This window comes from Shinella fusca (assembly GCF_014203155.1).
Taxonomy (GTDB): domain Bacteria; phylum Pseudomonadota; class Alphaproteobacteria; order Rhizobiales; family Rhizobiaceae; genus Shinella; species Shinella fusca.
Map to the genome: position 1 here is coordinate 223012 of NZ_JACHIK010000003.1, position 111204 is coordinate 334215.

General features: G+C 65.7%; 108 protein-coding genes and 6 tRNA genes (2 of these 114 cut by a window edge). 36 read left to right on the forward strand and 78 right to left on the reverse strand.

Translation table 11 applies throughout. The annotated features are described in order from the left end of the window. Positions 1 to 803 carry the 3' portion of a citrate synthase gene (gene gltA / locus HNQ66_RS05580; protein ID WP_184141708.1) on the forward strand. It extends 487 nt beyond the left edge of the window, so the window shows 803 of its 1290 coding nt (coding positions 488–1290); its start codon lies beyond the left edge, outside the window; its stop codon occupies positions 801 to 803. A gap of 75 nt (positions 804 to 878) precedes the next feature. Here the strand turns inward: gltA and lipA are convergent, their stop codons facing one another. The 10 genes from lipA to HNQ66_RS05630 all read right to left on the reverse strand — a co-directional run bounded on the left by lipA (position 879) and on the right by HNQ66_RS05630 (position 11944). Next, the gene (lipA, locus tag HNQ66_RS05585; RefSeq protein ID WP_184141710.1) at positions 879 to 1856 is read right to left on the reverse strand and encodes a lipoyl synthase; all 978 of its coding nucleotides are present in this window, start codon (positions 1854 to 1856) and stop codon (positions 879 to 881) included. 134 nt (positions 1857 to 1990) lie between these two features. Beyond that, entirely contained in the window at positions 1991 to 3436 is a 1446-nt protein-coding gene (gene lpdA, locus HNQ66_RS05590) for a dihydrolipoyl dehydrogenase (RefSeq protein WP_184141712.1), read from the reverse strand. A gap of 55 nt (positions 3437 to 3491) precedes the next feature. Continuing rightward, a complete protein-coding gene (locus HNQ66_RS05595) occupies positions 3492 to 4133 on the reverse strand; it encodes an SGNH/GDSL hydrolase family protein (RefSeq protein ID WP_184141714.1) in 642 nt (213 codons plus the stop codon). Between the two features lie 15 nt (positions 4134 to 4148). Next, positions 4149 to 5495, reverse strand: a complete 1347-nt coding sequence (locus tag HNQ66_RS05600) for a pyruvate dehydrogenase complex dihydrolipoamide acetyltransferase (protein WP_184141716.1) — start codon at positions 5493 to 5495, stop codon at positions 4149 to 4151. A 15-nt stretch (positions 5496 to 5510) separates the two neighbouring features. Continuing rightward, positions 5511 to 6902, reverse strand: coding sequence for a pyruvate dehydrogenase complex E1 component subunit beta (locus HNQ66_RS05605; protein WP_184141719.1), 1392 nt, complete (start codon positions 6900 to 6902; stop codon positions 5511 to 5513). Between the two features lie 17 nt (positions 6903 to 6919). Then, positions 6920 to 7966, reverse strand: a complete 1047-nt coding sequence (gene pdhA / locus HNQ66_RS05610) for a pyruvate dehydrogenase (acetyl-transferring) E1 component subunit alpha (RefSeq protein WP_184141721.1) — start codon at positions 7964 to 7966, stop codon at positions 6920 to 6922. A 148-nt stretch (positions 7967 to 8114) separates the two neighbouring features. Beyond that, entirely contained in the window at positions 8115 to 8423 is a 309-nt protein-coding gene (locus tag HNQ66_RS05615; protein WP_184141723.1) for an FtsB family cell division protein, read from the reverse strand. Between the two features lie 415 nt (positions 8424 to 8838). After that, on the reverse strand, positions 8839 to 10113 hold the full coding sequence (gene eno, locus HNQ66_RS05620) for a phosphopyruvate hydratase (protein ID WP_184141725.1): 1275 nt from the start codon (positions 10111 to 10113) through the stop codon (positions 8839 to 8841). A gap of 93 nt (positions 10114 to 10206) precedes the next feature. Next, on the reverse strand, positions 10207 to 11046 hold the full coding sequence (gene kdsA / locus HNQ66_RS05625; protein WP_184141727.1) for a 3-deoxy-8-phosphooctulonate synthase: 840 nt from the start codon (positions 11044 to 11046) through the stop codon (positions 10207 to 10209). A 4-nt stretch (positions 11047 to 11050) separates the two neighbouring features. Then, a complete protein-coding gene (locus HNQ66_RS05630) occupies positions 11051 to 11944 on the reverse strand; it encodes a VOC family protein (RefSeq protein ID WP_184141729.1) in 894 nt (297 codons plus the stop codon). Between the two features lie 130 nt (positions 11945 to 12074). Between HNQ66_RS05630 and HNQ66_RS05635 the strand changes: the two genes are divergently transcribed. From HNQ66_RS05635 to HNQ66_RS05645, 3 genes are all read left to right on the forward strand, one after another. After that, positions 12075 to 13328, forward strand: coding sequence for an NAD(P)/FAD-dependent oxidoreductase (locus HNQ66_RS05635; protein ID WP_184141731.1), 1254 nt, complete (start codon positions 12075 to 12077; stop codon positions 13326 to 13328). Positions 13329 to 13427: 99 nt separating this feature from the next. Beyond that, positions 13428 to 14168 carry a metallophosphoesterase family protein gene (locus tag HNQ66_RS05640; RefSeq protein ID WP_184141734.1) on the forward strand — a complete coding sequence of 247 codons (741 nt, stop codon included), beginning with the start codon at positions 13428 to 13430 and terminating at the stop codon, positions 14166 to 14168. Next, positions 14168 to 15571 carry a serine/threonine protein kinase gene (locus HNQ66_RS05645; RefSeq protein ID WP_184141736.1) on the forward strand — a complete coding sequence of 468 codons (1404 nt, stop codon included), beginning with the start codon at positions 14168 to 14170 and terminating at the stop codon, positions 15569 to 15571. Before HNQ66_RS05640 ends, HNQ66_RS05645 begins: the two co-directional genes overlap by 1 nt. Positions 15572 to 15574: 3 nt before the next feature. Here the strand turns inward: HNQ66_RS05645 and HNQ66_RS05650 are convergent, their stop codons facing one another. After that, positions 15575 to 16519, reverse strand: coding sequence for a GlxA family transcriptional regulator (locus HNQ66_RS05650; RefSeq protein WP_184141738.1), 945 nt, complete (start codon positions 16517 to 16519; stop codon positions 15575 to 15577). A 101-nt stretch (positions 16520 to 16620) separates the two neighbouring features. On the opposite strand from HNQ66_RS05650, the gene HNQ66_RS05655 reads away from it, so the two are divergent. Together HNQ66_RS05655 and HNQ66_RS05660 are read left to right on the forward strand one after the other, a co-directional pair. Further along, complete coding sequence (locus HNQ66_RS05655; protein ID WP_184141740.1) at positions 16621 to 17166, forward strand: cysteine hydrolase family protein; 546 nt, start codon at positions 16621 to 16623, stop codon at positions 17164 to 17166. 151 nt (positions 17167 to 17317) lie between these two features. Continuing rightward, positions 17318 to 18469, forward strand: a complete 1152-nt coding sequence (locus tag HNQ66_RS05660; RefSeq protein WP_184141742.1) for a ceramide glucosyltransferase — start codon at positions 17318 to 17320, stop codon at positions 18467 to 18469. 60 nt (positions 18470 to 18529) lie between these two features. Here HNQ66_RS05660 and HNQ66_RS05665 read toward each other — a convergent pair whose 3' ends face one another. The 5 genes from HNQ66_RS05665 to cysG all read right to left on the reverse strand — a co-directional run bounded on the left by HNQ66_RS05665 (position 18530) and on the right by cysG (position 23496). Then, positions 18530 to 19342 (reverse strand): ferredoxin--NADP reductase, encoded by an 813-nt coding sequence (locus HNQ66_RS05665; protein WP_184141744.1) that lies wholly within the window; start codon positions 19340 to 19342, stop codon positions 18530 to 18532. Between the two features lie 209 nt (positions 19343 to 19551). Further along, positions 19552 to 20052: a DUF934 domain-containing protein gene (locus HNQ66_RS05670; RefSeq protein WP_184141746.1), complete on the reverse strand. Its 501-nt coding sequence runs from the start codon at positions 20050 to 20052 to the stop codon at positions 19552 to 19554. Positions 20053 to 20063: 11 nt separating this feature from the next. Next, positions 20064 to 21737: a nitrite/sulfite reductase gene (locus tag HNQ66_RS05675; protein WP_184141748.1), complete on the reverse strand. Its 1674-nt coding sequence runs from the start codon at positions 21735 to 21737 to the stop codon at positions 20064 to 20066. Positions 21738 to 21746: 9 nt separating this feature from the next. Next, positions 21747 to 22055, reverse strand: a complete 309-nt coding sequence (locus HNQ66_RS05680; protein WP_184141750.1) for a DUF2849 domain-containing protein — start codon at positions 22053 to 22055, stop codon at positions 21747 to 21749. A gap of 1 nt (position 22056) precedes the next feature. Next, on the reverse strand, positions 22057 to 23496 hold the full coding sequence (gene cysG, locus HNQ66_RS05685) for a siroheme synthase CysG (protein WP_184141752.1): 1440 nt from the start codon (positions 23494 to 23496) through the stop codon (positions 22057 to 22059). 231 nt (positions 23497 to 23727) lie between these two features. On the opposite strand from cysG, the gene mazG reads away from it, so the two are divergent. After that, positions 23728 to 24564 (forward strand): nucleoside triphosphate pyrophosphohydrolase, encoded by an 837-nt coding sequence (gene mazG, locus HNQ66_RS05690; protein ID WP_184141754.1) that lies wholly within the window; start codon positions 23728 to 23730, stop codon positions 24562 to 24564. 381 nt (positions 24565 to 24945) lie between these two features. On the opposite strand, the gene hflX is transcribed toward mazG, so the two are convergent. From hflX to HNQ66_RS05740, 10 genes are all read right to left on the reverse strand, one after another. Further along, positions 24946 to 26274, reverse strand: coding sequence for a GTPase HflX (gene hflX / locus HNQ66_RS05695; RefSeq protein ID WP_184141756.1), 1329 nt, complete (start codon positions 26272 to 26274; stop codon positions 24946 to 24948). 77 nt (positions 26275 to 26351) lie between these two features. Further along, on the reverse strand, positions 26352 to 26594 hold the full coding sequence (hfq, locus tag HNQ66_RS05700; protein ID WP_023514954.1) for an RNA chaperone Hfq: 243 nt from the start codon (positions 26592 to 26594) through the stop codon (positions 26352 to 26354). A gap of 97 nt (positions 26595 to 26691) precedes the next feature. Beyond that, a complete protein-coding gene (locus tag HNQ66_RS05705; protein ID WP_184141758.1) occupies positions 26692 to 27555 on the reverse strand; it encodes a D-amino-acid transaminase in 864 nt (287 codons plus the stop codon). Between the two features lie 8 nt (positions 27556 to 27563). Beyond that, the gene (gene trkA / locus HNQ66_RS05710; protein ID WP_184141760.1) at positions 27564 to 28940 is read right to left on the reverse strand and encodes a Trk system potassium transporter TrkA; all 1377 of its coding nucleotides are present in this window, start codon (positions 28938 to 28940) and stop codon (positions 27564 to 27566) included. A 30-nt stretch (positions 28941 to 28970) separates the two neighbouring features. Then, positions 28971 to 30335 carry a nitrogen assimilation response regulator NtrX gene (gene ntrX / locus HNQ66_RS05715; RefSeq protein WP_184141762.1) on the reverse strand — a complete coding sequence of 455 codons (1365 nt, stop codon included), beginning with the start codon at positions 30333 to 30335 and terminating at the stop codon, positions 28971 to 28973. Beyond that, on the reverse strand, positions 30325 to 32559 hold the full coding sequence (locus HNQ66_RS05720) for a sensor histidine kinase NtrY-like (protein WP_380778927.1): 2235 nt from the start codon (positions 32557 to 32559) through the stop codon (positions 30325 to 30327). The genes ntrX and HNQ66_RS05720 overlap by 11 nt, the downstream gene beginning before the upstream one ends. 255 nt (positions 32560 to 32814) lie before the next feature. Beyond that, positions 32815 to 34269, reverse strand: a complete 1455-nt coding sequence (gene ntrC / locus HNQ66_RS05725; RefSeq protein WP_184141766.1) for a nitrogen regulation protein NR(I) — start codon at positions 34267 to 34269, stop codon at positions 32815 to 32817. Beyond that, positions 34269 to 35408 carry a two-component system sensor histidine kinase NtrB gene (locus HNQ66_RS05730; protein ID WP_184141768.1) on the reverse strand — a complete coding sequence of 380 codons (1140 nt, stop codon included), beginning with the start codon at positions 35406 to 35408 and terminating at the stop codon, positions 34269 to 34271. The genes ntrC and HNQ66_RS05730 overlap by 1 nt, the downstream gene beginning before the upstream one ends. Then, the gene (gene dusB / locus HNQ66_RS05735; protein ID WP_184141770.1) at positions 35405 to 36430 is read right to left on the reverse strand and encodes a tRNA dihydrouridine synthase DusB; all 1026 of its coding nucleotides are present in this window, start codon (positions 36428 to 36430) and stop codon (positions 35405 to 35407) included. The genes HNQ66_RS05730 and dusB overlap by 4 nt, the downstream gene beginning before the upstream one ends. After that, complete coding sequence (locus HNQ66_RS05740) at positions 36411 to 36590, reverse strand: hypothetical protein (protein WP_184142263.1); 180 nt, start codon at positions 36588 to 36590, stop codon at positions 36411 to 36413. The genes dusB and HNQ66_RS05740 overlap by 20 nt, the downstream gene beginning before the upstream one ends. Between HNQ66_RS05740 and HNQ66_RS05745 the strand changes: the two genes are divergently transcribed. Together HNQ66_RS05745 and HNQ66_RS05750 are read left to right on the forward strand one after the other, a co-directional pair. After that, complete coding sequence (locus HNQ66_RS05745) at positions 36576 to 37787, forward strand: bifunctional 2-C-methyl-D-erythritol 4-phosphate cytidylyltransferase/2-C-methyl-D-erythritol 2,4-cyclodiphosphate synthase (RefSeq protein WP_184141772.1); 1212 nt, start codon at positions 36576 to 36578, stop codon at positions 37785 to 37787. The genes HNQ66_RS05740 and HNQ66_RS05745 overlap by 15 nt on opposite strands. Continuing rightward, positions 37784 to 38284: a CinA family protein gene (locus HNQ66_RS05750; RefSeq protein ID WP_184141774.1), complete on the forward strand. Its 501-nt coding sequence runs from the start codon at positions 37784 to 37786 to the stop codon at positions 38282 to 38284. The genes HNQ66_RS05745 and HNQ66_RS05750 overlap by 4 nt, the downstream gene beginning before the upstream one ends. Before the next feature lie 6 nt (positions 38285 to 38290). Here the strand turns inward: HNQ66_RS05750 and HNQ66_RS05755 are convergent, their stop codons facing one another. The 15 genes from HNQ66_RS05755 to HNQ66_RS05825 form a co-directional block, all read right to left on the reverse strand. After that, positions 38291 to 38743, reverse strand: coding sequence for a type II toxin-antitoxin system RatA family toxin (locus HNQ66_RS05755; RefSeq protein ID WP_184141776.1), 453 nt, complete (start codon positions 38741 to 38743; stop codon positions 38291 to 38293). A 106-nt stretch (positions 38744 to 38849) separates the two neighbouring features. Further along, positions 38850 to 40010, reverse strand: coding sequence for a lipid-A-disaccharide synthase (gene lpxB, locus HNQ66_RS05760; protein ID WP_184141777.1), 1161 nt, complete (start codon positions 40008 to 40010; stop codon positions 38850 to 38852). After that, on the reverse strand, positions 40007 to 40885 hold the full coding sequence (locus HNQ66_RS05765) for an LpxI family protein (protein ID WP_184141779.1): 879 nt from the start codon (positions 40883 to 40885) through the stop codon (positions 40007 to 40009). Before HNQ66_RS05765 ends, lpxB begins: the two co-directional genes overlap by 4 nt. A 5-nt stretch (positions 40886 to 40890) precedes the next feature. After that, on the reverse strand, positions 40891 to 41709 hold the full coding sequence (lpxA, locus tag HNQ66_RS05770) for an acyl-ACP--UDP-N-acetylglucosamine O-acyltransferase (protein WP_184142243.1): 819 nt from the start codon (positions 41707 to 41709) through the stop codon (positions 40891 to 40893). Beyond that, positions 41706 to 42173: a 3-hydroxyacyl-ACP dehydratase FabZ gene (gene fabZ / locus HNQ66_RS05775; protein WP_184141781.1), complete on the reverse strand. Its 468-nt coding sequence runs from the start codon at positions 42171 to 42173 to the stop codon at positions 41706 to 41708. The genes lpxA and fabZ overlap by 4 nt, the downstream gene beginning before the upstream one ends. Continuing rightward, the gene (gene lpxD / locus HNQ66_RS05780; RefSeq protein WP_184141783.1) at positions 42166 to 43230 is read right to left on the reverse strand and encodes a UDP-3-O-(3-hydroxymyristoyl)glucosamine N-acyltransferase; all 1065 of its coding nucleotides are present in this window, start codon (positions 43228 to 43230) and stop codon (positions 42166 to 42168) included. Before lpxD ends, fabZ begins: the two co-directional genes overlap by 8 nt. Positions 43231 to 43279: 49 nt before the next feature. Then, positions 43280 to 45613, reverse strand: a complete 2334-nt coding sequence (bamA, locus tag HNQ66_RS05785) for an outer membrane protein assembly factor BamA (RefSeq protein WP_184141785.1) — start codon at positions 45611 to 45613, stop codon at positions 43280 to 43282. Positions 45614 to 45851: 238 nt separating this feature from the next. Then, a complete protein-coding gene (gene rseP, locus HNQ66_RS05790) occupies positions 45852 to 46985 on the reverse strand; it encodes an RIP metalloprotease RseP (RefSeq protein WP_184141787.1) in 1134 nt (377 codons plus the stop codon). 25 nt (positions 46986 to 47010) lie between these two features. Then, entirely contained in the window at positions 47011 to 47844 is an 834-nt protein-coding gene (locus tag HNQ66_RS05795; protein WP_184141789.1) for a phosphatidate cytidylyltransferase, read from the reverse strand. After that, positions 47844 to 48590, reverse strand: coding sequence for an isoprenyl transferase (locus tag HNQ66_RS05800; protein WP_184141791.1), 747 nt, complete (start codon positions 48588 to 48590; stop codon positions 47844 to 47846). The genes HNQ66_RS05795 and HNQ66_RS05800 overlap by 1 nt, the downstream gene beginning before the upstream one ends. 42 nt (positions 48591 to 48632) lie before the next feature. Next, entirely contained in the window at positions 48633 to 49193 is a 561-nt protein-coding gene (gene frr / locus HNQ66_RS05805; RefSeq protein ID WP_184141793.1) for a ribosome recycling factor, read from the reverse strand. A gap of 58 nt (positions 49194 to 49251) precedes the next feature. Further along, positions 49252 to 49974 (reverse strand): UMP kinase, encoded by a 723-nt coding sequence (pyrH, locus tag HNQ66_RS05810; RefSeq protein ID WP_184141795.1) that lies wholly within the window; start codon positions 49972 to 49974, stop codon positions 49252 to 49254. Positions 49975 to 50160: 186 nt separating this feature from the next. Next, positions 50161 to 51087: a translation elongation factor Ts gene (gene tsf / locus HNQ66_RS05815; protein WP_184141797.1), complete on the reverse strand. Its 927-nt coding sequence runs from the start codon at positions 51085 to 51087 to the stop codon at positions 50161 to 50163. 142 nt (positions 51088 to 51229) lie between these two features. Then, complete coding sequence (gene rpsB, locus HNQ66_RS05820) at positions 51230 to 51991, reverse strand: 30S ribosomal protein S2 (RefSeq protein WP_119259227.1); 762 nt, start codon at positions 51989 to 51991, stop codon at positions 51230 to 51232. Positions 51992 to 52385: 394 nt separating this feature from the next. Beyond that, complete coding sequence (locus tag HNQ66_RS05825) at positions 52386 to 53213, reverse strand: cell envelope integrity EipB family protein (RefSeq protein WP_184141799.1); 828 nt, start codon at positions 53211 to 53213, stop codon at positions 52386 to 52388. Positions 53214 to 53357: 144 nt separating this feature from the next. On the opposite strand from HNQ66_RS05825, the gene HNQ66_RS05830 reads away from it, so the two are divergent. From HNQ66_RS05830 to HNQ66_RS05845, 4 genes are read left to right on the forward strand one after another with little or no spacing between them, the layout of a single operon-like run. Further along, positions 53358 to 53822 carry a RidA family protein gene (locus HNQ66_RS05830; protein ID WP_184141801.1) on the forward strand — a complete coding sequence of 155 codons (465 nt, stop codon included), beginning with the start codon at positions 53358 to 53360 and terminating at the stop codon, positions 53820 to 53822. Next, entirely contained in the window at positions 53822 to 54547 is a 726-nt protein-coding gene (locus tag HNQ66_RS05835; protein ID WP_184141803.1) for a glycerophosphodiester phosphodiesterase, read from the forward strand. Before HNQ66_RS05830 ends, HNQ66_RS05835 begins: the two co-directional genes overlap by 1 nt. Before the next feature lie 14 nt (positions 54548 to 54561). Beyond that, on the forward strand, positions 54562 to 55746 hold the full coding sequence (locus HNQ66_RS05840; RefSeq protein WP_210308687.1) for a GNAT family N-acetyltransferase: 1185 nt from the start codon (positions 54562 to 54564) through the stop codon (positions 55744 to 55746). A 19-nt stretch (positions 55747 to 55765) separates the two neighbouring features. After that, a complete protein-coding gene (locus HNQ66_RS05845; RefSeq protein ID WP_184141805.1) occupies positions 55766 to 56188 on the forward strand; it encodes an HIT family protein in 423 nt (140 codons plus the stop codon). 5 nt (positions 56189 to 56193) lie between these two features. Here HNQ66_RS05845 and HNQ66_RS05850 read toward each other — a convergent pair whose 3' ends face one another. From HNQ66_RS05850 to HNQ66_RS05910, 13 genes are all read right to left on the reverse strand, one after another. Further along, positions 56194 to 56538, reverse strand: coding sequence for an AzlD domain-containing protein (locus HNQ66_RS05850; protein ID WP_184141807.1), 345 nt, complete (start codon positions 56536 to 56538; stop codon positions 56194 to 56196). Continuing rightward, the gene (locus tag HNQ66_RS05855; protein ID WP_184141809.1) at positions 56535 to 57269 is read right to left on the reverse strand and encodes an AzlC family ABC transporter permease; all 735 of its coding nucleotides are present in this window, start codon (positions 57267 to 57269) and stop codon (positions 56535 to 56537) included. The genes HNQ66_RS05850 and HNQ66_RS05855 overlap by 4 nt, the downstream gene beginning before the upstream one ends. A gap of 234 nt (positions 57270 to 57503) precedes the next feature. Beyond that, on the reverse strand, positions 57504 to 60008 hold the full coding sequence (gene clpA / locus HNQ66_RS05860; RefSeq protein ID WP_184141811.1) for an ATP-dependent Clp protease ATP-binding subunit ClpA: 2505 nt from the start codon (positions 60006 to 60008) through the stop codon (positions 57504 to 57506). A 9-nt stretch (positions 60009 to 60017) separates the two neighbouring features. Continuing rightward, the gene (clpS, locus tag HNQ66_RS05865) at positions 60018 to 60368 is read right to left on the reverse strand and encodes an ATP-dependent Clp protease adapter ClpS (RefSeq protein ID WP_184141812.1); all 351 of its coding nucleotides are present in this window, start codon (positions 60366 to 60368) and stop codon (positions 60018 to 60020) included. Positions 60369 to 60629: 261 nt separating this feature from the next. After that, on the reverse strand, positions 60630 to 60983 hold the full coding sequence (locus HNQ66_RS05870; protein WP_184141814.1) for a phasin family protein: 354 nt from the start codon (positions 60981 to 60983) through the stop codon (positions 60630 to 60632). Between the two features lie 144 nt (positions 60984 to 61127). Continuing rightward, positions 61128 to 61949, reverse strand: a complete 822-nt coding sequence (locus HNQ66_RS05875; protein ID WP_184141816.1) for an inositol monophosphatase family protein — start codon at positions 61947 to 61949, stop codon at positions 61128 to 61130. Further along, complete coding sequence (gene ttcA / locus HNQ66_RS05880; protein ID WP_184141818.1) at positions 61946 to 62806, reverse strand: tRNA 2-thiocytidine(32) synthetase TtcA; 861 nt, start codon at positions 62804 to 62806, stop codon at positions 61946 to 61948. Before ttcA ends, HNQ66_RS05875 begins: the two co-directional genes overlap by 4 nt. Positions 62807 to 62837: 31 nt before the next feature. Continuing rightward, complete coding sequence (locus HNQ66_RS05885) at positions 62838 to 63767, reverse strand: glutaminase (RefSeq protein WP_184141820.1); 930 nt, start codon at positions 63765 to 63767, stop codon at positions 62838 to 62840. Positions 63768 to 63840: 73 nt separating this feature from the next. After that, positions 63841 to 64458: a 30S ribosomal protein S4 gene (rpsD, locus tag HNQ66_RS05890; protein WP_119258341.1), complete on the reverse strand. Its 618-nt coding sequence runs from the start codon at positions 64456 to 64458 to the stop codon at positions 63841 to 63843. Positions 64459 to 64680: 222 nt separating this feature from the next. Continuing rightward, positions 64681 to 66192 (reverse strand): helicase HerA domain-containing protein, encoded by a 1512-nt coding sequence (locus tag HNQ66_RS05895; protein WP_184141822.1) that lies wholly within the window; start codon positions 66190 to 66192, stop codon positions 64681 to 64683. A 121-nt stretch (positions 66193 to 66313) separates the two neighbouring features. Further along, positions 66314 to 67105: a glutamate racemase gene (murI, locus tag HNQ66_RS05900; protein WP_184141824.1), complete on the reverse strand. Its 792-nt coding sequence runs from the start codon at positions 67103 to 67105 to the stop codon at positions 66314 to 66316. Then, positions 67092 to 67925, reverse strand: coding sequence for an RNA methyltransferase (locus HNQ66_RS05905; RefSeq protein ID WP_184141826.1), 834 nt, complete (start codon positions 67923 to 67925; stop codon positions 67092 to 67094). The genes murI and HNQ66_RS05905 overlap by 14 nt, the downstream gene beginning before the upstream one ends. A gap of 66 nt (positions 67926 to 67991) precedes the next feature. Further along, a complete protein-coding gene (locus HNQ66_RS05910) occupies positions 67992 to 68579 on the reverse strand; it encodes a hypothetical protein (protein WP_184141828.1) in 588 nt (195 codons plus the stop codon). A 216-nt stretch (positions 68580 to 68795) separates the two neighbouring features. Here HNQ66_RS05910 and HNQ66_RS05915 point away from each other — a divergent pair, with 216 nt between their 5' ends. Then, entirely contained in the window at positions 68796 to 70010 is a 1215-nt protein-coding gene (locus HNQ66_RS05915) for an NADP-dependent isocitrate dehydrogenase (RefSeq protein ID WP_184141830.1), read from the forward strand. A gap of 103 nt (positions 70011 to 70113) precedes the next feature. Here HNQ66_RS05915 and HNQ66_RS05920 read toward each other — a convergent pair whose 3' ends face one another. From HNQ66_RS05920 to HNQ66_RS05930, 3 genes are all read right to left on the reverse strand, one after another. Further along, positions 70114 to 70317 (reverse strand): DUF3126 family protein, encoded by a 204-nt coding sequence (locus tag HNQ66_RS05920; RefSeq protein WP_184141832.1) that lies wholly within the window; start codon positions 70315 to 70317, stop codon positions 70114 to 70116. Positions 70318 to 70411: 94 nt separating this feature from the next. Then, positions 70412 to 71245 carry a serine O-acetyltransferase gene (gene cysE, locus HNQ66_RS05925; RefSeq protein WP_184141834.1) on the reverse strand — a complete coding sequence of 278 codons (834 nt, stop codon included), beginning with the start codon at positions 71243 to 71245 and terminating at the stop codon, positions 70412 to 70414. Between the two features lie 77 nt (positions 71246 to 71322). Continuing rightward, positions 71323 to 72108, reverse strand: coding sequence for an alpha/beta fold hydrolase (locus HNQ66_RS05930; RefSeq protein WP_184141836.1), 786 nt, complete (start codon positions 72106 to 72108; stop codon positions 71323 to 71325). Positions 72109 to 72277: 169 nt separating this feature from the next. On the opposite strand from HNQ66_RS05930, the gene HNQ66_RS05935 reads away from it, so the two are divergent. Further along, on the forward strand, positions 72278 to 72526 hold the full coding sequence (locus HNQ66_RS05935; protein ID WP_184141838.1) for a zinc-finger domain-containing protein: 249 nt from the start codon (positions 72278 to 72280) through the stop codon (positions 72524 to 72526). 21 nt (positions 72527 to 72547) lie between these two features. Then, the gene (locus HNQ66_RS05940) at positions 72548 to 73708 is read left to right on the forward strand and encodes an FAD-dependent monooxygenase (RefSeq protein WP_184141840.1); all 1161 of its coding nucleotides are present in this window, start codon (positions 72548 to 72550) and stop codon (positions 73706 to 73708) included. Positions 73709 to 73873: 165 nt separating this feature from the next. On the opposite strand, the gene HNQ66_RS05945 is transcribed toward HNQ66_RS05940, so the two are convergent. Further along, a complete protein-coding gene (locus tag HNQ66_RS05945) occupies positions 73874 to 75064 on the reverse strand; it encodes a cystathionine beta-lyase (protein ID WP_184141842.1) in 1191 nt (396 codons plus the stop codon). Between the two features lie 368 nt (positions 75065 to 75432). On the opposite strand from HNQ66_RS05945, the gene HNQ66_RS05950 reads away from it, so the two are divergent. From HNQ66_RS05950 to HNQ66_RS05965, 4 genes are all read left to right on the forward strand, one after another. After that, positions 75433 to 76461 carry an amino acid ABC transporter substrate-binding protein gene (locus HNQ66_RS05950; RefSeq protein ID WP_184141844.1) on the forward strand — a complete coding sequence of 343 codons (1029 nt, stop codon included), beginning with the start codon at positions 75433 to 75435 and terminating at the stop codon, positions 76459 to 76461. Between the two features lie 94 nt (positions 76462 to 76555). Further along, positions 76556 to 77764, forward strand: coding sequence for an amino acid ABC transporter permease (locus HNQ66_RS05955; RefSeq protein ID WP_184141846.1), 1209 nt, complete (start codon positions 76556 to 76558; stop codon positions 77762 to 77764). Position 77765: 1 nt separating this feature from the next. Next, the gene (locus HNQ66_RS05960) at positions 77766 to 78917 is read left to right on the forward strand and encodes an amino acid ABC transporter permease (protein WP_184141848.1); all 1152 of its coding nucleotides are present in this window, start codon (positions 77766 to 77768) and stop codon (positions 78915 to 78917) included. A gap of 16 nt (positions 78918 to 78933) precedes the next feature. After that, positions 78934 to 79710 carry an amino acid ABC transporter ATP-binding protein gene (locus HNQ66_RS05965; protein WP_184141849.1) on the forward strand — a complete coding sequence of 259 codons (777 nt, stop codon included), beginning with the start codon at positions 78934 to 78936 and terminating at the stop codon, positions 79708 to 79710. 47 nt (positions 79711 to 79757) lie between these two features. Here HNQ66_RS05965 and HNQ66_RS05970 read toward each other — a convergent pair whose 3' ends face one another. Next, positions 79758 to 80732, reverse strand: coding sequence for a GlxA family transcriptional regulator (locus HNQ66_RS05970; RefSeq protein WP_184141851.1), 975 nt, complete (start codon positions 80730 to 80732; stop codon positions 79758 to 79760). Between the two features lie 373 nt (positions 80733 to 81105). Here HNQ66_RS05970 and HNQ66_RS05975 point away from each other — a divergent pair, with 373 nt between their 5' ends. Beyond that, complete coding sequence (locus tag HNQ66_RS05975; RefSeq protein ID WP_246434227.1) at positions 81106 to 81420, forward strand: BA14K family protein; 315 nt, start codon at positions 81106 to 81108, stop codon at positions 81418 to 81420. 68 nt (positions 81421 to 81488) lie between these two features. Continuing rightward, entirely contained in the window at positions 81489 to 81788 is a 300-nt protein-coding gene (locus HNQ66_RS05980; protein ID WP_184141855.1) for a hypothetical protein, read from the forward strand. A gap of 9 nt (positions 81789 to 81797) precedes the next feature. Here the strand turns inward: HNQ66_RS05980 and HNQ66_RS05985 are convergent. From HNQ66_RS05985 to HNQ66_RS06005, 5 genes are all read right to left on the reverse strand, one after another. Further along, positions 81798 to 81874, reverse strand: a tRNA-Arg gene (locus HNQ66_RS05985). Between the two features lie 9 nt (positions 81875 to 81883). Beyond that, a complete protein-coding gene (locus HNQ66_RS05990) occupies positions 81884 to 82189 on the reverse strand; it encodes an ETC complex I subunit (RefSeq protein WP_184141857.1) in 306 nt (101 codons plus the stop codon). Positions 82190 to 82296: 107 nt separating this feature from the next. Further along, positions 82297 to 82373, reverse strand: a tRNA-Pro gene (locus HNQ66_RS05995). Positions 82374 to 82459: 86 nt separating this feature from the next. Beyond that, on the reverse strand, positions 82460 to 82948 hold the full coding sequence (locus tag HNQ66_RS06000) for a DUF192 domain-containing protein (protein WP_184142247.1): 489 nt from the start codon (positions 82946 to 82948) through the stop codon (positions 82460 to 82462). 8 nt (positions 82949 to 82956) lie between these two features. Next, complete coding sequence (locus HNQ66_RS06005; RefSeq protein ID WP_184141859.1) at positions 82957 to 83535, reverse strand: cold-shock protein; 579 nt, start codon at positions 83533 to 83535, stop codon at positions 82957 to 82959. A 192-nt stretch (positions 83536 to 83727) separates the two neighbouring features. Between HNQ66_RS06005 and gloA the strand changes: the two genes are divergently transcribed. The 5 genes from gloA (at position 83728) to HNQ66_RS06030 (ending at position 86377) form a co-directional block, all read left to right on the forward strand. After that, positions 83728 to 84168 carry a lactoylglutathione lyase gene (gene gloA / locus HNQ66_RS06010; protein WP_184141861.1) on the forward strand — a complete coding sequence of 147 codons (441 nt, stop codon included), beginning with the start codon at positions 83728 to 83730 and terminating at the stop codon, positions 84166 to 84168. A 346-nt stretch (positions 84169 to 84514) separates the two neighbouring features. Beyond that, positions 84515 to 85741 carry a YcbK family protein gene (locus tag HNQ66_RS06015; protein WP_246434219.1) on the forward strand — a complete coding sequence of 409 codons (1227 nt, stop codon included), beginning with the start codon at positions 84515 to 84517 and terminating at the stop codon, positions 85739 to 85741. A gap of 137 nt (positions 85742 to 85878) precedes the next feature. Next, positions 85879 to 85953 (forward strand) — tRNA-Glu (locus HNQ66_RS06020). A gap of 133 nt (positions 85954 to 86086) precedes the next feature. Next, positions 86087 to 86161 (forward strand) — tRNA-Glu (locus HNQ66_RS06025). 141 nt (positions 86162 to 86302) lie between these two features. Then, positions 86303 to 86377, forward strand: a tRNA-Glu gene (locus HNQ66_RS06030). A gap of 33 nt (positions 86378 to 86410) precedes the next feature. On the opposite strand, the gene recJ is transcribed toward HNQ66_RS06030, so the two are convergent. The 4 genes from recJ to HNQ66_RS06050 all read right to left on the reverse strand — a co-directional run bounded on the left by recJ (position 86411) and on the right by HNQ66_RS06050 (position 91526). Beyond that, a complete protein-coding gene (recJ, locus tag HNQ66_RS06035; RefSeq protein ID WP_184141865.1) occupies positions 86411 to 88219 on the reverse strand; it encodes a single-stranded-DNA-specific exonuclease RecJ in 1809 nt (602 codons plus the stop codon). A 196-nt stretch (positions 88220 to 88415) separates the two neighbouring features. Next, on the reverse strand, positions 88416 to 89738 hold the full coding sequence (locus HNQ66_RS06040) for a homoserine dehydrogenase (protein WP_184141867.1): 1323 nt from the start codon (positions 89736 to 89738) through the stop codon (positions 88416 to 88418). A 56-nt stretch (positions 89739 to 89794) separates the two neighbouring features. Then, positions 89795 to 91012 (reverse strand): LL-diaminopimelate aminotransferase, encoded by a 1218-nt coding sequence (locus tag HNQ66_RS06045; RefSeq protein WP_184141869.1) that lies wholly within the window; start codon positions 91010 to 91012, stop codon positions 89795 to 89797. A gap of 175 nt (positions 91013 to 91187) precedes the next feature. Beyond that, positions 91188 to 91526 carry an SHOCT domain-containing protein gene (locus HNQ66_RS06050; protein WP_184141871.1) on the reverse strand — a complete coding sequence of 113 codons (339 nt, stop codon included), beginning with the start codon at positions 91524 to 91526 and terminating at the stop codon, positions 91188 to 91190. A gap of 125 nt (positions 91527 to 91651) precedes the next feature. Here HNQ66_RS06050 and HNQ66_RS06055 point away from each other — a divergent pair, with 125 nt between their 5' ends. The 5 genes from HNQ66_RS06055 (at position 91652) to sthA (ending at position 97645) form a co-directional block, all read left to right on the forward strand. Further along, positions 91652 to 93508 carry a PHA/PHB synthase family protein gene (locus tag HNQ66_RS06055; protein ID WP_184141874.1) on the forward strand — a complete coding sequence of 619 codons (1857 nt, stop codon included), beginning with the start codon at positions 91652 to 91654 and terminating at the stop codon, positions 93506 to 93508. A 194-nt stretch (positions 93509 to 93702) separates the two neighbouring features. Next, entirely contained in the window at positions 93703 to 94422 is a 720-nt protein-coding gene (sfsA, locus tag HNQ66_RS06060) for a DNA/RNA nuclease SfsA (RefSeq protein WP_184141875.1), read from the forward strand. Positions 94423 to 94453: 31 nt separating this feature from the next. Next, complete coding sequence (gene map / locus HNQ66_RS06065; RefSeq protein WP_184141877.1) at positions 94454 to 95281, forward strand: type I methionyl aminopeptidase; 828 nt, start codon at positions 94454 to 94456, stop codon at positions 95279 to 95281. 7 nt (positions 95282 to 95288) lie between these two features. Beyond that, on the forward strand, positions 95289 to 96101 hold the full coding sequence (radC, locus tag HNQ66_RS06070) for a RadC family protein (RefSeq protein ID WP_184141879.1): 813 nt from the start codon (positions 95289 to 95291) through the stop codon (positions 96099 to 96101). A 137-nt stretch (positions 96102 to 96238) separates the two neighbouring features. After that, positions 96239 to 97645: a Si-specific NAD(P)(+) transhydrogenase gene (sthA, locus tag HNQ66_RS06075; protein ID WP_184141881.1), complete on the forward strand. Its 1407-nt coding sequence runs from the start codon at positions 96239 to 96241 to the stop codon at positions 97643 to 97645. A 261-nt stretch (positions 97646 to 97906) separates the two neighbouring features. Here sthA and tig read toward each other — a convergent pair whose 3' ends face one another. From tig to HNQ66_RS06095, 4 genes are all read right to left on the reverse strand, one after another. Next, positions 97907 to 99382, reverse strand: a complete 1476-nt coding sequence (gene tig / locus HNQ66_RS06080) for a trigger factor (protein WP_184141883.1) — start codon at positions 99380 to 99382, stop codon at positions 97907 to 97909. A gap of 179 nt (positions 99383 to 99561) precedes the next feature. Further along, positions 99562 to 99646, reverse strand: a tRNA-Leu gene (locus tag HNQ66_RS06085). A gap of 136 nt (positions 99647 to 99782) precedes the next feature. Further along, the gene (locus tag HNQ66_RS06090; protein WP_184141885.1) at positions 99783 to 100373 is read right to left on the reverse strand and encodes a GDYXXLXY domain-containing protein; all 591 of its coding nucleotides are present in this window, start codon (positions 100371 to 100373) and stop codon (positions 99783 to 99785) included. A 3-nt stretch (positions 100374 to 100376) separates the two neighbouring features. After that, positions 100377 to 101480, reverse strand: coding sequence for a DUF2157 domain-containing protein (locus HNQ66_RS06095; RefSeq protein ID WP_184141887.1), 1104 nt, complete (start codon positions 101478 to 101480; stop codon positions 100377 to 100379). Positions 101481 to 102508: 1028 nt separating this feature from the next. On the opposite strand from HNQ66_RS06095, the gene HNQ66_RS06100 reads away from it, so the two are divergent. The 3 genes from HNQ66_RS06100 (at position 102509) to trmFO (ending at position 104695) form a co-directional block, all read left to right on the forward strand. After that, complete coding sequence (locus tag HNQ66_RS06100) at positions 102509 to 102652, forward strand: DUF1127 domain-containing protein (protein WP_184141889.1); 144 nt, start codon at positions 102509 to 102511, stop codon at positions 102650 to 102652. A 333-nt stretch (positions 102653 to 102985) separates the two neighbouring features. Beyond that, on the forward strand, positions 102986 to 103129 hold the full coding sequence (locus HNQ66_RS06105; RefSeq protein WP_119258352.1) for a DUF1127 domain-containing protein: 144 nt from the start codon (positions 102986 to 102988) through the stop codon (positions 103127 to 103129). Between the two features lie 156 nt (positions 103130 to 103285). Further along, positions 103286 to 104695 carry a methylenetetrahydrofolate--tRNA-(uracil(54)-C(5))-methyltransferase (FADH(2)-oxidizing) TrmFO gene (trmFO, locus tag HNQ66_RS06110; RefSeq protein ID WP_184141891.1) on the forward strand — a complete coding sequence of 470 codons (1410 nt, stop codon included), beginning with the start codon at positions 103286 to 103288 and terminating at the stop codon, positions 104693 to 104695. A gap of 3 nt (positions 104696 to 104698) precedes the next feature. Here the strand turns inward: trmFO and HNQ66_RS06115 are convergent, their stop codons facing one another. The 5 genes from HNQ66_RS06115 to yajC all read right to left on the reverse strand — a co-directional run bounded on the left by HNQ66_RS06115 (position 104699) and on the right by yajC (position 109475). Beyond that, positions 104699 to 105151, reverse strand: coding sequence for a hypothetical protein (locus tag HNQ66_RS06115; RefSeq protein ID WP_184141893.1), 453 nt, complete (start codon positions 105149 to 105151; stop codon positions 104699 to 104701). Positions 105152 to 105264: 113 nt separating this feature from the next. Next, a complete protein-coding gene (locus tag HNQ66_RS06120; RefSeq protein WP_184141895.1) occupies positions 105265 to 106119 on the reverse strand; it encodes a squalene/phytoene synthase family protein in 855 nt (284 codons plus the stop codon). Positions 106120 to 106160: 41 nt separating this feature from the next. Continuing rightward, positions 106161 to 106547 (reverse strand): Mth938-like domain-containing protein, encoded by a 387-nt coding sequence (locus tag HNQ66_RS06125; RefSeq protein ID WP_184141896.1) that lies wholly within the window; start codon positions 106545 to 106547, stop codon positions 106161 to 106163. Continuing rightward, entirely contained in the window at positions 106540 to 109044 is a 2505-nt protein-coding gene (gene secD / locus HNQ66_RS06130; RefSeq protein ID WP_184141898.1) for a protein translocase subunit SecD, read from the reverse strand. The genes HNQ66_RS06125 and secD overlap by 8 nt, the downstream gene beginning before the upstream one ends. A gap of 92 nt (positions 109045 to 109136) precedes the next feature. Continuing rightward, on the reverse strand, positions 109137 to 109475 hold the full coding sequence (yajC, locus tag HNQ66_RS06135) for a preprotein translocase subunit YajC (RefSeq protein WP_184141900.1): 339 nt from the start codon (positions 109473 to 109475) through the stop codon (positions 109137 to 109139). 168 nt (positions 109476 to 109643) lie between these two features. Between yajC and HNQ66_RS06140 the strand changes: the two genes are divergently transcribed. Continuing rightward, complete coding sequence (locus HNQ66_RS06140) at positions 109644 to 110528, forward strand: ATP-binding protein (protein WP_380778809.1); 885 nt, start codon at positions 109644 to 109646, stop codon at positions 110526 to 110528. 340 nt (positions 110529 to 110868) lie between these two features. Here the strand turns inward: HNQ66_RS06140 and HNQ66_RS06145 are convergent, their stop codons facing one another. Further along, a protein-coding gene (locus HNQ66_RS06145; protein ID WP_184141904.1) for a peptidoglycan DD-metalloendopeptidase family protein crosses the window boundary here: on the reverse strand, positions 110869 to 111204 show its final stretch. The gene runs 1221 nt beyond the window's last position; only the last 336 of its 1557 coding nucleotides appear in the window; its start codon lies beyond the right edge, outside the window — the gene reads right to left on this strand; the stop codon is at positions 110869 to 110871.

Here is a 111204-nt window from a genome sequence, read left to right on the forward strand (position 1 = left end):
TGCGCATGATCGCCAAGATGCCGACCATCGCCGCCATGGCCTACAAGTACCATATCGGCCAGCCCTTCGTTTACCCGAAGAACGACCTCGACTATGCGTCGAACTTCCTGCGCATGTGCTTTGCCGTGCCTTGCGAGGAATACACGGCGAACCCGGTCCTCTCGCGCGCCATGGACCGCATCTTCATCCTGCACGCCGACCACGAGCAGAACGCCTCGACCTCGACCGTGCGCCTTGCCGGCTCCTCGGGCGCCAACCCGTTCGCGTGCATTGCGGCCGGCATCGCCTGCCTCTGGGGCCCGGCCCATGGCGGCGCCAACGAAGCGGCGCTCAACATGCTCGCCGAGATCGGCTCGGTGGACCGCATTCCGGAATATATCGCCAAGGCCAAGGACAAGAACGACCCGTTCCGCCTGATGGGCTTCGGCCACCGCGTCTACAAGCACTATGACCCGCGCGCGCGCATCATGCAGAAGACGACGCACGAGGTTCTCGGCGAGCTCGGCATCAAGGACGATCCGATGCTGGAAGTCGCGATGGAACTGGAGCGCATCGCGCTGACGGACGACTACTTCATCGAGAAGAAGCTCTATCCGAACATCGACTTCTACTCCGGCATCACGCTGAAGGCGCTGGGCTTCCCCACCACCATGTTCACCGTGCTCTTCGCGCTCGCCCGCACGGTCGGCTGGATCGCCCAGTGGAACGAGATGATCGAGGACCCGGAACAGCGCATCGGCCGCCCGCGCCAGCTCTATGTCGGCGCACCGAAGCGCGACTACGTGCCGGTCTCCAAGCGCTGATAGAAACGGCTTGCAAACAAAAACCCCGCCATCCGAAAGGACGGCGGGGTTTTTCGTTGGAAGGAAGAAGGCCGCCTATTCGGCGGCGGCAAGCAGCTTGCGCTCGCGGGCGGCGCGCAGGCGGGCGAAATCGTCGCCGGCATGGTGCGAGGAGCGCGTCAGCGGGCTCGAGGAGACCATCAGGAAGCCCTTGGTATAGGCGACGGTCTCGTAGGACTTGAACTCTTCCGGCGTCACGAAGCGGTCCACCTTATGGTGCTTGCGGGTCGGCTGGAGATACTGGCCGATGGTCAGGAAGTCGACGTCGGCGGTGCGAAGGTCGTCCATGAGCTGGAGCACTTCGTTGCGCTCCTCGCCGAGGCCCACCATGATGCCCGACTTGGTGAACATGGTCGGGTCCAGTTCCTTCACGCGCTGCAGGAGGCGCAGGGAATGGAAATAGCGCGCACCGGGGCGCACGGTCAGGTAATTGCCCGGCACGGTCTCCAGATTGTGGTTGAAGACGTCGGGCTTGGCGGCGACGACACGCTCCAGCGCGCCCGGCTTCTTCAGGAAGTCGGGGGTGAGGATTTCGATCGTCGTGGAGGGGGATGCCGCGCGGATCGCGAAGATCACCTTCTCGAAATGCTCGGCCCCGCCGTCATCGAGGTCGTCGCGGTCGACGGAGGTGATGACGACGTGGGAGAGGCCCATCTGCCGGACGGCCTTGGCGACGTTCTCCGGCTCTTCCATGTCGAGCGCGTTCGGCTTGCCCGTCGCCACGTTGCAGAAGGCGCAGGCGCGCGTACAGATCTCGCCCATGATCATGAAGGTCGCGTGCTTCTTGTCCCAGCACTCGCCGATGTTCGGGCAGCCCGCCTCCTCGCACACCGTCACCAGCTTGTGGGAGCGCACGAGGTCGCGCGTTTCCTGGTAGCCCTTGGAGACCGGCGCCTTGACGCGGATCCATTCCGGCTTGCGCAGGACTTCCGTATCCGGCCGGTGGGCCTTTTCCGGATGGCGCACGCGCTGGGCGTCGGGGGCAGGATTGGTGCGGTCGAGAATGGTGACCATGTCTTTCCACTTTCCTCGCGGGGTTTTTCCGCCGCTTATGGATGGCCGGGCCTAGCCCGGCCATGACGAAAGAGAGGTTTGCTGCATTTTTCAGCAGCAGAGCCCGCCTCATGTGGAGGCGGGCCTTAGCACGTTCAAGCGTTCAGTGCACGCCCATAGGCATCGAGAACGCTTTCCTTCATCGTTTCGGAAATCGTCGGATGCGGGAAGATCGTGTGCATCAGCTCTTCCTCGGTCGTCTCGAGGTTCATGGCGACGACGAAGCCCTGGATCATCTCGGTCACTTCCGCGCCCACCATGTGCGCGCCGAGAAGTTCGCCGGTCTTCTTGTCGAAGATCGTCTTGACCATGCCCTGGTCCTCGCCGAGCGCGACGGCCTTGCCGTTGCCGGCAAAGGAGAAGCGGCCGACGCGGATGTCGCGCCCTTCCGCCTTGGCCTTGGCTTCCGTGAGGCCGACGGAGGCGACCTGCGGATGGCAATAGGTGCAGCCCGGGATCTTGGACTTGTCCATCGGGTGGACGTTCGGCAGGCCGGCGATCTTCTCGATGCAGATGACGGCCTCGTGCTCGGCCTTGTGGGCAAGCATCGGCGGACCTGCGACATCGCCGATGGCGTAGATGCCCGGCACGTTCGTCTTGCCGTAGCCGTCGATGACGATGAAGCCGCGGTCGGTCTTCACGCCCAGCGCCTCAAGGCCGATATTCTCGATATTGGCCTGAACGCCGACGGCGGAGATCATGCGGTCGGCGGTGATCGTCTGCGACTTGCCGTCCTTGGTCTCGACATGGGCGGTGATGGAATTCGCGCCCTTCTCGACCTTCGTGACCTTGGCGTCGAGCAGGATCTTCATGCCCTGCTTTTCGAACTGCTTCCTGGCGAGGGCCGAGATTTCCGCGTCCTCGACCGGCATCACCTGCGGCATGACCTCGACGACCGTGACCTCGACGCCGAGGGTGCGGTAGAAGGAGGCGAACTCGATGCCGATGGCGCCCGAGCCCATGACGAGCAGCGACTTCGGCATCGCTTCCGGCTTCATCGCGTCGAAATAGGTCCAGATCAGCTTGCCGTCCGGCTCGATGCCCGGAAGCGCGCGCGGGCGAGCACCGGTGGCGACGACGATGTGCTTGGCCGTGTAGGTGCCTTCGGGAAGGACGTTCTTCGGCAGCGGCGCCTGCGGCTGCTGGATCGCCTTCGTCGTCTTGGAAACGACGATCTCGCCGGGCTTCGTCAGCCTGGCCTCGCCCCAGATGATATCGACCTTGTTCTTCTTCATCAGGAAGCCGACGCCGCCGTTCATGCGCTGGGCGATGCCGCGCGAGCGGGCGACGATGGCTTTCAGGTCCGGCGTCACGGCGCCTTCGATCTTCACGCCGTAATCGCCCGGGTGCTGGGCATAGTGGAAGATCTCGGCGGAGCGCAGCAGCGCCTTGGTCGGGATGCAGCCCCAGTTGGAGCAGATGCCGGCGAGGTGCTCGCGCTCGACGATGGCCGTCTTCAGGCCAAGCTGCGCGGCGCGGATCGCCGCGATGTAGCCGCCCGGCCCCGAACCGATGATGATGACGTCGTAGGATTGAGCCATTGTCGTTTCCTGCCTTGTTCCTCGCACGGCATGAAGCGCCGCGCTTTTGTTTTGGTTACAGTCCGAGCATCATGCGCGCGACGGGCTCCAGCCCCTTGCCGACTGCCCGCGTGTTCGCCGCGTCGAGGTGCACGCCGTCGAGCGGCGTCGTCTTCGCCACCGAGCCCGCATCGAAGAAGCCGCAGCCGAGTTCGTCCGCAAGGTCCGCATAGAGCGTCGCCAGCATCGCCGATTGCTCGACGCCGCCGGCGAACATCGCCGCGAAGGCGGTATTCGCCGTCTCGCAAAGCTGCGGCGGCGAGACGATCAGGATCTCCGGCCCGTCCCTGTCGCCGAACGACCAGGCGTGGTGGCGCGTAAGCTCCACCAGCCGCTCCATGCCCTGCACCGCGCCGAACGCCGTCCCGCAGATCGCCGGCTTCATGTCGTTGGCGCCGAGGAACAGGATGACGAGGTCGAGCGGATCGTGGCTATGCAGGATCGTCGGCAGGATGCGCGCGCCGTTGCGGTCGCAATCGGCGAGGTGATCGTCATAGGCGGTGGTGCGGCCGTTGAGGCCCTCCGCGATCACGGTGACGTCCGGCCCGAGCGCCTTGGCGAGCACGCTCGGCCAGCGGTCCGCAAAGGCGTGCCGGTCGAGCGTTTCCGCGTTATAGCCCCAGGTCAGGCTGTCGCCGTAGCAGAGAACCGTCTTCATGGCCGCACTCCGCTATCAGACGAGCATCCCCATCGGGTTCTCGATGTAGCGCTTGAAGGCACCGAGCAGCTCGGCGCCGAGCGCACCGTCGACGCAGCGATGGTCGGTCGAAAGCGTGACCGTCATCGCGTTGACGATCTTGATCTCGCCGCCCTTGACCACCACGCGCTCCTCGCCCGCGCCGACCGCCAGGATCGTCGCATGCGGCGGGTTGACGACGGCCGCGAAGTTCTTCACGCCCATCATGCCCATGTTGGAGACCGCGGTGGTGCCGCCCTGGTACTCTTCCGGCTTCAGCTTGCGTTCCTTGGCCCGCTTGCCGAGGTCCTTCATCTCGTTGGAAATGGTGGAGAGCGTCTTGGTCTCCGCCTTGCGGATGATCGGCGTGATCAGGCCGCCCGGGATGGAGACGGCGACGCCCACATCCGCGTGCTTGTGCTTGACCATGTTGGTGTCGGTCCAGGAGACGTTGGCATCCGGCACGTCGCGCAGCGCCAGCGCCATGGCCTTGATCACCATGTCGTTGACCGAGAGCTTGTAGGCCGGCTTGTCTTCCTTGCGCGGCGCGCTGTCGTTGAGCTGGGCACGCAGCGCCAGAAGCGCATCGAGCTCCACGTCGACGGAGACGTAGAAGTGCGGGATCGTCTGCTTGGATTCCTGCAGGCGCTTGGCGATGGTCTTGCGCATGCCATCATGCGGCACGAGCTCGTAGGAGCCCTCCTCGAAGAGCTTGAGGACGGCGTCTTCCGACATGCCCTTGGGCGCTGCGGCAGGGGCCGCGGAGGCGGCAGCGGCAGCCGGGGCGGCTGCTGCGGGCTTGGCACCGCCCGAGGCAAGCGCCTTCTCGACGTCGCTCTTGACCACGCGGCCGTGCGGGCCGGAGCCGGAAACCGCCGAGATGTCGATCCCTGCTTCCCTGGCGATGCGGCGGGCGAGCGGCGAGGAGAAGAGGCCGTTGCCGACCCGCGGCGAGCTGGCAGGAGCCTGTGCCGGCGCGGAGGCCGCGGGCGCCGGAGCTGCCGCGGCAGCCGGCTTTTCGGCTTCCTTCGGCGCTTCCGCCTTCGGAGCCTCGGCCTTTGCCGCGCCGCCGGTAGCGGCCGCAGCCGCGGCGACGTCCTCGCCGTCGGCGGCGAGAACGGCGATGAGGGTGTTGACCTTCACGCCCTCCGAACCGGCCGGCACGACGATCCTGGCGACCGTGCCCTCGTCGACGGCTTCGACTTCCATCGTCGCCTTGTCGGTCTCGATCTCGGCGATGACGTCACCGGATTTCACGGTATCGCCTTCCTTGACGAGCCACTTGGAAAGGTTGCCCTCTTCCATGGTGGGCGAAAGGGCGGGCATCGTAATGTTGATCGGCATCTCCCAGCCCTCCCCTTACTTGTAGCAGACGGTTTTGACCGCCTGGACGACTTCGCCGACATTCGGCAGCGCCAGCTTTTCGAGGTTTGCGGCATAGGGCATCGGAACGTCCTTGCCGGCGATCGTCAGGATCGGCGCATCGAGATAGTCGAAGGCCTGCTGCATGACGCGGGTCGCGATCTCGGTGCCGACGGAGGACTGCGGATAGCCTTCCTCGACGGTGACGAGACGACCGGTCTTCCTGACCGATTCGACGATCGTCGGAATGTCCATCGGACGGATGGTGCGAAGGTCGATCAGCTCGACGTCGATGCCTTCCTTCTCCAGCTCGGCGACCGCCTTGACCGCATAGGTCATGCCGATGCCGAAGGAGACGATCGTCGCGTCGTTGCCCTTCTTGTGGATGCGGGCCTTGCCGATCGGCAGCACGAAATCGTCCATCTTCGGCACTTCGAAGCTCTGGCCGTAGAGGATTTCGTTTTCCAGGAAGATGACCGGGTTCGGATCGCGGATGGCCGCCTTGAGGAGGCCCTTCGCGTCGGCTGCCGTGTAGGGCATGACGACCTTGAGGCCCGGAATCTGGCTGTACCAGGCGGCATAGCACTGCGAATGCTGGGCCGCCACGCGGGCTGCCGCGCCGTTCGGGCCGCGGAAGACCATCGGCGCACCCATCTGGCCGCCGGACATGTAGAGCGTCTTGGCCGCGGAGTTGATGATCTGGTCGATCGCCTGCATGGCGAAGTTGAAGGTCATGAACTCGACGATGGGCTTGAGGCCCGTCATGGCCGCACCGACGCCGACGCCGGCAAAGCCGTGTTCGGTGATCGGCGTGTCGATGACGCGGCGGGCACCGAATTCCTGCAGGAGGCCCTGCGTGATCTTGTAGGCGCCCTGGTATTCGGCGACCTCCTCGCCCATGACGAAGACGCTCTCGTCGCGGCGCATTTCTTCCGCCATGGCATCGCGCAGCGCTTCGCGCACCGTCGTCATGACCATTTCGGTACCGGCCGGGATATCCGGATCGGCGGCGGCTTCCACCTTCGGGGCGGCCGGAACGGGCGCAGCGGCGGAACCCTGCCGGGTCGGCTTTTCGGCCTCTTCCACCTTGGGCGCCTCGGCGGGCTTTTCGGCGGTCTTGGGCGCTGCCATCGCGTCGGCGCTCTCGCCGTCTTGCAGCAGCACGGCGATCGGCGTGTTGACCTTGACGCCCTCGCTGCCGGCGGGGATCAGGATCTTGCCGATCACGCCTTCATCGACGGCTTCGACTTCCATCGTCGCCTTGTCGGTTTCGATTTCGGCGATCACGTCGCCGGACTTGACGGCGTCGCCCTCGTTCTTGACCCACTTGGAAAGCGTGCCCTCTTCCATGGTCGGAGACAGGGCGGGCATGAGGATTTCGATTGGCATTGGTGTCCCTCCCCGGATTACAGCAGGATGTCGGTGTAGAGCTCGGATGCATCCGGCTCCGGATCGGACTGCGCGAAATCGGCGCTGTCGGCGACGATGTCACGGACTTCCTTGTCGATCTGCTTCAGGTCGTCCTCGCTCGCCCACTTCCGTTCCAGAAGGCGCGCGCGCACCTGCTCGATCGGGTCGTGCTCGGAGCGCATCTTCTGCACTTCGTCCTTCGAGCGGTACTTCGCCGGGTCCGACATGGAGTGGCCGCGGTAGCGGTAGGTGAGCATTTCGAGGATGATCGGCCCCTTGCCCGAGCGGCAATGCTCGACGGCCTCGTCAGCGGCGGCCTTCACCGCGCGCACGTCCATGCCGTCGACCTGGTAGCCCGGAATGCCGAAGGAGGCGCCGCGCTGCGAGAAGTCGGTCTGGGCGGAGGCGCGCGAAACGGCCGTGCCCATGGCGTAGCGGTTGTTCTCGATGATGTAGACGACCGGCAGCTTCCAGAGCGCGGCCATGTTGAAGCTCTCGTAGACCTGGCCCTGGTTGGCCGCGCCGTCGCCGAAATAGGCGAGCGAGACGTTGTCGTTGCCGCGGTAGCGGTTGGCGAAGGCGAGGCCCGTGCCGAGCGAGACCTGCGCGCCGACGATGCCGTGGCCGCCGTAGAAGTTCTTCTCCTTGGAGAACATGTGCATGGAGCCGCCCTTGCCCTTGGAAAGGCCGCCGCGACGTCCGGTCAGTTCCGCCATCACCCCGCGCGGGCTCATGCCGCAGGCCAGCATGTGGCCGTGGTCACGGTAGCCGGTGATGACCTGGTCGCCGTCCTTCAGCGCAAGCTGCATGCCGACGACGACAGCTTCCTGGCCGATATAGAGGTGACAGAAGCCGCCGATGAAGCCCATGCCGTAGAGCTGGCCGGCTTTCTCCTCGAAACGCCGGATGAGCAGCATCTCGCGATAGGCCTTCAGATCGTCTTCCTTGGAGAAATCGGCGATGATGCCGCCGTTGAAGTCTTTCTTTGCAGGCTTTGCCGCCGTTTTGCGGCTGGACGTGGACGCGGTTTTACGCGGAGCCATTCGTACCTCCCTAGGTTTGCCTTTTGAGGAAACCATAGGGGAGAAATCCGGCCACAGCAATGCCATAAATGCATGGCTTATATTCTCGACAAGCCGCTGATTAATAAGTAATAATTACGATTAACCAGATTTGGGTTAATCGGCAATATCAGTGGAAAATGACGATTTCGTCGGCCCGGGACATGTTGAGATAGAAGCGCGCCTTTTCGTCGACCATGTCACGCTCAAGCGAGCCGTCGCTGAGAAGGGCAACCTCCTTTTCCAGGGTCTGGCGCTGGTGCACGAGCACGTCCAGACGCGTCTGGCGCTCCACTCTCTGCCGCTCGAATTCCTCCAATCCGCGCAGGCCGAATTCGCCATGGATGGAATGATAACCGAAGTAGGAAAGGAATGCGACCGTAATTACCGGAAGCGTCAGCCGGCCGAATTTCCGCTTCTTATGATGCTTGGTCCACATGCAGGTGCCCTGATACGCAATACGGATTCCACACTAGCGCCAAGGGGTTAACCGACTATTGACCATGATGGGCGGGGCGGAGAAAAAGACGGCGGCCGCGTGGGGGAGCCGGACGGGGGACGTGGCGGGTTTGGCGTGGATCCTCGGGTCAAGCCCGAGGATGACGCAGGAAGAATGGAACGACGACAGAAGGAACGGAGCCTCGTTCCGCGCCGCTGAATAGGCACACCCTCTTCTCCTCCTCTCCGTCATCTTCGGGCTTGACCCGAGGATCCACGCCACACGGCACGCGCTGAAAAGGCCCTCCGAAGCCACAAGCCCGGCGCGCCCGAAACCCCTCTCCTACCCCCGCAAAAACACGAAACCCGCACCTTGCGATGCGGGTTTCGCCGTTCTGGAAAAACTGTTTCTCCGCTCAGCCGCGCAGGATCGAGCGTCCGGCGTAGCGGGCCTGTGCGCCGAGCTGCTCCTCGATGCGGATGAGCTGGTTGTACTTGGCGGTGCGGTCGGAGCGGGCGAGCGAGCCGGTCTTGATCTGGCCGCAGTTGGTGGCGACGGCGAGGTCCGCGATGGTGGAGTCTTCCGTCTCGCCCGAGCGGTGCGACATGACGGCGGTGTAGGCTGCCTTGTGCGCGGTCTCGACGGCGTCGAGCGTCTCGGAGAGCGAGCCGATCTGGTTGACCTTGACGAGGATCGAGTTGGCGACGCCCATCTTGATGCCGTCGCGAAGGCGCGCGGAGTTCGTCACGAACAGGTCGTCGCCGACGAGCTGGGTCTTCTTGCCGATCTTGTCGGTCAGCAGCTTCCAGCCGTCCCAGTCGTCTTCAGCCATGCCGTCCTCGATCGAGAAGATCGGGTACTTGGCGGCAAGCTCGGCGAGGTATTCGGCCATGGCGCCCGGCTCCAGCGTGCGGCCTTCGCCTTCGAGAACGTACTTGCCGTCCTTGAAGAACTCGGTCGAGGCGCAGTCGAGGGCGATATGCATGTCCTCGCCCGGACGGTAGCCGGCCTTCTCGATGGACTTCATGATGAAGTCGAGCGCGGCGGGCGCGGAGGCGAGGCCCGGCGCGAAGCCGCCTTCGTCGCCGACATTGGTGTTGTGGCCGTCAGCAGCGAGCTGCTTCTTCAGCGTGTGGAAGACTTCCGAGCCCATGCGCACGGCATCGCGCACCGTCTCGGCGCCGACCGGCACGATCATGAATTCCTGGAAGTCGATCGGGTTGTCGGCATGGGCGCCACCATTGATGATGTTCATCATCGGCACCGGCAGGACGCGGGCGTTCGGGCCGCCGACATAGCGGTAGAGCGGCAGGTTGGCGGCTTCCGCGGCGGCCTTGGCGACGGCGAGCGACACGCCCAGGATGGCGTTGGCGCCGAGGCGCGCCTTGTTCGGCGTGCCGTCGAGCTCGATCATCGTCTGGTCGACCTGGATCTGGTCTTCGGCGTCGAGGCCGCCGATGGCTTCGAAGATCTCACCGTTGACGGCGGCGACGGCGTTTTCCACGCCCTTGCCGAGGTAGCGCTTGCCGCCGTCGCGCAGTTCGACCGCTTCATGCGCGCCGGTCGAGGCGCCGGACGGAACGGCCGCGCGGCCGAAGCTGCCATCCTCGAGGTGCACGTCCACTTCGACGGTGGGGTTGCCGCGGCTGTCGAGAATCTCGCGACCGATGATGTCGATGATTGCAGTCATGGATATCGTCCTGTTTCGGGGTTTGTTAATCGATTGAAATGCACTTCTAATCGACCATGCGGAAATTACAATGGCATGACGGCGTAAGGAGCCTCAGCCCTTGGCGATGTCGTCGAGGGCAATAAGCTTCTCCAGAACACGCGGCATGTCCCTCAGATGCAGCATATTGGGGCCGTCGCAAGGCGCCATGTCGGGATCTTCGTGGGTCTCGATGAACACACCGGCGACGCCGACGGCGACGGCGGCGCGAGCAAGGGTTTCGACGAAACGCCGCTCTCCTCCCGAGGTCGCTCCCTGACCGCCCGGCTGTTGCACCGAATGGGTCGCGTCGAAGATAACGGGCGCGCCGGTTTCGGCCATGATAGGCAGAGAGCGCATATCCGAGACCAGCGTATTGTAGCCGAAAGACGCGCCCCGTTCGCACAGCATGACATTCGGATTGCCGCTATGCGTGATTTTGTCGAGCACGTTTGTCATATCCCAGGGGGCAAGGAATTGCCCCTTCTTCACGTTGATCGCGCGGCCGGTCTTGGCGGCGGCGACAAGCAGGTCCGTCTGGCGCGACAGGAAAGCCGGAATCTGCAGTACGTCCACGACCTCCGCCACGACAGCGCACTGCTGCTCGCTATGGATATCCGTCAGGACCGGAATGCCGAAGGCCTTCTTCAACTCTGCGAAGACGGCGAGACCTTTTTCAAGGCCGATTCCCCGGTCGCTCGACAGCGAGGAGCGGTTCGCCTTGTCGAAGGACGATTTGTAGACGAACCCGATGCCGAGGCGATCGCAGAGTTTCACAAGGGTTTCCGCGATCATGAAGGCGTGGTCGCGGCTTTCCATCTGACAGGGGCCGGCGATCAGCGAGAGGCGTTCTGTCTGCGAGAAGGTGACCTTCTTCGGCCCTTCGCCGACGACGACGGTGGAATTGGTTTTCATCTGCTCATTCTCCAAAGACGAAGAGGACGCCCTGCCCCGGCGCCGGCGGCACGAGGAGCCGGCCGTCCCGCTCCTCGAAGGCGACGCCGCCCGCCGTCATGCGGCGGCGGCATTCTGAAAGGTCGGATACGGTGAAGACGACCGCCTGCCCCTTGAGGCCTCGGTCCGCGCCGGGCGCCGGGGCGATCCCGTAGAAACCCTGAAGGCCGGCGTCGTTCAGCACCGTGATGCGCCCGCGCGGCGTTTCGACCGACATGCCGAAGGAAAGCGCCTCGACCTCCCGCTCGTCGGCGGCCTCCTGCAGGAGGTACTGGAAATCCGTCGGGTTCTGTTCCGACAGCACCACCTCGGCAAGCCCGGTCACGCCGTTCTCGTGCGCTTCGAGCGCCTTGCGGTCGGCCGGCAGCGGCACGACGCGCTGCGAGGCGAAGAAGAAGAAATCGGGGCTGCGCAGGTCCGCGGCGAAGGCGAGCCGGAAGCTGCCCGTTGCCGACGTGCCGTCCGGCAGCAGCATGTCGCGCGAGAATTCCAGCACCGGGCCGCCGGAAAGGCCGGCCGCCGCATAGCGCTGGTCGTCGCCCCACGCATCGTCCGTCGCCATGGCGACGGCGGAAAAGCCCTCGAGGCCGCGGCGGAAGCGGAAGGCCTGGTCGCGCGCGACGAAGACGTTGCCCGCCCGCGCGGCCTCCTCGCATTCCTCGCGATTGGCGATGCCGAGCGGTTCGAGATAGCTGCCGTCGGCAAGGAACACGCAACAGTTTTCCGTGCCGAACGGGTGGCGCGCGTCCTTCGCGACGGTGAAGCCGAGCGCGGTCAGCCGTTCGCGCGCAAGCCCGAGTTCGGACACCGGCAGCACCAGATGGTCGATCGGGCGAGGCGTTCTCGAACGTGCGGTCATGGGCGAAATCCGGTCGTGTTTCGGGCGCCTCGTGCTTTGCATGCTTTCGCCCCGCAATGCAAGCGCCGGCGGCCTGCACGCCCGGCGCGGGAACTTTTCCGCTCCTGTGCCGTTGCCGGAATCCTTTCGCATGGAGAGCCTCATTCCCACATCCCGCGACATCACGCGCCAGCGCGACCTGCATGAATCCCGCCCGCTCTGGGCCGATTCGCCGCGCATCTCCGTCCGCGCCCGGCCGAAGCCGTCGGCCGGAAGCTACGACGTCGTCATCGTCGGCGCGGGCATCTCGGGTGCGCTCGCCGCCCATGCGCTTGCCGACGGGCGCCGCTCGGTGCTGGTGGTCGACCGCCGCCCGCCGGTGCGCGGCAGCACGCTCGCCAGCACCGCGATGATCCAGCACGAGATCGACGTGCCGCTGCACCGGCTCTCCGTCATGATCGGCAGTGCCCGGGCCGCTCGGGCCTGGCAACGCTCGGCCCGCGCCGTCGAGAGGCTGTCCGAGATCGCCGCCGACCTCGATCTTTCCTGCGGCTTCGAGCGCAAGAAGACGCTGTTCCTCGCCGGCAACGCCTATGGCGGCCGCGCCCTGCGCACGGAGACGAAGGCACGGCACGAGGCCGGCATCGCCGCCGAATTCCTCGATGCGCGCAGCCTTTCCGAGGGCTACGGCATCGGGCGCACCGGCGCGATCCTTTCCGACGTCTCCGCCTCGGCCAACCCCGCGCAGATGGCCGCCGGCATCCTGCGCGCCGCCGTGGCGCACGGGGCGGAGCTCGTCAGCCCGCTGGAGATCACCGACATCCGGAGCTCCGATAGCGGCGTGTTCCTCGCGACGGCCGGCGGCCATATCCTTTCCGCCCGCCACGCGGTCTTCTGCTCGGGCTACGAGTTCCTGGAAGCCGTCGCCGACGCCTCGCACGCCATCGTCTCCACCTGGGCGCTCGCCACGCCGCCCGGCACGACCCTGCCCGACTGGCTGAAGGACTGCATCGTCTGGGAGGGCGCCGATCCCTATCTCTACCTGCGGCGCACCCGCGACGGCAGGCTGATTGCCGGCGGCGAGGACGAGGAAAGCGCGACGGCCTTCGCCTCGGCCGAGAAGCTCAAGCGCAAGACGCGCACCATCCGCCGCAAGGTGGAACGGCTGCTCGGTATCTCCCTCCCCGAGCCCGACCATGCCTGGGCGGCGCCCTTCGGCACGACGCGCACCGGCCTGCCGCTGATCGGCCGCGTCCCCGGCCTCGACAATGTCTTCGCCGTCATGGGCTTCGGCGGCAACGGCATCACCTTCAGTCAGATCGCGGCCGAGATCGTCGCCGCGGAGATCGCCGGCCACGGCGACGGCGATGCCGACCTCTTCGCCTTCCCGCCGCGCAGGTCCTGACGAAGCGCAAGGCGGGCAACGCGATATTCCCCTTCCGTTGAATGGCTGGGGCGGGCAAGGCGCGCTATGGTCTGGTCAATCTTGCGAAGATGAACCGCCATGCTCGTTGCCGTCCTCTCCGATATCCACGCCAACCGCGAAGCCTTCGAGGCGGTGCTCGCCGCCGCCGAGGCGGCCGGCGCGGAGCGCTTCGTGCTGCTCGGCGATATCGTCGGCTACGGCGCGGACCCGGAATGGTGCGCGGAGCGAGCGATGGCGCTTGCCGTGCAGGGCGCCATCGTACTGCGCGGCAACCACGACGAGGCCGTCGGCAATCCGTCCGTCTCGATGAACCCGACCGCCACGCTGGCGCTCGAATGGACCCGCCGCCAACTCGGCGCCGAGACGCGCGCCTTCCTCGCCGCGCTTCCCCTCGAGGCGCGGGAGGGCGACTGCCTCTTCGTCCATGCCGATGCCAGCGCCCCGGCCGACTGGAACTATGTGCTGGATGCCGACGACGCCGACCGGCACCTTGCCGCCTGCAGCGCGCGCGTCAGCTTCTGCGGCCATGTGCACAAGCCCGCGCTCTACTGCACGGCGCCCGGCGGCAGGATCACGCCGTTCGTTCCCGTCGCCGCCACGCCCGTGCCGCTCCTGCCGCAGCGCCGGTGGCTCGCCGTCATGGGCGCCGTCGGCCAGCCGCGCGACGGCAACCCGGCCGCCGCCTTCGCGCTCTATGACACGGAAAACGCCGAGCTGTGCTTCCTGCGCGTCGCCTACGACGTGGAGAGGGCGGCGGAGAAAATCCGCGCGGCGGGCCTGCCGGCCTCGCTCGCCGAGCGTCTGGCGCGGGGGCGCTGATGGTCAAGGCACGGCTGAAACCAGGCGACGTCGTCGACGGCTTCCTCATCGAGGACATCGCCCATAACGGCGGGATGGCGCGTATCTGGACGGTCAGCCGGCCGGACGTCGATTTCCCGATCCTGATGAAGGTGCCGGTCATCGGCGAGGGCGACGATCCGGCCGCCATCGTCGGCTTCGAGATGGAGCAGATGATCCTGCCGCGCCTTTCCGGCCCGCACGTGCCGCGCTTCGTCGCCAACGGCGATTTCGCCACGCTCCCCTATATCGTCATGGAGCGCCTGCCCGGCACCTCGCTCTATCCGCTCCTGGAACGCCTGCCGCTGCCGCCGGAGGAGGTCGCTGCCATCGGCGCGAAGGTCGCAGTCGCGCTCGATTCGCTGCACCACCAGCACGTCGTCCATCTCGACCTGAAACCCTCCAACGTGATGTTCCGCGAGAGCGGCGAGGCCGTGCTCATCGACTACGGCCTTGCCCGCCACATCCACCTGCCGGACCTGATGGACGAGCAGTTCCGCCTGCCCTACGGCACGGCGCCCTACATGGCGCCGGAACAGGTGCTCGGCACGCGTAGCGATTTCCGCAGCGATCTCTTCGCGCTCGGGGTCATGCTCTATTTCTTCTCGACCGGCGAGCGACCGTTCGGCGATCCGCAGCGCCTCAAGGGCCTGAAGCGCCGGCTCTGGCGCGATCCTCTGCCGCCCCGCGCGCGCAACGCGGCCATCCCGCCCGCCTTGCAGGAAGTCATCCTGCGCTGCCTGGAGGTGAACCCCGCCTGGCGCTATCCGAGCGCCGCCCAGCTTGCCCTCGACCTGCAGGACCTTTCCGCCGTCAAGCTGACGGCGCGGGCGGAGAAGATGAAGCGCGATCCCTTCTCCGTCGTCGTGCGCCGCCGCTTCAACCCCGTCACCATCGAGACGGTGAAGCCCCGCGCGGCGGAGGCGCAGCTTGCGAACGCCCCCATCGTCGCCGTCGCGGTCGATCTTGCCGCCGGCGCGCCGGACCTTGCCGAGGCCATGCGCAAGACGGTGGCGCGCATCGTCGAGAACACGCCGGACGCCCGCATCGCCTGCATCAACGTCCTGAAGATCAACCGCATCGCCATCGACACCTCGCTCGACGAGGAGGGCCGCAACAAGCATGTGCTGCGCCTCGTCGCGCTGCGCACCTGGTCGACCGGCCTTCCCGCCCCCGGCGGCGGCATCACTTTCCATGTGCTGGAGGCCGTCTCGCCGGCCGATGCGATCCTCGAATATGCCCGCGAGAACCATGTCGACCACATCGTCATGGGCGCGCGGGCCGAATCGGCCATGCGCTCCATGCTCGGCAGCGTCTCCGGCGAGGTTGCCGCGCACGCGCCCTGCACCGTCACCGTGGTGCGGAGCCGGCCGGCGGCGCAATAGGGCTCAGGAGCGGAAGCGCTTGCGGTATTCGCCCGGCGTCAGCCCGACGATGCGGGCAAAGACCTTGCGGAACGCGCCGGGGTCGCTGTAGCCGACGTCGAGCGCCACGAGATCGACCGAGCGGGTGGTGAACTGCAGGATCTCCTGCGCCCGGGAGACGCGCAGGCGCTGGCAATAGTCGCTCGTCGTCAGCCCCGTCGCCTTGCGGAAGCGGCGCAGGAATGTGCGCGGCTCGAGGCCCGCCTGCGCAGCGAGCGTTTCCAGCGCCACCTCCTTCGCCTCGCTCGCCTGCAGCCAGTGCTGTACCTTCAGGATCGCCGCATCGCCATGCAGGAGGCGCGGCGAGAAGGCGCTGTAGTAGCGCTGCTCGCGCCCCGGCGGATCGGCGACGAAGCGGCGGGCGACCTCCAGCATCACGCCCGGCCCGAGGAAGCGGTCGACCAGCATCAGCCCGAGATCGACCCAGGCCATGACGCCGCCGGCCGTCACGATATCGCCGTCGTCGTTGAGAAGCCGGTCGGTGTCGACATGGACGTCGGGAAAGCGCCGCTCGAAAATCTCGGCGATCACCCAGTTCGTCGTGATGGTGCGCCCGGCAAGCAACCCTGTCTCGCCGAGGAGATAGGCGCCCGCGCAGATCGAGGCGAGCCGGACGCCCTCCCCGTGGCATTGCCGCAGCCATGCGGCGAAAGGCGCGGCATCCTCGCGGCGGATGGCGTCCCCGAGCGCTGGCGGCAGGACGAGCACCGCCGGCTTGCCGGGCGCATCGACGCCGTCCACCCGCACCGGCCGCCCCGCTTCCAGCCCCCAATGGCTGACCGCGAGCGCCGGGGCCGCCGCCCCCTTGCGTGCGGCGAGCGCCGTTGCGGCCTGGAAGAGGTCCGTCATGCCGAGCACGGCGGCCATCTGCACGCCGGGATAGAGCACAAGTCCGATTTCCGCTGCCATGTCACTTTCACCCCGGATTATGTCGATATCGCCAATGGCGAGAGATGGCAGGACCGGGGCAGAATGTCCACGACATCGAACGCCAACGGAAAGGAATTCCCATGAGCAAGCGTGCCGTCGTCATCGTCGACCTCCAGAAGGACTATCTCGGTTCGGGCCGTTTCCCGCTCGTCGGCATCGACGCGGCCGCGGCCAACGCCGCCCGCGTCGTGGAAGCCGCGCGCCGGAAGGGCGACCGGATCGTGCACGTCCACCATGTCGCCAGGGATGCCGCCTCGCCGCTCTTCGCGCCCGGAACGGACGGCATTCAGCCGATCTCGGCGGTCGCACCGCAGGAGGGTGACGCCGTCGTCGTCAAGAACTACCCGAACTCCTTCCGCGACACGACCTTGCGGGAAACCCTTCAGGCGGCCGGCATCGAGGACGTGGTGGTCGTCGGCGCGATGAGCGACGTCTGCATCGACGCCACCGCCCGCGCCGCCGCCGATCTCGGCTACGGCCTCACCGTCGTGCACGACGCCTGCGCGACGCGCGACAAGGCCTTCGGCGATTCGCGCGTGCCGGCCGCGCAGGTCCACGCCAGCATCATGGCGGCGCTGGAATTCGGCTACGGCAAGGTGACGACGACCGCCGAATTCCTCGCCTAGGCCTTCGCCTGCCCGCAAATCCGGCCGCCTCCGCCCCGGTGGGGGCGGCCGCGCTCCGCCCGTCATTCCCGTGTCATGTGACGGTGATGTTCCTTGCCGCGTGAATGGACCCGGCGCCCGCGCAAGGCGGCGCCCAGCGGAGTTTGCGTGAATGGACATGGCTCAGGCCTTCGCCCTTGCCTCGGGCGCCCTCGTTGCGACCAACCTCGCCAGCATCGTCATCGCCGGCCTGCGGCTCGACCGTGCGGGCGCGCCGCCGCCGGACCTGCGCAAGACGCCGCCTGTCTCCATCGTCGTTCCCGTGCGCGGCATCGAGAACTTTTCCGGCGAGACGCTGGAGCGCGCCTTCCGCCTTGCCTGGCCGCGCTACGAGCTCCTCTTCTGCGTCGCCCACGCCAGCGACCCGATCGTCCCGCTGATCGAGGCGGCCGCCGCCGCCCACCCACAGGTCGAGGCGCGCATCCTCGTCGGCGACGATCGCGTCGGCGCCAATCCCAAGCTGAACAACTGCGTCAAGGGCTGGCAGGCCGCGCGGCACGACTGGGTGATCCTCGCCGATTCCAACGTGCTGATGCCGCCCGACTACATCCGGCACCTGATGGGCGGCTGGCGGCGCGATTCGGGCCTCGTCTGCTCGACGCCGCTCGGCTCGCGGCCGGACGGCTTCTGGGCCGAGGTGGAATGCGCCTTCCTCAATACCCAGCAGGCGCGCTGGCAATATGCCGGCGAAGCGGTCGGCCTCGGCTTCGCGCAGGGCAAGAGCATGCTGTGGTATAAGCCGATGCTGGACGCCAATGGCGGTATCCACGCACTGAACGCCGAGATCGCCGAGGACGCCGCCTCGACCAAGCTGGTGAACCGCCTCGGCCTCAAGGTCCATCTCGTCTCGGCACCCTTCGAGCAGCCGCTCGGCCGGCGCAAAGGACGGGAGGTCTGGTCGCGCCAGTGCCGCTGGTCGCGCCTTCGCCGCGTCACCTTCCCCGGCTTCTTCGGGCCGGAAATCCTGCTCGGCGTCCTGCCGCCGCTGCTGCTGGCGCTGGCGGCGGTGCTCCTCGGCGACATGCGGCTTCTGCCCGCCGTCCTTTTCGTCCTCGCCGGCATCTACCTGCCGGAGATCGCGCTCGCCTTCGCCAAGGGCTGGCGGCTGTCGCGCTGGTCCGTGCCGGCGATGATCGTGCGCGACCTCATGATGCCCGCCATCTGGCTGCGCGCCTGGCTCGGCGGCGCCATCGACTGGCGCGGCAACACGATGACCATCGGCACGCAAGCCTGCGAACTCGAGGAAGCCCCCGCAGGCTCTTGAATACAAAGAAAAAGCCCGGCGATGCCGGGCTTTGTTCTCCTTACGGAAGGATCGCTTCGGTCAATCCACGAAGGCGCGTTCGATGACGAATTCGCCGGGCTTGCTGTTGGCGCCCTCGGTGAGGCCGGCGGCTTCGAGCAGTTCCTTGGTTTCCTTGAGCATCGCGGCCGAGCCGCAGATCATGCCGCGGTCGACGGCCGGATCGAAATGCGGAACGCCGAGATCGGCGAACATCTTGCCGTTGCGGATGAGGTCGGTGATGCGGCCCTGGAACGGATAGTCCTCGCGGGTGACGGTCGCATAGTGGCGCAGCTTGTTGCCGACGATTTCCGAGAGGAATTCGTGGTTGCGGATTTCATCCACGAGATCGAAGCCGTATTTCAGCTCGGCGACCTCGCGGCAGGTATGGGTCAGGATGACCTCGTCGAACTTCTCATAGGTCTCCGGATCGCGGATGAGGCTTGCGAACGGCGCGATGCCCGTGCCGGTGGAGAACATGTAGAGCCGCTTGCCGGGCGTCAGCGCGTCGAGCACCAGCGTGCCCGTCGGCTTCTTGCGCATCAGCACGGTATCGCCCGGCTTGATCTGCTGGAGATGCGAGGTCAGCGGGCCGTCCGGCACCTTGATCGAGAAGAATTCCAGTTCCTCGTCCCAGGCGGGGCTTGCGATCGAATAGGCGCGGTAGATCGGCTTCTCGCCGACCATCAGGCCGATCATGGCGAATTCGCCGGAGCGGAAGCGGAAGCTTTCCGGGCGCGTCATGCGGAAACGGAACAGGCGATCCGTATAGTGCTGCACGCTCGTGACCGTCTCGGCGAAAACGCCGGCGGGGACGGTTGCAACAAAATCTTCGGTCTTGGCGGGTGCGTTCATTTCGGCAGCGATCCTGAATGGGTCGGAGGATTTGACGATAGGCAGATATTACATGTTGAGCGGCAAAGGAAGGTATTGCGTTCCAATGCGCCGATCGGCCGCGCAATATTTGCCGCGCCCCCTGCTTTCGCCCGGGACGCGGCGATCCGCCTTGATCTGGAACAATACTGGCACGCGATTGCGGCCTTTCAAGGAGCAGGCCCGGAAATTCAGGCCCGGCGGCGCCAGCTATAGGAGTTGACGTCCTGCGCGGGACGCGCCGTCGGCTGGTAGTGGACGGGAATGCCCGGCAGGCGGTTTTCCGCAAGCCGTTTCAGGGCCGTCGCATTGCTGACGGCAAAACTGTCGATGCCGCAGCGAAGCATCAGCGGCACCTGGTCGATCAGGACGTCGCCGACCGCCCGCACCTCGCCGGAGAACTTCAGGCGCGAGCGCAGCAGCGAGGCATGGCTGAAGGCGCGCCCGTCGTTGAAGGCCGGGAAGGCGACGGCGACCAGCGCCAGCCGGTCGAGATGGCCTTCCAGCCTGCGCACGTCGTCCGCCGGATTGACCAGCACGCCAAGGCCCGTCTCGTTCGTGCCGGCGGCCTTCTCGAGGAAGGCGTCGAGGCTGAGGATCGCCTTTTCGTCCGGCCCGGCCTTCATGTCTTCGGTCTCGATGATCCAAGGATCGCCGGTCACGAAGCCGGATTCGTTCCAGATTTTCGTCATGGCCGTTCTCCTCAGGCTGCCGCGACCGTCTTCTCGCCGTAGAGCGCATCCTTGAAGGGCTGCGGTCCGACGCGGCGATAGGCGGCAAGGAAGGTTTCCGACGGGTCGCGGCGCAGGCCGAGATAGGTATCGACGACCACCTCGACGGCGTCCGTCACCTTCTCCGGCTCGAAGCCGCGGCCGATGATCTCGCCGATCGACGTGTTCTCGTCACCCGAACCGCCGAGCGTGATCTGGTAGAGCTCCTCGCCCTTCTTCTCCACGCCCAGAAGACCGATATGGCCGACATGGTGGTGGCCGCAGGCGTTGATGCAGCCGGAGATCTTGATCTTCAGCTCGCCGATCTCCGCCTGGCGCTCCGGCGAACCGAAGCGGTTGGAGATCTCCTGTGCGACCGGGATCGAGCGGGCATTGGCGAGCGCGCAGTAATCGAGCCCCGGGCAGGCGATGATATCCGTGATGAGGCCGGCATTGGCGGTCGCCAGCCCTGCGGCGACGAGGCCGCGATAGACCGGCTCCAGATCGGCCAGCGCCACATGCGGCAGGATGAGGTTCTGCTCGTGGCTGACGCGGATCTCGTCGAAGGCATATTCCTGCGCGATATCGGCAACGGCCTCCATCTGCGCGTCGGAGGCATCGCCCGGAATGCCGCCGATCGGCTTCAGGGAGATCGTCACCATGCCGTAGTCGGGATGCTTGTGCGGCTGCACGTTCTGCTGCACCCAGCGGGCGAATTCCGGATCGGCCTTCTTCCACTGGGCAAGGTTGGCCCAGCCCTCGGCGCGGGGCGCAAGCCGCGGCGGGGCGAAATAGGTGGCGATCGCCGCGATATCGCTTTCCGGCAGCGTCAGCTCGCTGCCGCGCAGTTCGGCGAATTCGGCCTCGACCTGCCGCGCCAGTTCCTCCGCGCCCATCTCGTGCACGAGGATCTTGATGCGCGCCTTGAACTTGTTGTCGCGCCGGCCGTAGAGATTGTAAACGCGCATGATCGCGGTCGTGTAGGTGAGAAGGTCCGCCTCCGGCAGGAAGTCGCGGATCTTCTTGGCGACGAGGGGCGTGCGCCCCTGCCCGCCGCCGACATAGACGGCAAAGCCGATCTCGCCATGCCCGTTCTTCTTCAGGTGCAGGCCGATGTCGTGCACCTGGATCGCCGCGCGGTCACGCTCGGCGCCGGTGACGGCGATCTTGAACTTGCGCGGCAGGAACGAGAATTCCGGATGGACGGAGGACCACTGGCGCAGGATCTCCGCATAGGGCCGCGGATCGGCGACCTCGTCGGCGGCAGCGCCCGCGAAATGGTCGGCCGTCACGTTGCGGATGCAGTTGCCGGAGGTCTGCAGCGAATGCATCTCCACCGTGGCAAGGTCGGCTAGCGCATCCGGCAGCTCGGAAAGCTTCGGCCAGTTGTACTGGATGTTCTGGCGCGTGGTGAAATGGCCGTAGCCGCGGTCGTACTTGCGCGCGATATGCGCCAGCATGCGCATCTGGCGGGAATTGAGCGTGCCGTAGGGAACGGCGACGCGCAGCATGTAGGCGTGAAGCTGCAGATAGACGCCGTTCATCAGGCGCAGCGGCTTGAAGGCGTCTTCGGCCAGTTCGCCGGAAAGGCGGCGGGCGACCTGGTCGCGGAACTGCTCCACCCGGCCGGAAACGAAGGCGTGGTCGAATTCGTCGTAACGGTACATGCGATATCCTCAGGCGGCCGTCGCGGCGAGGCCGGAATAGCCGATGGCATAGGCGATGGTCGGGCCTTCCGCGCGGATGCGTTCGCGCATGCGCAGCGGCCGCAGCACACCGTCGACCTCTTCCACGTCGATGACGTTGACGTCGACCACCTGGTTGTCGGCGAAGGCCTGCCGGCCGGTGGCTTCCAGCGCCTCGACGGCCTCCTTGTGGCGGGCGACGAAAGCGGCCTGGAGCCGTTCGTTCCAGTTGCCGGCGGCGTCCAGCCAGACGGAGGTGCCGTCGGAGAGGCGGTTGGCTGTCAGAACCTTGTCGGCCATATCATGCTCCCAATGCTGCTGTGGCATGAACCGGCTCGCGGACGGCGAGCGGTTCGGAATGTTCGAAATTGGCGCCGGCGACGGCATCGCCGATAATCACCATGACCGGGCCGGCGAGCTCGTCGCGATGTTCGAGGCCCGGCAGGTCCTTGAGCGTGCCGTGCAGCAGCCGCTTTTCGCGGCGGCTGGCGTTCTCCACCACCGCAACCGTCGTTTCGGCCGGAAGGCCGGCCTCCATGAGCCGTGCGGCGACGGAAGCCGCCACGCTCCGGCCCATGTAGACGGCGACGGTGGCGCCGGAAATGGCAAGGCGCGCCCAGTCCGGCAGCACGGCGCCGGTAAGGTCGTGGCCCGTCGTGAAGACGAGCGAGGAGGCGACGCCGCGCAGCGTCAGCGGCAGCTCGAAATCGGCAGCGGCGGCGAAGGCCGAGGTGATGCCCGGCACGACCTCGTAGGTGACGCCGGCCTGGCGGAGCGCCGCCATTTCCTCGCCGGCGCGGCCGTAGACGAGCGGATCGCCGGATTTCAGGCGAACGACGCGCTTTCCGGCCTTGCCGAGGTCGACGAGGAGATCGTTGATCTCTTCCTGCGACTTGGAATGGCAGCCCTTGCGCTTGCCGACGGACAGGCGCTCGGCATCGCGCCGGCCCATGTCGACGATGGCCTGCGGCACGAGCGCGTCGAAGACGATCACGTCGGCTTCCATCATCACGCGCTGGGCGCGCAGCGTCAGGAGGTCTTCGGCGCCCGGGCCGGCGCCGACGAGCCAGACATGGCCCTCGGCCCTGCCCTGTGCGCCGAGGAGGGAATCGGCGGCGCGACGCGCCGTTTCGATATCGCCGTTGTTGACGGCATCGGCGACGGCGCCCTGGAAGAACCGGCGCCAGAAGACGCGGCGGGTGACGCCGCGCGGCAGGATACGGTCGACGGCCTCGCGGTAGCCGTTGGCAAGGCTTGCGAGCCGGCCGAGCGAGGGCGAAAGGAGCTGGTCGACCTGCGCGCGGATCATCTGTGCCAGCACGGGGCCTGCCCCTTCCGTGCCGATGGCGACGGCGACGGGCGCACGGTTGACGAGCGCCGGCGTGAAGAAATCGCAGTAATCCGGCTGGTCGACGGCATTGACGGGGATGCGCAGCTCGCGTGCGGCGGTGGCAATGGCGCGGTCGGCCGCAGCATCGCCGGTTGCGGCGAAGACGAGCGTAGCGCCGGCGATCGCTTCCCCGGAAAAGGGCGCGCGCTGGAGGACGAGGCCGTTTTCAGCGATGAAGCGGGCGAAATTGGCTTCCGGCGCTTCGGCCAGCACGACGATGCGCGCATCCGTGTTCGACAGGAGGCGGGCCTTGGCGAAGGCTTCGTCGCCCCCGCCCACGACGACGACCGTCCTGCCGCTGACGCGGAAGAAGGCCGGGAAAGTCGAGAGCTTGTGCTGCGCTGCGGTCATGGTTCGGTCCGGTTGAAGTGTGCGCACTATCGCGAAAATCCGCCAGGAACGAAAGAAACAGAAATTCCAATGGTTCGGGAGGGGGGTATTGTTTTGCTCTGGCACCCGGCATTTTGAGCATAAGTCACCGGCCGCCCTTGCCTGCCCGCCGCACCGACCGCTAAGGATGCGGCATACCGCCAACGGGGATCATCTTCCCGGCAACGCCATCCCGCTCAACTGAGACCCGCCATGGAACCGAGCCGCGACATCGAACGCCTGATCGAGATCATGGCGGCCCTGCGCCAGCCGGAAACCGGCTGCCCGTGGGACATCGTCCAGACCTTCGAAACGATCAAGCCCTACACGATCGAGGAGGCCTACGAGGTCGCCGACGCCATCGAGCGGAACGACATGGACGACCTCTGCGAGGAGCTGGGCGACCTTCTCCTGCAGGTCGTCTTCCATGCCCGCATGGCCGAGGAGCGCGGCGATTTCGATTTCGGCAGCGTCGTCGAGGCGGTGACGCGCAAGATGATCCGCCGCCATCCCCACGTCTTCGCCCGCTCGGATGCCGACACGCCCGAGGCGGTGAAGCTGCAATGGGACGAAATCAAGCAGGCGGAAAAGCGCGAGCGCAAGGAACGCCGCGCAAAGCGCGGCCTGCCGGAAGACCCGCTGCGCGGCCATCTCGGCCCGGTGCAGCGCTCGTTCCCCGCGCTTGTGGAAGCGCTGAAGCTTCAGGAGCGCGCCGCGAAAGTCGGCTTCGACTGGTCGGAACCCGCGCCGATCCTCGACAAGATCGAGGAGGAGATCGGCGAATTGCGCGAGGCCCTGCGCGACGGCAACAAGGACGCCGTTGCCGACGAACTCGGCGACCTGATCTTCGCCCTCGTCAATATTGGCCGCCATGTCGGCGCCGACCCGGAAATGGCCCTGCGCGGCACCAACACCAAGTTCCGCAACCGCTTCTCGCATATCGAGGACAGCCTTGCCGAAAACGGCGAGAGCCTGGAAGAGGCGACGCTGGAGCGGATGGAAGAGTTGTGGCAGGCGGCGAAGCGGATCGAGCGGCAGTTGGGGGAGTAGGGTTCCCCATCCCGCTCCGCGACCTTCTCCCCGCAAAGCGGCAAAGCAAAAGGCGCGCCGAACAAGCGCCCACCCATCCAATTGCCTACACCGCTTTCACCAAACCTCGCCCACCCACTGCCGTCATCCTCGGGCTTGACCCGAGGATCCAGACCGCAAGCGCCGTGCCCGTCGCATGGGTCCTCGGGTCAAGCCCGAGGATGACGGAGGGGAGGTTTGCAGATCGGCGGGAGGTCTCGAACAAAGGAAAGGTTAGCGGTTCGCGGGTGGAGCAGAGACCGGAGCCTGAAGCAGCGATTGCGAAGGGAAGAACGGCTTGCGTTGCTTTTCGGCAGATCGATAGCTGAGCATGCGGTGAACGAGGGCACACTTCCCTCCCCCTCAGCGCTCCCAGTCCTCGCGCACCGGCTTTGCGCCGATCCCGAGCCGACGGTCGAGTTCGGCGGCTTCGGTTTCCGTCAGGCGGAGTTCCAGCCGCACGTTGCCGTCTTCCATGTCCTCGCGGGCGTCGACGACGGAGTGGTCGTAGATCCACGGCAGGAGCTGCAATTGCGTGAGGGGCACGATGACGTCGCGGTCGACCAGCACACCGGAAAGGCGGCGGTTGATCTCGTCGAGCAGCGCATCGACGCCCTCGCCGGAGATCGCCGAGACCGCCATGACGTTCGGCTGGCTCTCCGCCTTCTGCACCAGCGCCTCGCGCGCTTCCGGCTCCAGCCGGTCGATCTTGTTCCAGACCTCGAGGATGCGTTCCGCGCCGTCCTTCTCGTCGATGCCGAGATCGGCGAGGATGCGCAGGACGTCCGAGGATTGCGCGCCGTTGTCCGGGTCGGACATGTCGCGCACATGGAGGATGAGGTCGGCCTCCAGCACCTCTTCCAGCGTTGCGCGGAAGGCGGCGACGAGATGGGTCGGCAGGTCGGAGATGAAGCCCACCGTGTCGGAGAGGATGACGGTGCGGCCCTGCGGCAGCTTCATGCGGCGCAGCGTCGGGTCGAGCGTGGCGAAGAGCATGTCCTCGGCCAGCACCCCTGCCCCGGTGATGCGGTTGAACAGCGTCGACTTGCCGGCGTTGGTATAGCCGACGAGGGCGACGATGGGGTGCGGCACCTTCTTGCGCTTGGAACGGTGGAGCTGGCGGGTGCGGCGCACCTGCTCCAGCTCGCGCTCCAGCTTGACGATCTTGTCCTGCAGCAGCCGGCGGTCGGCCTCGATCTGCGTTTCGCCCGGCCCGCCCATGAAGCCTGCACCGCCGCGCTGGCGCTCGAGGTGGGTCCAGCTTCGAACGAGACGGCCGCGCTGGTAGTTGAGATGCGCAAGCTCGACCTGCAGCGTGCCTTCCTTGGTGGAGGCGCGGCGGCCGAAGATTTCGAGGATGAGGCCCGTGCGGTCGATGACCTTGGCGTTCCATTCCTTCTCGAGATTGCGCTGCTGCACCGGCGTCAGCGGATGGTCGACGATGACGAGGCCGGCATCGTGCGCATCGAGCGCCGCCTTGATCTCCTCGATCTTGCCGGAGCCGAGCAATGTGCCGGGCTTCGGCTGGGCGACGGGCACGATGGCGGCGTGGACGACCGTGAGGTCGATGGCATGGGCAAGGCCGACGGCCTCTTCCAGCCGCGCCTCGTCGGAGCGCGCGGGCACGGCCGACGGATCGGCCTGCTGGGCGCGGGACGCCTTCAGCACCGGCGCGATGACGACGGCGCGCATGTCGTCCCGGGGCTTTTCTGCGTCCGGGACGATGGAGTCCTTGCGGGGATCGGATTTGCTAATCTTCGTGGGTCCTGTCAGGAGCCGCTTTCCTCGGTCTCGAACATCTGCAAGGGCTGGCCCGGCATGATGGTCGAGATCGCGTGCTTGTAGACGAGCTGCGAGTGACCGTCACGGCGCAGCAGCACGCAGAAATTGTCGAAGGAAGTGACAACCCCGGTCAGCTTGACCCCGTTGATGAGAAAGATCGTCAGAGAAATCTTTTGCTTGCGAACGGTATTAAGAAAAAGATCCTGCAGGTTTTGAGAACGTTCCGCCATCGCGCCGCTTCTTTCTGATTGCCGGCCCTTTCGGCCGGTTGACTGGAATAAATGCCCCCTGGTCCGGCAACATGTTCCCGGACCGCCGATTTTGGTATCAAATCGCGGTCTTCTCCGCAACGGCGAAAAAGGCCTCGCGGATTTTCTGTGCGGTCATGCCGGGATGGCCGTTGGCGATGGTGTGGCCGTCGATGGAAACCACCGGCAGGCAGATCGTCGTCGCGCCGGTGACGAAGACTTCCCGCGCCTCCAGCATCTCGGCCACGGAAAAGCGCCGTTCCTCGACCGCAAGGCCGAGCTTTGCGGCGACGTCCATTAGCGTCGTGCGGGTGATGCCTTTCAGGATATCGTGGCCGGCAGGGCGCGTGACGAGCGTTCCGGCCTTGTCGACGATCCACAGGTTCGTGGCCCCGCCCTCCGTCACGTTGCCCTCGGCATCGACGAAGATCGCCTCCTGCGCGCCCATCTCCTTCGCCTGCTGGCGGGCCAGCACGTTCGGCAGCAGGCCAACGGTCTTGATGTCCACCCTGCCCCAGCGGTTGTCGGGAACGGTGACGCCCTTGATGCCGGCGGCATATTTCGCCGCGTTCACCGCCGGGTCGAGGCTCTTTGCCGTGACGATAAGCGACGGTCGCACATCCGGCGCGGGAAAAACGTGGTCGCGCCGCGCCGTGCCGCGCGTTACCTGGAGATAGACCATGCCGTTGACGACGCGATTGCGGCGCAGCACCTCGCGCAGGATTGCGGTGAGCGCGGCGCGCGGCATCGGCGGGCGGATGCGGATTTCGGCCAGCGAGCGGTCGAGCCGGTCGAGATGGCGCGTCAGGTCGACGATGAAGCCGGCCTGCACCTGGCAGACCTCGTAGACGGCATCGGCGAAGACGAAGCCGCGGTCCTCGATATGCACCGCCGCATCCGCATGGCGGACGTAGCGGCCGTTGACATAGGCAAAACGCGGCATGGAAACCCTCAGAAATACTGGATGCTGACGCGGAAGAGCTGCTCGACATGGCGCACGGCCGCGGCGGCGGCGAAAAGCACGACGCGGTCCTTCGCCTTGATCTTCGTGTCGCCGTCCGGGCGGATCACCGCCTGGTCGCGATAGATCGCGCCGATGCGGATGCCGGGCGGCAGCTCGATCTCGCGCAGCGGCCGGCCGACGAGCGGCGAGGTCTCCAGCGCCTCGGCCTCGATCACCTCGGCCGAACCCTTTTGCACGGCGTAGACCGAGCGGATGCGCCCCTTGCGCACATGCTGGAGGATGCCGGAAATGGTGACTGCGCGCGGGTTGATATGCGCGTCTATGCCGAGCGTCTTGGTGAAATCCTGATAGCTCGGATCGTTGATGAGGACGAGGTTCTGCTTGCAGCCGAGGCGCTTGGCCATCACGCTGCCGAGGATGTTGATCTGGTCGTTGTTGGTCAGCGCCACGATCAGGTCCGCATCCTGGATATCGGCCTGCAGCAGCATCTTCTGGTCGAGCGCCGAGCCGTTGAGGACGACGGCATTGCGCAGCTTGTCGGCAAGGGCGACGGCGCGCTCGCGGTCGCTCTCAATGATCTTGAGCCGCGTCTTCGGCTGGTAGTCCTCGATGGCCTTGGCGACGAAATAGCCGATATTGCCGCCGCCGGCGATGACGATGCGGGCGGCCTCCTGCTCCTCGTGGCCGAAGAGCGCGAGCGTGCGGCGCACATGGCCCTTGTCGCAGACCACATAGGCAAGGTCGCCCGAATGGAGCTGGTCGGAGGAGTTCGGAACGAAGAGCTTGCCTTGCGAGAAGATGCCGGTGACCGTCGCATTGAGGTCGGGGAAGAGCTCGCTCAGCTGCTTCAGCGGCGTCTCGACGACCGGGCAATCCTCCATGCATTCGATCGCGACCATGACGATGCGGTCGTCGGCAAAGCGCACCACGTCCGTCGCGCCGGGGAAGGAGATGCGTCGCAGCACCGTCTTGCCCACCTCCACCTCCGGCGAGATGGTGACGTCGATGGGCAGGTTCTCGCGCGAGAAGAGGTCGGAATATTCCGGTGCCAGATAGCTCTGCGCGCGGATGCGGGCGATCTTGGTCGGCACGTTGAACAGCGAATGGGCCACCTGGCAGGCGACCATGTTGATCTCGTCGAACAGCGTGACGGCGATGATCATGTCCGCCTCGTCCGCGCCGGCCTTGGCGAGGATTTCCGGATGCGCGCCGTGGCCGACGATTCCGCTGACGTCCAGCGTCTCGGTGATGCCGGCGATCAGCGAGGGCTGCATATCGATGACCGACACGTCGTTGCCCTCCTCCGAAAGCCGCTCCGCGATGCCGTAGCCGACGCGTCCGGCGCCGCAGATGATGACCTTCATCTCACAGAATCCCTCAAGTCCCTGAGGGTCTTATACGCCAAGCGACTTCAGTTTGCGATGGAGCGCGGAGCGTTCCATGCCGACGAACTCGGCGGTGCGGGAAATGTTGCCGCCGAAGCGGTTGATCTGCGCGATGAGGTAGTCGCGCTCGAACATCTCGCGCGCCTCGCGCAGCGGCAGCGTCATGATGTGCTGGTCGCCCTGCGTGGAAATCTTCGGCAGCATGTCGCCTACTTCCGTCGGCAGCATGTCGGCGCTGATCGGCGTATCGGGGCCGTCGCTGCGGGCGAGAATCATCAGGCGCTCGATATTGTTGCGCAACTGGCGGATATTGCCCGGCCAGTCGTGCGCCTGGAGGACGGCGAGCGCGTCGTCGCCGATCTTGCGCGCGCGGATGCCGGCCTGTTCGCTGACCTGGCGCATGAACATGTCGACGAGGAAGGGAATGTCCTCGCGCCGCTCGGCAAGCGGCGGCACGCGCACCGGCACCACGGCGAGGCGGTGGTAGAGGTCCTCGCGGAAACCGCCCTCGGCGATCAGGCTTTCGAGATTGTAGGCGGTGGAGGAGATGATGCGCACATCCACCTTCACCCGCTTGGAGCCGCCGACGCGCTCGAATTGTTGATCCACGAGCACGCGAAGAATCTTGTTCTGCGTCTCGCGCGGCATCTCGCCGATCTCGTCGAGATAGAGGATGCCGCCATGGGCCTCCTCCAGCGCGCCGGTCTTGCGCGGCTGGCCGGGCGTGCCTTCGGTGCCGAAGAGCGCGATCTCCATGCGCTCCGGCGTGATCGCCGCGGCATTGAGCACGACGAACGGGCCGTTCGCCCGGCTCGACTTGCGGTGGATCATGCGCGCCACCAGCTCCTTGCCGGAGCCGGAGGGGCCGAGGATCATGATGCGGCTATTGGTCGGCGAGACCTTTTCGATGGTCTGGCGAAGCTGCGAGACGGCGACGGAGGTGCCGATCAGTTCGACGGGATCGCCTGAGCGCTTCTTCAGCTCCGTCACCTCGCGGCGGAGCTTGGAATTCTCCAGCGCCCGCTCGGCGATCAGGATCAGCCGGTCGGCCTTGAAGGGCTTTTCGATGAAGTCGTAGGCGCCGCGGCGGATGGCGGAGACGGCCGTCTCGATATTGCCGTGGCCGGAGATCATCACCACAGGAAGATCGGGATGGCGGCTCTTGATCTCGTCGAGCAGCGCAAGCCCGTCGAGCTTGCTGCCCTGCATCCAGATATCGAGGAAGACGAGGCGCGGCACGCGGTCGCTGATGGCGGCGAGCGCGCTATCGCTGTCGAAGGCGGTGCGCGTCTCGTGCCCTTCGTCGGAAAGGATGCCGGAGACGATCTCGCGGATGTCCTCTTCGTCGTCCACTACGAGAATATCAGACGCCATGGCTCATGTCCTTGCTCTTCTTATTATCCGCATCGGCGGCCACCACCGTTTCCTCGTAGGGCAGGATCACGCGGATCATCGCCCCGTGGCCGTGGTCGAAATCCGCAGGGGCATCGTGCAGTTCGAGCTGCCCGCCGTGGTCTTCGATGATCTTCTTGACGATGGCGAGGCCGAGGCCCGTGCCCTTCTCGCGCATGGTCATGTAGGGTTCGAGGATACGGTGCCGGTTCTCGGTCGGCAGGCCCTTGCCGTTGTCGATGACGTCGACGACGAAGCGGCGGCCCGCATCGTCCGCCCGCGCCCGCACGAGAACCTTGTGCCCTCCCCGCTCCGCATCCGGCGGCAGCGCCTCGATCGCTTCCACCGCATTCTTGATGAGGTTGCCGAAGGCCTGGCCGAGCATGCGCGCATCGAAAAGGCCCGTCAGTGGCAGCTCGCCGAAATCCTTGGCGAAGACGACGTGGTTGTTTCCCATCTCGCGCAGGAAAACGGCATCCTTGAGGATGCTGCGCAGGTCGGAGCGTTCTTTCGTGGGCTTCGGCATGCGCGCGAAGGCGGAGAACTCGTCGACCATGCGGCCGATATCCTCGACCTGGCGCACGATGGTGTCGGTGCACTGGTCGAAGACGGCGCGGTCCTCCTGGTCGATCTGCTTGCCGTAGCGGCGGCGGATGCGCTCGGCTGAGAGCTGGATCGGCGTCAGCGGGTTCTTGATCTCGTGCGCGATGCGCCGTGCCACGTCCGCCCAGGCGGTCGAGCGCTGCGCGATGACGAGGTCGGTGATGTCGTCGATGGTGACGACGTAGGATTCCTTGGCGTCCTTCGCCTCCTCGCGCGTCACCTGCACGTTCAGCGTGCGCTCCTTGCCGCCGTGCATGATGTTGACCTGCTTGCGGTAGTCGTTGCGGTGACGCACCGATCCTTCTTCCAGCACCGCGGCGATCTCCGGCGCCACCTGGCTGAGCGGCTGGCCGAGGAGGTCGGCCGCGTTGCGCCCGAGCAGGATTTCCGCAGAGAGGTTGGCGATGGTCACCCGCCCGTCGCCCTCCACGCCGATGACGGCCGCCGTCACGCCCGACAGCACCGCCTCGATGAAGCGCCGGCGATAATCGACCTCGTCCTTCGCATCGAGAATCTGGCTCTGCTGGGCGCGGATCTCGGCGATCATCTTGTTGAAGGTGCGCGAGAGGTTGCCGACGTCGCCGTCGGCCGTGCGCACGGGCACGCTGACGTCGAGATTGCCGGAGGCGACGCTGTCGGCGGCGCCGATGAGCTGGCGGATCGGCCGCACGATGCGGTCGGCGACGGCGATGGCCGTCCAGATGGCGGCGAGCAGCACGATCAGCGCGAAGCCGAGATAGAGGACGCCGAAGGCGATCTGCAGCGGCGTGCGGCCGGCCTCCAGCGCCCGGTACTCCGCCGTGTTCTCCTCCATCAGGCGCATCGAGCGCATGACCTCGGGATCGACCGTGCGGATCGTGTAGAGGAAGGCGTCCGGGATGTTCTCCAGCTTGATGATGGCGCCGACGAGGTTCGTGCCGCCGGGGGGGATCAGCGTCGGCTGGCCGGCAGCCGAGGCTTTCAGCGCATCGGCCGGCACCGGCGGCAGCGGGCTTTCCGTCGGGATGCTCGCCTGCAGGATCGCCGAGCCGTCGCCGCGCAGCAGGAAGGCGCCGAGCATGCCGCGCCCGCGCGCCTGCCGCGTCATCAGCTCGATGAAGCCGGTGCGGTCGAGGCTGTAGAGCTGGCGGTTGCGGTCGAGGTCGTTAGCCATGGAGGCCGTCTGGCCCTGGAGGTAGCTGGCATTCTCCAGCACATAGGCCTGCGCGACGTTCAGCGAGGAGCTGACGATGGACTGCGTGCGGATGGAGAACCAGCGGTCGAGGCCGACGTCGAGCGTGATGGAAGCGAAGATGGCGACCAGCACCGCCGGCGTGATCGCCACGATGGAGAAGAGCGCGACGATGCGCACATGGAGCCGCGCGGCGGCGCGCCCGCGCCGGCGGGCCTTCAGCAGCCGCGTGATCTCGCGGCCGATGAGGAACATCAGGCCGACGATGAAGATGGCGTTGATCGACGCCGAGGCGATGACGACGTTGGGCTCCGGCTTGATGGGCGTCAGGCCGAGCAGGATGAAGAGCGAGATCGTCGCGGCGACGAGCGCGCCGCCGGCAAGCAGCAGGCCGGGCAAGGCGAAGGACGCGCGCCGGTCCGAGACCACCATCGCGCCGTCCTCACCCTCCGAAAGCAGGCTCACGCCTTCCGCCATCTGCCGCATCGCTCCCCGGCCGTGCATCCCCGCAAGGATACCGGCGCCTTATCCGTCTTTTCCGGGATGGCGCCGGCCGTTCACGGACCGGGCGGCATTCGCACCCCCGCATTCCGGACGGCCGGGCATGCGGACCTATTCGACCGCGAACCCCTCTGTTACCCTCAAGCAACAGAATGTGGCCAAAATGCAACGCTGACTGCCGCCAAGTCAAGCAGAGCGCGAACTTCTGTACACAGATACGCCCAGTTCGCGAATTTTCTTGCGCAGCGTGTTGCGGTTGAGGCCGAGGAGATCGGCGGCCTTGATCTGGTTGCCGCGCGTTGCCGTCAGCGCTGCGAGGATCAGCGGATACTCCACCTCGGCCAGCACCCGCTCGTAGAGGCCGGAGGGCGGCAGGCCGTCGCCGAAGCTTGCGAAATACTGGCGCATGTTCTCTTCCACCGCCTGGGAGATGGAGAGCGAGCCGGTGCGCACCGGCGCCTTGTCGATGGGGCTGTCGGGAATATCGGCGCGCAGCTCCGCCTCGATGATCTCGCGGGTGATGGTATCCTGCGGGTAAAGCGCGGTCAGGCGGCGCACGACGTTTTCCAGCTCGCGCACATTGCCGGGCCAGGGATGCGCCTTCATCAGTTCCAGCGCCTCGTGGTCGAAGCGCTTGGCGTCGAGCCCCTCCCTTTCCGCCTGCTGCACGAAATGGCGCACGAGGTCGGGAATGTCCTCCGCCCGGTCGCGCAGCGGCGGCAGGCGCAGCGGCACCACGTTGAGGCGGTAGTAGAGGTCCTCGCGGAAGAGGCCCTGGTTGATCGACTGCTTCAGGTCCTTGTTGGTCGCCGCGACGATGCGCACGTCGGTGCGGATGGGCGTGCGCCCGCCGACCGTCGTATATTCGCCCTGCTGGAGCACGCGCAGCAGCCGCGTCTGGGCATCCATCGGCATGTCGCCGATCTCGTCGAGGAAGAGCGTGCCGCCCTCGGCCTGCTCGAACCTGCCGGTCGAGCGGTTCTGCGCGCCGGTGAAGGCGCCTTTCTCGTGGCCGAAAAGTTCCGATTCGATGAGGTCGCGCGGGATGGCCGCCATGTTGATGGCCACGAAGGGACCGTTGCGACGCTTGCCGTAGTCGTGCAGCGCGCGGGCGACGAGTTCCTTGCCCGTGCCCGATTCGCCGGTGATCATCAGCGTCAGGTCCGTCTGCATCAGGCGGGCGAGCACGCGGTAGATCTCCTGCATCGCTGCCGAGCGGCCGACGAGCGGCATGCCGTCCTGCGCGTCGTCTTCCATATGCGCGGGCTTGCGCTTCGGCTCGGCGAGCGCCCGGCCGATGATGGCGATGAGCTCGGTGAGGTCGAAGGGCTTGGGCAGGTAGTCGTAGGCGCCCTTTTCCGAGGCCTTGATCGCCGTCATGAAGGTGTTCTGGGCGCTCATGACGAGCACCGGCAGCTCCGGCCGGGCCTTCTTGATGCGCGGCAGGAGGTCGAAGGCGTTCTCGTCGGGCATGACGAGGTCGGTGACGACGATGTCGCCCTCGCCCGCGGCGATCCAGCGCCACAAGGTCGCTGCATTGGAGGTGATCCGCACGTCGTATCCCGCGCGGCTCAAGGCCTGGTTGAGAACCGTGCGGATCGCGGCATCGTCATCGGCAACGAGGACTGTGGCGCCTGTCATCAATTATGTCCTTTGGTCTTGGGATAGTCGTCGTCTTCGCTGACGCCGCGGGAGGCCGGCATCAGCACGCGGAAGGTGGTTCGCGAGCCCTGGCTGTCGCATTCGACGATGCCGCCATGGCCGCCGATGATCTTCGCCACCAGCGCAAGGCCAAGGCCGGAACCGTTGGTCTTGGTGGTGATGAAGGGATCGAAGAGGTGCGGCAGGAGGTCGGCCGGAACGCCCGGCCCGTTGTCGTGCACGCAGAATTCGAGCGGCAGGGAGATTTTCTCCCGCGTGCCGGCGACCGAAAGGCGGATGCCGGGCCGGTAGGCGGTCGTCAGCTGGATTTCGCCGTCCGGCCGGTCGCCGACCGCCTCGGCGGCGTTCTTGATGAGGTTGAGGAAGACCTGCACGAGCTGGTCGCGGTTGGCATAGACCGGCGGCAGCGAGGGGTCGTAGAGCTCGGTGATCCGGATATTGCGGGCAAAACCGGCCCTTGCGACCGCCTTCACATGATCCAGCACCGCATGGATGTTGAGCGGCACGCGGTCGACGGGCCGCTCGTCGGAGAAGACCTCCATGCGGTCGACCAGCGAGACGATGCGGTCTGTCTCCTCGCAGATCAGCCGCGTCAGCGCCCGGTCCTCGTCATTGGCCGAAGTCTCCAGAAGCTGCGCGGCGCCGCGGATGCCGGAAAGCGGGTTCTTGATCTCGTGCGCCAGCATGGAGGCGAGCCCCGTGACGGAGCGCGCCGCAACCCGATGGGTGAGCTGCCGGTCGATCTTGTCGGCCATGGATCGCTCCTGGATGACCACCACGACGGAGCCGGGCTCGGTCGTCGCCGGCGCGACATAGATGTCCACCAGCTTCTCCGCGCCGAGCCGCGGGGAACTGAGGTCCACGCGGTATTCGCTGACCGGGGCCTTGCGCTCGCGCACCTGCTCGATGAGCGTCAGCAGTGGACTGCCGAACGGAATGAAGGTGGAGACCGTGTGCCGGGCAAGATGGCTGGCGCTGGCGCCGAAGAAGGATTCGGCCTCCCAGTTGGCGAAGGCGATGAACCCGCGCTCGTCGACGAGGATCACCGGGTTCTGGATGGCGTTCAGCACCGCGAGCGCGAGGTCCGGCGCCTTGGGGTCCGGGGCCTTCTCCGTCATGCAGCCTCTCCCACGCGGGCATCGCCGCCTTCCGCAAGCGCCGCGGCCAGACGATCGGCAACAAAATCACTGTCGCGCGCCGTCATGATCTCCGCCTTCCGCGGCCCCGTCATGCCGGGCGCGAAGCGCTCCAGATACCAGCCGACATGTTTGCGCGCATGGCGAAGGCCTGCCTCCACGCCGTAGAAATCCAGCATCATGCGATAGTGCTCGACGGCGATGGCCGCGATCTCTTCGCTGGAAGGATGCGGCGAAACACCCGCCAGCACGGCGGGATGCCATGGCCTGCCCTGCGCCGAGCGGCCGACCATGACCGCATCGGCGCCGGAACGGCGCAGGATTTCGGCGGCATCCTCGGCGGTATCGACATCGCCGTTGGCGACAAGCGGGATGGAAAGGACATCGCGCACGGCGCGGATCGCGTCCCAGTCCGCCCGGCCTTCGTAGAACTGCATGCGCGTGCGGCCGTGGACGGTGATCATCGCCGCGCCCGCCGCCTCGGCGCGGGCGGCGATGTGCGGTGCGTTGAGGCAATCGTGATCCCAGCCGAGCCGCATCTTCACCGTGACCGGTACCTTCACGGCGTTCACCGTCGCCTCGATCAGACCGAGCGCATGGTCGGGATCGCGCATCAGTGCGGAGCCGGAATAGCCGCCGATCACCTTCTTGGCGGGGCAGCCCATGTTGATGTCGACGATATCGGCGCCCTCGCCTTCCGCGATCCTCGCCGCCTCGGCCATCCAGTGCGCCTCGCGGCCGGCGAGCTGCACCATATGGGGCCGGATGCCGCAATTGCGGATGCGCGCCCAGCTTTCGCGCGCATTCAGCGCCAGTTCCCGGCTCGCGACCATCTCCGTCACGACAAGCCCCGCGCCAAAACGCCAGGCGAGATCGCGGAACGGCAGGTCCGTCACACCCGACATCGGCGCAAGGACCACCCGGTTGCGAAGGGTCTGGCCGCCGATCGCGAGCGGCGCGGAGAGGGTTTGGACTGTCAAATGCTCATCTTTCAAGCAAGTCATGTTGCTGCACTATTTTTAGACATTGTTGCCGGTTTTGCCAAGCCGCAATCACGCCGGCCGGCAATTTTCCGAAGGGCGCTGGAATTGCGGCAACCTTCCGGCTAAACACTCCAAAACGCTTTGAAACGGGAGCTGTCGAACCGAAATGCAGGCGGAACATGCACTATCCTGCGGTGTGGTGATCGTTGCCGCCGGGCGGGGCGAACGGGCCGGCAGCCATGCCGACGGCCCGAAACAGTACCGCCGCATCGGTGGACGGCCGGTCATCGCCCATACGCTCGACCTGTTCATCGGCTGGCCCGAGGCCCGGCACATCGTCGTCGTCATCCACCCCGACGACGAAGCGCTCTTCGCCGCCGCCCGCGCCGAAGCGCTCTCCGCCGATGGCCGTCTCACGGTCGTCCACGGCGGCGCGACGCGCCAGCAATCGGTGCTCGCCGGCCTCGAAGCGCTCTCCGGAAAGGAGATCAGCCACGTCCTCATCCAGGATGCCGTGCGCCCCTTCGTCGAGCCCGCCATCCTCGAGCGCACGCTCATCGCCTTCCAGCACGGCGCACGCGCCGTCCTGCCGGCGGTCGCCGTCGCCGACACGCTGAAGCGCGCGGATGCCAACGGCAATGTCGCCGAGACGGTGTCCCGTTCCGGTCTCTTCGCCGCGCAGACGCCGCAGTCCTTCCATTTCGAGACCATCCTCGAAGCCCACCGCCGCGCGGCCGCCTCCGGCCGCACGGATTTCACCGACGACGCCTCGATCGCCGAATGGGCCGGCGTGCGCGTGCACCTCGTCGAGGGCGGCGCCGGCAACGTCAAGCTCACCCTGCAGAAGGATATCGCCATGGCCGACCAGCGCCTCTCCCACGGCCTGCCGGATGTGCGCACCGGCAACGGCTATGACGTGCACCAGCTCGTGCCGGGCGACGGCGTCACGCTCTGCGGCCTGTTCATCCCGCACGACCAGATGCTCTCCGGCCATTCCGACGCCGACGTCGCGCTGCACGCGCTGACGGACGCGCTGCTCGCCACCTGCGGAGCCGGCGATATCGGCGATCATTTCCCGCCGTCGGATCCGCAGTGGAAGGGCGCAGCCTCGCGCATCTTCCTTGAACATGCCGCCGGCCTCGTGCGCGCACGCGGCGGCACGATCATGAACGCCGACGTCTCGCTTATCGCCGAAGCGCCGAAGGTCGGCCCGCACCGCGAGGCGATGCGCCGGAACCTTGCCGAATTCCTCGGCATTTCCCTCGACCGCTGCTCGGTCAAGGCGACGACGAACGAGAAGATCGGCTTCGTCGGCCGCCGTGAGGGCATCGCCGCCATCGCCACCGCCACCGTGGTCTACAGGGGAGCCGACGCATGAGCTTCTGGCCGAAGGATATCGAGGATGCCGCGCGGGCGATCGTCGAGGATTTTTCCGCGCGCGGCCTGACCGTCGCCACCGCCGAATCCTGCACGGCCGGCCTCATCGCCGGCGCGCTGACGGAGATCGCCGGCTCGTCCGCCGTCTTCGACCGTGGCTTCGTCACCTATTCCAACGAGGCCAAGCAGCAGATGATCGGCGTTTCCGCCGAGACGCTGAAGGCGCACGGCGCCGTCTCCCGCCCGACCGCGCTGGAAATGGCAGAAGGCGCACTCAGGCAGTCCGGAGCGGCGGTCACCGTCGCCGTCACCGGCATTGCCGGGCCCGGCGGCGGATCACCGGAAAAGCCGGTCGGCCTCGTCCATCTCGCCGCCGCCCGCAAGGGCCGGGAAACGCTGCACCGCGAGATGCGCTACGGCGACATCGGCCGCAGCGCCGTGCGCCTTGCGACCGTGCGCACCGCGCTGGAAATGCTGGCGGAAATCGGCCGGGACTAAAGACGCTCAGGCCGCCGGATAGATGGCGGCGGCGCGCTTTTCGAAGGCGTCGGTGAACATGCGGAAGGCGCGGTCGAACATCGAGCCCATCAGCGCGCCGAGGATGCGGCTCTTGAACTCGTAGTCGATGAAGAAATGCACCGAAGAGCCGCCCTCGGGCAGCGGCTCGAAGCGCCAGCGGTTGTCGAGGTAGCGGAACGGCCCGTCGATATATTTCACGTCGATTGCCCGTTCGGCACGGTTCAGCAGCACCTGCGTGGTAAAGGTCTCGCGGATCGCCTTGTAGCCGACGGTCATGTCCGCGATGAGCAGTTCCTTGCCGTCGCGCTCCTTGCGCGAGCGCACCGCCAGCCCCTCGCAGAGCGGCAGGAACTCCGGATAGCGCTCGACATCGGCAACGAGGTCGAACATCTCATCGGCACTGTGGGGAACGGACCTGCGGGTTTCGAACTGGGGCATGCCCGAGAGCTAATGAAGCGCGGCAGGTCTTGCAAGTGTCCGCCCCGTCCTGCCCGACAATTTCAACATGCAAACGGCTGCGTCGCGGCCATCGGCCGCAACGGCGTCACGGTCTTGCCGCGAGGAGGTCGAGGATGACGGCGGCGCCGGTCTCGCCCGGGGGGCGTTCCGTCTGCATGCGCTCGTGCACGAGGTCGTAGCCTTCCAGCATCGCGCGGCGCTCGGCGGTCTCGGTGGCAAGCCGCTCGAACCAGCGCGTCAGGGTGCCGGGGCGCACCTGCTCGTTGAGGAATTCCGGCACCACGGCATAGTCCGCGACGATATTGGGGATCGCCGCCGACCAGACCTTCACCTTGCGCAGGAAGAGATTGGCGATCCAGTCGAAACGATAGGTGGAGATGACCGGCACGCGGGCAAGCGCAAGCTCCAGGATCACCGTGCCGGAGGCGGCGATCGCCGCATCGGCCTCGGCGAAGGCCTGCCACTTTTCCTCCGTCGTGACGGTGATATGCGGCTTGACCGGCCAGTCTGCCGTGAGCTGCCGCACCAGCGCCTCCTGCCGCGGCACGGTGGGCAGCAGGAAACGGATTCCGGGATTGCGGGCGGAAAGCTCCTTCGCCGCCTCGCCGAAGACGGGCAGCAGGCGGCCGATCTCCGTGCTGCGCGAGCCGGGCAGCAGCAGGCAGGTACGCACATCCCCGTCCGGCCGGGCGAGCCGCGCGGCGCGGATGCGGCCGATATCCGGATCGCCGATCAGCCGGTGGCCGACATAGGTGGTGGCCGGTCCGCCGAGGCGCTGCATGACGGCGGGCTCGAAGGGCAGGAGCGCCAGAACATGGTCGACATAGGCGCGCATGCGGGGCGCGCGCTCCTCCTTCCACGCCCAGACGCTGGGGCAGACATAGTCCACCACCGGCAGGTCCGGCAGCGCCTTGCGCACGCGCCTTGCGACGCGGTGGGTGAAATCGGGGCTGTCGATGATGAGGAGGACATCCGGCCGCGCGGCGACGATGGCGTCCGCCGCCTGGCGGATGCGGCGCAGGAGCAGCGGCAGGCGCTTCAGCACCTGCGAAATGCCCATGATCGACAGTTCGGAGAAATCGAACAGCGATTTGAGGCCCTGCCGCTCAAGTGCCTCGCCGCCGACACCCACCAGTTCCACCCGGCCCGGATAGGCCCTGCGCAGCGCCGCGACGAGGTCGCCGCCGAGAAGGTCGCCGGAAACCTCGCCGGCGATCACGCCGATCCTGATCGTCTCGCGTGTCATCGTCCGCCCTCCGTCCGCTCCGGCAGGATGCCCGTCACGAAAAGGCCGCCGGCATCCGCCTCGCAAACGAGTGCGGCGCGTTCCAGCACCAGCGAGCGCCCGGCCTCGACGGCAATGCCGGCAAGGCCCGCCGCCTTCGCCAGCCGCAGCGTCTCCGGCCCGATGGCCGGCAGGTCGGCGCGCAGGTCCTGCCCGGGCTTGCACAATTTGACGAGGACGCCCTTGCGGCGCTGCGAGATGCGGCCGGCGGCGCGCAGTTCGGCCACCCGCTCCAGCATGCCGTCCGTGCCTTCCGCCCCTTCCAGCGCCACGACGCGCCCGCCGACGGCGACGGCGCCCTGCCCCACGTCCAGCCGGCCAAGCGCGAGCGCGGCGGCGGCGGCAGCGGCGATATCGGCCTCGGCCGCCGCATCCGGCGCAAGCCGGCCGAGCGGCCCTTCGGTGCCGAGAAGGCCGGGCACGATCTCATGGGCGCCGACGACGCGCACGCCTTCCGATTCGATGAGCCGGATGACCATTTTCAGGACGGTGTCGTCGCCGCCCCGCAGCAGGGTCCGCACGACCGAGGGAACGGCGAGCAGCGCCTTGAAGGGCGCGTGGATATCGCGCCATTCCGGCCGGCGCCGCACCCAGCCGGTGAGCACCGCACGGCCGATGCCGTGCCGGCGGAAGGCGGCGCCGATGCCGGCATAGTTGCCGATAGAGATCACTTCATGGTCGAAGCCCGACCAGTCGTCGGCCGATTCGTTCGTCAGCGCCAGGATATAGGGGCTTTCGCCGCGGGCTTTCGCGGCCTCGGCGACGTAGCGCGGCAACTGCCCGCCGCCGGCGATGATGGCGAGCCGGTCGCGCGTTCCGGGCCGGCTGTCCGCCATGGCGTTCAGCCCTTGCTGCCCCGGTGGGGCGACGAGAGCGCGCGGTCGCTTTCCGCGCCGATGAAATCGAGGATCTGCATGGCCGGCACGCAATCCGCATAGTCCTCGCGGATGGCGGCTGCATTGGCGCGGACCGAGCCTTCGCCCTCGAAGACCTGCTTGTAGGCACGGCGAACGCGATGGATCGTCGCTTTGTCCATGCCCGCGCGGCTCATGCCGACGACGTTGAGGCCGCCGAGGACGCCCGGATTGCCGTTCAGCATGCCATAGGGGATGACATCGTAGGAAACGGCCGACAGCCCGCCGATGAAGGCCTGACGGCCGATGCGGGTGAACTGGTGCACGGCCGAGCCGCCGCCGAGGATGACGCGATCCTCGACGATCACATGGCCGGCGAGCATCACGTTGTTCGACATGACGATGTCGTTGCCGAGGATGCAGTCGTGCGCGATGTGCGAATTGGCGAGGAACAGGTTGTTGTTGCCGATGACTGTCTTGCCGCCGCCGCCGGTCGTGCCGGTATTGGCCGTCACGCCCTCGCGAAAGGTGCATTTCTCGCCGACCGTCAGCGTGGTCTCGACGCCGTCGTGATGCAGGCTCTGCGGATCGCCGCCGATGACGGCGTTGGGAAAGATGCGGCTGCCGCGGCCGATGACCGTGCGGCCCGTCGCGATCGCATGCGGCAGAAGCTCCACCTCATCGTGGAGAACGACCTTGGGCCCGACATAGCAGAAGGGACCGACGACCACGTTCTCCCCGATGACCGCCCCGTCTTCGACGACGGCGAGCGGATGGATCTTCGCACTGGCGGCAATCATGGTCAGGCATCTTCCTTCTTGACGATCATCGCGCCGATATCAGCTTCGGCGACGAGATGCCCATCAACTTTTGCGTCGCAGTGAAACTTCCAGATATTGCCGCGCTGCTTCTGCTTGACGACGTGGAATTCCACGCGGTCGCCGGGCACGACCGGCTTGCGGAAGCGGGCATTGTCGATCGTCATGAAATAGACGAGGTTCGAGCCGGTCTCGGCCTTGCGCGCGCAGATCGCGCCGGCGGTCTGGGCCATGCCCTCGACCAGGAGGACGCCCGGCATGATCGGGTGATCGGGGAAGTGGCCCATGAAATGGGGCTCGTTCACCGTCACGTTCTTGATGCCGATGGCCGAATTGTCCCCGTCGATCTCGATGATCTTGTCGACCAGCAGGAAAGGATAACGGTGGGGAAGCAGCGTCAGGATTTCGCGCAGGTCGGCCACGCCGAGCGTCGCTTTGGTCTCTTCACTCATCCTTGTGACCCTTCTTCTTTTCACGGGCGCTGGCGCGCATGGCCATTTCCGCCACGTCGCGCAGGAAATCGCGCATCGGGCGCGCGGGAATGCCGCCATATCTCTCGCCGGGCGGCACGTCGCTCGCAACGCCGCTCATGGCGGCGATCTGCGCGCCGTCGCCGATGGTGATATGGCCGTTGATGCCGGAGGCGCCGCCGATCATGACGCCGTCGCCGATGCGCGTGCTGCCGGCAATGCCGACGCCGCTGACGATGCCGCAATGGCGGCCGATGCGCACATTGTGGCCGACCTGCACCTGGTTGTCGATCTTGGTGCCCTCGCCGATCACCGTGTCGTCCATCGTGCCGCGGTCGACGGTCGTGTTCGCGCCGATCTCGACATTGTCCTGGATGATGACGCGGCCGACCTGCACGATCTTGATCATGCCCGGTTTCAGGCCCGGCGCATAGCCGAAGCCGTCCTGGCCGATGCGCGCGCCGGGATGGAGGATGACGTTGTTGCCGATGAGCGCGCATTGCACCGTCACGCCGGCGGCGATCGTGCAATTGCGGCCGATGCGGACACCCGCGCCGATGACCGCGCCGGGACCGATATGCGTGCCCTCGCCGATTTCGGCTCCCTTGCCGACAACGGCCATGGGCTCGACGGTGACGTTCGGTTCGAGGCGTGCCTTGGGGTCGATAAAGGCGCCCGGCGAAATTCCTGCGGACGAGGTCATCGCCTCCGGCCGCATCGCGGACGGGTGCAGCAGCTCGCCGGCCATGGCGAAGGCGGTGTGCGGGCGCCTGGAAAGAAGGACGGCGATATGCGCAGGCACGAGCGAAGCCAGCGCCGGGTCGCACAGGATCGCCGTCGCCTCGCTCGTTTCGAGCTCGGCGCGCATCTTGCGGGAAAGGATGTAACAGATGTCGCCTTCTTTCGCCCGGGCGACGGGCGAAACGCTGCGCACGACACGGTCGGCATGCGCGGCATCGGCGAGTTCCGCCCCAAGCGCTTCGGCAAGGTCACCCAGACGAATCCCGTCATGGGGCGGAAAGAACCAGTTATGCTCCATCGGCACGGCTCCAGAACGTCTATGTTCTCGCAGTTCTGGACGAGCTGCTTCAGAACTGGGTAGCGATACCGAACTTGAAGCGCTGGACTTCGTCGTACGATTCCTTCTTGAAGGGAACCGCATAGTCGAACCGCAGCGGACCGAACGGCGATGCCCAGATGATCGAGGCGCCGACCGAAGCGCGCAGGCTCATATCGGTGCCCTTGACGGCATCCGCGCCGATCGTCGCCACGTCGTTGCCGTAGAGCGTACCGGCATCCACGAAGATGGCACCGCGGAAGCCCGAGTCGCGCGGCAATGCCGGCAGCGGGAACGAGGCTTCAGCCGAAGCGGTGAAGTAAGTCGTACCACCGAGGGAATCGCCCGTGGAGGTAGCACGCGGACCGATACCGCCCGATTCGAAGCCGCGCAGTTCGGAAGCCGACAGCGTGAACTGGTCGAAGACCTTCGTATCGTTGCCCGTGCCCCACATATGGCCGCCGCTGACGGAAATGGAGCCGATGACGTCCGCGTCTTCGAGCAGCGTGTGGAAGTAACGCGCCTTGCCCGAGATCTTGTAATAGTCGGAGTCGCCGCCGAGGCCCGCGAATTCCTGCGTGATCTGCGCAAAGATGCCGTCACGCGGCAGCGTGCGGTCGTCGAGCGTATCGAAGGTCAGGCTGTGCGAGATCGACGAACGGACCCACGGGCCGTCGTTCACGACATGCACATAGGGCGAAGACAGCTGACTCGGGTCGCTCGAGTCGTAGTCGAGCTTGACGTAGCTGTACTTCAGCGTGGTCGACAGTTCTTCGGTGATCGGCGCGGTCACGCGCAGATTGAAGCCCTTCGAATTGACGCTGTAGTAATCCTCGCTGTCGTCCTCGTCGCTGAAGAGATCGAAGCCGGCAGCAAGGCGGTAGCCGAGGAAATAGGGCTCGGTGAACGACAGGCTGTAGTTGCGCGAGTCGCCGCCACGGCCGGCAGCAAGGCGGATGTACTGGCCGCGGCCGAGGAAGTTCTTCTCCTCGATGGAGGCTTCGAGCTTGAAGCCGCCGCTCTTGCCCGTCTCGTAACCGGCGCCGATGCCGAACGAGCCGGTCGACTGGTCCTGAACGTCGACGATCAGCACGACGCGATCGGGCTGGCTGCCCGGAGCGGTGGTGATGTTGACGCTCGAGAAGTAACCGAGCGCGTCGAGGCGGCGCTTGGCGCGCGCGATGACTTCCTGGTTGAAGGCATCGCCTTCACCGATATCGAACTCGCGGCGGATGACGTAGTCGCGCGTGCGGGTGTTGCCGCGGATCTCGATGCGCTCGACATAGGCGCGCTCGCCCTGGTCGACGAGGTAGTCGACGGCGATGGTGCCGTTGCCGAGGTCGCGGTTGCCGCGCGGCGTCACGCGGGCGAAGGGATAGCCCTTTGCCGCGACGCGCTGGGAGATCTCGGACATCGTCTTCTGGACGTCCTTGGCGCGGTAGGTCGAGCCCGGATGGGATTCGATCAGGCCCTTCAGCTCGTCGGGATCGATGCCCTGGACCGTCGATTCGACGTTCACGTCACCGAAGTCGTAGCGCTGGCCTTCGTCGACCGTGAAGGTGACGACATATTCGTTGGAGGCTTCGTCGAGCACGGCTTCCGAGGAGATGACGCGGAAGTCGGCATAGCCGCTGTTGAAGTAGAACTGGCGCAGCGCCTCTTCGTCGGCGCGCAGCTTCTCTTCGCTATAGACGTCCTTGCGGGTCAGGAACGAGAGGAAGTTCGACTTCTTGGTCAGGATGACGGACCGCAGGCGGCTGTTGCTGTAGGCCTGGTTGCCGACGAAATTGATCTGCGAGATCTTCGTGCGGTCGCCCTCGTCGACGATGAAGGCGAGGTTCACGCGGCCGTTGCCGAGCGGATAGGTCTGCGTCGTGACGGTGGCGTCGGAACGGCCGATGGCGGCATAGGCGTCGCGGATCGCCTGCTTGTCGGCTTCGATCGTGGTCTCGCTATAGGGACCCATCGAGCGCGAACGCAGGACCGCCTGGAGCTTGTCGTCCTTGATCTTGCGGTTGCCGTTGATGACGACCTCGTTGATCAGCTGGTTCTCGTTGACGACCACGACGAGCGTGCTGCCGGAAACCGAGATCTTGACGTCCGAGAAATAGCCGGTCGCAAAGAGGCGGCGCACAGAAGCGTCGATATCGGCGTTGGAGAAGTTCTCGCCGGGCTTGATCGAGAGATTGGCCTTGACCGTATCGGCGCTGACGCGGTCGGCGCCGCGGACCTGGATGCTGCGGATGACGGCCGCCTCGGCGCCGGTGGCGGAGACGAGCGTGGCGAAAGAGCCGCCCGTGACAACCATACTTGCCGACAACGCAACGGCAGACACGGCGTTCAAGAAGTTTGAACCAGCTTTCATCTTCACAACTTACCTTCGTTTCATCGCCCGGCAGGCGCGCCCGATTCCGGACACGTTTGCCGTTTTAACCGCTTTTGCCATACAAGCAAGGTCACGCGTTAATTTCTATTTACTTCAATTGAAACCGTGGCCTTACGGCCACTACATCGTTTTCATTACGGTAAACAGAGCGTTAGCACCCTCGCCTCGGATCGGCGGTCTCCCCTTCGAATTATGGACCCGGCCGTATCGGCCGGCTTCAGCCGAGCAGCATGGATATGTCGTTCCAGGTCGCGAAGACCATGAGCATCAGAACCAGCGCCATGCCGATGCGGAATGCGATCTCCTGCGCCCCAGGCCCGACAGGTCTGCCCCGGACAGCCTCCACCGCATAGAACATCAGATGGCCGCCATCAAGTACCGGAACCGGCATCAGGTTCAAAAGTCCAATGGAAACAGACAGGACCGCCGCAAGCTGCAGCACGGCGGCAACACCGAGCGTCGCCATCTGGCCGGAAGCCTGCGCAACGCGGATCGGCCCGCCGAGCTGGTCCGCCTTCATGCGGCCGGTCAGGAGGTTGGACAGGTAGTCGAACGTGCCGGTCACGATATGCCAGCTCTGCAGCGCGCCCTGCCCCACGGCTTCGAGCGGGCCGTAGTGAACGATGCGGAAATTGCCGGTTTCCTGGTTCGTGACGATGCCGATGAGGCCGATCTCGACCTTGTTGCCGAACTGGTCGGTGATCTCGGTGCGCTTGGGCACCATCGGCAGGTCGATGTCCTCGCCGGCGCGGCGCACGGTGACGACGATCTTCGTTTCCGGACGAACGCTCACGTAGCGGCGGACGTCGTCGAAGGTGTCGACTTTCGAGCCGTCGAGCGCCACGAGAAGGTCGCCGGGGCGAACGCCGGCTTCCTCGGCGGCGCTGCCGGGGCGCACCTCGGCGACGATCGGGTCGGCGATCTGGCGGCCGTAGATGGCGAACATCACGGCGAAGATGGCGATGGCGAGCACGAAATTGGCGATGGGGCCGGCGGCGACCGTCACGGCCCTTTTCCACAGGGCCGCGCCGAGGAAGGTTCTCTTGCGCACCTCTTCCGGCAGGGCCGAGACGGATTCGTAATCGGGAATGGAGGCCGGGTCGTCGTCGCCAAGGAATTTCACATAGCCGCCGAGCGGGATGGCAGAGAGCTTCCAGCGCGTGCCGCGCCGGTCGGTGAAGCCGACAAGCTCCGGGCCGAAGCCGACGGAGAAGGCGGTGATACCGATGCCCGACCAGCGGCCGGCAAGGTAGTGGCCCATCTCGTGCACGAAGACGATCAGCGTCAGCACGAGCAGGAAGGGAACGATGTATCCCGTCACCAGACCGACGGAGCCTGCCAGCATGTCCATTCTTACAGTCCCCAGTCTCTTCCGGTCACGGGCCGAAAAGGAACACACCGGCCGGCGTGTTCGCGGTGCCCGACACGAGCGCATCGCCAAGCGCAATGAGGAACGCGGCGAAGCAGGCGAAAACAAGGCCGTCCACGCGGTCCATGACGCCGCCGTGTCCCGGAATGAGGCGGCTGGAATCCTTGACGCCGAAACGCCGCTTGATGAAGGATTCGAAAAGGTCGCCCGCCTGGCTGAACACCGAGAGCACCAGCGCGATGGTCGGCACCCACAGGCCGTTCAGCGAGAAGAAGGCCATGTGCACCAGCGTGCCGGCGATGACGGCCGCAATCGCCCCGCCGATCGCCCCCGACCAGGTCTTGCCCGGCGAGATGGGCGGGGCGAGTTTGGGACCACCGATGGCGCGGCCGACGAAGTAGGCAAGGATATCCGTCGACCAGACGACGGCGAAGATGAACAGCATGGCGGCGAAGCCGTGCGCCGTATCGCCGCGGATCGCCGCCAGCGAGATCACCGTCAGGCCCGAATAGGCGATGCCGCCGGCAAGCCAGCCGCTTCCCTTGAGCGCCAGCGCATAGACAATGCCGACCGCGACGGCGGCCAGCAACAAAGGCAGCGCGAATTCGTCGACGCGGAAGACGACGAGCGCGGCGACGAGGGCGGTCGAGGCCCAGCCGAAGGCATTGCCGCGGAAATCCGTCTCCGGAAGCCGGGTAATGGTCGACCACTCGTAATAGATCAGGAGCGCGATGACGGCGGCAAGCAGCCGGAAGGCGATATCGCCGTACCAGGTCGCGGCAAGCACCACGGCGGCAAGCACGATGCCGGACAGGATGCGCAGGCGCAGTTCACGTCCCATCACGACCCCACAGCGAGCGTGGCGGCCGGCTGCAGCCCGCCGAAGCGGCGCTCGCGCATGGCATAGCGGGAAAGAGCCGAAAGGAAGGTGTCACGCGAAAAATCCGGCCAGAATTCGGGAACGAACATCAGTTCGGCATAGGCCCCCTGCCAGAGCAGGAAGTTCGACAGCCGCTCCTCCCCGCTCGTGCGGATGATAAGGTCGGGATCGGGAATGTCGGCGGTATCGAGGCCGGCGGCGATGCGCTCCGGCGTGATCTCGCCGGGCGTCAGCCTTCCGGCGGCGACGTCCACGGCAAGCGCACGCATGGCGCGGGCGATCTCGTCGCGCGCGCCGTAGTTGAAGGCGATCACCAGCGTGATGCCGGTATTGGCGCGCGTCGTCTCCTCGGCCTCCAGCAGCAGCGGCAGGATGTCGCCCGAAAGGTTCGTCTTGTCGCCGATGATGCGAATGCGGACATTCTGCTTGTGCAGGACGGCAAGGTCGCGCCGGATAAAGGTCTTGAGCAGGCCCATGAGGTCGGAGACCTCGCTTTGCGGGCGGTTCCAGTTCTCCGACGAGAAAGCGAAGAGCGTGAGGTAGGAAATGCCGCAGTCGGCGGCCGTCCGCACGGCCTCGCGCACCGCCTCGACCCCCTTGCGGTGCCCCATGGCGCGCGGCAGGCCGCGCGCATTCGCCCAGCGTCCGTTGCCATCCATGATGATGGCGACGTGTGCCGGTACGGTGCTGGGCGATAGCTGGTTCATCGACAATCCGGGAAAGAGGAAGACATGCAGGCGGCGAAGGCCTCAGACCTGCATGATTTCCTTTTCCTTGTCGGCAAGCAAGCGATCGACGTCCAAAATCGTCTCGTCCGTCATCTTCTGCACCCTTTCGGACTGGCTGCGGGAGAGGTCCTGCCCGATATCGCCGTCCTTTTCGGCTTTCTTGAGATCGTCCATGCCGTCGCGGCGCACATGGCGGATCGCCACCTTCGCCTTCTCGGCGTAGTCATGGGCGACCTTGACGAGGGACTTGCGGCGCTCCTCGTTGAGCTCCGGCAGCGGGATGCGAAGGTTCTGGCCGTCGATGATCGGGTTGAGGCCGAGGTTGGATTCGCGGATGCCGCGCTCGACCGCACCGACCATGCCCTTGTCCCAGACGGAGACCGACAGCATGCGCGGCTCGGGAACGGAGATGTTGGCGACCTGGTTGAGCGGAACGCGCGAACCATAGGCTTCGACCTGCACCGGATCGAGCACGTTGGCCGAGGCGCGGCCGGTGCGCAGCGAGGCGATGTCGTTCTTGAACGCGTTGATCGCGCCGTCCATGCGGCGCTTCAGTTCCTTCAGGTCTATACCTTCACTCATCGGAATACTCCCGTTTTCACAGAGCGGCTGCACGCATGGAGCGTGCGCGCCTCAAGAATCAGTTGTCGGTTACGATGGTCCCGCGTCCGCCGCCGGTCAATATTTCGGCAAATCCGCCCTTTTCATGGATGGAGAAGACGATGATCGGGATGTGGTTCTCGCGGGCGAGCGCCACGGCGGCGACGTCCATGACGGCAAGGCCCTTCTCCAGCACCTCGCCATGCGTCAGGCGATCGAAGCGGGTGGCGTGCGGGTCCTTTTTCGGGTCGGCGGAATAGATGCCGTCGACCTGCGTGCCCTTGAAGATGGCTTCTGCGCCCATCTCGGCGGCGCGCAGCGCTGCGGCCGAGTCGGTCGTGAAGAAGGGATTGCCGGTGCCGCCGGCGAAGATCACCACGCGACCGAGCGAGAGGTGGTAGAGCGTCGCGCGCTGCGAGAAGCTCTCGCAGATCTCCGGCATGGCGATGGCCGAGAGGACGACGGTGTCGATGTCGAGCTTGCGCAGCGAGGTCGCGAGCGCCAGCGCGTTGATGACGGTCGCGAGCATGCCCATGTGGTCGCCGGTCACCCGGTCGCCGCCCTTGGAGGCGACGGCAACGCCGCGGAAGATGTTGCCCCCGCCGACCACGACACCGACCTCGACGCCGAGCGCGCGGGCTTCCGCGATGTCGGAGGCGATGCGGTCGGCGACCGCGACATCGATGCCGAAGCCCTGCGATCCCATCAGCGCTTCGCCGGAGGCTTTCAGCAGAACACGTTTGTAGATTGGCTTGGCAGTCATTGTCGCTCCTGAACTCGTAAGCCTGCTCGCCCGATCCGGCCGCCGGGCGGGACCGGGGACGGTTCCGCGCAGGGCAGCCTTGGCCGCAGAGAAATTTCGGGGCAGGCATTTCGGGATGCCGGATACACGAAGGGCGCCGCGTTGTCACGCGGCGCCCTCGCCTTTTCCCAAGCGGGATTAATAAAATCAGCCCTTGGCAGCGGCTGCGACTTCGGCGGCGAAGTCCGACTCTTCCTTCTCGACGCCTTCGCCGAGCAGCAGGCGGGCCATGCCGACGACTTCGATCGGCGCGCCGACGGTCTTTTCAGCTTCCTTGACGGCAGCGCCGACCGTGAGGTCGGGGTTCATGACGAACGCCTGCGACAGCAGGGCGACTTCCTCGAAGAACTTGCGCATGCGGCCTTCGACCATCTTCTCGATGATGTTGTCCGGCTTGCCGGAAGCGCGCGACTGCTCGATGAAGACGTTGCGCTCGCGTTCGGCAACGGCGGCATCGACTTCCTCGGCGCGGATGGCGAGCGGAGCGGTGGCAGCGATGTGCATGGCGACCTGGCGGCCGATGGCGTTCAGGGCTTCCTTGTCGCCGGTCGACTTCAGCGCGACGAGAACGCCGAGCTTGCCGAGACGGTCGGCGGCAGCGTTGTGGATGTAGGTCGCGACGACGCCGTCCTCGACCGACAGGGCAGCCGAGCGGCGCAGGTTCATGTTCTCGCCGATGGTGGCGACGGCATCCTTGATCGTGTCGGTGACCGACTTGCCGGTTGCCGGATAGGTGGCGGCGCCAACGGCCTCGACGGTGCCGTCGGTGGAAAGCGCTACGTCGGCGATGCCGCGGACCATGGACTGGAAGGCGTCGTTACGGGCAACGAAGTCGGTTTCGGAGTTGACTTCGACGACGACGGCCTTGGTGCCGGCGCTGGCGACGCCGATCAGGCCTTCGGCAGCGGTGCGGCCCGACTTCTTGTCGGCCTTGGCGATGCCCTTGGCGCGCAGCCAGTCGATTGCCGCTTCGATGTCGCCGTTGTTCTCAGCCAGCGCCTTCTTGCAGTCCATCATGCCTGCGCCGGACTTCTCGCGCAGTTCCTTCACCAGTGCAGCGGTGATTTCAGCCATTGTGAGCCTCTTGTCGGTTTGTTGCGTGCCGCCGGAAAACCTCGGGCGGACAGGGTCTTCAAACGAACCGAGGCCAGGGATCGTCTCTCTGGCCTCGGTTGGATGGGAAAGCGGGAGCGAAAGGTTCGCCCCGACCTCGGCCTTACGCTTCGGCTTCGAGAGCCGGCTCGACCGGAGCTTCGGCGGAGGCGCCGAGGTCGCGGCCCGATGCACCCTGCTGGCGGGCGATGCCGTCGATGGCAGCGCGGGCGATCAGGTCGCAGTAAAGGGCGATGGCGCGCGAGGCGTCGTCGTTACCGGGGATCGGGAAGTCGATCGGGTCCGGATCGCAGTTCGAGTCGATGATGGCGACGACCGGGATGCCGAGACGCTTGGCTTCCTGGATGGCGATCGATTCCTTGTTGGTATCGATGATGAACATCAGGTCCGGGGTGCCGCCCATGTCGCGGATACCGCCGAGGGCCTTTTCAAGCTTCTCGCGTTCGCGCTCGAGGGTCAGGCGTTCCTTCTTGGAGTAGCCGGAGCCTTCCGAGGACAGGATCTCGTCGAGCTTGCGCAGGCGCTGGATCGAGTTGGAGATCGTCTTCCAGTTCGTCAGCATGCCGCCGAGCCAGCGCGAGTTGACATAGTACTGGGCCGAACGCTTGGCAGCATCGGCGATGATCTCGGACGCCTGGCGCTTGGTGCCGACGAAGAGAACGCGACCGCCGCCGGCAACCGTGTCGGACACGACCTGAAGCGCGCGCGAAAGCAGCGGAACGGTCTGTGCGAGGTCGATGATGTGGACGTTGTTACGGTCGCCGAAGATGTACGGCTTCATCTTCGGGTTCCAGCGGTGGGTCTGGTGGCCGAAGTGAACACCAGCTTCCAGAAGCTGGCGCATAGAGAAATCGGGCAATGCCATGCCTAGGTATCCTTTTCCGGTTGAACCTCCGCAAGGCGAACAGCACTTCCTTCGGAAATGCCACCGGCGGAACAGCCCGGATTTCTCCCGGACGATCCCATGCCTCACGTGTGGAATGAGCGGCCCTTTAACCGCAGTTTGCCGGCAAATCAAGGGCGGAGGAGCAAAAATGTGCCTGCGGGGCCCCGTCCGCTGCGTTTTGTCCGGCAATCGGAAGCTGTCGTCTCAGGCTTCCTTACCCGCTTACCCGTTCACCACCGTCATCCTCGGGCTTGCCCCGAGGATCCATCGCCATGTCCGCAAATGCGGCATGGATGGTCGTGTCAAGCCCGACCATGACGACGGAGAGGATGGAGGAAGATCAGGCGGGCGAATGACTGCCAGCCACACACCCTTACTTGCACTCCTGCGGCTTGAACAGTTCCAGCTTCGCCAGCTTGCCCGTCAGCACGAACTCGCCGTAGTCCATCGTCAGGTCGCGGGTGATGCCGTTTTCGTAGAGCTTGAAGGACATGCGGTAGACCGGCAGCGCGTCGCCCTCGCTGGTGTCGTTGTAATAGGCGATGGAGACCGGCCAGAAGGCCTGCTTGGCGAAGGCGCCGGCCTTGTCGGCATCGGGATCGCCGGCCTTCGGCATCTCCTTCTTGCCGACGACCGAGGTGGTCATCAGCGTCTTGTCGCCCGAATCCGAGCCGTCGTAGATGCGCGATTCGAAGAAGCGTTCGCCCTTCCTGGCGTGGTCGATGACTTCCAGCATGTGCTCGGTCGGAAAGCGGCTCGCGGCGAGCTCCAGCTGCTTTTCGTCCGGCTCGGTGAGGTCGACGCTGACGCCCTTCTTGTCCTCGCGCGCCGAGCCGCGCACTTCCTTGTCCAGCTTCTCGTCGGTGAAGGAGCGGGTGAGGAAGCGGAAGGAACCGTTCTTCAGGTCCTCGTAGGTCGTCGTCTGCTGGTCGGCAAGGCGGGTTTCGTCGCCGGTATTGACCTGCGTGACGAAGCGGAAGCTCACCGTATAGCCGTCGCAGGGGCTGCCGTTGAACTCGTAGACCATGCGGCCGTACATGCCGGCGATGCCGGAGCGCTCGGTGGCGTCCTTGAGCTGGAGGTCGTAGACGGCGCGGTGCGGCGCAAGCCCGCTCGCCGGCGAGGCAAAGGCGGTCGCGGCGCCGCTGCCGGCAAAACATGCCCCGGCCAGAAGGGCCGCGACGAAGGCTGAACGAAACATCCGTTTCCTCCTGTTGAATCCGTCGGCGATGTTATATGAACTCTTCCGGCAAAAGCGAGGCAATATCCACGCCTTGCCACATTCATTTCCAACACTGCGACTTGCCTGCAGCAATGCCCCTCACAGCCGAGAACGGAGACCGGAATGTCCGCTGAAATCGAAAAACGCGTCAAGGAACTGGGTTACGACATCCCCGCGGCGGCAGCGCCCGCGGCCAACTACGTGCCCTTCGTCATCAGCGGCAACGTGCTCCACATTTCCGGCCAGTTGCCGATGCTGGACGGCAAGCTCGCCTATACCGGCCATCTCGGCAAGGATGTGGACGTGGCCGGCGGCCAGAAGGCGGCGGAACTGTGCGCCCTCGGCCTCCTCGCCCAGGCAAAGGCCGCCCTCGGCGACCTCTCGCGCATCAGGCGCGTCATCAAGATCAACGGCTTCGTCGCCTCGGCACCCGATTTCGTCGAGCAGCACCTCGTCATCAACGGCGCCTCCAACTTCCTCGTCGGCGCGCTCGGCGATGCGGGCAAGCATGCACGCGCCGCCGTCGGCATGGCGGCGCTTCCGCTCAACGCCGCCGTCGAGATCGACGCCATCATGGAAATCGCCTGATGTCCAACCTCAACTGGCTGACCGAACGGCCGATCGCCCATCGCGGCTATCACGACCTCAACCGCGCCGTCTGGGAAAACACGCTGTCCGCCTTCGCGCGCGCCGCCGATGCGGGCTTTTCCATCGAATGCGACCTGCAATATTCGGCCGATGCGATCCCGGTCGTCTTCCATGACGACGACCTGAAGCGCCTGTGCGGCATCGAGGGCGATGTGCGCCAGCGCACCGCCGCCGAGCTGGGCCTCCTGACCATCGGCGGCACGGCCGACAAGGTGCCGACGCTGCGCCAGCTTCTCGACCTGGTGAAGGGCCGCGTGCCGCTGGTCATCGAACTGAAGGGCCGTAAGGGCGACGACGACGGCTTCGCCATGGCCGTCCTCGACGCGCTCGAAGGCTACGACGGCCATGTCGCGCTGATGAGCTTCGACCACTGGCTCCTCCGCGACCTCAAGGAGATCGGCACCAATCGCCCCGTCGGCCTGACGGCGGAAGGCGCGCGGCCGGAGGAATTCGCCGTGCACGAGGAAGCGATGCAGCTCGGCCTCGACTTCATCTCCTATTATTACGGCCACCTGCCGAACGCCTTCATCAGCCGCCAGCGCGAGCTCGGCCGGAAGGTCATCACCTGGACCGTGCGCGACGACGAGGCGCGCACGATCACGGCCGAGAACGCCGACCAGATGACGTTCGAGGGCTTCGATCCGCGCGAGCCCCTGACGGCGTGAGCGTGGACGGGGAGATGCACATCCGCGTCGAGACGACGTTCGCCGATATTGCGGCGGACGACTGGGGGCGCCTTGCCGGCGCCTCCCGGCAGGATGCGCATCTTCCCTACAATCCCTTTGTCAGCCACGCCTTCCTCTCCTCGCTGGAGGAATCGGGCTGCGCGACCGCCGAGACCGGCTGGCTCGGCCAGCACCTGCTGCTGGAGGACGCGGACGGGACGCTGCTCGGCGCCCTGCCCGCCTACCTCAAGAATCACAGCCAGGGCGAATATGTCTTCGACCACGGCTGGGCCGATGCCTTCGAGCGGGCCGGCGGGCGCTATTACCCGAAGCTGCAGGCCTCCATTCCCTTCACGCCGGCAACGGGCCCTCGCCTTCTCCACCGCATCGGCCAGCCGGTCGCTCCGACGCAGGCGGCGCTTGCCGAGGGCCTCAAGGAACTCACCCGCCGGCACGGCGTCTCCTCCGCGCATGTGACCTTCGTGCCGGAAGAGGAAATGCCCGCTCTGGAGGCGGCGGGTTACCTGCACCGCACCGACCAGCAATTCCACTTCCTCAACGAGGGATACGGCTCACACGAGGATTTCCTCGAAACCCTCGCCTCGCGCAAGCGCAAGGCGCTGCGGAAGGAGCGACGGGCCGCGCTGGAGAACGGCATTGCAATCGACTGGCTGACGGGCAAGGACCTCACCGAGGCCGTCTGGGACCAGTTCTTCACCTTCTACATGGATACCGGCAGCCGCAAATGGGGCCGGCCCTATCTCAACCGCCGCTTCTACAGCCTGATCGGCGAGCGCATGGCGGACGATATCCTGCTGGTGATGGCCAAACGCGACGGGCGCTACATCGCCGGCGCGATCAACTTCATCGGCGGCGACACGCTCTTTGGCCGGCACTGGGGCTGCATCGAGGATCATCCGTTCCTGCATTTCGAGGTGTGTTATCATCAGGCCATCGATTTCGCGATCGCCAAGGGTCTCGGCCGCGTGGAAGCCGGCGCGCAGGGCGAGCACAAGCTGGCGCGCGGCTACCTGCCGGTCACCACCCATTCCGCCCATTACATCGCCCATGCCGGCCTTCGCCGCGCCGTCGCGGACTACCTGGAGCGCGAGCGCCAGGACGTGGAGGCGATGGGCGACTATCTTGCCGAGCACGGGCCCTTCCGCCGCGGCGGCGGAGACCACAACGAGACAGAATGAGCATCACCGGGAGACGAGCATGAGCTACGACAGCAACAACATCTTCGCGAAGATCCTGCGCGGCGAGATCCCCTCGCACCGCGTCTACGAGGACGACGACGCCGTCGCCTTCATGGATGTGATGCCGCAGGCGAACGGGCACACGCTGGTCATTCCGAAGGTCCCTTCGCGCAACATCCTCGATGCCGATCCGGCAACGCTCGCCCGGGTCATCCCGGTGGTGCAGAAGGTCGCCATCGCGGCGAAGGAAGCCTTCGATGCGGACGGCGTCACGGTCATCCAGTTCAACGAGCCGGCCGCCGGCCAGACCGTCTATCACCTGCATTTCCACATCATCCCGCGTATCGAGGGCGTGCCGCTGAAGCCGCATTCCGGCACGATGGAAGACCAGGGCGTGCTGGCGGCGAATGCCGAGAAGCTGCGCAAGGCCCTTGCCGGTTAACCCCGTCAGGGACCGATGATCGCAAGCCCCGCGGCCAGGAAGGCGATGGCCGCGGCGATGCCGGCGATCTGCCGGAAGCGGCCGCCGACGAAGAAGGCGAGCGCGCCGAAGACGACGGCGGCAAGCCGCAGCCAGAGCGGCGAGGTTTCGAGCGCTCCGGTCGGAAAGAAGATCATCTTGGCGATGACGGCGGCCACCAGCGCCGTCGCGACCGCCCGCACCCAGTTGAGCACTTCCGACGTCTCGTCGATGCGGTTGCCGACGAGCACGCCCGCCCAGCGCCAGATATCGGTCGCCAGCCATCCGGCGACGACGATGAAGAGATAGGGCCCGAGGTCGGCAAAGCTCATCGCGCGGCCTCCCGGCGGCGCAGCATGCGCTCGCCCCACCAGGCGAGCGTCCCGCCGAGGACGCCGGCCAGCAGGATATCGTATTGCGGGGCGATGGTCGCAAAGAGCCAGCCGAGCGCAAGGCCGATGCCGAGTGCCCAGTAGACGACCCGGTGGCGCGCGGAAATCCAGAGCGAGGTGAGGAAATAGACGGGCGTCAGGAAGAACAGGCATCCCGAGACGAGCGGCGGAAAGACCGAGACCGCGCCGTAGACGAGACCGACGAGCAGCACGTTGACCGTGGTGAGCGTGGCGCCGAAGCCGGCGAAGAAGGCGACCCGCCCGCCGCGCGGCACCTTGTGCACCCGCTCGATCGCGAAGACCCAGGCGGTGATGGCGATGAAATGGGAGATGACGAGCAGCAGCCAGGTCGGCGTGCGGGCCGTGCGGATCTCCGGCACCAGCGAGGCGACCATCGGCATCAGCCGCACGGAAGAGAGCGTCACCGCCAGAAAGGTGGCCGCGAGCGGCGCGCCCGACAGCATGGAGCTGACGAGGATGACCTTCGCCGGCAGCGCCCAGACGATGCCCGTCATGAACATGACCTCGCCGACCGGCACCTTCGCCTCCGCCGTGAAGGCGGCAAAGCCGACGAACGAGAGCATCAGGATGATCGCCGGCAGGCTGAAGAGGCCGCGCATGCCGAAAAGGAACCAGTGCATCTGCGATTGAGGTTCTGGCCCGTCGGACATTCGAATTTCTCTTGCAGTAAAGGAAAGCGGGGCGATGCCCGCCGGCCGGCCTCACTCGACAATCCCCTCCTCGCTCACCGTCGTCATCCTCGGCCTTAAGCCGAGGATCCACCGCCGCGGGTGAGGCATGGGTGGTCGGGTCGAGCCCGACCATGACGGAGGAGAGGTTTGCGGCGTGTTTCAAGAATATGGGCCGGGCAGTCTCCTGCCCGGCCCATGCGTTTCATAAAGCCGTTATTTCTTGCGCGGCACCTTCGGGACGGCGCCGGACTTGCGTGCCGGTTCGTCCTTCGGTTCCTCGGTTCCGGCTTCCGCCTTCTTCGAAGACTTCGCCTTCGGCGGGGCTGCCTCGGCGGCGACGGTTTCCTTCGCCTTGCGGGGCTTGGCCTTCTTGGCGGCGGCTTCCTCGATTTCGGCCTTGGGCCTGATCGGCGCGGTTTCCGGCACGGCGTCGAGGATCAGGCCCTTCGAGCCGTCTTCCTTCGTGCCGACGGAGACGCGCACGACGCCGCCCTTCTTGAGCTTGCCGAAGAGGATTTCGTCGGCGAGCTTCTTCTTGATGTTCTCCTGGATGACGCGCGCCAGCGGACGGGCGCCCATCTTCTCGTCGTAGCCCTTTTCCGCAAGCCAGGCGATCGCCTCCGGCTGGAGGTCGAAGGTGACGTTGCGCTCGGCAAGCTGCGTCTCGAGCTGCATGACGAACTTCTGCACGACCTGATGGATGACCGGCGTCGGCAGCGAGCCGAACGGGATGATCGCATCGAGGCGGTTGCGGAATTCCGGCGTGAACAGGCGGTTGATCGCCTCCATGTCCTCGCCTTCGCGCCTGGACGAGCCGAAGCCGATGGCGGCCTTGGCCATGTCGGAGGCGCCCGCGTTCGTCGTCATGATCAGGATGACGTTGCGGAAGTCGATCTTCTTGCCGTTATGGTCGGTCAGCGAGCCGTGGTCCATGACCTGCAACAGGATGTTGTAGAGGTCGGGATGGGCCTTCTCGATCTCGTCGAGCAGCAGCACGCAGTGCGGATGCTGGTCGACGCCGTCGGTGAGGAGCCCACCCTGGTCGAAGCCGACATAGCCGGGAGGCGCGCCGAGCAGGCGCGAGACCGTGTGCCGCTCCATGTATTCCGACATGTCGAAGCGCAGGAGCTCGACGCCGAGCGAGGAGGCAAGCTGCTTGGCGACTTCCGTCTTGCCGACGCCCGTGGGGCCGGAGAACAGGTAGCAGCCGATCGGCTTGTTCGGCTCGCGAAGGCCGGCACGCGAGAGCTTGATCGCCGAGGCCAGAGCCTCGATGGCGAGATCCTGGCCGTAGACGACCGAGCGCAGTTCCTTCTCCAGGTTGGCGAGCACCTGCTCGTCGTCCTTCGAGACGGTCTTCGGCGGAATGCGGGCCATGGTGGCGATCGTCGCCTCGATCTCCTTCTCGGTGATCAGCTTGCGGCGCTTGCCCGCCGGCAGCAGCATCTGGGCCGCGCCGGTCTCGTCGATCACGTCGATCGCCTTGTCCGGCAGCTTGCGGTCGTTGATGTAGCGGGCCGAGAGCTCCACCGCGGTCTTGATCGCCTCGTTGGAGTATTTCAGCTTGTGATACTCCTCGAAATAGGGCTTGAGGCCCTTCATGATCTCGATCGTGTCGTCGATGGTCGGCTCGTTGACGTCGATCTTCTGGAAGCGGCGCACCAGCGCCCGGTCCTTCTCGAAGAACTGGCGGTATTCCTTGTAGGTGGTCGAGCCGATGCAGCGGATCGCCCCGGAGGAGAGCGCCGGCTTCAGGAGGTTGGAGGCATCCATCGCGCCGCCGGAGGTGGCGCCGGCGCCGATCACCGTATGGATCTCATCGATGAAGAGCACGGCACCCGGATAGTCTTCCAGTTCCTTGACGACCTGCTTCAGGCGCTCCTCGAAGTCGCCGCGATAGCGGGTGCCGGCAAGGAGCGTACCCATGTCGAGCGAGAAGATCGTCGCGTCCTGCAGGGCTTCCGGCACCTTTCCCTCGACGATGCGCTTGGCAAGGCCTTCGGCGATGGCCGTCTTGCCGACGCCGGGATCGCCCACGTAAAGCGGGTTGTTCTTGGAGCGGCGGCAAAGGACCTGGATCGTCCGGTTGACCTCGGCGTGACGGCCGATCAGCGGGTCGATCTTGCCGTTCTTGGCCTTCTCGTTGAGGTTGACGCAATAGGCGGTCAGGGCGTCCTGCTTCTTGGCGGGCTCTTCCTGCTCGCTGGCGCCGCGGGTCTGCTTCTGTTCGCTTTCGCCGTCGTCGGAACCGCGCACCGGGCGCTGCTCGGAGGCGCCCGGCCGCTTGCCGATGCCGTGCGAGATGAAGTTGACGGCATCGTAGCGCGTCATCTCCTGCTCCTGCAGGAAATAGGCGGCATGGCTCTCGCGCTCGGCGAAGATGGCGACGAGCACGTTGGCGCCGGTCACTTCCTCGCGGCCGGACGACTGGACATGGATCACCGCGCGCTGGATGACGCGCTGGAAGCCGGAGGTCGGCTTGGAATCCTCCTCGTAGCCCGTCACGAGATTGGCGAGGTCATGGTCGACATAGTCGGTGACGGTCTTGCGCAGGACGTCGAGATTGACGTTGCAGGCGCCCATCACGGCGGCCGCATCGCCGTCGTCGATCAGCGCGAGCAGGAGATGTTCGAGCGTTGCATATTCGTGATGGCGCTCGTTCGCGTATGTCAGTGCCTGATGGAGGGCCTTTTCAAGGCTGGCAGAAAATGTTGGCACGTTCGTTCCTCATTTCTTTTCCATGACACATTGCAGCGGGTGCTGGTGCTGGCGGGAGAAATCCATCACCTGTGTCACTTTGGTTTCGGCAACCTCGTAGGTGAACACACCACACTCGCCTACGCCATGATTGTGCACATGAAGCATGATCCTTGTGGCCGCTTCGCGATCCTTCTGGAAAAAACGTTCCAGGATATGGATCACGAACTCCATGGGCGTATAGTCGTCGTTGAGAAGCAGGACGCGGTACAGGCTTGGCTTCTTGGTCTTTGGCTTCGCGCGGGTAATGACGGAGGTGCTGCGACCGGGAGTGTCGCCGCCCTCATCGCCATCCTGCATCCGAACCCGTCTCACATCCATTCGTGTTCATTCCCTTGATTACAGTCGCATGCCTTGGCGCATCGGCCGGGGCTGCCTTGTGGAACTGTTATCTAATGTCTCGGCACACGATTGTAAGACCCTCGCTTCGTGCTGCAATCATAATCGCGGGCCATCCGAAGGAAATAGCGAAATTTGCTGCCGTTACGTCAGCCTCGCGCAATCCCCGCGACGAGAAACGGCCGGCAGCGGTTGCCCGCAGCCGGCCGTTGAACGCAATACGCGCAAGCGAACTATGAAGGATCAGGCGGCGACAGCGGCCTTGGCAGCGGCGGAAGCCTTGGCGACCGGCGCTTCGTAGGTCTTGTAGGCGCCCTTGGCGAGATCGGCATACATTTCGCCGAGCTTGGTGGCTTCGGCGACGAAGCCTTCGTAGGAGGACTTCACGAACGCCGTCTGGATTTCGACAGCGGCTTCGACGCTGCGCACGCCCGAGAGCTTCTCGAAATGGGCAAGGCCGTCTTCGAAGGACTTCTTGGAATAGTCGGCCGCCTCGGTGGCGATCGCCTGCATGCCCTTGGCAACGCTCGCGTAGCTCTTGACGAGCGTGTCCACGGCTTCCTTGTTCTTCTTGCTGGCCTCATCGAAATTGAACATCGAAGTCTCCTTTGGATCCCGGTTGTTGACCCGAAATCTATATGCGGCGCACAAAAAAGTCAATGGATATGCTGCAATGCAATATTGCGCAGGCAAAGCAAGGCCTTGCGCAATAGGTATGATCATTGCCGGCGATGGGGACCGTCAGTCGACGAAGACTTCGCGGCGCAGCAGTTCCCAGCTCTCCCGGTCGGGCGCCAGCAGCAGGCCGCCCTCGACATGGTGCGGACGGTAGGGCGAACCGTCGAAGCGGGCGGCATAGGCACCGGCCTCCTGCGATATCAGCGTGCCGGCAAGATGATCCCAGGGCATAAGCTTGTTGTACATGAGGTAGTGCAGGTTGCCGGCGGCGAAACTGCGGTATTCGTGCGCCGCGCAGCGGTAGTTGGCGACGAAGGCGACCTTGGCGAGGTTCTGCAGCACGCGGGCGCGGCGGCCGCGCTCGATGAAGCCGGTGGAGGCCATGCCGGTCATGTCTTCCAGCGGCGCGGGGCCGCGCACCTTCAGCTTCACGGCCGGGCGGTGGTCGCCGGTCTGCCAGGCGCCGCCGCCCTTTTCGGCCATCACGAAATCGTCGCCCATCGGATCGTAGATGATGCCGCCGACCGTCTCGCCGCCGGAGACGATGGCCGCCATGACGCCGAAGAGCGGCACGCCGGAGGCGAAGTTGAACGTGCCGTCGATCGGGTCGACGACGATGGCAAGGTCCGCATCGGCAAGCTTCGGCAGCAGCGCCGGATCGGCCGCGACGGATTCCTCGCCGACGAAGAGCACGCCCGGAAACTGGGCCGCGACTTCGCGCTTGATGAAGCGCTCGGCGGCCTCGTCGGCTTCCGTCACCAGGTCGTTGGCGTCCGCCTTGGTGCGGATGTCGCCCTTGCCGAGCGCGCGGAAGCGCGGGCGGATTTCGGCCTCGGCCGCCTGTGCGAGCACGAGGGCGAGCGCGTTGATGTCGATCGTCGTCATTCTTGTCTTACCGTTTCGAGGGAGGAGAAATCGAACAGCGTGGGGTCCAGCAGGTGGGACGGATTGGTGTGGCCGAGCGCCCGCAGCATGGCGTCCTTGCGGCCCGGCATGCGCGTTTCGATATCCGCCAGCATCGCCTTCATCGCGTTGCGCTGGAGCCCGTCCTGCGAGCCGCAGAGGTCGCAGGGGATGATCGGGAAGTGCATGGCGGCGGCGAATTTCGCAAGGTCGTCCTCCGCCGCATAGGCGAGCGGGCGCAGCACCATGAGGTCGCCTTCGTCGTTGAGGAGCTTCGGCGGCATGGCGGCAAGCCGCCCGCCGTGGAAGAAGTTCATGAAGAAGGTCTCGAGGATGTCCTCCCGGTGGTGGCCGAGCACCAGCGCATCGCAGCCCTCCTCCCGCGCGATGCGGTAGAGGTTGCCGCGTCGCAGGCGCGAGCAGAGCGAGCAATAGGTGCCCCCCGTCGGCACCTTCTCCTTCACGATGGAATAGGTGTCGCGATACTCGATGCGATGCGTAACGCCGATGGATTTCAGGTAATCCGGCAGGATGTGCTTGGGAAAATTCGGCTGGCCCTGGTCGAGGTTGCAGGCGACGAGCTCGACGGGCAGCAGGCCGCGCCACTGGAGGTCCATCAGCAGCGCGAGCAGGCCGTAGCTGTCCTTGCCGCCGGAAAGGCCGACGAGCCAGCGCTTCTGGCCCTTCAGCATGGCAAAGTCGTCCATCGCCTGCCGCACCTGCCGCAGCAGGCGCTTGCGCAGCTTGTTGAAGGAGACGCTGGAGGGGGCATCGGCGAAAAGCGGATGGCGGCCCCCCTCCGGCATGTCGTCTTCGGTTTCGGCAAAAGCGAGGGTCATGGGCCTGCAATGCCCCGAACGGGCCGCACAATCAAGCCCCGAAGACCGACCAGCCGGTGCGCGCCGTCAGCATTTCCAGCGCGAGCGCGCCGAGGAGCGAATTGCCGTTCTCGTTGAGCCCCGGCGACCAGACGGCGATGGAGGCCTTTCCGGGCGCAACGGCGAGAATGCCGCCGCCGACGCCGCTCTTGCCCGGCAAGCCGACGCGGTAGGCGAAATCGCCCGAGCCGTCGTAATGGCCGCAGGTCAGCATCAGCGCATTGATGCGCCGCGCGCGCAGATGCGAGACGACGCGGTGGCCGGTCAGCGGATTGGTGCCGCTGTCGGCGAGGAAGAGCCCTGCCCTTGCGAGCTGGCGGCAGCTCATCGCCAGCGCGCATTGATGGAAATAGACGCCAAGCACCAGCTCGGCGGCATGGTCGAGTTTGCCGAAGGAGCGCAGAAAATTGGCAAGCGCGACGTTGCGGAAGCCCGTCGCCTGCTCCGAGCGCGCCACCGCCTGGTCGACGATGATGTCCTCCTCGTCGGCGAGATAGCGCAGGAACCGCACGACCTCGCCGATGGCCTCCTTCGGCGTATGGCCGGCGAGCACCAGGTCGGTGATGGCGATGGCCCCGGCATTGATGAACGGGTTGCGCGGAATGCCGCCCTCGTATTCGAGCTGGACGATGGAGTTGAAGGCCGAACCTGATGGCTCCCGCCCGACGCGCTTCCAGATCCCCTCGCCGTGCTTGCCGAGCGCCAGCGTCAGGGTGAAGACCTTGGAGATGCTCTGGATGGAGAAGGCTTCCTCCGCATCGCCCGCAAGGAAGGCCGCCCCATCGGTCGTCACCACGGCGATGCCGAATTTCTGCGGGTCTACATGGGCAAGCTGCGGAATGTAGTCGGCCACCCGCCCCTCGCCCCGCCGCGGCGACAGGGCCGCGTGGATTTCATCGACGATCGCCTGCAGGTCCGTCATGCGATTTCCCCCAAAGAAAAAGCCGCCAATCTCTTGGCGGCTTTTCCCGATTGCGCAAGGTGTCGCCCGCGAATTAACGCGAGTAGAATTCGACGACCAGGTGCGGTTCCATGACGACGGCATAGGGCACGTCGGAGAGAACCGGAACGCGAACGAAGGTCGCGGTCATCTTGTTGTGGTCGGCTTCGATGTAGTCCGGAACGTCGCGTTCAGCCAGGCCCACGGATTCGAGAACCGTGACGAGCTGCTTGGACTTTTCCTTGACCTCGATGACGTCGCCCGGCTTGCAACGGTAGGAACCGATGTTGACGCGGACGCCGTTGACCTTGACGTGGCCGTGGTTGACGAACTGACGGGCAGCGAAGACCGTCGGAACGAACTTGGCGCGGTAGACGATCGCGTCGAGGCGCGATTCGAGCAGGCCGATCAGGTTTTCCGGGGTGTCGCCCTTGCGGCGTTCGGCTTCGGCGAAGATCGCGCGGAACTGCTTCTCGCGGATGTCGCCGTAGTAACCCTTCAGCTTCTGCTTGGCGCGGAGCTGAACGCCGAAGTCCGAAAGCTTGGACTTGCGGCGCTGGCCGTGCTGGCCCGGGCCGTATTCGCGGCGGTTGACCGGGGACTTCGGACGGCCCCAGATGTTTTCGCCCATACGGCGGTCGATTTTGTACTTGGATGCAGCGCGCTTGCTCATCGCATTTCCTCTTGGTCTTGTTATGGCCTGTCCGTCGCCGGGCCGGCTCTAAGGAAACACGCCCTCCTCTGAACCTTTTGGGTTCCGACAGGCTTCTCACGATCGCGACCGGAGAATCCACGGGACATGTCAAATGAAACACCGGACATTTCTGCCCGGCGCTGGCGGGGTCATTAGGGGGCTTTCACCGGATTGTCAACGAGCAGAACCCGGAAATTCCGCCTATTCCGCCGCATCGCGGTGGGAATCGGCAAGGTCCGGCCCGTTGGCGTCACCCGGCAGCGTCTCGCAGGCAAGATCCGGGAAGGCGACGATGCGGTGGCCGGCGAGGTCGCTGTGGATGACGACCAGCCCCTGCTCCTCGAAATAGCCGAGCAGGCGCCGCGCGCGGCGGGCCGAATGCGTGCCGTAGGCCCGCGCGATCCGTGCATCGGAGGGGCAGGCAAGGCCGCGCACCGCCGCCTGCGCGACGAGCAGGAAGACACCTTGCAGATCCTCCGTGACGCTGCGCGAAAGATCGAGCGCCCTCGCCCATACATCCGTCGCCGCCGTCTCGGGATCGACGCCGGAACGGGCGACCGCCATCTTGCGGCGGAAGGCGGGAAGCGACAGCGGCGCGCCGGGAACGCGGCGGATGCGGCAGCGCACGAGGAAATCCTGAAACAGCTCCGCATCGGCGCGGAAGGCCGCGTCTGGATTGGCAAGGATCTCGGCAAGCGCCTGGTCGAGCAGGCTTTCGCGCTCCTCGACGGAGATTTCCGGCGCAGGCGCCCTCGCCTCGGGCTGCACGGGCTCCGGCCGGGCGCGGGAGAGCTCGGTGAGGATGTCCGTCGTCGGGCGCGGCGCGGGCGGCGCGCGGCGGACGGGCGGGCGGGCGAATTCGTCCGGGTCGGGCGTGAAGATCAGGTCCTCCACGTCCTGCGGAGCATCCGGCAGCGGCATCAGCTTGGGGCTGGTGGAGCGGGCGGAGGTCTCGACGGCGCCGATCGTCACCGGCAGCGGGCGGCGCGACAGCGCCGGGCCGAGCGCGACGAAGGAGCCGCGCGGCAGGTCGCGGAACATTTCCGCCTGCCGCCGGTCGAGGCCGAGAAGGTCGGCGGCGCGCGCCATGTCGATGTCGAGGAAGGTGCGGCCCATCAGGAAGTTGGAGGCTTCCGCCGCGACGTTCTTGGCGAGCTTGGCGAGGCGCTGCGTGGCGATGACGCCGGCAAGGCCGCGCTTGCGCCCGCGGCACATCAGGTTGGTCATCGCCCCGAGCGAGAGTTTTCGCGCCTCTTCCGACACCTCGCCGCCGGCGGCAGGCGCGAAAAGCTGCGCCTCGTCGACGACGACGAGCACCGGATACCAGTAGTCGCGATCCGCATCGAAGAGCGCATTCAGAAAGATGCCGGCCGCGCGCATCTGCTCGTCGGCCTCCAGGCCCTCCAGCGAAAGCACGCAGGAGACCCGGTGCTGGCGGATGCGGGTGGCGATGCCGACGAGCTCGGCTTCCGTCCGCTCGCCATCGACTACGACATGGCCGAAGCGGTCGGACAGCGTGACGAAGTCGCCTTCCGGGTCGATGATGACCTGCTGAACCCATTGTGCGGACTGTTCGAGCAGGCGCCTGAGAAGATGCGACTTGCCCGAGCCCGAATTGCCCTGCACCAGCAGGCGCGTCGCCAGCAATTCCTCGATATCGAGCCTGGCCGGTGCGCCGCCCTGCACCGTTCCCATGTCGATGCCGACCTTCATCCCGTTCCTCGTTCCTGAAAATTTCCGATTCGCCCGGCCGCCACCGGGCAACCGGCAAGCCCTAGCACGAAATCAGCGCCCGTCACGCCCGGCTTTGGAAAAACCCACAAGGAAAGCCGCGTCAGACGACCCGCAGCCCGAAGCCCTGCATCAGGCGGCGGGTGGCGAAGTCGGGGGTTGCGGAGGTGAAGACGGCGATGTCCTCGCCGGGGGCGACGGTATCGAGCGGGGGGACGAGGCGTCGGGCCTGGCGGGCGATGGCTTCGGCGGGATCGAGCCAGTCGACCGGCCAGGGGGCGAGCTTGCGGAAGAGATTCGCCATGAAGGGATAATGCGTGCAGGCGAGCACGACGATGTCCGTCTTGCGGCCCATCTCGTCGATGAAGCAGGGGATGATCTCGGCGCGGACGTCGTCGCTGGAAAGCGCCTCGCCGCGGATATAGGCCTCGGCCATACGGGCGAGGTTCTCAGAGCCGACGAGGCGCACGTCGCAGCGGCTGGCGAAAGACTGGATGAGGTCGCGCGTATAGGCGCGCTTGACCGTGCCGGGGGTGGCGAGCACCGAGACGAGGCCGGAGCGGGTGCGCTCGGCGGCGGGCTTGATGGCCGGCACCGTGCCGACGAAGGGCATGTGCGGGAAGGCGGCGCGCAGGTCCGCCCCCACCAGCGTGAAGGCCGTGTTGCAGGCGATGACGCAGACTTCCGGGTCGTGCTCGTTCAGCAGCCGGCCGAAGAGATCGACGATATGCGCCTTCAGCGCCGGCTCCTCCCAGCCGCCATAGGGAAAGCCGGCATCGTCCGCGACATAGGTGAAATGCCGCTCGGGCATCAGCACGCGCGCCTCGCGCAGTACGGTGAGGCCGCCGATGCCGCTGTCGAAGACGAGGACGGGTTTCGCGCTACTGGCTGTCACGGGGCACCTTGGGCCGGCGGTTGCGGGTGCGGTTGGGATTGGTCGCGCCGCGCGGCGATTCGCGCGTGAAGCGATCGAGGCAGGAAACGATGCCGCGCAAGACCTGTATCTCCGTGCCGGTGAAGGAAGGACGCGTCAGGATGGCGCGCAGGTTCTCCACCAGTTTGGGCTTTTTTTCGGCGGGCCGGAAATAACCGCGCGCATCGAGCGTCTCTTCCACATGATCGAAGAGGCCCTGCAGCTCCTCCTTCCTGGCCGGGCGCTGGGGCAGCGCGTCGAAGGGCGTGTCCTCGACCGAGGCAAGGCCGCTCTTCATCCATTCGTAGCTCATGAGGAGCACGGCCTGCGCGAGGTTCAGCGAGGCGAAGGCGGGGTTGACGGGGAAGGTCACCAGCTCGTCGGCAAGGGCGATCTCCTCGTTGGTGAGGCCCGTGCGCTCGCGGCCGAAGAGGATGCCGGTCTTCTCTCCCGCCCTGAAGCGCGCACGCAGATCGTCGGACGCGACGACCGGCGAGCGGACCTCCTTGTAGCCGTAGCGGTCACGCGCGGTCGTCGCATAGACGAATTCGAGATCGGCGATCGCCGCTTCCAGCGAGGAATAGACCTTCGCCGCCTCGATGACGTGATCGGCCTTGCTGGCGGCGGAGATCGCCTTCTCGCTCGGCCAGCCGTCGCGCGGATTGACGAGGCGCAGTTCCGCCAGCCCGAAATTCGCCATGGCGCGCGCCACCATGCCGATGTTCTCGCCCAGTTGCGGATGAACGAGGATGATCGCCGGTCCTTCGGCGATCAGCGTGCGCTCGCTGTTCGTGCCTGCCATGCCCAAATTCCCTAGAAAGTTCGGGCCTCAGTGGCACAATCGGCCGGAAATGAAAAGCATCGCCGCTCAGTCCGGCGTCTCGCTCGCCGTCCCGCCCCCGCCATTTGCGCCTTCCTGCGCGATTTCCTCCAGCTCCTTCTTCAGCGAGGCGCCGTCGTCGAAGCTGGTGCGCTCGATGTCGTCGACGACCGCATGGCCGTCCTCCTCGATGAGCTTGAAGACCAGCTTCTCCGGCTGCCAGTCCGCCGTGCGGTCGCCGAAGCAATAGCTGTTGTCGAAGGTCACGGTCACGTCCTCCGCGCCGTTTGCCGGCTGGCCCTCGGTGATCGCCACATCCTTCAGCGCGCAGCCGTCCTGCCCGCCGATGATCGGGTCGTAGTCGAAGGGAGAGGTGCTGTCCTCATAGGCCGGATACTTCGCGGCCTCGCGGTATTTCGCGACGAAATCCTTGCTGTAGAGGCGCTTGAGGAAGTCCTCGGAGAAATAGTCCACATAGGGCGGCGGCGTTTCGGGATCGGCATTGGTGTCGGTGCCGAGGTCCTGCCAGTTCGTGGCGGCGGCGGCCATCAGCTCGGAAACCGGCGCCTTGAAATCGGCGGCCTCGGCGGAAAGCGGAAGCAAGAGGGCAAGCGCAACGAGACCGATACGCGGCATCATATTCTCCATAGGGTGGCGGCAGGCCCGGACGGACCTGCGGACGGACATTCCTGGAACGGAATCTTGGCGAAACTTATTCCGCTCTCCGGCGAAAATAAACCGCCTCATTCCAAGGTCGCCTTTGCCTTCCCCGCGGTGAGTGCTATAGGGCCAAGCGGTTCTTTCAAGTCCACGCTCCGGGGCGCCCAGCCCCTACAAAATACGAGGCTCTCCATGGCAAAGATCAAGGTCGCCAATCCTGTCGTCGAACTCGACGGCGACGAGATGACGCGCATCATCTGGCAGCTCATCAAGGACAAACTGATCCATCCCTACCTGGATGTCGACCTCGAATACTACGACCTCGGCATGGAAAACCGCGACGCCACCAACGACCAGGTGACGATCGACGCGGCCAATGCCATCAAGAAGCACGGCGTCGGCGTCAAGTGCGCCACCATCACGCCGGACGAAGCCCGCGTCGAGGAATTCAAGCTGAAGAAGATGTGGAAGTCGCCGAACGGCACGATCCGCAACATCCTCGGCGGCGTCATCTTCCGCGAGCCGATCATCTGCAAGAACGTGCCGCGCCTCGTTCCGGGCTGGACCAAGCCGATCATCGTCGGCCGCCACGCCTTCGGCGACCAGTATCGCGCCACCGACTTCAAGTTCCCTGGCAAGGGCAAGCTGTCGATCAAGTTCGTCGGCGACGACGGCCAGACGATCGAGCACGAGGTCTACGACGCGCCGGGCGCCGGCGTCGCCATGGCCATGTACAACCTCGACGAATCGATCACCGAATTCGCCCGCGCCTCGTTCAACTACGGCCTGCAGCGCAAGGTGCCGGTCTACCTCTCCACCAAGAACACCATCCTGAAGGCCTATGACGGCCGCTTCAAGGACATCTTCCAGAAGGTGTTCGACGAGGAATTCGCCGACAAGTTCAAGGCCGAGAGGCTGACCTACGAACACCGCCTGATCGACGACATGGTCGCCTCGGCGCTGAAGTGGTCCGGCGGCTATGTCTGGGCCTGCAAGAACTACGACGGCGACGTGCAGTCGGACATCGTCGCCCAGGGCTTCGGCTCGCTTGGCCTCATGACCTCGGTGCTGATGACGCCGGACGGCAAGACGGTGGAAGCGGAAGCTGCGCACGGCACGGTGACGCGCCACTACCGCCAGCACCAGAAGGGCGAGGAGACCTCGACCAACTCCATCGCCTCGATCTTCGCCTGGACGCGCGGCCTTGCCCACCGCGCCAAGCTTGACAACAACGCCGAGCTCGCACGCTTCGCCGAGACGCTGGAACGCGTCTGCGTCGATACCGTCGAATCGGGCTTCATGACCAAGGACCTCGCGCTCCTCATCGGTCCCGACCAGCCGTGGCTCTCCACGACCGGCTTCCTCGACAAGATCGACGAGAACCTCAAGAAGGCGATGGCCGCCTGAGACGATTTATGACGGGCCCGGCCTTGCCGCCGGGCCTGCAAAACGAAAAGGCCGGAGCATCGAGGATGCTCCGGCCTTTTTCTTTCAGGGCGTATGCCGTTTCTCAGAGGTCGATGTCGAGGATCGCCATGGAGAAGTTGTAGGAGAGCTCGCCGTCCTCGTCGTCGCGGAAGATGACGCCCAGGAACTCGTCCGCCAGATAGACCTCGGCCGATTCGTCCTTGCGCGGACGGGCCTTGATGACAATCTCCTTGTTGAGATTGCGTTTGAAGTAGGCCTCGAGCTTCCTGATTTCTTCGGGCTTCACGATATGTCTCCGTAACGGTTGGGTTGCCGCGCTTCTCGCACCTGCTCCGGGGCGTGTAAACCCTCGTTTTCCGAAGAAACGCGACTTTTCCCGATCACAGATCGTAATCGAAAGCGGCCAGAAGCTGGTCCATGGCGCGCGAGGGCTCGTTGCAGCCCGCCTCGCCCACGACCCTTGCCGGAACGCCGGCGACCGTCGATTTCGGCGGCACGGCCTTGAGAACGACCGAGCCCGCGGCGATGCGCGAGCAATGGCCGATATGGATGTTGCCGAGGATTTTCGCGCCCGCGCCGATCATCACGCCGTCGCCGATCTTCGGATGGCGGTCGCCACCCTCCTTGCCGGTGCCGCCGAGCGTGACGTTGTGGAGGATCGAGACATTGTCGCCGATCTCGGCCGTCTCGCCGACGACGAGGCCGGTCGCGTGGTCGAGGAAGAAGCCCTTGCCGATGCGCGCGGCCGGGTTGATGTCGGTCTGGAAGACGCTGGAGGAACGGCTCTGCAGGTAGAGCGCAAGGTCGCGCCGGCCCTTGTCGTAGAGCCAGTGCGCCAGGCGGTGCGTCTGGATCGCGTGGAAGCCCTTGAAATAGAGCACGGCGTCGAGGAAGCGCAGGCACGCGGGGTCGCGGTCGTAGACGGCCTGGATGTCGACGCGCAGGATGTTGCCCCATTCCGGCCAGTCGTCCAGCATCTCGTCGAATATCTGGTAGAGGAGGTTCGCCTGCAGGTCCGGATGGTCGAGGCGCTCGCAGACGCGGTGGATCACGCTCTCTTCGAGCGAGCGCTGGTTCAGCACCGTGGAATAGAGGAAGGCCGCCAGCAGCGGCTCGGCCTCGGCGGCACGGCGCGCTTCCTCGCGCAGGCTGTCCCAGATGGGGTCCATCGCCTTCAGCTTGTCGCCGGCCCGCAGTTCATTCGTCGCGACCATCGCCGCACTCCCTACTCGTCATTCCCGCCCAATATAGAGCAAACGGCGCCCGAGCGAAATGGCCGGGCGATCGAAGGTCAGCGGCCGCCGATTTCGGCGTAGAACTCCAGCACGGCGCGTTTGAACACCTTGTCGCCGACGGCGAGCATATGGTCGCGGCCCGGAATGTCGAGCGCGCGGGCGTCCGGCATCAGGTCGGCGAGCGGCTGGGGGGCGCCCGCGATATCGTCCTTCGTGCCGACGGCGATGAGCGCGGGCACGTCGATGCGCCCCACCTCCTCCGGCGTCAGGAGGTCCCGCGAGGTCATGATGCAGGCGGCAAGGGCCTCGCGGTCGGATTTCGTCTGGTCGGCGAAGGCGCGGAACATGCGCCCGCGCGGATGCGTCACGTCGTCGAGCGACGGCGCAAGCAGCGCCTCTGCGATAGGGTCCCAGTCGCCGACGCCGTCCACCATGCCGATGCCGAGGCCGCCGAAGACGACGGAGCGCACCCGGTGCGGATGGCCGAGCGCCATGAAAGCGGTGATGCGCGCGCCCATCGAATAGCCGAAGACATGCGCCTCGGGGATGGCCAGGTGATCGAGCAGTGCGGCGGCATCATCGGCCATCTGCGGGCAGGTGTAGAGTGCGGGATCGTGCGGCTTGTCGCTTGCGCCATGGCCGCGGTTGTCGATGGCGATGACCCGGTAGCCGGCATCCCCAAGCGTCTTCAGCCAGCCGGGAAACACCCAGTTGACGCTGGCGCTGGAGGCAAAGCCGTGGATCAGCAGCACCGGATCGCCCGACGGATCGCCCTCGTCGAAAAAGGCAAGCTCCAGGCCATTGTGGGTGAAGCGGGAAAAGGGCGGGGGATCGAGGTTCATCGCGGGGCCGTCTTTCGTTTTCGGTCCCCGCTCATAGCGCCGTTTGGCCACGGAGAAAACGTCGCAGCGGCGGAAATCTCCTGCATCTGCGCGGTTTTGCATCTACACATTTCATCACAAGGCGATTATGGTCCGTGCCGAAGACGACGCATTTCCCACGGAGCATGACATGGCCGGGCACAGCATTCCCCATTTCCAGAACGACGGCGGCCACCGCGTAATCGAGATCGGCGTGAAGGAATTCATGTGCGTCGGCGCATCCGTGCCCTTCGACCATCCGCACATCTTCATCGACATGGGCGACGACAACGAGAAGGTCTGCTCCTACTGCTCGACCCTCTACCGCTACAATCCGAAGCTGAAGGCCAGCCAGACGGAACCGGCGGGCTGCATCTTCACCAACCAGGTCGCGGCGTGACGGCCGGAAGGCCGCACGATCATGTCCCCCGTTAGATCCGCAACCATCGTCGGCGCCGGCATTGCCGGTCTGACCGCGGCGCTTTCGCTCGCCCGCAAGGGAATTTCGGTCCGCCTTCTGGAAGAGGCGCCCGCGCTCGAGGAAGTCGGCGCCGGCCTGCAAGTCTCCCCCAATGCCACGCGCATCCTTGCCGGTCTCGGCCTGCTCGATGCGCTCGCCGCCCGCTGGAGCGAGCCGGACCACATCCTCCTGTCCTCGGGCGGCACGCTCGCCCCCCTCGCCTCGGTTCCGGCCGGCGCGGCGGCACGCAATCGCTGGGGTTCGCCCTATGGCGTCCTCCACCGCGCCTCCCTTCAAAGCGTGCTGCTCGATGCCGTCCGGCGCGAACCGCTCTGCACGCTGACGACCGGCCGGCGCATCGAAACCGCCGAGGACGCCCTCACCGAGAGCCCCGCCGACGTGCTGATCGGCGCGGACGGCGTCTGGTCGCCGCTTCGCCGCGCGATGCCCGGCGCCCTTCCCGCCCGCTATTCCGGCAACGTCGCCTGGCGCTTCCTGGTGCCCTACGGCAAGGCGCCGGCCTTCCTCGATCCACGCACGGTGACGGCCTTCCTCGGCCCGAAGGCCCATCTCGTCGCCTATCCGCTTGCCGAGATCGACGCCTTCAACATCGTCGCCATCCATGCGCAGGCCGAGGCGCCGGCATCCGGCTGGCTGCGGCGGGGCGACACGGCCGCTCACCTCGAACGCGCCGCCGCCTTCGCCGGCTGGCATGCGGGCCTGCGGCAGCTTCTGGCGGAGGCGCGTGACCCGCTGGTCTGGCCGCTCTTCGAATGCCCGGACGGGGCCTGGACGGACGGGCGCAAGACCGTGCTGATCGGCGATGCCGCCCATGCCATGACGCCCTTCGCGGCGCAGGGCGCGGCGATGGCGATCGAGGACGCGGCGCTTCTGGCGCAGCGGCTCGCGACGGGCGGGAACCTCTCGGAAACCCTCCGCCGCTTCGAGGCGGACCGCCGCGAACGCGTCGCGAAGGTGCGCAGCCGCGGCGCCTTCAACCGCTTCGCCTACCATGCCCGCGGCCCGCTCGCGCTCGGCCGCAACCTCGTGCTGTCGCTCCGCCGGCCGGAAAGCCTCGCCAGCGACCTTGACTGGCTCTACGGCTACCGCACGCCGGATTGAGAAATCCCCTCATCCCGCTGCCGCGACCTTCTCCCCGCAAGCGGGGCGAAGGCTTATGCCGCCCCGGTTTCCCGGACATTCATTGATCGGAAGACCGTGCCACATCATCCTTCTCCCCGCTTGCGGGGAGAAGGTGCCGGCAGGCGGATGAGGGGCAATCTCTGCTCAGACGGCCCGTGCAGCCGCAAGGCCGCGCTCGATATCGGCCTTGATGTCCTTCACGTCCTCCAGACCGATCTGGAGCCGCAGCACCGGCCCCTCGTGCGGCACCTTGGCGACGCGGCGGTCGGAGAGGTTGACGTGCACGGCAAGGCACTCGAAGCCGCCCCAGGAATAGCCGAGGCCGAAGATGCCGAGGGCGTCGAGGAAAGCGTGCGCCTTGGCCTTGTGGCGCTCCGGCGCACCGCCGTCGAGGACGATGGAGAAGATGCCGCTCGCCCCCTTGAAGTCGCGCTTCCACAGGTCATGGCCGGGGAAGCTCGGCAGCGCGGGGTGCAGGACGCGCGCGACATCGTCGACGCCCTCCAGCCAGCGCGCCAGTTCCAGTGCGCTTTCCTGATGGCGCTCCAGCCGCACGCCCATGGTGCGAAGGCCGCGCAGCACCTGGTAGGCATCGTCCGGCGAGGCGCAGGTGCCGAGTGTGATCTGCGTGTCGTGCAGGCGTTCCCAGTTGGCAGCATTGGCCGAGACCGTGCCGAAGAGGATGTCCGAATGGCCGGCCGGATACTTCGTCGCCGCATGGATGGAGACGTCGACGCCGAAATCGAGCGGGCGGAAATAGAGCGGCGTCGCCCAGGTATTGTCCATGGTGACGACCGCGCCGTGCCTGTGAGCGACGGCGGCGATTGCCGGAATGTCCTGCATTTCGAAGGTGTTGGAGCCCGGCGCCTCGGTATGGACGAGCCGCGTGTTCGGCTTGATCAGCGCCTCGATGCCCGCACCGACGGCCGGGTCGTAGTAATCGACGGAAACGCCGAGGCGCTTCAGCATCGTGTCGCAGAAATGGCGCGTGGGATGATAGACCGAATCGACGATGAGCGCATGGTCGCCGGCCGAAAGGAAGGCGAGGAACGGCACGGTGACGGCGGCAAGCCCCGAGGGAACGAGGATCGTGCCGGCGGAGCCCTCCAGCTCGTCGATGGCCGCACACAGCGCATCCGTCGTCGGCGTGCCGCGCGTGCCGTAGGTGTATTTCTGGGCGCGGTTCTCCATCGTCGCGGCATTGGGGAACAGGACCGTCGAGGCGTGGACGACGGGCGGATTGACGAAGCCGAAATAGTCCGCCGGATCGTTTCCGGCATGGGCAAGGCGGGTGTTCACGCCGGCGCCGGCGAGGATTTCGTCTCTGTTCTTCATGGGGCCTGTCCGAGGAATGTGAGGGGATTTCAGGAGGGTTTCCGCCCGCCGACTTTTCGCCACACGGCCCGGCAGGTCAACCCCCATACGAAAGGATGAGAGGCCATCCAAAGCGCTTCAAACGTTAATTATCGGATTTTTCCGACACGCTTGCCGTGGGAGCCCCGGCTTTTCCACGGCCCCGGTCCGGCAAATTCCGACAAATTCGGGGCAGTCGCCGGAAAATGGCCACAGTGTCTTGACCCTGCGTCAATTTGAGCATGAGATAAGCAACCTCGCGCCGGGAGGGTGGCGAGTTCCGTGGGTGTGCCCGTAGGGAAGCGGGGCCGACGGACAAAACAAAGACAACAGAAAAAGGTTGTGAAAAGATGGCAAAAAAAATCGTGACGGCGCTGGTCGGCGCTGCCGTACTGGGGCTTGGCGCAACGGCGGCACAGGCTGACACGCTTTCCGACGTGAAGGCGAAGGGCTTCGTCCAGTGCGGCGTGAACGGCTCCAACCTCGCCGGTTTCGGCGCGCAGGACTCGGCCGGCAACTGGTCCGGCCTCGACGTCGACCTCTGCAAGGCCGTGGCGGCCGCAGTCTTCGGCGACGCCACCAAGGTGAAGTACACGCCGCTGTCGGCCAAGGACCGCTTCCCGGCCCTGCAGTCCGGCGAAATCGACATTCTCGCCCGCAACACCACCTGGAGCATCAGCCGCGATTCGCAGCTCGGCTTCGATTTCCGCGCCGTGAACTACTATGACGGCCAGGGCTTCATGGTGAAGAAGGAGCTCGGCGTGAAGTCGGCGCTCGAACTGTCCGGCGCCTCCATCTGCGTGCAGTCCGGCACGACGACGGAACTGAACCTCGCCGACTACTTCCGTGCCAACAACATGGACTTCAAGCCGGTGGTCTTCGAAGCGCAGGACGAAGCGGATGCCGCCTACAATGCCGGCCGCTGCGACGCTTACACGACCGACGCCTCGGGCCTCTATTCGATCCGCCTGAAGATGGCCAATCCGGACGACCACATGGTCCTGCCGGAGATCATCTCCAAGGAGCCGCTCGGCCCGGCCGTCCGCCAGAACGATTCGAAGTGGTTCGACGTCGTTTCCTGGTCGCACTACGCCATGGTGGCCGCCGAGGAATTCGGCATCACCCAGGCGAACGTCGAGGAAAAGAAGAAGTCCGACAACCCGGACATCAAGCGCTTCCTCGGCGAAGAAGCCGATTCGACCATCGGCGCCGACCTCGGCCTGCCCAAGGACTGGGCCGTGCAGATCATCAAGGCAGTCGGCAACTATGGCGAATCCTTCGAGCGCAACGTCGGTGAAGGCTCGCCGCTGAAGATCGCCCGCGGCCTCAACGCGCTGTGGACGAAGGGCGGCCTGCAGTACGCCCCGCCGATCCGCTAAGCGACGGCCTGATCGCTCCGGGAGGGTGGCCCGCCACCCTCCCCTTTACAAAGAACGCCCGGCAAACAGGGCGAGAACACGTCAGGGGAAATGCATGGCTCTTGCGGATGCCCGAACAGGGTCCGGCGAACCGCCGAAGGTATCTCTTCTCTACAATCCGGCTTTGAGAAGCGCAGTCTATCAGATCGTCACGCTCGTGGTGATCGTCGCCGCCGTCTGGTACGCGTGGCACAACGTCGTCCAGAACCTCGCCCGCGCCAACATGACGGCGGGCTTCGGGTTCCTCAACAGTCGCGCCGGTTTCGACGTCGCCCAGAGTCTCATCGCCTATTCCAGCGATTCGACCTATTTCCGGGCCTTGCAGGTCGGCCTCATCAATACGCTCGTCATCGCCGCCGCCGGCGTCGTGACGGCGACGATCGTCGGCCTCCTCGTCGGTATCGGCCGCCTGTCGCACAACTGGCTGATCGCCAAGCTGTGCACGGTCTATGTGGAAATCTTCCGCAACATCCCGCCGCTGCTCGTCATCTTCTTCTGGTATCTCGGGGTCCTCGCGCTGCTGCCGTCGATCCGCACGATCTTCCAGCATGTGAAGGAGAACCCGGATGCGGCCTTCTTCATCTCCAACCGCGGCATATACATGCCCGCACCGGTCTTCGGAGAGAACTTCGGCATCGTCCTTGCGGCCTTCGCGCTCGGCGTCGTCGCGGCGATCGCCTTCACGATCTGGGCGAACGCCCGCCAGCGCGCAACGGGCAAGCGCCCGCCGGTGCTGTGGGTCAATCTCGGCCTGATCGTCCTCTTCCCGCTCATCGTCTTCGTCGTTGTGGGCGCGCCCCTCACCCTGGATTATCCGGTGCCGGGCTCGTTCAACATGAAGGGCGGCATGGTGATCGGGCCGGAGTTCCTGGCGCTTTATCTCGCGCTTTCGCTCTATACGGCCTCGTTCATCGCCGAGATCGTGCGCGCCGGCATCCGGGGCGTGTCCAAGGGACAGTCGGAAGCCTCCTATGCGCTGGGGCTGCGCCCCGGCCAGGCGACGCGCCTCGTCGTGCTGCCGCAGGCGCTCCGGATCATCATCCCGCCGCTCACCTCGCAATATCTCAACCTCATCAAGAACTCCTCGCTCGCGGTGGCCGTCGGTTATGCCGACCTCGTCGCGGTCGGCGGCACCATCCTCAACCAGTCCGGCAAATCCATCGAGATCATCGCGATCTGGATGGTCATCTACGTGTCGATCAGCCTCATCACGTCGCTGTTCATGAACTGGTTCAATGCCAAGATGGCCCTGGTGGAGCGCTGAGATGACGGAAAACATCAGCTATATTCGCGATCACTTCCTCGAGGCGGAAAAGCCGCCGGCGGCCAATTCCTCGGCATTCGCCTGGATCCGCAACAATCTCTTCTCCACCTGGAAGGACGCCGTCCTGACGATCCTTGCCGTGGCGGCGCTGGTCTACTACGTGCCGAAGGCCGTCAACTGGCTGTTCATCTCGGCGGTATGGACGGGGGCCGACCGCACGGCCTGCCTGACGGTGGACCAGGGCGGACAGCTCGAAAGCGGCTGGAACGGGGCCTGCTGGGCCTATGTGAACGACCGCTTCGTGCAGTTCATGTTCGGCTCCTATCCGCGCGACGAACTGTGGCGGCCGCTGCTGGTCGCCGCCATGTTCGTGGCGCTGCTCGTGCCGCTCCTGATCCCGAAGGTGCCGCGCAAGGGCCTCAACGCCCTCCTGCTCCTCGTCGTCTTCCCCATCGTCTCCTTCTTCCTGCTCATCGGCGGCTTCGGTCTCCGGCACGTGGAGACGTCGCTGTGGGGCGGCTTGATGGTAACGCTCATTATCTCCTTCGTCGGCATCGTGGTCTCGCTGCCGGCCGGCATCCTGCTGGCGCTCGGCAGGCGGTCGAGCATGCCGATCATGAAGACGGCCAGCATCTTCTTCATCGAACTGATCCGCGGCGTGCCGCTGATCACCGTCCTTTTCATGGCGAGCGTGCTGCTGCCGCTGTTCCTGACACCCGGCAACAACATCGACAAGTTCCTGCGCGCACTCATCGGCGTGTCGATCTTCGCGTCCGCCTATATGGCGGAGGTTATTCGCGGCGGTCTTCAAGCCATTCCGAAAGGACAATATGAAGCGGCCGATGCCCTTGGTCTAAACTACTTCCACAAAATGACCTTCATCGTGCTTCCGCAGGCCATCAAGCTCGTGATCCCCGGCATCGTGAACACCTTCATCGGCATGTTCAAGGATACGTCCCTCGTCACGATCATCTCGATGTACGACCTGCTCGGCATCGTGAAGGCGAGTTTTGGGGATTCGGGCTGGATCACGCCGGTCACGCCGCTGACGGGCCTGATCTTCGCCGGCTTCGTGTTCTGGATTTTCTGCTTCGGCATGTCGCGCTATTCGGCCTTCGTGGAACGCCGGCTCGACACGAGCCACAAGAGATAACTGAGAGGAAACAAGAATGGCCAACCAAGCCCAGGCGCAGCAGATGACGGTCTCCGCGACGGACGTCGCCGTCGAGATCGTCAACATGAACAAGTGGTACGGCGATTTCCATGTACTGCGCGACATCAACCTCAAGGTCATGAAGGGCGAGCGCATCGTCATCGCCGGCCCGTCGGGCTCCGGCAAGTCGACGATGATCCGCTGCATCAACCGCCTCGAAGAGCACCAGAAGGGCCAGATCGTCGTCGACGGCATCGAGCTGACGAACGACCTGAAGAAGATCGACGAGGTGCGCCGCGAGGTCGGCATGGTGTTCCAGCACTTCAACCTCTTCCCGCACCTGACGATCCTGGAGAACTGCACCCTCGCCCCGATCTGGGTGCGCAAGATGCCGAAGAAGGACGCCGAGGAGATCGCGATGCACTACCTCACGCGCGTCAAGATCCCCGAGCAGGCGAACAAGTATCCCGGCCAGCTCTCCGGCGGCCAGCAGCAGCGCGTGGCGATCGCCCGCTCGCTCTGCATGAAGCCGAAGATCATGCTCTTCGACGAGCCGACCTCCGCGCTCGACCCGGAAATGGTGAAAGAAGTGCTCGACACCATGGTCTCGCTCGCCGAGGAAGGCATGACCATGCTGTGCGTGACGCACGAAATGGGCTTTGCCCGCCAGGTCGCCAACCGCGTGATCTTCATGGACCAGGGCCAGATCGTCGAGCAGAACTCGCCCGCCGAATTCTTCGACAATCCGCAGCACGAGCGCACCAAGCTCTTCCTCAGCCAGATCCTCCACTGAGCGGACCGACGGCACGACGCAAAAGGCGGGCGATGAGCCCGCCTTTTTCATTTTCCGCGCAGCTCCGCCCGCAGCTTCAGCGGGCTCGCGCCAAAATGGTTGCGGAAGGCGCGGGAGAAGGCGGAGAGGCTGTCGAAGCCGCTGCGCAGCGCCACGTCCTGGATGGAGAGCGAGGTGTCGCGCACGAGCCGCTGCGCCGCCGTCAGCCTGAGCCGCAGGTAATAGGCGCCCGGCCCGATGCCGAGGCCGCTCGCAAAGAGCGTTTCGAGCTTGCGCGTGGAAAAGCCGAGGCGGCGGGCGAGCGCGGCGACCGTCAGGGGCCGGTCTATGGTGCGCTCCATCAGGCGGATGGCGGCGGCAAGCTCCGGCTCGCGCTCACCGAGCCGGCCCAGCGAGACGAGCGGCTGCGCATCCGTCGCCGCATGGGTCTCGTCATAGACGAAGACGCTCGCCACATCGAGCGCCACCGCCGAGCCGAAGCGCGCGCGCACCAGATGCAGCATCATGTCGAAGGTCGGCGAGGCGCCGCCCGAGGTCCAGAGCGGCCCGTCGGTGACGAAGCGGTCGGCACGCACGTTGAGCGCGGGAAAGGCGGCCGCGAAATCCTCCAGTTCCTCCCAGTGCGCCGTCGCGTCGCGCCCGTCGAGAAGGCCGGAGCGTGCGAGCAGCCAGCAGCCCGATTCGATGCCGGCGACGATGCCGAACCGGCGCGCCACCTTCTTGAGCCGGGCAACGAAGGCGCGGTCAGCGTGGCGATCCTGGTTGAAGCCGGCGATGAGAAGCAGCGCATCGCCGCTCGTAACGTCCGCAAAGGCGCCGTCCACGCGGATCTCCACCCCGCAGGTCAGGAGCACCGGCCGGCCCTGCGGCGAGAGGATCTTCCAGCGGAAGACCGGCTCCGGCACGACGCGGTTGGCCGCGCGCATGGGATCGAGCACGGAGGCGAGCGACATGATCGACGATTCCGGCAGGAGCACGATGGTGACGTCGAGCGGCCTTTGCCGCGGCTCTTCTTCGCTCATGTGGAAATTGTCAAAAAAGATGCGCCTTATGTCAATCGACAAAACCGCAATCGGGCATGATCGGCCCTACAGGTGATCTGGAGATGCAGCCCGATCAAGGTGAGAACCCCCTGTACCCCGAACGACCCTGATCCGCATTTTGCCGGAACGGGCTGGCGAGCCGAAAGGCGGACCGGCCCGTTTTTTTCGCCGTTCCGCCAGGAAAACCATGCGTTTTCCCGCCAGACGGGAACCGGATACGCGTTTTTGCGTTTCCTTGCAAAACAAGCAGAAAGGTTCTCCCATGTCGAAGCTCAAGACCGGCCTTGCCACAGGCATCCTCTCCGCCGCACTCGCGTTCACCTCCATCGTGCCGGCGCATGCCGTCACCTTCATGCGCGTGCCGGTGCCGTCCGCCTCTTCCGTCGAGCAGGTGCAGTACCGCGACCGCCGCGGCTGGTATCACGGCCATCGCGGCTATCGTCACTCGCGCCCGGGCTATCGCCGTCATTCCGACGGCTGGTGGTATCCGCTGGCCGCCTTCGGTCTCGGCGCGGCAATCGGCGGCGCCATGTCCAACGACCGCCATTACGGCAACCGTCATGTCAACTGGTGCGCCAACCGCTACCGCTCGTACCGGACGTCCGACAACACGTTCCAGCCCAATTACGGCCCGCGCAAGCAGTGCGTCTCGCCCTACTCCCGCTAGGCAAACGCAAAAAAGGGCAGCCGGACGGCTGCCCTTTTTCAATCGGCAATAGCGGCAGGGAGCGGAAAATGACCGACGGAACCGACGCGATAACCGAAACCGGGATGGAGCAGATCAAGATCGCCTTGAACACTCTATACCTTTGCATAGATCACGCGGTGAAGCATATCGCGGAGGCGGAGGGCGTCGAAGCGGCCAGGCACTACAAAGCCGGCCTGCTGGCATCCCTCAAGAAGGGCGATATCGACATGGCCCTCCTGGAAGAGAGGAAGACCTTCGACCTCGTCGTCTCCAAGATCGAAGCGCTGACCATACCCGCCGACACGGACGGGCAAGGGTCACACAATCATATAAATCAAACTATTTAGAAGCATGGTTGGCGACCCCTGCAGGACTCGAACCTGCGACCTACTGCTTAGAAGGCAGTTGCTCTATCCAGTTGAGCTAAGGGGCCGGCGGGACCTCAGTGGGTCCACGGCTGCATGCGGTTGAAGCGGAAGTTGTCCGGATAGGCGACGCGCTTGCGGGTCGATTCCTTCGGCTCGATCACACGGTATTCGATGCCGTTGCGCTGCGCATAGGCAACCGCCTCTTCGCAGGTCTCGAAGGTGAGCTTGACCTGCTGGTACATGTCGCCCGAGCTGGTATAGCCCATGATCGGGTCGATCGTCCGCGGCTTTTCGGCATCGAACTCCAGAACCCAGAGATTGGTCTTGGCCTTGCCGGACTGCATGGCGGTCTTTGCGGGACGATAGATCTTCGCGGTCATCGAAGCGGCTCCAGAAGTCTCGAAAACGGGCGCACCGTTCCGCCGGCGCGTCCGCACATCCATAACCCGGATTTCGTAAAGGGGGAATGACCGGGCAGCATCGCCGGTGGTCGGAGTGGAGAGATTCGAACTCCCGACCCTCTGGTCCCAAACCAGATGCGCTACCAGGCTGCGCTACACTCCGTTCCGGCGATGCCGAGATACACGCATCCGGGGCCTGCCGCAACAGCAAATGGGTGTTTTCAAGCGCTTGCGGGCGGCCGGCGGAAACTATTGTCCCTTGCGCAGGGATTCCATCAGCGCGTTCTCGACCCGGTTGCCGGCGCGCAGGCGCAGGCGCTTGACCGTGCCGGCATTCAGCTCCAGCACGAAATCGATCGGCCCCTTCGAATCGATGATCGATTCGGAAAGCGGCTCGGCATTTTCCTTGATCGAGCGGACCTTGCCGTCCTTGCCGATGAACAGCATGTCGAGCGGCAGATAGGTGTTCTTCATCCACATGAAGACCTGCCGCGTCTCGCCGAAGGCGAACAGCATGCCGCGGTCGGGCGCCATCTCCCGGCGGAACATCAACCCTTCCTCGCGCTGGCGCGGCGTCACGGCCAGCTCCACCGTGAAGGCATGGCTCTTGCCGTCGCGGGTGACGATCGAAAGCGGCTGCGTATCGAATTTTTCGGCCGCGAAGGCAGGAAACGACAGGCAGAGAAAAAGCGCCAGAACGGCGCTTCCAAGCTGCGCGATACCGAACGCCCGCGCCAGACGTGCCATCAGTGCGGCCTGTTGCCGGGAACCGGCATGTCCGGATGGATCTCCGCCGCCATCAGGCCCTTCTCGCCGTCGCCGAAGCGCACGAGCACGACCTGGCCGGGGCGAAGCTCCGTCAGGCCGAAGCGGCGCAGCGTCTCCATGTGGATGAAGATGTCTTCCGTGCCCTCGCCGCGCGTGAGGAACCCGAAGCCCTTGGTGCGGTTGAACCACTTGACCAGCACGCGCTCCAGCCCGCTCGAGGGCGTGACCTGCACATGGGTCTTGACCGGCGGCATCTGCGAGGGATGCACGGCGGTCGACTGATCCATGGAAAGGATGCGGAAGGCCTGGTAGCCGCGCTCGCGCTTCTGGATCAGCGCGACGACGCGCGTTCCTTCCAGAACCGTCTGGTAGCCGTCGCGGCGCAGGCAGGTGACGTGCAGCAGCACGTCCTGCATGCCGTTGTCCGGCACGATGAAGCCGAAGCCCTTGGCAACGTCGAACCACTTGATGACGCCGGTGATCTCGACCAGATCGACGACGTCGTTGCCCTGGTCATCACGCGTCGTGATTTCCTTTGAAGACACCCTGTCCGCCATGATCTGCCAGCCCCTCGTTTACGCGTCACAAGAGTTACGGTTAACTGATTCTTGATAACCAGAATAACATTGTCCCGATGCGACTGCGCAAGCCCCCTTGAAAGTTTTGCCCGCTCCGTCTTAGCCGCCAAGGCTTGCCTCAGGCTGACAAAACCCTACCCTTCCCGCGATTCCCACCTGGAGGACATTTCCATGCGTTATCTTCACACAATGGTCCGCATCAAGGACATCGACCAGTCGCTGCATTTCTACTGCACCCTCTTCGGTCTTCAGGAAGTGCGCCGCACCGAGAACGAGAAGGGCCGCTTCACGCTGATCTTCCTCGCCGCCCCGGGGGATGCGGAGGCCGCCCGGGCCGATGCGGCGCCCTGCCTCGAGCTCACCTATAACTGGGACAGCGAGGATTATGCCGGCGGACGCAATTTCGGCCACCTCGCCTACGAGGTCGACGACATCTATGCGACCTGCCGGAACCTGATGGACAACGGCGTCACCATCAACCGCCCGCCGCGCGACGGGCACATGGCCTTCGTGCGCTCGCCGGACGGCATCTCCATCGAAATCCTCCAGAAGGGCGAGAGCCTCGCGCCCGCCGAGCCCTGGGCCTCGATGGGCAATACCGGAAGCTGGTAAGCTGGCGCGCACGCAAGCCCCGGGCAAAGCTGGTGCTTTAAGCCGAGGCTGACGAACCATCGTTTCGCCGTATTTGACCGGAACCTTCTTGCCGTTCCGGTCAATTGCCAGCGTGAGGGGCGTTTGGCCGTTCCCGGCCGGATACCTCCCGTTCTGCGTGCAGCGGCCTCATACGCCTCCCCCTTTGACACCATGGGCGGACGCGGTAACATCGCGGCAACCGCAGCTTGGCCGACCGGCTTTCTCGATTGCGGTTGCGACTGTTTGCAGAAATGGCCCCATCGGCGGCAAGACCGAGGGCCCGAACGTCGAAAGCGGGGGAAAGCCTTTGCAGGACATGCAAGGAATGTGGCCGAGCCGGAAGACGCTGCGGTATGGGTTGCTGCTGGCTGTTTCGGTCGCCGCGCTCTCGGGCTGCGTTTCCGCAGTCGCCACGGATATGCGCGCGGACAATACGGGCGCGCAGGAGAGCGAAGACACCGTCGCCACGGCCGGCAATGCCGCGGACGCGGCCACCGCCGCGGCGGACGGCGCTGAAGCGACGGCCGATGCGGCCAATGCCGATACCGGCCAGCAGTCGGCGGGCGCCGACATGGCGGGCCTCGTCATGCAGCCGGCATCGCTCGACGCCGGCAAGGCGAGCATCTATTCGAACGGCGGCGTCGCGCCGACGGGCACCGCCGATATGGCGCAGACCAACGGCATGAACGCCTCCGCCGGCAGCCTTTATGCCAGCGCGGGCGCCGCGGGCGCGGAAAAGACCGGGCGCCTGCCCGTCGAGGACATGCCGCCGGTCGATGCAACCGGCCAGCAGCAGGTCCTTGCCGCCATGGACGGCGAAGACGGCCTGCCGGCGAACGTTCCCATCCCCACGACGGCGCGGACCGCGCTCGTCGAGGAGAATGCCGGCGGCAACGCGGCCGGCCTTGCCCTTGCGAGCCGGCAGGACGACGGCATGGCGGCAGGCGGCGCGCGCAAGGATGCCACGCAAGGCTCGCTCTTTGCCGGCACGGCCGAAGCCGCAGGCGACGCGGTCGGCGTGACGCAGAAGCCGCGCCGCGTGCTGAACCGCGACGCGGCAGGCGCCATGCAGGTCGCCTCGCTCGGCGTGCTGCCCGGCGTTTCAAACGCGAACCCGCTCTTTTCCGACGATCATTCCGAGGCCGACGAAGTCGACGACGACACGCCGGAATTCAAGGAGGTCGCCTCGCTTGCGGGCCTTGCCCGCCTTGCGCCGAACGGCCTCTGGCTGCAGACGGAAAAGGTCAAGACCGGCTGTTTCAAGCCGGAGCTCCTGCAGGTGCTGAAGACGGTCGAGAATCACTACGGCAAGCCGATCATCGTCACGTCGGGCCTGCGCTCCATCAAGCCGGGCCGGGCCAAGCAGTCGCTGCACACGCGCTGCGAGGCGGCGGACATCCAGATATCCGGCGTCACGAAATGGGAGCTTGCGGACTATCTGCGCAGCATGCCCGGCCGCGGCGGCGTCGGCACGTACTGCCATACCGAATCCGTGCATATCGACGTGGGCACGCAGCGCGACTGGAACTGGCGCTGCCGCCGGAAAAAGTAATCCGGCGCCTAACCCATTGCCGTCATGTGCTTTTTCCAGATGGAAGCCGCCCTTGGGCGGCTTTTCATTTTTTTGTCGCAAGGGCCTTTTCCCGCTTGCGGAAGCGCAATCGCCCTTCTATAAGACGCCCACCGCACGCGCCCTTCGTCTATCGGTTAGGACGCCAGATTTTCATTCTGGAAAGAGGGGTTCGACTCCCCTAGGGCGTGCCACGGTTTCCCCCCTCGAAATCGCTGAATCTCCCGCGCTGCGAAGCGCCTGTTTTCGCTGTTGAAAAACTTCCGCGTCCCGCGATTTTCCGTCTTGCGAATCCACGCCGCCCCGACTAGAAGACGCCCACCGCACGCGCCCTTCGTCTATCGGTTAGGACGCCAGATTTTCATTCTGGAAAGAGGGGTTCGACTCCCCTAGGGCGTGCCACCTTCCCCTTTCAGCCTTTACCCATCCGTTCCGTTCGCGGCCTGTTGGCGACGTTCGTTGCCTGCGCGGAAAAAACTGCGATTTCCTCGGTTTAGGGGCTTGCGCAAATCGGAAGGCACGACTAGAAAACGCCCACCGCACGCGCCCTTCGTCTATCGGTTAGGACGCCAGATTTTCATTCTGGAAAGAGGGGTTCGACTCCCCTAGGGCGTGCCACGGTTCTTCCCGAAATGTCCCGGAAACCGCTGTTCAGAACGCCTTTGCCGCATCGATGATGCGGAACTGGACGCGGCGGTTGCCCTGCCAGCTATCGGCCGAAAGCGTGCCGGCGACATGCACGGCCTGTCCGCGCTCCTTCATCAGGAAAAGACCGAGATCGGCTTCCGCCGCGCGGAAGGCCATGGCGTCGAGCCGTCCGCCGTCGGGCCCTTCGAGGCTGACGCGCAGGTGGTTGACGCCGACCGGCCGCACGTCGCGGATGCGGTGCGCCGGCAGGGCGAAGACGGGCTGCGAGTGGCCGGAGCCGTAGGGGCCGGCCTGCTCGAGCTGGTCGGCAAGGGCGAGCGTCGCGCCGGAGGCGCTGAGCGCCCCGTCGATCTTCAGCGTCTCCACGGCCACCAGATCGCGCACCGCCCTTTCGGCGCGCTCGGCGAAGAAGCTGCGCAGGCGGCCGAGATTGGCGCGCTCCACCGTCAGGCCCGCCGCCATGGCATGGCCGCCGCCCTTGACGAGGATGCCCTCCTCCACGGCGGCGCGCACCATGCGGCCAAGGTCGAAGCCGCTGATCGAGCGGCCCGAGCCGGTGCCCTTGCCGGACGGATCGAATGCGATGGCAAAGGCGGGGCGGCGGAAGCGGTCCTTGAGGCGCGAGGCGAGGAGGCCGACGACGCCGGGATGCCAGCCCTCGCGGGCCGTCAGGATCACCGCGGCGCCCTCGCCCGTGCCGTATTCGGCCTCGGCTTCCGCCTCCGCCTCGGCCAGCATGGCGACTTCCATCGCCTGGCGCTCGCGATTGAGCTCATCGAGCTGCTTTGCGATGCGCTCGGCCTCGCCCGGCTCGTCGATGGTGAGCAGCCGGCTGCCGAGCGCGGCATCGCCGATGCGCCCGCCGGCATTGATGCGCGGGCCGACGAGGAAGCCGAGATGGTAGGGCGTCACGGGCCCGCCGATGCCCGCCTGCTTGAGGAGCGCCGTCAGGCCCGCATTGCCGAGATGGCGCGCGGCGACGAGGCCCTTCACCACATAGGCACGGTTGAGGCCCTTCAGCGGAACGACGTCGCAGACCGTGGAGAGCGCCACCAGATCGAGCATGGAAAGAAGGTCGAAGCTCGCGGCCCGCGCATCGCCCCGCGCCTTCAAGAGCCGCTGGAGGGCGACGAGGACGAGGAAGACGACGCCGGCGGCCGACAGATGCCCCTGCCCCGAAAGATCGTCCTCGCGGTTGGGATTGACCAGCGCAAGTGCCGGCGGCAGCGCCTCGCCGACCTGGTGATGGTCGATGACGACGACGTCGATGCCGCGCTCGCGCGCAACGGCGAGCGATTCGTGGCTGGTCGAGCCGCAGTCGACCGTGACGATCAGTTGCGCGCCGCGGTCGATGAGCTGGCCGATGGCGTTGGGGTTCGGCCCGTAGCCCTCGAAGATGCGATCGGGAATGTAGATTTCCGCCGGCACGCCGAAATGGGCAAGGAAGCGGTAGAGCAGCGCCGAGGAGGCAGCGCCGTCGACGTCATAGTCGCCGAAGATCGCGACCCGTTCGCCCCGCTCGATGGCGCGCGCCAGCCGCTCCGTCGCCGCCTCGCAGTCCATCAGGCTATAGGGCTCCGGCATCAGGCGGCGCAGGGTCGGATCGAGGAATTCCAGCGCCGTCTCGAAGGCGACACCGCGGCCGGAAAGCACGCGGGCGATGAGGTCCGGCAGGCCGTGCGTCTGGCTCATCGCCAGCGCGCGGTTCTCCCCCGCCTGATCAAGCCGCGCCACCCAGCGCTGGCCGGTCGCCGAGCGCTCGACGCCGAGGAAGGCCCGGCTGACGGGATCTGCGTTTTCCAGCATGCTCATGGACGCGTGTCTCTCCAGGCTGCTTGCTCCCTCGCCTCCTCTATCGTCATGCTCGGGCTTGACCCGAGCATCCACACCCGTGGGTGCCGATGGATCCTCGGGTCAAGCCCGAGGATGACGTCGATGGGGGGAGCGAGGCTCGTCAGCCGACCGATCTTCAGCTTACCGATATCACGCCGCGCCGGAGAAGACAGGCTCAAGCCGCCTTCGGCCGCTCGATGCGGATGACCTGCGGTTCGCCGACGAGGTAGCCTTCGCTCTTGACGGAAGCGACGGCCTTGCGGACGGAATCCTCCATCGTCGCGTGGGTGACGAGGATGATCGTCTTGGGATCGCTCGATTCGGCGGTCGGCTGGCCGCGCTGCACGATGGATTCGAGCGAGATGCCGTTTTCCGCCATGTGCCGTGCGATGCTGGCGAAGACGCCGGTGCGGTCCTCCACTGAGAGGCGGATGAAATAGCCGCCGTGGTGCTTCCTGATCTGCGCGCGCTCGTAGGGCGCGAGCGCCGCGGCCGGGCGGCCGAGGACGGGCACCGTCTGCGCGCCCGGGCGGCTTTTCGCGATATCGGCGATGTCGCCGAGCACGGCCGAGGCCGTGGCGTTGCCGCCGGCACCGGGGCCGACCATCAGCAGTTCGCCGAGAATGTCGGATTCGATCGCCACGGCGTTCGTCACGCCGTCGACCTGCGCGATGACGCTGTCGAGCGGCACCATCGTCGGATGCACGCGCTGTTCGACGCCGGTGTCGGTCTTCTGCGCGACGCCGAGCAGCTTGATGCGGTAGCCGAGGTCGGCGGCGGCGCGGATATCGTCGATGGAGATGTTGGTGATGCCTTCGAGATAGATGTCGTCGGCCGAAATCCTCGTGCCGAAGGCAAGCGTCGTCAGGATCGACAGCTTGTGCGCCGTATCGTTGCCCTCGATGTCGAAGGCGGGATCGGCCTCGGCATAGCCGAGCCGCTGGGCTTCCTTGAGGCACGCCTCGAAGGAAAGCCCCTCCTTCTCCATCTTGGTGAGGATGTAGTTGCAGGTGCCGTTCATGATCCCGTAGACGCGGGAGATCGTGTTGCCGGTGAGCGATTCCCGCAGCGCCTTGATGACCGGGATGCCGCCGGCGACGGCCGCCTCGTAGTTGAGGAGCGCGCCGTGCTTTTCGGCAAGGGCGGCAAGCTCGACGCCGTGGGCGGCAAGCAGCGCCTTGTTGGCCGTGACGACGTGGACGCCGCGCGACAGCGCCGCCTTGACGGCGGCAAGGGCCGGATCGCCCGCTCCGCCCATCAGCTCCACGAAGACGTCGATCTTCGCCTCGCGTGCGAGCGCGACGGGTTCGTCGAACCATTCGGCACCGGAAAGATCGACGCCGCGGTCGCGGCCCCTGGTGCGCGCGGTAACGGCGACGATGTCGATCGGCCGGCCGCACGTCGTCGTGAGCATATCCCTGCGTTCGACGAGAATCTTCGCGAGCGAGGCACCAACGGTCCCCAAGCCCGCAATGCCGATCTTCAGGGCATCAGCCATGGTCATGTCCTAACGTTTTGGAAGAAGCCCTCCGCAGACACGCGGAGGGCGGATTTTCAGCGATGGGCGTTCAGCGAGATGACGTTGTGCATCGTCTCGTCCGCCGTGGAGAGGAACTTCTTGATGTTGCGCGCGGCCTGGCGGATGCGGTGCTCGTTCTCGACCAGCGCGAGGCGGACGTAGTCGTCGCCCAGTTCGCCGAAGCCGACGCCCGGCGCCACGGCGACGTCCGCCTTCTCGACGAGCAGCTTGGAGAATTCCAGCGAGCCGAGGTGGCGGAACTTTTCCGGGATCTTCGCCCAGGCGAACATGGTGGCGGCGGGCGGGGGAACCTCGAAGCCCGCCTTGCCGAAGCTCTCGACCATGACGTCGCGGCGGCGCTTGTAGACGTTGCGTACCTCGGCGATGTCCGAGCCGTCGCCGTTGAGCGCATGGGTCGCGGCCACCTGGATCGGCGTGAAGGCGCCGTAGTCGAGGTAGGACTTCACGCGCGTCAGCGCGGCGATCAGGCGCTCGTTGCCGACGGCAAAGCCCATGCGCCAGCCGGGCATGGAGAAGGTCTTGGACATGGAGGTGAACTCCACCGTCACGTCCATGGCACCCGGAACCTCCAGAACGGAGGGCGGCGGCGTGTCGTCGAAGTAGATTTCCGAATAGGCAAGGTCGGAGAGCACGATGATGTCGTGCTTCTTCGCAAAGGCGATGACGTCCTTGTAGAAATCGAGCGTAGCGACCTGCGCCGTCGGGTTCGACGGGTAGTTGAGGATCAGTGCCAGGGGCTTGGGAATCGAGTGGCGCACGGCCCTTTCCAGCGGCGGGAAGAAGCTCTCGTCCGGCTCGACGGGAATGGAGCGGATCACACCGCCGGTCATCAGGAAGCCGAAGGCGTGGATCGGATAGGTCGGGTTCGGGCAAAGGATCACGTCGCCCGGCGCGGTGATCGCCTGCGCCATGTTGGCAAAGCCTTCCTTGGAGCCGAGGGTCGCGACGACCTGCGTTTCCGGGTTGAGCTTCACGCCGAAGCGGCGGGCGTAATAGGCGGCCTGCGCGCGGCGAAGGCCGGGAATGCCCTTGGAGGAGGAATAGCGGTGCGTGCGCGGGTCCTGCACCACTTCGCACAGCTTGTCGACGATGGCTTTCGGTGTCGGCAGGTCGGGGTTGCCCATGCCAAGGTCGATGATATCGGCGCCACCCGCTCGCGCGCTTGCCTTCAAACGGTTGACCTGTTCGAAAACATACGGCGGCAGACGCCTGACCTTGTGAAACTCTTCCATCTTTTACCCCGTTAGGCGCGGAGCCCCTCGGGCGGCTTTGCCAAAGGGCGCGAAACCCCGCGCGAATCAAGTGACCGATTACGGGCGAAAGCGTTCAAAATGAAGGCGCTCCGCCCATGCCGGCGGCCTTGCGGCCACCTTTCGCTTTGCGGCCAAACGGCCGGAAAGGCAAGCGCTATTTCTGGCCTTCGATCTCGGCGAGCGTCGCCTTGCCGTGCCCTTCGCGCAGCGCCTGCAATTCGGCGAGCTGGCGGCGGTATTCCGCGTCCGAGATCGCGCCGGAGCTGCGGCGCTTGGAAAGCGCCGTCAGGCGCGCGCCGTATTCGGCGGCTTCCGCATCGCTCATCTGCTGCGTCTCGGCGGTGACGATGGCGGTGATGTCCGGATAGACCTCGGCCCGGTTGGCGCCGGCATTGATCGAGGGATCGCGCGCGGCCGGGCTGCAGGACGCCAGCACCGCCGGCAGGGCGGCAACGAGAAGGGCGGCGGCGACGCGCCTGAATTCGAACGCCATATGGCTGTATGCTCCTGTCGAGACGACGGGTTCCAAGTCTTGCCGGGAAAGGCTTTCAGGCCCTTGTAATCTGTTTCGGAGAGAATGTAAAAATACAAAAGTAACAATAAAATCGGGAGGGAGCGATGGCCGAGGACAGCAAAGCGGGCACACGCGATGCAGCCGGAGCGAAGCCCGGTTTCCAGCCGTTCGATCCCGCCGCGATCGAGCCCTATATCGTCAAGGATCCCGAGGCGCTGACGGTGAACCTTGCGCGCACCGTCGAGCAACTCGGCAAGGCCGCCTCCGCCTGGCTTGCCCCGCGCGAGAGCGGCGAGAAGGTCGACACCGTCGCCGAGCCGATGGTCGACATGGTCAAGACGCTCTCCAAGGTCTCCGAATACTGGCTGGCGGACCCGCGCCGCACGCTGGAAGCGCAGACCATGCTGCTCGGCAGCTATTTCACCATCTGGTCGCGCACGCTGAACCGCCTCGGCGGGCAGGAAGTCGAGGACGCGCCCGATCCGCACGCCAGGGACAAGCGCTTTGCCGACGAGGACTGGGTGAAGAACCCGTTCTTCGATTTCCTGCGGCAGGCCTATTTCGTGACCTCGGACTGGGCGGAAAAGCTCGTCTCGGACGCCGAGGGCCTCGACGAGCACACGCGTCACAAGGCCGGCTTCTATGTGAAGCAGATCGCCAGCGCCATCTCGCCGACCAACTTCGTCACGACCAACCCGCAGCTCTACCGCGAGACGGTCGCCTCGAACGGCGCGAACCTCGTGCGCGGCATGAAGATGCTGGCGGAGGACATCGCCGCCGGCCAGGGCGACCTGAAGCTGCGCCAGACGGACACCAGCAAGTTCGCCATCGGCGAGAACATGGCGCTGACGCCCGGCAAGGTGCTGGCGCAGAGCGACGTCTGCCAGGTCATCCAGTACGACGCGACGACGGAAAAGGTGCTGAAGCGCCCTCTCCTCATCTGCCCGCCGTGGATCAACAAGTTCTATATCCTCGACCTCAACCCGGCAAAATCCTTCATCAAATGGGCGGTCGACCAGGGCCACACGGTCTTCGTCATCTCCTGGGTGAACCCGGACGAGCGCCATGCGGAAAAGGACTGGGAATCCTATGCCCGCGAGGGCATCGGCTTCGCGCTCGATACGATAAAGCAGGCGACCGGCGAGGAAGAGGTCAACGCCATCGGCTATTGCGTCGGCGGCACGCTGCTCGCCGCGACGCTCGCCCTCCACGCCCGCGAGGGCGACAGGCGCATCCGCACGGCGACGCTCTTCACCACGCAGGTCGACTTCACCTTTGCCGGCGACCTGAAGGTCTTCGCCGACGAGGACCAGATCGACCTCATCGAGCGCGGCATGAAGGCGACGGGCTACCTCGACGGCTCGAAGATGGCGACCGCCTTCAACATGCTGCGCGCCTCGGAGCTGATCTGGCCCTATTTCGTCAACAACTACCTGAAGGGTCAGGACCCGATGCCCTTCGACCTTCTCTACTGGAATTCAGATTCCACGCGAATGCCCGCCGCCAACCACTCGTTTTACCTTCGCAATTGTTATTTGAACAACAACCTCACCAAAGGCAAGATGATGCTGGGCGGCGCGCCGGTATCGCTGAAGGACATCAAGATCCCGATCTACAACCTCGCCACCAAGGAGGACCATATCGCGCCGGCGAAATCGGTCTTCGTCGGTTCGAAGTTCTTCGGCGGCAAGGTCACCTATGTCATGGCCGGCTCCGGCCACATCGCCGGCGTCGTCAACCCGCCGGACAAGAACAAGTACCAGTATTGGACCGGCGGGCCGGTGAAGGGCGAATTCGAGGACTGGGCGGCCAAGGCGAAGGAAACACCCGGCTCCTGGTGGCCGCACTGGCACGAATGGATCAAGGCCGAGGACAACCGCATGGTGCCGGCCCGCAAGACCGGCGGCACGATGAACTCCATCGAGGAAGCCCCGGGGTCCTACGTGCGCGTTCGTGCGTAACGGGCGGGTTGCATGATGGGTGAGCGGAAATACCCCCCTCTGGCCTGCCGGCCATCTCCCCCACAAGGAGGGAGATCGGCAAGCGGCAAGACCCTCGCTCAACTCGCAACGCTAAAGAGGGGCGAAACGGCCCTCCAACCAATCTCCCCCCTTGTGGGGGAGATGGCCGGCAGGCCAGAGGGGGGTGAGCGGCAATGATCTTCGATCCGCCGCTCGTTACCGGCACGCTCGTGCAGCGCTACAAGCGTTTTCTCTTCGACGCCGTCCTCGACGACGGGTCGGCGATCACGGGCTCCTGCCCCAATACCGGCTCCATGCGCGGGCTGACGGCGCCGGGTTCGCGCATCTGGATGTCGACGAGCGACAGCCCGACACGCAAGCACCGCCATCGCCTCGAACTGGTGGAGGCAGACGGCACCGTTGTCGGCATCAATACGGGCCTGCCGAACCGCCTTGCCGAGGAAGCGATCCGGGCCGGTCTCGTCGCCGATCTCGCCGCCTATCCGGTGCTGGAGCGCGAGAAGAAATATGGCCGCAATTCGCGCATCGACATCCTGCTCTCCGGCGATGGCCGCCCATCCGCCTATGTCGAGGTGAAGAACGTCCATTTCCGCCGTACGACCGGCCTTGCCGAATTTCCCGACACGGTGACGGCGCGCGGGGCAAAGCACCTTGAAGAGCTCGGCGACATGGCGGAGGCCGGTTTCCGCGCCGTCATGCTCTATCTCGTCCAGCGCGAGGACTGCGATCTCTTCCGCATCTGCGCCGATCTCGACCCGTTCTATGCGGCCGGCTTCCGGCGGGCGCTTTCGCGCGGCGTCGAAGCCTATGCCGTCAAATGCGCGGTGACGGCGCGGCAAATTCAGCCCGTGGCGTCGATCGCCATGGACGAACCCGGTCCGGCTGTTTTATGAACGGTCTGCAAAGACCAGTGAAAGCTCGACCATGGTAACCTATATCGACGCGACCTCCGCGCCGCTGAAGAACACCGGCGTGATCCGCCTCTACGACGCCGAGGCCTTCGAAGGCATGCGCAAGGCCTGCCAGCTCACGGCGCGCTGCCTCGACGAGCTCTACCCGCTGGTCAAGCCGGGCGTCGCCACGGACGTGATCGACCGCTTCGTCCTCGAATTCGGCATGGACAACGGCGCCCTGCCCGCGACGCTCAACTATCGCGGCTACACGAAATCCACCTGTACCTCGATCAACCACGTCGTCTGCCACGGCATTCCCAACGACAAGCCGCTGCGCGAGGGGGATGTCGTCAATATCGACGTCACCTACATCCTCGACGGCTGGCACGGCGATTCGAGCCGCATGTATCCGGTCGGCGAGGTCAAGCGCGCCGCCGAGCGCCTGCTGGAAGTCACCCATGAATGCCTGATGCGCGGCATCGCTGCCGTCCGCCCCGGCGCGCGAACCGGCGCCATCGGCGAGGCGATCCAGACCTATGCGGAGGCCGAGCGCTGCTCGGTCGTGCGCGATTTCTGCGGCCACGGCGTCGGTCGGCTCTTCCACGATGCGCCGAACATCCTGCATTACGGCCGCGCCAACGAAGGCCCGGAAATGAAGGAAGGCATGATCTTCACCATCGAGCCGATGATCAATCTCGGCCGCCCGCATGTGAAGGTGCTGTCCGACGGCTGGACGGCGGTGACGCGCGACCGCTCGCTCTCCGCCCAGTACGAGCATACCGTCGGCGTGACGGCAGACGGCTGCGAGATCTTCACGCTCTCGCCCGGCGGCCTCGACCGCCCGGGCCTTCCGGCATAGGCCGCCCATGACGCGCCCGCGCGCAGGAGACGAGCCGACATCTCCCGCCGATATGGCGGACGACCTCTTCGAGGAGGCCGACGAGCGCGGCCATTTCTTCGAGCGCCCCGCCCGGGCAACGCCCGCCAAGGCCCTTCCCGCAGCGGACGACAAGCACTATCACGGCCACCGCGAGCGCCTGCGCACCCGTTTCCGCGACAACGGCGACACGGCGCTTGCCGATTACGAGATCCTCGAGCTCCTGCTCTTCCGCCTCATTCCCCGCCGCGACACCAAGCCGATAGCCAAGGCCCTGCTCGACCGCTTCGGCACGCTCTCCGGCGTCTTCGGCGCGACGCCCGCGCTGCTGCAGGAGGTCAAGGGCATCGGCGAGGCTGTGGCGCTCGACCTGAAGCTCATCGCCGCGGTCGCCCAGCGCACGCTGAAGAGCGAGATCCGCAACAAGACGGTCCTCTCCTCCTGGTCCTCGCTCATCCAGTATTGCCACGCCGCCATGGCGCACGAACCGCGCGAGCAGTTCCGCATCCTCTTCCTCGACAAGCGCAACACGCTGATCGCCGACGAGGTGCAGGGCCGCGGCACGGTGGACCATACGCCGGTCTATCCGCGCGAGGTGGTGCGCCGGGCGCTGGAACTTTCGGCGACCGCCATTATCCTCGTCCACAATCACCCGTCCGGCGATCCCACCCCGTCGCGGGCAGACATCGACATGACGAAGACAATCGTGGAAACCGCCCGTCCGCTTGGTATTACCGTGCATGACCACATCATCATCGGCAAGGACGGGCATGCCAGCCTCAAGGGGCTGAGACTTATGTAGGATTCCAGAATCGGGTGATCGCTCTTTCATCCGATTGAAACGGTTTGCTGCCACATTCGGTTGACGAACATGATCCGGCGAAGACAATTGCTGCGATGCAATATGATTCTTCCCGTGGAAGACTGAGGCAATCTCATATGCAGGAATACGATCTCGTCGTCGTGGGCAGCGGCCCCGCAGGCCGCCGCGGCGCCATCCAGGCCGCCAAGCTCGGACGCAAGGTTCTCGTCATCGAACAGGGAAAGCGCGTCGGCGGGGTTTCGGTGCATACCGGCACGATTCCTTCCAAGACGCTGCGCGAGACGGCGCTCAATCTTTCCGGCTGGCGCGAGCGCGGCTTTTATGGCCGCGCCTATCGCGTGAAGCAGGAAATCAGCGCCGACGACCTGCGCCGCCGCCTGCTCATCACGCTCGACCATGAGGTGGAGGTGCTGGAGCACCAGTTCGCCCGCAATCGCGTGCAGCACATGCGCGGCAAGGCCTCGTTCGTGGCGCCCGAGACGCTGGAAATCGTCAAGGACGACGGCGAGACGATCCACGTCACCGCCAAGAGCATCCTGCTTGCCGTCGGCACGAAACCCTACCGTCCCGACAGCATTCCCTTCGACGGCGTCAGCGTGCTCGACAGCGACGAGTTGCTCGACATCAGGGAACTGCCGCGCTCGATGGCGGTCATCGGCGCCGGCGTCATCGGCATCGAATATGCGACGATCTTCTCGGCACTCGATACCCAGGTGACGGTCATCGACCCAAAGCCGACGATCCTCGATTTCATCGATCGCGAGATCGTCGAGGAATTCATCCATGACCTGCGCGACCGCAACATGAAGCTGATCCTCGGCCAGAAGGCCGAGAAGGTGGAGAAGCTGGAAAACGGCAAGTGCGAGATCACGCTGGACAACGGCCGTCACGTCACCTGCGACATGGTGCTCTATGCCGCCGGCCGCGTCGGCGCAACGGACAGCCTCAACCTTGCCGCCGCGGGGCTTACGGCCGATTCGCGCGGCCGCCTCAGCGTCAATCCGGAGACCTTCCAGACCGAGGTGCCGCATATCTACGCCGCCGGTGACGTCGTCGGCTTCCCCTCGCTCGCCTCGACCTCCATGGAACAGGGCCGCATCGCCGCACGCGTCGCCGTCGGGGCGATTGCCAAGGAGCCGCCGAAATACTTCCCCTACGGCATCTATGCCGTGCCGGAAATCTCCACCTGCGGCCTCACCGAGGAAGAGGTCAGGGAGCGCGGCATCCCCTACGAATGCGGCATGGCGCGCTTCCGCGAGACCTCGCGCGGCCACATCATGGGCCTCAATTCCGGTCTCCTGAAGATGATCTTCTCGCTGAAGACCCGGCGCCTCCTCGGCGTGCACATCGTCGGCGAAGGCGCGACCGAGCTCGTCCACATCGGCCAGGCCGTCCTCAACCTCAAGGGCACCGTCGAGTATTTCGTGGAGAACACGTTCAACTACCCGACCCTTGCCGAAGCCTACAAGATCGCCGGCCTCGACGCCTGGAACCGCATGGGCGACCTGTCGCAGGCCGGGTGACCCCGAAGCGGGCGGCGTGCCGCGGGGCGTGGATCCTCGGGTCAAGCCCGAGATGACGGAGAGGAGGAGAAGCCTCCCACTCCTTGAAGGCGCGGCATGCGGAAAGCCCGCTTTTATCGTAACACCTCTCTCCCGTCACCTCTCTCCCGGCGTCATCCTCGGGCCTGACCCGAGGATCCACGCCACAACCTCTGCAACGATGCACCAAACAAAAAGGCCGCCCGAGGGGTGGCCTTTCCGTTTTGCAATCAATTGCACAATTTACTCGGCGTCGCCTTCGGCGGCCTTCTTCTTGGCCGGGGCCTTCTTCTTCGGAGCGGCTTCCTCGCCTTCGGCGGCTTCGGCCTTGGCGGCAGACTTCTTCTTCGGGGCGGCCTTCTTGGTTTCCTTTTCGGAACCCTCTTCGTCGTCCGCCATCAGCTCTTCCTTGGAAACGGTCTTGTCCGTCACCTTGATCTCGCCGAGCAGGTGATCGACGACCTTCTCCTCGAAGATCGGCGCGCGCAGCGAAGCGGCGGCGCCCGGGGTCTTCTGGAAGTATTCGAGGATCTGCTTTTCCTGGCCCGGGAACTGGCGGAGCTGCTGGTAGAGCGACTGCTGCATTTCCTCGTCGGTCACCTGGACGCCGGCCTTCTCGCCGATTTCCGAGAGGACGAGGCCGAGGCGGACGCGGCGTTCGGCGAGCTTGCGGTATTCCTCGCGAGCGGCTTCTTCCGTCGTATCCTCGTCGGCGAAGGTCTTACCGGACTGGGCGAGGTCCGTGTTGATCTGGCGCCAGATGTTTTCGAATTCGGCATCGACCAGGCGTTCCGGCGTGTCGAACTTGTACATCTCGTCGAGCTGGTCGAGGATCTGGCGCTTGACCTTCTGGCGGGTGACCGAGCCGTACTGGCTTTCGATCTGGCCGCGGACGATCTCGCGCAGCTTGTCGGCCGATTCGAGGCCGAGCTTGGAAGCGAGGTCGTCGTTGATCTCGACGGCGGCGGGAGCGGCGACTTCCTTGACGTTGATGTCGAAGGTGGCTTCCTTGCCGGCAAGGTTCTCGGCCGGGTAATCGGCCGGGAAGGTGACGGTGATGACCTTCTCGTCGCCGGCCTTCAGGCCGACGAGCTGTTCCTCGAAGCCCGGGATGAAGCGGTTGGAACCGAGAACGAGTTCCGCGTCCTCGTCCTTGCCGCCGTCGAAGGCGACGCCGTCGACCTTGCCGAGATAGTCGATGGTGACGCGGTCGCCGTCGGCGGCCTTGCCCTTCTTCGTCTCGTAGGAACGGGCGCTCTCGGCGATCTTGAGGATCTGCTCGTCAACTTCCTTCGGATCGATCTCGACGACTTCGCGCGTGACGGCGATGCCGGAATTGTCCTTGAGGTCGATGGCGGGGATCACTTCGTAGGAGAGCGTGAACTCGAAGTCGGCTTCACCGGCAAGGATCTTCTCCGCCTCGGCCTGGTCCTCGGTCATCGCGATTTCCGGCTGCGTTGCGGACTTCTCGCCGCGCTCGGAGAGAATCGCGGACGGACGGTCGCGGACGATCTCGTTGACGAGCTCGGCCATGACGGACTTGCCGTACATCTTCTTCAGATGCGCGAAGGGCACCTTGCCGGGACGGAAGCCGTTGATGCGGACACGGCCCTTCACGTCCTCAAGACGCTCGTTCATCTGAGCTTCCATGTCCTTGGCCGGGATGACGACCTTGATTTCGCGCTTCAGCCCTTCAGCGAGCGTTTCGATAACCTGCATGTTCAAACCTTCATTTCGAGTTGGCGGTGCTCAAACCGGCCTGCCGGTTATGGCGAGCACCCCGCCGGTCCATTTGCCGGCAGTGGCTTTACTGAATTCGGTGGCCTTTTGGCAAGCAAAATGGCGCTATGCGATATACCACACCCCGCGGAAACCTCCATTTCCGCGTTCGGTGGCTCTGGTGCGGGTAGAGAGACTTGAACTCCCACGCCTTGCGGCACCAGAACCTAAATCTGGCGTGTCTACCAATTTCACCATACCCGCGTCTCAGAAACCGCTTTGCCACGGGCGACAAGGCCGCTCCCATGGCGCCTTCCGAGCGCGGCGTCTCTATATCATCCGTTTTCGGCGGATCAAAGGAAAAATGCGGCAAAACCGCCGTTTTCCCGGCCCTTTCCGGTCAATAGAGCGGCTCGTCGTAGACGGGTTTGCCGTCGAGGATCAGCCGGGCGATCTGCGCGGTGCCGTTTCGCCCGACGCGCGCCTCGACCTCGAGCTCTTCGGCATTGCGTGCGCTCTCCAGCGCCCTGCCCTCGCCCTCCGGCACATAGTAGCGCTCGATGCCGTATTCGACGAAAAGCGTATCGGGCACGCCGCCGTCGGGCCCGGCGTAATAATCGAAGGGCAGCGAATGCACGACGACGCTGCCCTCCTCGGCCGGCAGATCGCCGAAGCTTGCCTGCGTGGCCGTCCAGAGCCCCGCCGCGTCGGGCCTGAGGCGCACGGCAAGGCGCGGGCGCGTGCCGGCGGCGGGCGGCTCTCCCGTGACGATCGCCTTCGGGATCGTCGAGACCGGATAGGACAGGGTCACGTAGTCGCCGCGCAGCAGGTCACGCGGGTCGACCGGCAGCGTCTTCAGCCGGATGGCGGCGCCGCTGCGCAGGATCGAGGCGCGGCTTTCCACCATGTAGCCGATGACGCCGGTCTGCAGCGCGGCGACGAGGATGGCGGCAACGAGCGGCGGAAGGCGGAAGGAACGGAACGTCGTCATGGCTCAGGCCTCCGCGCCGGTCGCGTTTCGGGAAAAGCGACGCTCCAGCGCGATCACCGCCCAGGCGATCATCGCGACGACGAGCCCCGCCACGAGGAAGAAGCCGGAGGTGCCGATGATCGAGCCGATCGTCTCGGAGGCGAGATAGAGCGTCTCGACGGCGAAGGTGGCATAGCCGAGATAGCGCACCGCGCCGTTGTCCCTGCCCGAAAGCGCGATGCCGGCAATGGCCGAGACGAGCGTGACGACGCCGAGGAACAGCCGGTCCGCCATGCCGCCGAATTCATCGTGCAGGGCGAGAAGCCCGAGCAGCAGGACGAGATAGGAATAGAAGGCGGGCGCCTCGCCGGCGCTGCGGGCGATTGCGGAAAGCGGGGATTGCGGCACGGCGACGGCAAGATAGACGATGCCGCCGAGCGCCGTGAGGGCCATCGCCATTTCCCGCGTCTCGTGCTCGCCGTAGAGGAAGGCGAGCCAGGCGACGAGCAGCAGGTAGGCCAGATGCCGGACGCGATCCGCGCCGGTATAGCGCACGAGCAGGATGACGATGACCGCCATCAGCGGCATCAGCCAGAAGAGGATCGTGGTGTCGGCGTCGAAGGACTGCATCCAGTCCACGCCCGAGACGGCGAAGGCAAGGAAGCCCGCGATGGCCGTCACCGCACCCGAGCGGAAGAGCGCGGCGGCAACGACCGCGCCGGCGAACCAGACGAGCATCGCCTGGAAGGTATCGCCGGAGAGATGGTACATCTGCCCGACGAGCGCGATGGCGCCGCCGAAGGCGAGCGTGCCGACCACGAGGACGGCCGCCGCCAGCCGCTCCGCCCCGCGCAGGATGAGGGCGCCGCCGGCAAGATAGGCGCCCCAGATCAGCCCGACGATGCCGACGAGCCGGGCAAGCCGCGGAATGGCCTCCCAGTTCGCGGCGATGAGCAGGAGGAGCGCGGCGGACAGCAGCAGCGCGGCGATCATCATCAGCGCGCGTCCGAGGCTGAAGGCGCTTTCGCGGGAATCGTATTCCTGGAGCAGACGGCCGGCCGTCGGCGCGTCGATCAGGCCAGCGGCCGTCCAGCGTTTGAGGTCGCGTTCCAGCCTGCCTCTGTACATGCGTTTGCGCTCCTTCCGGCTGCCTCTCCTGCGGGAACGATATAGGCTCGCCGGAAATTCGCAATCGATCCCGGAAAACGGCGGCGGCTGCCACGGGCAGGATTAACGAAGGATAAAGAAATGCCTGATAGATTTCAGGAACAGGGTCATCCGGTTTCGGACATGCAGCGGGCGCATATCATCCATGCCCATATTGCAGTGCACAAAATCGACGACCGCAGCTATAGTGCTTTCATCGGATCGGAAATGATCCGGCCCCGGAAATCGAGGCGCCGCGTAACGTAAGGCGACAGAGGAACGGGAGGGCGGACTGGTCGAACGCCCGGCATGATGCCGAAAGACCCGATGCCCCGGAAACGGGGCTCGACAGAAATTCGGAGCGGCGCACTCCTCCTCCCAGCGCTTCTCCGATCCGATTGGCAACCCTCCTCCTCCCAGTTGCCAATCATCCTTAATGACGCCCGCCGGACCTCCTCCCCCGGCGGGCGTTATTGTTTGCGCCGGGCGCATGGCGATGCGCCGCAATCGGCGGTTTCATCCTTAAAATCACCGTCCCCAGCTCAGGATTTGCGCATTCCCCGGAGCGCGTCTTTCACTCCATGCGCATCGCGCATGGGTGCCATTCCGAGTGGGCGCTTCAAGCGCGGGCGGGGCCGGCCTATATGAAAGCCATCGGTCGGGCGACGATCTCCTCCTCCCAACGTCCCCGACAGGATTGGCGGCCCCTCCTCCTCCCAGGCTGCCGATCGACATCAGCAAAGCCCGCCGGACCTCCTCCCCCGGCGGGCTTTGTTTTTGCGCCGCACCTAAAGCCTTCGTGCATAGCGCGTTTACCTTTGTGGCCGCGCGCACGGTTTTTCGCCAGAATTTCGCCGAAATTTTTACTTGACATGCGTAAATCGCATAGGTGCCGTGCCATTCCAGCGCTGTTCTTTTTCGCGGCGCAAACCTATATTCGGCTCATCAGATTGGGGCGGCGCCAAGGACGAGCGGCCGCCCGGAACGAAGCCCAAGAAAGGGGTATAGACATGAACCTGGCACGCTCTTTCAACAACTGGCGCAAGTACCGTCAGACCGTCAGCGAACTCGGCCGCATGACCGACCGTGAGCTGCGCGACCTCGGCATCGGCCGCAGCGACATCCCGTTCATCGCCCGCAAGGCTGCACAGTAAGCCGAACGGTCCCCCGGGATTCTTTTCAAACGCCCTCCGGTGCAAACCGGAGGGCGTTTTCGTTTGCGGTCTTTTTGCGCCGCACAATGTCGCAGGCGAGCATTTGCGACACCTCATCCTTCAGGCTGACTTTCAGGTATCTGGCTGAAATAAAGGCATTTTCTCCGATATCGCCTTTCCGAACGGCACCTGCCGCTTTCCTGCGCGGCTTATTGCACAAATGCATAGCAGGTGCATTTTCTTTGCACTGCACATTGACAGAGGCTGCGCGTATATAGGCGTCACGAGCCGGTGGGACAGACCCTCCGGCCAACACCTTCGAGGAGCAGAATCATGAACCCGATCCGCATCGCAAAGAACTGGATTTCCTACCGCCGCACCCTGAACGAACTCGGCAACCTGTCGAACCACACGCTCTCGGACATCGGCCTGACCCGCTACGACATCCGAGACATCGCTTCCCGTTCCTTCCGCTAAGACATAGCCGGTTTCCGCCGCTGCGGCCGGAAACGGCCTGCGCGAGGAACGATCAAACGGCACCACACGGTGCCGTTTTTGATTCCGGGGGCATGAGGCCCCCTTTCCATTGCTTTTCCTTGGAATTGCGCCGTTGCCCATGGTAACGAACCGCCCATGACCAAGACCTCTTCCCTTCCCCCCATCCATGTCATCGGCGGCGGCCTTGCCGGCTCGGAAGCCGCCTGGCAGATCGCCGAAAGCGGCATCCCCGTCATCCTGCACGAAATGCGCGGCGTGCGCGGCACGGATGCGCACAAGACGGACGGCCTTGCCGAGCTCGTCTGCTCCAATTCCTTCCGCTCGGACGATGCGACCAGCAACGCCGTCGGCGTTCTGCATGCCGAAATGCGGCTTGCCGGCTCGCTGATCATGCGGTCGGCCGATGCCAACCAGGTGCCGGCCGGCGGCGCGCTTGCCGTCGACCGCGAGGGGTTTTCCGCCGCCGTCACGGCCGCGCTCGAGGGCCATCCGCTGATCACCATTACCCGCGAGGAAGTGACCGGCCTGCCGCCGGAGGACTGGGACCAGGCGATCATCGCCACCGGCCCGCTCACCGCCCCTTCGCTCGCCGAGGCGATCCAGGCGCGCACCGGCGCCGATTCGCTCGCCTTCTTCGACGCCATCGCGCCCATCGTGCACACGGCGAGCATCGACATGGATATCTGCTGGTTCCAGTCGCGCTACGACAAGGTCGGCCCCGGCGGCACGGGCAAGGACTATATCAACTGCCCGATGGACGAAGCGCAGTACAACGCCTTCATCGACGCGCTGGTCGCCGGCGACACGACCGGCTTCAAGGAATGGGAAGGCACGCCCTATTTCGACGGCTGCCTGCCCATCGAGGTGATGGCCGAGCGCGGCCGCGAGACACTGCGCCACGGCCCCATGAAGCCGATGGGCCTCACCAATGCGCACAATCCGTCCGTGAAGCCCTATGCCGTCGTGCAGCTGCGCCAGGACAATGCGCTCGGCACGCTCTACAACATGGTCGGTTTCCAGACGAAGCTGAAATACGGCGCGCAGGCGGAGATCTTCCGGCTCATTCCGGGCCTCGAGAACGCGGAATTCGCCCGCCTCGGCGGCCTCCACCGCAACACCTACATCAACTCGCCGACGCTGCTCGACGGATCGCTGGCGCTGAAGGGCCGGCCGGGCCTCAGGTTCGCCGGGCAGATCACCGGCTGCGAGGGCTATGTGGAAAGCGCCAGCATCGGCCTTCTCGCCGGCCGGTTCGCCGCCACCGAGCGCCGCGGCGAGACGCCGTCCCTGCCGCCCGAGACGACGGCCTTCGGCGCGCTTCTCGGCCATATCACCGGCGGGCACATCGTCTCCGACGACGAGCCGGGCAAGCGCTCCTTCCAGCCGATGAACGTCAATTTCGGCCTCTTCCCGCCGCTGGAGCCCGGCACGATCACGAAGCCGGAAGGCATGAAGCGCTTCCGCGGCAAGGACAAGGCACTCGCCAAGAAGCAGGCGACCGCCGCCCGCGCACTGGAAGATTGCGCCCGCTGGCTCGGGCTCTGAGCCTCAGGTCGGCTGGCCGAGAGCCTTGCCGCCGAGGCCAGCCACGGTCGGCATGAAGCTGCCGAGCAGCCAGAGCGAGACTTCGGCGGCCTGCCGCTCGTCGCGGAACTCGAAGGTGCCCCCCTCGAAGGAGGCATCGGGGAACTGGACGGAAAGGCGCCGCGGGCCGGCGCTTCCGACCCGTACCGCGCCCGGCTCGATCAGGTGGCAGGTATAGTGATGGCCGTGCGCATTCATGCAGCCGGCCTTGCCGTCGTGCAGGCGCAGGAAGACCGTGCGCCCGTCCGCCGTGGAGATGATCTCGCGGATCGCTTCGCCGGGAAACGCCCGGCCGAATTCCAGGATGGCAAGGCCCGCGTCCTCGCCCATCCTTTCCGGCTCGTCGTCGCGGCGGAACCGCTGACGGAAGATGAGACCCGCCAGGAACAGGCAGACGATGGTGATGGTCCAGAGCATCGGCTCGACTCCTCCAGCAGAAACGTCCTGCCGCTGTAGCGGACAAGGCTTGCGCCAGTTTTGCGTCCTGTCCGTGAGGACGCGCGAAGGCGCCCGACGGTTCCCTTGCCCTTTCAGAAAGGCCCGCGGCGCAGCGCCCGCCACATCCACCATTGCCGCCGCCACTGTGCGGGCTGGAGCGGACGGTCGAGCGCGGCCGCCCCGGCCCGCTCCGCAGCGTCGAGGATCGGCCGCACGAGCGCCACCGTGAGGAAGGCCGCGCGATTCTCCGGTGCGATGCCGCCCGCGGCCCGCGCCTTCGCCAGATGCTCGCGGCCGAGGCCGACGAAGGCTTCGACGGCGCGGGCGGCCGCCTGGCCGTCGCTGCCGTCGATGAGCGCTTCGGGCGAAAGGCCGGTGGCGGCCAGAAGATCGCCCGGCAAATAGACCTGCCCGCGCTGGCGGTGGATCGGCAGCATCAGGAGGCTGCCGGCAACCGTCTGCGCCACGCCGGCATGGCCGGCGGCCACGGCCGACTGCGGCGCCTTCTGCGGGTCCAGCACGAGGCTTGCAAGCTGGATGAGGGCCGAGGCCGTCTCCCCGGCATAGCCTTCCAGCGCCGGGCGGCTTTCCATCGGATCGTTGTAGAGATCGAAGATGCGCGCCTCGATCATGTCCGTCAGCACGGCGACCGGCAGGCGATGCTCGGCGATGCAGGCAAGCAGCCCCGCGGCGAGCGGATTGGCCGCCGCGTCGCCGTCCGGCTTGCCCTCCAGGAGATCGCGCCACCATTGCAGGCGGATCTCGCCGGGCAGCGCCTCGCGCACCACGTCGCGCACGCGGGCGATCTCGGCATAAAAGGCGTAGAGCGCGGCGAGCGCGCCGCGTTTTTCCTCCGGCGCCAGCAGGCAGGCGAGATAGCGGTCGCGGTCCGTGTCGCGGAGTGCGGCAAGGCAATGCGCGTAATTGGCTTCTTTCTTGTCAGTCACGTCGGAAAACCGTCTTCGGGAATGGCTTGCAGCCGGATGCGTCACACGGCGATGAGCGCGGCGGCGACCGCGCGGTTTTCGGCCAGCATGACATTGAACGTGCGCACGGCCGCACCCGTGCTCATCGGGTCGGAAATGATCCGCCGCTCCTTCAGCGCCGCCTTCACCTCCGGCGGAAGGGGACGGATCTCCTTGCCGGTGCCGACGAGCAGCACCTCGATATCGCCCGCCTCATCCAGAACGCGACTGAGGTCGTCGAGGGTCAGCGAACCGTCTTCCTGCTTCTCCCAGCCGTAGATGCCGGAGGGCAGGCACAGGATGGAGCCGCGGTGCGACATGTCGGCAAAGCGGAAGCCGCCATTGCCGTATGCGTCGATCGGCGCGCGGCCCGGAAAATGCGCCTGGCGGATTTCGATGCCTTTAGCCATGGGATTCCAGCTCCGTGGCCGGCCCCTTGCCGCCCTTGCCGGGGCGATAGCGCTCCGGGCGCAGGCGGAACAGGATGAGGACCGGCCCGGCAATGTAGATAGAGGAGATGGTGCCGATGGCCACCCCGAAGAGCAGCGTCAGCGCGAAGGTGCGGATCGCCTCGCCGCCGAAGACGGCGAGCGCGGCAAGCGCGATGAGGGTGGTCGCCGAGGTGAGCACGGTGCGCGAGAGCGTGCGGTTGATCGCATCGTCGATCAGTACCGGCAGCGGCATCATCCGGAAATGCCGGAGATTCTCGCGAATGCGGTCGTAGACCACCATCGTGTCGTTCAGCGAATAGCCGGCGACCGCCAGCAGCGCCGCCACGGCGCTGATGTTGAACTCGATCTTCGCCAGCGCAAGGAAGCCGAGCGTGAAGAAGACGTCGTGCGCCAGCGAGATGATCGCGCCGATGGCGAAATGCCATTCGAAGCGGATCCAGATATAGGCGACGAGGGCAAGGAGCCCCGCCACGAAGCCGAGCGTCGCCGTGTCGATCAGTTCGCCCGAGATCGCCGGCCCCACCACGTCCACCCGGCGGAAGTCGTAGTCGTCCTCCAGCTCGCCGCGCGCGACGAGCACGGAGGTCTGCTCGGCGTTCTCGCCCTCGCCCTGCGCCGTCAGCCGCACGACGGCGCGGCGCGGGTCGCTGGAATAGTCGACCCGCTGGACGTCGATGCCGGCGCCGGCAAGGCGGGCGGCGATGTCGAAGAGATCGGCCTCACCGGATTTCGCCTGGACCTCGGCCGCCGCGCCGCCGGTGAAATCGATGCCGACGCGCAGCTTGCCGGCGACGAGCAGGCCGGCGACGACCAGCGACAGTACCGCCGTCAGCAGGAAGATGCCGTTGCGCACCGCCATGAAGCGCAGGTTGAGCCTGTCGAACATCCCCGTGCGGACGCCCTTCGGCAGATGCGTCGCGCCGCTGCGGCCGAGCCAGAGGCGCACGAGGCGCTGCGTCACGCCGAACGTGGTGAAGAGCGTCGCAAGCAGGCCGATGCCGACCGCAAGCGCGAAGGCGCGCACCGGCGCAGCCGACAGCAGGAAGAGCACGGCGACGGCGATCAGCATGGTCGCGGAGGCGTCGAGCACCGTCGCGCGGGCACGGCCGAAGCCGGTGTCGACGGCCTCGGCGAGCGGCTGGCCGTTCTTCGTCTCCTCGCGGATGCGCTCGAAGATCAGCACGCTGGCGTCGACCGCGATGCCCACCGTCAGCACGATACCGGCGATCATGGAGAGCGAGATCGGCACGCCGAAGAGCGCGAGCGCGGCGAGCGTCAGCAGCACGTTGAAGAAGAGCGAGGCGGAGGCGGCAAGGCCGAGCACGCCGTAGAAGAAGGTCATGAAGACGACGACCGCAGCGACGGCGACCGCCGGCGCAAGGGCGGCGGCGCCAACCGAGGTGGCGCCGAGAACGGGCTCTATCGAGCGCTCCTCCAGGATCGTCAGCGGCGCCGGCAGGGGGCCGCTTGCGATGACGCGCGCGAGGTTGGCCGCGCCCTCGGCGTCGAAATCGCCGGAAAGCCGGCCGACGCCGTCGGTGATCGCGCCCTTGATCTGCGATGTCGAGATGACCTGTCCGTCGAGCAGGATCGCGATGGTGCGGCCGCTGTTTTCCTGCGTGAAGGCGGCAAGCTTGGCGGCCGCTTCCGGGCGCAAGCGGAATTCGACGAAGGGCTCGCCGTTCGCCGCAGGCTCGGCGGAGGCGACGTCGGCTGCGGTAAAGAGATCGTCCTGCCGGACGAGATAGCCGACCGGCGGCTCGCCGACCGAATAGAGCACTTCGGAACCCGCCGGCGCCCCGTTCTCGATTGCCCTGTCGACCGGCATGCTCTCGTCGACGAGGCGGGCGGAAAGCCGGCCGACCTCGGCCAGCATGTCCTTGACGCGCTGCGGATCGGTGACGCCCGGCATGGAAACGACGATGCGGCCGCGCTCGCCGCGCGTGACGGCGACGGAGGGAATGCCGAGGCTTTCGACCCGGCGGCGCACCGCGTCCACCGCCTCCAGGGAGGCAGCGCCGGCAGCCCCCTCGACGGCGGCGTCCGGCAGGACGAGATGGAACTGGCCGGCCCCCGGCGTTTCGAGCGTGCCGAGGCCGAGGCCTTCGATTGCCTTGCGGGCGGCATCGGCGCGGTCTCCGGCCGTGACGGTCACGTCGACCGTGCTGCCGGCCCCGTTGAGATCGCCATAGGGAATGCGGGCAGCGCGCAGCTTGCTGCCGATCGTCTCCACCGCTGCGCGCAGCCGGTCGGCGGCCATTTCGCTGCGGGAGACTTCGAGGACGAGGCGGGAGCCGCCGGTGAGATCGAGGCCCGGCATGAGGCGGTGCGCCGTCATCCAGCCCGGCAGGCCGGCGGCGGTGCGCGCCGGCAGGAGGCTCGGCAGGACGACGAAAAGGCTCGCCACAAGGAGAAGCCAGAGAAGAAAGGTCTTCCAGCGGGCGGATTGCTGCATCGCGATCTCGACTAATCCGGCGCCGGCGCCGGCTGAAAACCAGTCGGGCCGCCGGCCGGGGCAATTCTAACCCGGCCGCGCGGCAAGCCAAGCTATTCCTTGACGGGTTCGCCCTTGACGCGGACTTCGCTGACGCCGCCGCGCGTGACGCGCACGCGGGTGCCTTCGGCGATCTCGACTTCAAGCTCGTTGTCGTCGACGACCTTGGTGACCTTGCCGACGATGCCGCCGCCCACGACGACCTGGTCGCCGCGGCGGATGTTCTTCAGAAGCTCTTCGCGGCGCTTCATCGAGGCGCGCTGCGGGCGGATGATGAGGAAATACATCACCACGAAGATCAGCAGGAACGGCAGGATCGACATGAGAATGTCCGTGCCGCCCGCTGCCCCGCCGGGTGCCGCCGTCTGGGCGAAAGCCTCGGTAATGAACATCAGCTACTCCTTGAAATCTTGAATTTTCACGGCCCGAGCGGCCATTTCGGTTGCCGGAATATAGGCAAGCCGGGTCCTAATGCAACAGACGAGGGCGCGAAGCTCTCGTTTTCCAAGCACTTTCCCTCTTTTCGCGACCAGCCGACGCATGCTACCGGCGGGTAACGCATGAGGAGAGAGACATTGCAGGAAGATCACGTCAAGCTGTTGCTGGCCGAAATCGGCCGCATCAACGCCGCGCTCGAGCGCCTCGCCGGCCCGGCGCCCGCCGTCAACGACTGGAACGCCTCGGACGTCTTCGTCTGGGCGCCGGCCCGCCTTCACGCCCAGCCGGTCAAGCGTCCGAACCGCATCGACATCGACCTCATCCGCGGCGTCGACCATGTGCGCGACATCCTCGTCGACAACACGGTGCGCTTCGCCCGCGGCCTGCCGGCCAACAACGTGCTCCTGTGGGGCGCGCGCGGCATGGGCAAGTCCTCGCTGGTCAAATCCGTCCATGCGCTCGCCGCGAAGGAGACGGAGAGCGGGCTAAAGCTGATCGAGGTGCACCGCGAGGACATCGCGACCCTGCCGGCGCTTCTCGACGTGCTGAAGGAAACGCCCTTCCCGGTCATCATCTTCTGCGACGACCTCTCCTTCGACCATGACGACACCTCCTACAAATCGCTGAAGGCGGCGCTCGACGGCGGCGTGGAAGGCCGGCCGGACAACGTGCTGCTCTATGCCACCTCCAATCGCCGGCATCTCCTGCCGCGCACCATGATCGAGAACGAGCAGTCGACAGCCATCAACCCGTCGGAAGCCGTGGAAGAGAAGGTATCGCTTTCCGACCGCTTCGGCCTCTGGCTCGGCTTCTACAAGTGCAGCCAGGCCGAGTACCTGGAGATGATCGACGGCTATGCCGGCCATTTCGATCTCGATCTCCCGAAGGAGCAGCTTCACGCCGAGGCTCTCGAATGGTCGACCACCCGCGGCTCCCGCTCCGGCCGCGTCGCCTGGCAATACGTGCAGGACCTCGCCGGCCGGCTCGGCAAGCCACTGGCGAAATGAGAATACCGGTTTGATCGTATCGTAGGGGATCGGCGAGCCTGCCTTCCCCTTTCCATTTCCCTCCCTCTTCTCCTTCCCCTTCTCCTTTCCATTTCCCGCCCTCTTCTCCTTCCCGTCCCTTCTCCTACCCCTACCCCCTTCTCCGTCGTCATCCTCGGGCTTGACCCGAGGATCCATGCCACAAACCCAACGCGTGCCATGGGGCGTGGATGCTCGGGTCAAGCCCGAGCATGACGGCAGAGGGAGAGGGAGAGGGAGAGGGAGAGGGAGAGGGAGAGAAAATGACGAAAGGCCCGGCATTGCCGGGCCTTGTCTGTTCTGCAGCGGGCGGCGAGCCGGCCTATTCGAGATAGGTCATCGGGTTGACCGGGGTGGCGTTCTTGCGCACCTCGAAGTGGAGTTTCGGGCGGGTGGCGTTGCCGCTCATGCCCGAGACGGCGACGGTCTGGCCGCGCTGGATCTTCTGGCCGCGCTGCACGTTCAATTCGCCCGCATGGCCGTAGACCGTGACGGTGCCGTCGTCGTGGCGCACGAGCACGGCATTGCCGAGTTCCTTCAGGCTGCTGCCGGCATAGATGACCACGCCGTTCTCCGCCGCCTTGATGGGCGTGCCTTCCGGAACCGAGATATCGATGCCGTCGTTGCGGTTGCCGTCGACATTGGCGCCATAGGCGGC

Excerpts from the sequence above, each read along its gene's own strand:
- HNQ66_RS05955 (WP_184141846.1), top strand. The coding sequence starts at position 76,556 with ATGGCTCTTGCGGATGCCCGAACAGGGTCCGGCGAACCGCCGAAGGTA.
- HNQ66_RS05615 (WP_184141723.1), bottom strand. The coding sequence starts at position 8,423 with ATGTGGACCAAGCATCATAAGAAGCGGAAATTCGGCCGGCTGACGCTT.
- rseP (WP_184141787.1), bottom strand. The coding sequence starts at position 46,985 with ATGGACATGCTGGCAGGCTCCGTCGGTCTGGTGACGGGATACATCGTT.
- HNQ66_RS05795 (WP_184141789.1), bottom strand. The coding sequence starts at position 47,844 with ATGGGACGTGAACTGCGCCTGCGCATCCTGTCCGGCATCGTGCTTGCC.
- hfq (WP_023514954.1), bottom strand. The coding sequence starts at position 26,594 with ATGGCGGAACGTTCTCAAAACCTGCAGGATCTTTTTCTTAATACCGTT.
- HNQ66_RS06125 (WP_184141896.1), bottom strand. The coding sequence starts at position 106,547 with ATGGCTAAAGGCATCGAAATCCGCCAGGCGCATTTTCCGGGCCGCGCG.
- HNQ66_RS05605 (WP_184141719.1), bottom strand. The coding sequence starts at position 6,902 with ATGCCAATCGAAATCCTCATGCCCGCCCTGTCTCCGACCATGGAAGAG.
- cysG (WP_184141752.1), bottom strand. The coding sequence starts at position 23,496 with ATGACCGCAGCGCAGCACAAGCTCTCGACTTTCCCGGCCTTCTTCCGC.
- HNQ66_RS05855 (WP_184141809.1), bottom strand. The coding sequence starts at position 57,269 with ATGTCCGACGGGCCAGAACCTCAATCGCAGATGCACTGGTTCCTTTTC.
- lipA (WP_184141710.1), bottom strand. The coding sequence starts at position 1,856 with ATGGTCACCATTCTCGACCGCACCAATCCTGCCCCCGACGCCCAGCGC.
- HNQ66_RS05840 (WP_210308687.1), top strand. The coding sequence starts at position 54,562 with ATGCACATCCGCGTCGAGACGACGTTCGCCGATATTGCGGCGGACGAC.
- trkA (WP_184141760.1), bottom strand. The coding sequence starts at position 28,940 with ATGAAGGTCATCATCTGCGGCGCCGGACGCGTCGGCTACGGCATCGCG.
- HNQ66_RS05755 (WP_184141776.1), bottom strand. The coding sequence starts at position 38,743 with ATGCCCCAGTTCGAAACCCGCAGGTCCGTTCCCCACAGTGCCGATGAG.
- HNQ66_RS05730 (WP_184141768.1), bottom strand. The coding sequence starts at position 35,408 with ATGACGGAGAAGGCCCCGGACCCCAAGGCGCCGGACCTCGCGCTCGCG.
- mazG (WP_184141754.1), top strand. The coding sequence starts at position 23,728 with ATGGAACCGAGCCGCGACATCGAACGCCTGATCGAGATCATGGCGGCC.
- HNQ66_RS06115 (WP_184141893.1), bottom strand. The coding sequence starts at position 105,151 with ATGCTCTGGACCATCACCATCGTCTGCCTGTTCCTGGCGGGTCTCATC.
- HNQ66_RS05650 (WP_184141738.1), bottom strand. The coding sequence starts at position 16,519 with ATGGCAGCGGAAATCGGACTTGTGCTCTATCCCGGCGTGCAGATGGCC.
- HNQ66_RS05875 (WP_184141816.1), bottom strand. The coding sequence starts at position 61,949 with ATGACGACGATCGACATCAACGCGCTCGCCCTCGTGCTCGCACAGGCG.
- HNQ66_RS06090 (WP_184141885.1), bottom strand. The coding sequence starts at position 100,373 with ATGACGACGTTCCGTTCCTTCCGCCTTCCGCCGCTCGTTGCCGCCATC.
- HNQ66_RS06005 (WP_184141859.1), bottom strand. The coding sequence starts at position 83,535 with ATGGCGGACAGGGTGTCTTCAAAGGAAATCACGACGCGTGATGACCAG.
- kdsA (WP_184141727.1), bottom strand. The coding sequence starts at position 11,046 with ATGAAAACCAATTCCACCGTCGTCGTCGGCGAAGGGCCGAAGAAGGTC.
- HNQ66_RS05675 (WP_184141748.1), bottom strand. The coding sequence starts at position 21,737 with ATGTACCGTTACGACGAATTCGACCACGCCTTCGTTTCCGGCCGGGTG.
- tsf (WP_184141797.1), bottom strand. The coding sequence starts at position 51,087 with ATGGCTGAAATCACCGCTGCACTGGTGAAGGAACTGCGCGAGAAGTCC.
- HNQ66_RS05670 (WP_184141746.1), bottom strand. The coding sequence starts at position 20,052 with ATGACGAAAATCTGGAACGAATCCGGCTTCGTGACCGGCGATCCTTGG.
- sfsA (WP_184141875.1), top strand. The coding sequence starts at position 93,703 with ATGATCTTCGATCCGCCGCTCGTTACCGGCACGCTCGTGCAGCGCTAC.
- yajC (WP_184141900.1), bottom strand. The coding sequence starts at position 109,475 with ATGTTCATTACCGAGGCTTTCGCCCAGACGGCGGCACCCGGCGGGGCA.
- dusB (WP_184141770.1), bottom strand. The coding sequence starts at position 36,430 with ATGACTTGCTTGAAAGATGAGCATTTGACAGTCCAAACCCTCTCCGCG.
- ntrX (WP_184141762.1), bottom strand. The coding sequence starts at position 30,335 with ATGGCGTCTGATATTCTCGTAGTGGACGACGAAGAGGACATCCGCGAG.
- HNQ66_RS05980 (WP_184141855.1), top strand. The coding sequence starts at position 81,489 with ATGACCGACGGAACCGACGCGATAACCGAAACCGGGATGGAGCAGATC.
- HNQ66_RS06095 (WP_184141887.1), bottom strand. The coding sequence starts at position 101,480 with ATGTACAGAGGCAGGCTGGAACGCGACCTCAAACGCTGGACGGCCGCT.
- HNQ66_RS05835 (WP_184141803.1), top strand. The coding sequence starts at position 53,822 with ATGTCCAACCTCAACTGGCTGACCGAACGGCCGATCGCCCATCGCGGC.
- frr (WP_184141793.1), bottom strand. The coding sequence starts at position 49,193 with ATGAGTGAAGGTATAGACCTGAAGGAACTGAAGCGCCGCATGGACGGC.
- secD (WP_184141898.1), bottom strand. The coding sequence starts at position 109,044 with ATGCAGCAATCCGCCCGCTGGAAGACCTTTCTTCTCTGGCTTCTCCTT.
- HNQ66_RS05705 (WP_184141758.1), bottom strand. The coding sequence starts at position 27,555 with ATGCCGCGTTTTGCCTATGTCAACGGCCGCTACGTCCGCCATGCGGAT.
- radC (WP_184141879.1), top strand. The coding sequence starts at position 95,289 with ATGACGCGCCCGCGCGCAGGAGACGAGCCGACATCTCCCGCCGATATG.
- HNQ66_RS05945 (WP_184141842.1), bottom strand. The coding sequence starts at position 75,064 with ATGAAGAACAGAGACGAAATCCTCGCCGGCGCCGGCGTGAACACCCGC.
- HNQ66_RS05915 (WP_184141830.1), top strand. The coding sequence starts at position 68,796 with ATGGCAAAGATCAAGGTCGCCAATCCTGTCGTCGAACTCGACGGCGAC.
- lpxD (WP_184141783.1), bottom strand. The coding sequence starts at position 43,230 with ATGGAGCATAACTGGTTCTTTCCGCCCCATGACGGGATTCGTCTGGGT.
- gloA (WP_184141861.1), top strand. The coding sequence starts at position 83,728 with ATGCGTTATCTTCACACAATGGTCCGCATCAAGGACATCGACCAGTCG.
- HNQ66_RS05745 (WP_184141772.1), top strand. The coding sequence starts at position 36,576 with ATGCAGGCGGAACATGCACTATCCTGCGGTGTGGTGATCGTTGCCGCC.
- HNQ66_RS06055 (WP_184141874.1), top strand. The coding sequence starts at position 91,652 with ATGGCCGAGGACAGCAAAGCGGGCACACGCGATGCAGCCGGAGCGAAG.
- HNQ66_RS05930 (WP_184141836.1), bottom strand. The coding sequence starts at position 72,108 with ATGAACCTCGATCCCCCGCCCTTTTCCCGCTTCACCCACAATGGCCTG.
- HNQ66_RS06040 (WP_184141867.1), bottom strand. The coding sequence starts at position 89,738 with ATGGCTGATGCCCTGAAGATCGGCATTGCGGGCTTGGGGACCGTTGGT.
- rpsD (WP_119258341.1), bottom strand. The coding sequence starts at position 64,458 with ATGAGCAAGCGCGCTGCATCCAAGTACAAAATCGACCGCCGTATGGGC.
- HNQ66_RS05635 (WP_184141731.1), top strand. The coding sequence starts at position 12,075 with ATGGAGAGCCTCATTCCCACATCCCGCGACATCACGCGCCAGCGCGAC.
- HNQ66_RS05595 (WP_184141714.1), bottom strand. The coding sequence starts at position 4,133 with ATGAAGACGGTTCTCTGCTACGGCGACAGCCTGACCTGGGGCTATAAC.
- HNQ66_RS05970 (WP_184141851.1), bottom strand. The coding sequence starts at position 80,732 with ATGAGCGAAGAAGAGCCGCGGCAAAGGCCGCTCGACGTCACCATCGTG.
- HNQ66_RS05800 (WP_184141791.1), bottom strand. The coding sequence starts at position 48,590 with ATGAACCAGCTATCGCCCAGCACCGTACCGGCACACGTCGCCATCATC.
- HNQ66_RS06105 (WP_119258352.1), top strand. The coding sequence starts at position 102,986 with ATGAACCCGATCCGCATCGCAAAGAACTGGATTTCCTACCGCCGCACC.
- eno (WP_184141725.1), bottom strand. The coding sequence starts at position 10,113 with ATGACTGCAATCATCGACATCATCGGTCGCGAGATTCTCGACAGCCGC.
- lpdA (WP_184141712.1), bottom strand. The coding sequence starts at position 3,436 with ATGGCTCAATCCTACGACGTCATCATCATCGGTTCGGGGCCGGGCGGC.
- HNQ66_RS05870 (WP_184141814.1), bottom strand. The coding sequence starts at position 60,983 with ATGTTCAATTTCGATGAGGCCAGCAAGAAGAACAAGGAAGCCGTGGAC.
- HNQ66_RS05935 (WP_184141838.1), top strand. The coding sequence starts at position 72,278 with ATGGCCGGGCACAGCATTCCCCATTTCCAGAACGACGGCGGCCACCGC.
- rpsB (WP_119259227.1), bottom strand. The coding sequence starts at position 51,991 with ATGGCATTGCCCGATTTCTCTATGCGCCAGCTTCTGGAAGCTGGTGTT.
- tig (WP_184141883.1), bottom strand. The coding sequence starts at position 99,382 with ATGCAGGTTATCGAAACGCTCGCTGAAGGGCTGAAGCGCGAAATCAAG.
- HNQ66_RS06045 (WP_184141869.1), bottom strand. The coding sequence starts at position 91,012 with ATGGAAGAGTTTCACAAGGTCAGGCGTCTGCCGCCGTATGTTTTCGAA.
- HNQ66_RS06100 (WP_184141889.1), top strand. The coding sequence starts at position 102,509 with ATGAACCTGGCACGCTCTTTCAACAACTGGCGCAAGTACCGTCAGACC.
- HNQ66_RS05645 (WP_184141736.1), top strand. The coding sequence starts at position 14,168 with ATGGTCAAGGCACGGCTGAAACCAGGCGACGTCGTCGACGGCTTCCTC.
- hflX (WP_184141756.1), bottom strand. The coding sequence starts at position 26,274 with ATGCGCGCCGTCGTCATCGCGCCGGTGCTGAAGGCGTCCCGCGCCCAG.
- HNQ66_RS05660 (WP_184141742.1), top strand. The coding sequence starts at position 17,318 with ATGGACATGGCTCAGGCCTTCGCCCTTGCCTCGGGCGCCCTCGTTGCG.
- clpS (WP_184141812.1), bottom strand. The coding sequence starts at position 60,368 with ATGGATGTGAGACGGGTTCGGATGCAGGATGGCGATGAGGGCGGCGAC.
- HNQ66_RS05960 (WP_184141848.1), top strand. The coding sequence starts at position 77,766 with ATGACGGAAAACATCAGCTATATTCGCGATCACTTCCTCGAGGCGGAA.
- HNQ66_RS05600 (WP_184141716.1), bottom strand. The coding sequence starts at position 5,495 with ATGCCGATCAACATTACGATGCCCGCCCTTTCGCCCACCATGGAAGAG.
- map (WP_184141877.1), top strand. The coding sequence starts at position 94,454 with ATGGTAACCTATATCGACGCGACCTCCGCGCCGCTGAAGAACACCGGC.
- HNQ66_RS05630 (WP_184141729.1), bottom strand. The coding sequence starts at position 11,944 with ATGACCGCACGTTCGAGAACGCCTCGCCCGATCGACCATCTGGTGCTG.
- pyrH (WP_184141795.1), bottom strand. The coding sequence starts at position 49,974 with ATGACTGCCAAGCCAATCTACAAACGTGTTCTGCTGAAAGCCTCCGGC.
- HNQ66_RS05990 (WP_184141857.1), bottom strand. The coding sequence starts at position 82,189 with ATGACCGCGAAGATCTATCGTCCCGCAAAGACCGCCATGCAGTCCGGC.
- bamA (WP_184141785.1), bottom strand. The coding sequence starts at position 45,613 with ATGAAAGCTGGTTCAAACTTCTTGAACGCCGTGTCTGCCGTTGCGTTG.
- HNQ66_RS05910 (WP_184141828.1), bottom strand. The coding sequence starts at position 68,579 with ATGCCGCGTATCGGTCTCGTTGCGCTTGCCCTCTTGCTTCCGCTTTCC.
- HNQ66_RS05665 (WP_184141744.1), bottom strand. The coding sequence starts at position 19,342 with ATGAACGCACCCGCCAAGACCGAAGATTTTGTTGCAACCGTCCCCGCC.
- HNQ66_RS05720 (WP_380778927.1), bottom strand. The coding sequence starts at position 32,559 with ATGGTGGTCTCGGACCGGCGCGCGTCCTTCGCCTTGCCCGGCCTGCTG.
- HNQ66_RS05850 (WP_184141807.1), bottom strand. The coding sequence starts at position 56,538 with ATGAGCTTTGCCGACCTCGGGCCCTATCTCTTCATCGTCGTCGCCGGA.
- HNQ66_RS05950 (WP_184141844.1), top strand. The coding sequence starts at position 75,433 with ATGGCAAAAAAAATCGTGACGGCGCTGGTCGGCGCTGCCGTACTGGGG.
- lpxB (WP_184141777.1), bottom strand. The coding sequence starts at position 40,010 with ATGACACGCGAGACGATCAGGATCGGCGTGATCGCCGGCGAGGTTTCC.
- ntrC (WP_184141766.1), bottom strand. The coding sequence starts at position 34,269 with ATGACAGGCGCCACAGTCCTCGTTGCCGATGACGATGCCGCGATCCGC.
- HNQ66_RS05640 (WP_184141734.1), top strand. The coding sequence starts at position 13,428 with ATGCTCGTTGCCGTCCTCTCCGATATCCACGCCAACCGCGAAGCCTTC.
- HNQ66_RS05740 (WP_184142263.1), bottom strand. The coding sequence starts at position 36,590 with ATGTTCCGCCTGCATTTCGGTTCGACAGCTCCCGTTTCAAAGCGTTTT.
- HNQ66_RS05830 (WP_184141801.1), top strand. The coding sequence starts at position 53,358 with ATGTCCGCTGAAATCGAAAAACGCGTCAAGGAACTGGGTTACGACATC.
- HNQ66_RS05975 (WP_246434227.1), top strand. The coding sequence starts at position 81,106 with ATGCGCGTGCCGGTGCCGTCCGCCTCTTCCGTCGAGCAGGTGCAGTAC.
- HNQ66_RS06050 (WP_184141871.1), bottom strand. The coding sequence starts at position 91,526 with ATGGCGTTCGAATTCAGGCGCGTCGCCGCCGCCCTTCTCGTTGCCGCC.
- HNQ66_RS06015 (WP_246434219.1), top strand. The coding sequence starts at position 84,515 with ATGTGGCCGAGCCGGAAGACGCTGCGGTATGGGTTGCTGCTGGCTGTT.
- recJ (WP_184141865.1), bottom strand. The coding sequence starts at position 88,219 with ATGAGCATGCTGGAAAACGCAGATCCCGTCAGCCGGGCCTTCCTCGGC.
- HNQ66_RS05965 (WP_184141849.1), top strand. The coding sequence starts at position 78,934 with ATGGCCAACCAAGCCCAGGCGCAGCAGATGACGGTCTCCGCGACGGAC.
- sthA (WP_184141881.1), top strand. The coding sequence starts at position 96,239 with ATGCAGGAATACGATCTCGTCGTCGTGGGCAGCGGCCCCGCAGGCCGC.
- fabZ (WP_184141781.1), bottom strand. The coding sequence starts at position 42,173 with ATGAGTGAAGAGACCAAAGCGACGCTCGGCGTGGCCGACCTGCGCGAA.
- HNQ66_RS05845 (WP_184141805.1), top strand. The coding sequence starts at position 55,766 with ATGAGCTACGACAGCAACAACATCTTCGCGAAGATCCTGCGCGGCGAG.
- HNQ66_RS05765 (WP_184141779.1), bottom strand. The coding sequence starts at position 40,885 with ATGGCGGACAGCCGGCCCGGAACGCGCGACCGGCTCGCCATCATCGCC.
- pdhA (WP_184141721.1), bottom strand. The coding sequence starts at position 7,966 with ATGGCTCCGCGTAAAACCGCGTCCACGTCCAGCCGCAAAACGGCGGCA.
- trmFO (WP_184141891.1), top strand. The coding sequence starts at position 103,286 with ATGACCAAGACCTCTTCCCTTCCCCCCATCCATGTCATCGGCGGCGGC.
- HNQ66_RS05825 (WP_184141799.1), bottom strand. The coding sequence starts at position 53,213 with ATGTTTCGTTCAGCCTTCGTCGCGGCCCTTCTGGCCGGGGCATGTTTT.
- HNQ66_RS05750 (WP_184141774.1), top strand. The coding sequence starts at position 37,784 with ATGAGCTTCTGGCCGAAGGATATCGAGGATGCCGCGCGGGCGATCGTC.
- HNQ66_RS05885 (WP_184141820.1), bottom strand. The coding sequence starts at position 63,767 with ATGACGGACCTGCAGGCGATCGTCGATGAAATCCACGCGGCCCTGTCG.
- HNQ66_RS05940 (WP_184141840.1), top strand. The coding sequence starts at position 72,548 with ATGTCCCCCGTTAGATCCGCAACCATCGTCGGCGCCGGCATTGCCGGT.
- cysE (WP_184141834.1), bottom strand. The coding sequence starts at position 71,245 with ATGGTCGCGACGAATGAACTGCGGGCCGGCGACAAGCTGAAGGCGATG.
- HNQ66_RS05905 (WP_184141826.1), bottom strand. The coding sequence starts at position 67,925 with ATGGCAGGCACGAACAGCGAGCGCACGCTGATCGCCGAAGGACCGGCG.
- HNQ66_RS06140 (WP_380778809.1), top strand. The coding sequence starts at position 109,644 with ATGAGGAGAGAGACATTGCAGGAAGATCACGTCAAGCTGTTGCTGGCC.
- HNQ66_RS05895 (WP_184141822.1), bottom strand. The coding sequence starts at position 66,192 with ATGAAGGTCGGCATCGACATGGGAACGGTGCAGGGCGGCGCACCGGCC.
- HNQ66_RS05655 (WP_184141740.1), top strand. The coding sequence starts at position 16,621 with ATGAGCAAGCGTGCCGTCGTCATCGTCGACCTCCAGAAGGACTATCTC.
- ttcA (WP_184141818.1), bottom strand. The coding sequence starts at position 62,806 with ATGACCCTCGCTTTTGCCGAAACCGAAGACGACATGCCGGAGGGGGGC.
- HNQ66_RS05680 (WP_184141750.1), bottom strand. The coding sequence starts at position 22,055 with ATGGCCGACAAGGTTCTGACAGCCAACCGCCTCTCCGACGGCACCTCC.